The sequence below is a fragment of the Priestia sp. FSL H7-0729 genome, from assembly GCF_038005685.1.
GTDB lineage: Bacteria > Bacillota > Bacilli > Paenibacillales > Paenibacillaceae > Paenibacillus.
The window spans coordinates 1-84,878 of sequence record NZ_JBBOTQ010000019.1 but is presented as its reverse complement, the minus strand read 5'-3'; the positions used below and the strand labels follow the sequence as shown (position 1 = coordinate 84,878).

General features: G+C 46.8%; 63 protein-coding genes. 8 read left to right on the top strand and 55 right to left on the bottom strand.

The genetic code is table 11. The annotated features are described in order from the left end of the window. The first annotated feature begins 688 nt into the window (after positions 1–688). Positions 689–2,059, top strand: a complete 1,371-nt coding sequence (locus tag MHH93_RS26150; RefSeq protein WP_500056427.1) for a molybdopterin-dependent oxidoreductase — start codon at positions 689–691, stop codon at positions 2,057–2,059. Between the two features lie 127 nt (positions 2,060–2,186). Here the strand turns inward: MHH93_RS26150 and ligA are convergent, their stop codons facing one another. The 15 genes from ligA to uvrB all read right to left on the bottom strand — a co-directional run bounded on the left by ligA (position 2,187) and on the right by uvrB (position 28,742). Continuing rightward, entirely contained in the window at positions 2,187–4,208 is a 2,022-nt protein-coding gene (gene ligA / locus MHH93_RS26145) for an NAD-dependent DNA ligase LigA (protein WP_500056425.1), read from the bottom strand. 183 nt (positions 4,209–4,391) lie between these two features. Next, entirely contained in the window at positions 4,392–6,746 is a 2,355-nt protein-coding gene (pcrA, locus tag MHH93_RS26140) for a DNA helicase PcrA (RefSeq protein ID WP_440391397.1), read from the bottom strand. Between the two features lie 348 nt (positions 6,747–7,094). Continuing rightward, positions 7,095–7,790: a heptaprenylglyceryl phosphate synthase gene (gene pcrB / locus MHH93_RS26135; protein ID WP_500056428.1), complete on the bottom strand. Its 696-nt coding sequence runs from the start codon at positions 7,788–7,790 to the stop codon at positions 7,095–7,097. 187 nt (positions 7,791–7,977) lie between these two features. Continuing rightward, positions 7,978–8,853 (bottom strand): phosphatidylinositol-specific phospholipase C/glycerophosphodiester phosphodiesterase family protein, encoded by an 876-nt coding sequence (locus MHH93_RS26130; RefSeq protein ID WP_339238048.1) that lies wholly within the window; start codon positions 8,851–8,853, stop codon positions 7,978–7,980. 135 nt (positions 8,854–8,988) lie between these two features. Beyond that, complete coding sequence (gene rfbD, locus MHH93_RS26125; RefSeq protein ID WP_500056423.1) at positions 8,989–9,870, bottom strand: dTDP-4-dehydrorhamnose reductase; 882 nt, start codon at positions 9,868–9,870, stop codon at positions 8,989–8,991. Further along, positions 9,867–10,892: a dTDP-glucose 4,6-dehydratase gene (gene rfbB, locus MHH93_RS26120; protein WP_500056421.1), complete on the bottom strand. Its 1,026-nt coding sequence runs from the start codon at positions 10,890–10,892 to the stop codon at positions 9,867–9,869. The genes rfbD and rfbB overlap by 4 nt, the downstream gene beginning before the upstream one ends. A 54-nt stretch (positions 10,893–10,946) precedes the next feature. Then, on the bottom strand, positions 10,947–11,495 hold the full coding sequence (gene rfbC, locus MHH93_RS26115; protein WP_500056419.1) for a dTDP-4-dehydrorhamnose 3,5-epimerase: 549 nt from the start codon (positions 11,493–11,495) through the stop codon (positions 10,947–10,949). A 181-nt stretch (positions 11,496–11,676) separates the two neighbouring features. Then, a complete protein-coding gene (gene galU / locus MHH93_RS26110; protein ID WP_500056417.1) occupies positions 11,677–12,555 on the bottom strand; it encodes a UTP--glucose-1-phosphate uridylyltransferase GalU in 879 nt (292 codons plus the stop codon). Between the two features lie 83 nt (positions 12,556–12,638). Next, a complete protein-coding gene (locus MHH93_RS26105; RefSeq protein WP_500056416.1) occupies positions 12,639–16,289 on the bottom strand; it encodes a DEAD/DEAH box helicase in 3,651 nt (1,216 codons plus the stop codon). A gap of 105 nt (positions 16,290–16,394) precedes the next feature. Next, a complete protein-coding gene (locus tag MHH93_RS26100; RefSeq protein WP_500056415.1) occupies positions 16,395–18,908 on the bottom strand; it encodes a U32 family peptidase in 2,514 nt (837 codons plus the stop codon). 326 nt (positions 18,909–19,234) lie between these two features. After that, entirely contained in the window at positions 19,235–21,130 is a 1,896-nt protein-coding gene (locus tag MHH93_RS26095) for a stalk domain-containing protein (RefSeq protein ID WP_500056414.1), read from the bottom strand. 43 nt (positions 21,131–21,173) lie between these two features. Continuing rightward, positions 21,174–22,343: a S1C family serine protease gene (locus MHH93_RS26090; protein ID WP_500056412.1), complete on the bottom strand. Its 1,170-nt coding sequence runs from the start codon at positions 22,341–22,343 to the stop codon at positions 21,174–21,176. Between the two features lie 334 nt (positions 22,344–22,677). Next, positions 22,678–22,890, bottom strand: a complete 213-nt coding sequence (locus MHH93_RS26085) for a hypothetical protein (RefSeq protein WP_017692026.1) — start codon at positions 22,888–22,890, stop codon at positions 22,678–22,680. 330 nt (positions 22,891–23,220) lie between these two features. Beyond that, entirely contained in the window at positions 23,221–26,079 is a 2,859-nt protein-coding gene (gene uvrA, locus MHH93_RS26080; RefSeq protein ID WP_500056410.1) for an excinuclease ABC subunit UvrA, read from the bottom strand. Positions 26,080–26,750: 671 nt separating this feature from the next. Then, the gene (gene uvrB / locus MHH93_RS26075) at positions 26,751–28,742 is read right to left on the bottom strand and encodes an excinuclease ABC subunit UvrB (protein WP_500056409.1); all 1,992 of its coding nucleotides are present in this window, start codon (positions 28,740–28,742) and stop codon (positions 26,751–26,753) included. 169 nt (positions 28,743–28,911) lie between these two features. Between uvrB and MHH93_RS26070 the strand changes: the two genes are divergently transcribed. Continuing rightward, entirely contained in the window at positions 28,912–29,709 is a 798-nt protein-coding gene (locus MHH93_RS26070) for a flagellar motor protein (protein ID WP_500056408.1), read from the top strand. Further along, positions 29,693–30,535, top strand: a complete 843-nt coding sequence (locus MHH93_RS26065; protein WP_500056407.1) for a flagellar motor protein MotB — start codon at positions 29,693–29,695, stop codon at positions 30,533–30,535. The genes MHH93_RS26070 and MHH93_RS26065 overlap by 17 nt, the downstream gene beginning before the upstream one ends. Positions 30,536–30,689: 154 nt before the next feature. Here MHH93_RS26065 and MHH93_RS26060 read toward each other — a convergent pair whose 3' ends face one another. From MHH93_RS26060 to MHH93_RS26050, 3 genes are read right to left on the bottom strand one after another with little or no spacing between them, the layout of a single operon-like run. Next, on the bottom strand, positions 30,690–31,868 hold the full coding sequence (locus MHH93_RS26060) for an ABC transporter permease (protein WP_500056406.1): 1,179 nt from the start codon (positions 31,866–31,868) through the stop codon (positions 30,690–30,692). Then, complete coding sequence (locus MHH93_RS26055; protein ID WP_500056405.1) at positions 31,861–33,057, bottom strand: ABC transporter permease; 1,197 nt, start codon at positions 33,055–33,057, stop codon at positions 31,861–31,863. The genes MHH93_RS26060 and MHH93_RS26055 overlap by 8 nt, the downstream gene beginning before the upstream one ends. A gap of 12 nt (positions 33,058–33,069) precedes the next feature. Beyond that, positions 33,070–34,005, bottom strand: coding sequence for an ABC transporter ATP-binding protein (locus MHH93_RS26050; protein ID WP_500056404.1), 936 nt, complete (start codon positions 34,003–34,005; stop codon positions 33,070–33,072). Between the two features lie 196 nt (positions 34,006–34,201). Between MHH93_RS26050 and MHH93_RS26045 the strand changes: the two genes are divergently transcribed. Beyond that, positions 34,202–35,413, top strand: coding sequence for a sensor histidine kinase (locus tag MHH93_RS26045; protein WP_500056403.1), 1,212 nt, complete (start codon positions 34,202–34,204; stop codon positions 35,411–35,413). A 21-nt stretch (positions 35,414–35,434) separates the two neighbouring features. Continuing rightward, positions 35,435–36,124 (top strand): response regulator transcription factor, encoded by a 690-nt coding sequence (locus MHH93_RS26040; protein ID WP_500056402.1) that lies wholly within the window; start codon positions 35,435–35,437, stop codon positions 36,122–36,124. Positions 36,125–36,214: 90 nt separating this feature from the next. Here MHH93_RS26040 and MHH93_RS26035 read toward each other — a convergent pair whose 3' ends face one another. The 5 genes from MHH93_RS26035 to ftsE all read right to left on the bottom strand — a co-directional run bounded on the left by MHH93_RS26035 (position 36,215) and on the right by ftsE (position 42,278). Then, the gene (locus tag MHH93_RS26035) at positions 36,215–37,543 is read right to left on the bottom strand and encodes a PDZ domain-containing protein (protein WP_500056401.1); all 1,329 of its coding nucleotides are present in this window, start codon (positions 37,541–37,543) and stop codon (positions 36,215–36,217) included. A 64-nt stretch (positions 37,544–37,607) separates the two neighbouring features. After that, positions 37,608–39,080 carry a S41 family peptidase gene (locus MHH93_RS26030; protein WP_500056400.1) on the bottom strand — a complete coding sequence of 491 codons (1,473 nt, stop codon included), beginning with the start codon at positions 39,078–39,080 and terminating at the stop codon, positions 37,608–37,610. Between the two features lie 136 nt (positions 39,081–39,216). Then, positions 39,217–40,497 carry a murein hydrolase activator EnvC family protein gene (locus MHH93_RS26025; RefSeq protein ID WP_500056399.1) on the bottom strand — a complete coding sequence of 427 codons (1,281 nt, stop codon included), beginning with the start codon at positions 40,495–40,497 and terminating at the stop codon, positions 39,217–39,219. Between the two features lie 187 nt (positions 40,498–40,684). After that, on the bottom strand, positions 40,685–41,602 hold the full coding sequence (ftsX, locus tag MHH93_RS26020) for a permease-like cell division protein FtsX (protein ID WP_500056398.1): 918 nt from the start codon (positions 41,600–41,602) through the stop codon (positions 40,685–40,687). Continuing rightward, positions 41,592–42,278, bottom strand: a complete 687-nt coding sequence (ftsE, locus tag MHH93_RS26015; protein WP_024631580.1) for a cell division ATP-binding protein FtsE — start codon at positions 42,276–42,278, stop codon at positions 41,592–41,594. The genes ftsX and ftsE overlap by 11 nt, the downstream gene beginning before the upstream one ends. Before the next feature lie 254 nt (positions 42,279–42,532). On the opposite strand from ftsE, the gene MHH93_RS26010 reads away from it, so the two are divergent. Beyond that, positions 42,533–43,966 (top strand): VanW family protein, encoded by a 1,434-nt coding sequence (locus MHH93_RS26010; RefSeq protein WP_500056396.1) that lies wholly within the window; start codon positions 42,533–42,535, stop codon positions 43,964–43,966. Positions 43,967–44,200: 234 nt separating this feature from the next. Here MHH93_RS26010 and MHH93_RS26005 read toward each other — a convergent pair whose 3' ends face one another. The 4 genes from MHH93_RS26005 to MHH93_RS25990 form a co-directional block, all read right to left on the bottom strand. Beyond that, positions 44,201–45,754: an MDR family MFS transporter gene (locus tag MHH93_RS26005; protein WP_500056395.1), complete on the bottom strand. Its 1,554-nt coding sequence runs from the start codon at positions 45,752–45,754 to the stop codon at positions 44,201–44,203. Positions 45,755–45,826: 72 nt separating this feature from the next. Beyond that, positions 45,827–46,510, bottom strand: a complete 684-nt coding sequence (locus MHH93_RS26000; RefSeq protein WP_500056393.1) for a hypothetical protein — start codon at positions 46,508–46,510, stop codon at positions 45,827–45,829. Positions 46,511–46,541: 31 nt separating this feature from the next. Next, a complete protein-coding gene (locus MHH93_RS25995; RefSeq protein ID WP_500056392.1) occupies positions 46,542–47,270 on the bottom strand; it encodes a polymer-forming cytoskeletal protein in 729 nt (242 codons plus the stop codon). A 14-nt stretch (positions 47,271–47,284) separates the two neighbouring features. Further along, on the bottom strand, positions 47,285–47,908 hold the full coding sequence (locus tag MHH93_RS25990) for a YhbD family protein (RefSeq protein WP_500056391.1): 624 nt from the start codon (positions 47,906–47,908) through the stop codon (positions 47,285–47,287). A 298-nt stretch (positions 47,909–48,206) separates the two neighbouring features. On the opposite strand from MHH93_RS25990, the gene MHH93_RS25985 reads away from it, so the two are divergent. Next, positions 48,207–48,995, top strand: coding sequence for an alpha/beta hydrolase (locus MHH93_RS25985; RefSeq protein WP_500056390.1), 789 nt, complete (start codon positions 48,207–48,209; stop codon positions 48,993–48,995). A 200-nt stretch (positions 48,996–49,195) separates the two neighbouring features. Here MHH93_RS25985 and argH read toward each other — a convergent pair whose 3' ends face one another. The 7 genes from argH to argC form a co-directional block, all read right to left on the bottom strand. Continuing rightward, on the bottom strand, positions 49,196–50,599 hold the full coding sequence (argH, locus tag MHH93_RS25980; protein WP_339261529.1) for an argininosuccinate lyase: 1,404 nt from the start codon (positions 50,597–50,599) through the stop codon (positions 49,196–49,198). 106 nt (positions 50,600–50,705) lie between these two features. Continuing rightward, a complete protein-coding gene (locus MHH93_RS25975; RefSeq protein WP_145324334.1) occupies positions 50,706–51,941 on the bottom strand; it encodes an argininosuccinate synthase in 1,236 nt (411 codons plus the stop codon). A gap of 284 nt (positions 51,942–52,225) precedes the next feature. Continuing rightward, complete coding sequence (gene argF, locus MHH93_RS25970; RefSeq protein WP_500056389.1) at positions 52,226–53,191, bottom strand: ornithine carbamoyltransferase; 966 nt, start codon at positions 53,189–53,191, stop codon at positions 52,226–52,228. A gap of 202 nt (positions 53,192–53,393) precedes the next feature. Beyond that, positions 53,394–54,647, bottom strand: coding sequence for an aspartate aminotransferase family protein (locus tag MHH93_RS25965; protein ID WP_500056388.1), 1,254 nt, complete (start codon positions 54,645–54,647; stop codon positions 53,394–53,396). 326 nt (positions 54,648–54,973) lie between these two features. Continuing rightward, complete coding sequence (gene argB, locus MHH93_RS25960) at positions 54,974–55,813, bottom strand: acetylglutamate kinase (RefSeq protein WP_500056386.1); 840 nt, start codon at positions 55,811–55,813, stop codon at positions 54,974–54,976. 335 nt (positions 55,814–56,148) lie between these two features. After that, positions 56,149–57,387, bottom strand: coding sequence for a bifunctional glutamate N-acetyltransferase/amino-acid acetyltransferase ArgJ (argJ, locus tag MHH93_RS25955; protein WP_500056385.1), 1,239 nt, complete (start codon positions 57,385–57,387; stop codon positions 56,149–56,151). 134 nt (positions 57,388–57,521) lie between these two features. Continuing rightward, a complete protein-coding gene (argC, locus tag MHH93_RS25950) occupies positions 57,522–58,571 on the bottom strand; it encodes an N-acetyl-gamma-glutamyl-phosphate reductase (protein ID WP_500056384.1) in 1,050 nt (349 codons plus the stop codon). A 331-nt stretch (positions 58,572–58,902) separates the two neighbouring features. Here argC and cls point away from each other — a divergent pair, with 331 nt between their 5' ends. Then, positions 58,903–60,351 carry a cardiolipin synthase gene (cls, locus tag MHH93_RS25945; protein WP_133386068.1) on the top strand — a complete coding sequence of 483 codons (1,449 nt, stop codon included), beginning with the start codon at positions 58,903–58,905 and terminating at the stop codon, positions 60,349–60,351. 245 nt (positions 60,352–60,596) lie between these two features. Here the strand turns inward: cls and MHH93_RS25940 are convergent, their stop codons facing one another. From MHH93_RS25940 to MHH93_RS25840, 21 genes are all read right to left on the bottom strand, one after another. Further along, complete coding sequence (locus tag MHH93_RS25940; RefSeq protein WP_339312666.1) at positions 60,597–61,505, bottom strand: YitT family protein; 909 nt, start codon at positions 61,503–61,505, stop codon at positions 60,597–60,599. Between the two features lie 134 nt (positions 61,506–61,639). Continuing rightward, positions 61,640–62,753, bottom strand: a protein-coding gene (gene prfB, locus MHH93_RS25935) for a peptide chain release factor 2 (protein WP_124116498.1) whose coding sequence is annotated in 2 segments (ribosomal slippage) — positions 61,640–62,680 and positions 62,682–62,753 — 1,113 coding nt in all. Because the reading frame shifts where the segments join, the coding sequence is not laid out codon by codon here. A 242-nt stretch (positions 62,754–62,995) separates the two neighbouring features. After that, positions 62,996–65,500, bottom strand: coding sequence for a preprotein translocase subunit SecA (gene secA / locus MHH93_RS25930; protein WP_500056383.1), 2,505 nt, complete (start codon positions 65,498–65,500; stop codon positions 62,996–62,998). 788 nt (positions 65,501–66,288) lie between these two features. After that, entirely contained in the window at positions 66,289–66,852 is a 564-nt protein-coding gene (gene hpf / locus MHH93_RS25925) for a ribosome hibernation-promoting factor, HPF/YfiA family (protein ID WP_047840659.1), read from the bottom strand. 421 nt (positions 66,853–67,273) lie between these two features. Continuing rightward, positions 67,274–67,471 (bottom strand): cold shock domain-containing protein, encoded by a 198-nt coding sequence (locus MHH93_RS25920; protein WP_024631599.1) that lies wholly within the window; start codon positions 67,469–67,471, stop codon positions 67,274–67,276. A 541-nt stretch (positions 67,472–68,012) separates the two neighbouring features. Next, positions 68,013–68,348 (bottom strand): flagellar protein FliT, encoded by a 336-nt coding sequence (fliT, locus tag MHH93_RS25915; RefSeq protein ID WP_500056382.1) that lies wholly within the window; start codon positions 68,346–68,348, stop codon positions 68,013–68,015. Continuing rightward, a complete protein-coding gene (fliS, locus tag MHH93_RS25910) occupies positions 68,341–68,733 on the bottom strand; it encodes a flagellar export chaperone FliS (protein WP_500056381.1) in 393 nt (130 codons plus the stop codon). Before fliS ends, fliT begins: the two co-directional genes overlap by 8 nt. A gap of 29 nt (positions 68,734–68,762) precedes the next feature. Beyond that, positions 68,763–70,337: a flagellar filament capping protein FliD gene (gene fliD / locus MHH93_RS25905; RefSeq protein ID WP_500056380.1), complete on the bottom strand. Its 1,575-nt coding sequence runs from the start codon at positions 70,335–70,337 to the stop codon at positions 68,763–68,765. A 16-nt stretch (positions 70,338–70,353) separates the two neighbouring features. Further along, on the bottom strand, positions 70,354–70,743 hold the full coding sequence (locus MHH93_RS25900) for a flagellar protein FlaG (protein WP_500056379.1): 390 nt from the start codon (positions 70,741–70,743) through the stop codon (positions 70,354–70,356). A 130-nt stretch (positions 70,744–70,873) separates the two neighbouring features. Continuing rightward, positions 70,874–72,505 (bottom strand): flagellin N-terminal helical domain-containing protein, encoded by a 1,632-nt coding sequence (locus MHH93_RS25895; protein WP_500056378.1) that lies wholly within the window; start codon positions 72,503–72,505, stop codon positions 70,874–70,876. Between the two features lie 144 nt (positions 72,506–72,649). After that, positions 72,650–72,895 carry a carbon storage regulator CsrA gene (gene csrA / locus MHH93_RS25890; protein WP_036612471.1) on the bottom strand — a complete coding sequence of 82 codons (246 nt, stop codon included), beginning with the start codon at positions 72,893–72,895 and terminating at the stop codon, positions 72,650–72,652. After that, positions 72,896–73,324: a flagellar assembly protein FliW gene (locus MHH93_RS25885; RefSeq protein ID WP_500056377.1), complete on the bottom strand. Its 429-nt coding sequence runs from the start codon at positions 73,322–73,324 to the stop codon at positions 72,896–72,898. A 104-nt stretch (positions 73,325–73,428) separates the two neighbouring features. Beyond that, positions 73,429–73,998: a DUF6470 family protein gene (locus MHH93_RS25880; protein WP_500056376.1), complete on the bottom strand. Its 570-nt coding sequence runs from the start codon at positions 73,996–73,998 to the stop codon at positions 73,429–73,431. Between the two features lie 16 nt (positions 73,999–74,014). After that, positions 74,015–74,935 (bottom strand): flagellar hook-associated protein FlgL, encoded by a 921-nt coding sequence (gene flgL / locus MHH93_RS25875; RefSeq protein ID WP_500056375.1) that lies wholly within the window; start codon positions 74,933–74,935, stop codon positions 74,015–74,017. Between the two features lie 24 nt (positions 74,936–74,959). Then, positions 74,960–76,513 (bottom strand): flagellar hook-associated protein FlgK, encoded by a 1,554-nt coding sequence (gene flgK, locus MHH93_RS25870; protein ID WP_076209822.1) that lies wholly within the window; start codon positions 76,511–76,513, stop codon positions 74,960–74,962. A gap of 19 nt (positions 76,514–76,532) precedes the next feature. Beyond that, positions 76,533–77,036: a flagellar protein FlgN gene (locus MHH93_RS25865; RefSeq protein ID WP_076333996.1), complete on the bottom strand. Its 504-nt coding sequence runs from the start codon at positions 77,034–77,036 to the stop codon at positions 76,533–76,535. Positions 77,037–77,047: 11 nt separating this feature from the next. Further along, the gene (gene flgM, locus MHH93_RS25860) at positions 77,048–77,332 is read right to left on the bottom strand and encodes a flagellar biosynthesis anti-sigma factor FlgM (RefSeq protein ID WP_047840678.1); all 285 of its coding nucleotides are present in this window, start codon (positions 77,330–77,332) and stop codon (positions 77,048–77,050) included. A gap of 176 nt (positions 77,333–77,508) precedes the next feature. Beyond that, complete coding sequence (locus tag MHH93_RS25855) at positions 77,509–77,913, bottom strand: TIGR03826 family flagellar region protein (RefSeq protein WP_091036363.1); 405 nt, start codon at positions 77,911–77,913, stop codon at positions 77,509–77,511. Positions 77,914–78,063: 150 nt separating this feature from the next. Continuing rightward, complete coding sequence (locus MHH93_RS25850) at positions 78,064–82,575, bottom strand: fibronectin type III domain-containing protein (RefSeq protein ID WP_500056374.1); 4,512 nt, start codon at positions 82,573–82,575, stop codon at positions 78,064–78,066. Between the two features lie 315 nt (positions 82,576–82,890). Next, the gene (locus MHH93_RS25845) at positions 82,891–83,787 is read right to left on the bottom strand and encodes a ComFC family protein (RefSeq protein ID WP_500056373.1); all 897 of its coding nucleotides are present in this window, start codon (positions 83,785–83,787) and stop codon (positions 82,891–82,893) included. Positions 83,788–83,852: 65 nt separating this feature from the next. Further along, the coding region (locus MHH93_RS25840) for a helicase-related protein (protein ID WP_500056372.1) at positions 83,853–84,878 on the bottom strand (1,026 nt) is incomplete at its 5' end.

Genomic DNA, 84,878 nt, shown 5'->3' with positions numbered 1-84,878 from the left:
CCAATAAAGTATTGAAAAGAGCGATAAGCTCATTTTGAATCTGACGATTCATTGTGAGTCAAAAGTTACTATCCATTTGTTCAGTTTTCAAGGAACTTGTATGTCCGTTTATGTTAAAGTTTGTCAACCGGACAGGAATCTTATCATATCATGTTAACTAACTTACTGTCAACACTTTGTTTTCGTCGTCTTTCAAATGATTATGACGATCATTCGTTTGAAGCGACAAGAAGTAATATATCACGTACGGATTTATTTAGCAAGCATTTTTAATCTACCATCTGATATTTTACAATTTTTCATCAACGGTACTTTGCATTCAGCCTATATGCGACACATTAACACAATATCTGAAACCAAGATGGAACCCTATTTGAGGTTATTCTGTATCAATGAAACAATCATTTCTATAATGCTGACTTCTATAACCGCCTCGATCGGGACAATGAGTCCTGTTCTCCTATTGGTTTGAAGAAAGTGATCCAAAAACTCTATAATAAGGTATATAGATATAGGGATAGGAATAAGCAATTGAATGTACCTCTTCATATGGGTGTGGTTAACCCATGAACAATCATTAATCGCCTCATCTGAACCTGTACTCTGATCACGCACTCCATTCACAGTTGGCTATTACATATCAAAGTTCTGAACAAACTCATTACTAACCTATATGGGGTGATCGCACTTGAAACAATGGTTAAAGAACAGACGCAAAGGTTACGGCAAAAAGCTGGTTTCCATCCATGCCTGGAATGCCTGGATTGTAGTCATCCTTGCTATATCGGGTCTTATGCTGGTAGGCGGCTTTTGGCGAGAGATACTCGGGATTGGGCGTGTATGGTTAAAATGGCTACATATTATCGTTGGGCTAGCGATGCTGGCCCCCGTCGTATATTACTTGATTTTGGCCGGAAAACACTGGAAGCAGCTTCGCAACAGACCTTGGCAAAGAATAAATACTATAGTAGTTCTTGCCCTATTGGTGGGATGGCTCCTCTCGGGTATTGTATTATGGCAGTTCAAGCTGGCTGGACCTCGATGGTCGAATGCTGCACTTTTGATCCATGACCTGCTGACTTGGGTGGGCTTACCTTATATTATCTATCACTCCATCACTCGGACCAAATGGTTAAAGGACTCTGCACGTCGTGCGGTTAAAACCACTACAACTTCAACACGAGCTCAAAGTGCAGCTGATCCATCTGATTCAATATCGGATGAAAAAGAAACTCCGGCTGCTATATCTTTTTCTCAGGATGGTAGTCCCGAGAGAGATTCTCTCAAATTAGAGCAGCGACCTCAGCCTGTGTATACACGCCGAGCTTTCATCCGTTCTGCCGTGGGGGTTGGTCTTGCCGTCACACTCGGACCTACTTTTATATCCTGGGTAGGACGAAATCTCAAGATTGATAACAGTATCGACAGTATGCTGGAGAACGATCCTAACCGTATGGTTCCTTTGCCACAACCGCTGTCTGCCTCTTCACCTCCCATTGGAGGCGGAGCTGAAGGTCATTTTCGCGTATATACGGTTACGCCCATACCGTCCTTCTCCAATGCTAACTGGTCTTTCCGTATTGATGGATTGGTTGAACGGGCACAGGTCTGGAACTGGGAACAGTTCGTGAAGCTCGCGCGTACCGTACAGGTTAGTGATTTCCACTGTGTAACAGGATGGTCTGTATATAAAAATACCTGGGAAGGGATTTCACTTGCACAGCTTTTGAAGCAAGCCGGGGTCAAACCAGAGGCTCATAGTGTAAAGTTTTATTCCGGTGATGGTGTGTATACAGATGCGATTACGATGGATCAAGCACAAATGGAGGATATTATGGTGGCTGTCATGCATGATGGCAAACCCATCCCGGCTGATCTCGGCGGTCCGGTACGGCTCGTCATTCCTCAGATGTATGCATACAAATCAGTAAAATGGTTGAATCGCATCGAACTCATCGACAGTGAACATATCGGTTACTGGGAAGAGCGAGGATATGACAAGGATGCATGGCTTACAGGCGCATCTCAGCGCATCCCTAATAATATAAGTGGATCATGATCCGTTTAGTTTAAGACTGGCGGCGTTCATTCGTTGTATTAATCATTCAAATAACAGCAAAAGCCCCCGATCACGGATTCGTGTCTTCGGGGGCTTTCTTATATGAACTCTTTTGTCCGTTTATCCTCTAACCCTGTGGGTTCAAAAGACGTACAAGTTCGTCCTCATCCTCAATCGTTGGAATACCGAGATCATGAGCTTTGGTCAATTTGCTGCCTGCCTTCTCTCCGGCAATCACCAGATCTGTCTTTTTCGACACACTGCCTGTTACCTTCGCTCCGAGCGCTTCCAGTCTTTGCGTAGCCTCTTCCCGCGTTAGTTGGTGCAGTGTTCCTGTCAGGACGACGGTTTTGCCAGTGAAAAAGGAATCTTCCACAACAACAACTTCTGACGCCTCAGGTGCCTGTGCTTTCACACCCAAGTTAAGCATCTTCTCAATTGCAGCCTGTGTAAACGGATCTGCAAAGAAAGTTACAATGCTCTCCGCCACAATACCACCGACGTCAGGTAGTTCAACCAATTCTTCTACGGTTGCATTCATAATGGCGTGCAGATCCCGGTAGTGATCCGCAAGCATACGCGTGGTGGATTTACCTGTGTTCGGTATACCCAGTGAGTATAGGAACGAGGCCAGATCACGATCCTTACTGAGCTCTAGCGCAGCGAGAAGGTTGTTCGCTTTCTTTTCGCCAAACCGTTCCAGCTTCACCAGATCATCAAACTGTAACGTATACAGATCAGCAGGCTCACGCACGTTCAATTCATCGTACAGCTGAATCGCTGTTTTCTCACTGAATGTCTCGATGTCCATGGCATCACGGGAAGCAAAATGGGAAATACGTGCCACCGTCTGCGGTTTGCATGCCAGTCTGTTGTTACAGAACAAGTGCGCTCCACGTTGCTCGAGCGGGAATCCGCATGCCGGGCACTGCTCAGGGAAGACGATCTCCTCACCATCACTCTCCTCTGTCACTTTACCCAGGATCTCAGGAATGACGTCATTGGAGCGACGGATAAAGACCCGTGTACCCAGAGCGAACTTCAGATTTTTGCGCTCAATGTCGCCGACATTATTCAGCGTACAGTTCTGTACCGTTACCCCGGCCAGTTCAACGGGTTCTACGCGTGCCAGCGGAGTTACTTTGCCAGTACGGCCCACATTCCATACCACAGCATTAAGAACCGTCGTAGTCTCTTCTGCCTCGAATTTATATGCTACCGCCCAGCGAGGGAATTTATCGGTATAACCCAATACCTCACGGGTGCGCATGTCCGTAATTTTGATTACCGCTCCATCGATCAGATAGTCCAGCTGACCCCGGTTCTCCTGAATCGCAGCCAATTGTTCCATGACATCATCAAACTCGTGGAAGTACGTGATGGATGGATTAACTTTGAAGCGGTTCTCACGCAGGAAGTCCATCATCTGCTCATGATTGGCAAACTGAATGTCATCCGAATAACCTACGTTATAAAAATAAGCATTCAGCCGGCGCTCAGCCGTTGCCTTCGGATTCAGGTTGCGCAGCGCTCCCGCTGCTGCATTCCGCGCATTCTTGAGCGGTTCTGCCGCTGTCTCGTTGTATCGCTCCAGGACAGACAGGTTCATGATACCTTCACCCTGTACTTCAATTGTGCCGCTTGTGTAAGGAATTTTGAGCGGGACAGATCTGATCGTTTTTACCTGTGCTAAAATCCCTTCGCCTACGGTACCGTTCCCTCTTGTAGAGGCTTGTACCAACTCACCGTTGGTGTATGTCAGGTTCAGCGTCAATCCGTCAAACTTTAACTCAATGACATAACCTGGTTCCGGTAAAGGCGTATCGGGATTTTTACTGTTATAGTCGTTAATCAGTTTCAGTACACGGGTATTCCAGCTGCGCAGCTGCTCAATATTTTGCGCTTTGTCCAGACTCCATAATGAAGATAAATGGCGATGTGGGGTAAACCCTTTGAGCAGTTCGCCGCCCACACGCTGTGTTGGAGAATCAGGCAGAACCATGCCGCTTTCCTGTTCCAGCGTAACCAGTTCGTCGTACAGAAGATCATACTCCTTGTCGCTGATCTGTGGCTGATCCATCGTGTAGTACTGATAATTATGCTGGTTCAGCTCAGTAACGAGTTGCTCCATCCGGTGCATCGGGTCCATACAGGGCCATCCCTCCGTTAATTTGATCTATATATGTAAACGAACATTCCTCTTGCACTTAACCTCCGATAACAGAATAACTTTCCGATCGCTGTTATCCCCAGCTGGAGATAAAGGCGATCGCTTCGCTTCTTCAAAGTTAGTTCTGTACTCTCCGTTATCGTGCAAAAGGAATTTTCGTTTTTATTCCACTTTCGTAATTGGAGCAAACCCGGCAAGCAAACGTTTCACGCCAACTGGAGCCGGGAATGCAATCTGCAGTTCGGTGTCATTCCCTGTCCCTTTAACTGCAACAATCGTGCCTGTCCCCCATTTGCCATGCTGCACTTTGTCTCCGGCCTTAAACCCTGCTTCACCATTCGAAGCCACCGGCTTGGAAGCAGATGATGGCGTAGAGTATGTTGGGCGGGAAGTACTTGTGGTCACACGCGAAGTTGGCGTGGATGAGGTAGCAGATGACCCGCTCTTGCTTTGGTGATCAAAGAGCTTGGTGCCACCACCGAAGTTACTCCCTCCACTGGAACCTAATCCACGTCCACCATATGAGCCACCTCCGCTGCTACCGCGGCGGAAACGATCACGAGCCATGGAAGTGTCTTCCTTCAGCTCATCCGGAATTTCATCCAGAAAGCGGGAAGGCGGGTTCGCTGTGGTACGTCCAAACAAGGTACGCATCTGGGCACACGACAGGAAAAGTTGCTCTTCCGCACGGGTGATCCCCACATAAGCAAGTCGGCGTTCTTCTTCCAGCTCTTCATTATCCATAAAGGCACGGCTGTGCGGGAAGACGCCTTCCTCCATACCCACGATAAAGACAACCGGGAACTCCAGTCCTTTGGCACTGTGCATGGTCATCAGGGTAACCGCATCGCTCTGGTCCTCTTCATCATCGTTCATGCTGTCAATGTCCGCAATCAATGCAAGATCGGTGAGGAACGATACGAGCGTTTTGTCTTCATTATTTTTCTCAAATTCCATCGTTACCGACAGGAACTCATCAATGTTTTCGAGCCGTGCACGAGATTCGAGTGTATTTTCATTTTGCATCTCAAGACGATATTGGCTCATCTCAAGGATCTTCTCCGTCAGTTCAGTTACGGACAGATATTCTACCATCTGATGCAACGCAGCGATCATGTCATAGAACTCCACCAGCGCATTCCGCGTACGCCCAGCAAAACCAAGATCATCCACGACCTGTAGCACTCGGAAAATGGAAATTCCACGCTCTCCAGCCGCAGCCGCCAGCTTCGCTACTGTTGTATCACCGATACTACGTTTCGGTACATTAATGATCCGGGTAAGGCTGATATCATCGTCAGGGTTGGATAACAGGCGCAGATACGCCAGAATGTCCTTGATCTCTTTGCGATCATAGAACTTGATGCCGCCGACAATCTGATACGGAATATCAGACTTGATCAGAATTTCCTCTATAACCCGGGACTGGGCATTGGTACGATACAAAATGGCATGGTTCTGATAGGATTTGCCGTTCTTCACATTTTTACTAATCTCGGAGGTAACAAAATACCCCTCATCATGTTCGGAATCCGCACGGTACACCTTGATCTTCGAACCACCCTCTTTGTCCGTCCACAGTTTTTTCGGTTTACGCCCTGTATTCAGGCCGATCACTTCATTCGCTGCATTCAGGATATTGGAAGTAGAACGATAGTTCTGCTCCAGCAAAATTGTATTTGCTTCAGGATAGTCTTTCTCAAAGTTCAGGATATTGCTGATATCGGCCCCGCGCCAGCGATAGATCGATTGGTCACTATCCCCTACAACGCAGATGCGGTGGTGGCTGTCAGCGAGCATGCGGCACAGCATGTATTGTGCACGGTTCGTATCCTGATACTCGTCCACGTGAATGTACTGGAATTTCTTTTGGTAAAAATCGAGGACTTCCGGTACTTCCTTGAACAGTTGAATAGTCTGCATAATAAGATCATCAAAATCAAGTGAGTTATTGGCTCTTAACCTTTTCTGATACATCTTATATATCTTCGCTACAATACCCTCGAAATAGTCCCCTGCCTGCTTCTCATATTGCTCCGGACTGATCAGTTCATTCTTGGCCGTGCTCATCATGGATTGAACTGCTTTGGGCTCGAATTTCTTCGTATCAATATTCTGGTCTTTCATACAGCTACGAATTACAGATAATTGGTCCGATGAGTCCAGAATACTGAAGTTGGAGGTAAAGCCAATTCGTTCAATATCACGGCGCAAAATTCGCACACACATGGAGTGGAACGTGGATACCCAAATGTCGCGGCCTTGGGAGCCACCAACCAGTTGGGAAACCCGATCCTGCATCTCACGGGCGGCTTTATTCGTAAAGGTAATCGCTAAAATGCCCCACGGAGGTGCTTTCCGTGTTGCAATAAGGTAGGCAATCCGGTGTGTCAGCACCCGGGTCTTGCCGGATCCCGCTCCGGCCATAATCAGTAGCGGGCCATCCGTCGCCTCGACGGCTTGCCGTTGAGGGGTGTTAAGCCGTGCAACGGCATCATGTATATTTACAGGTTGCATGCATGCATGCTCCTTTCGTTGGTTGGTCTATAGAGCAAAATTAATAGGTTACACTCGCCACTCCGATGACAGAATAATCTTCCGATCGCTGTTATTCCCGGATTTTTCGATCTACATTTCAAAGGTGAAAATCCGGTAATAAAGGCGAACGCTCCGCTTCTCCAGCTTATTTCTGTCCTCTGCGTTCTCGTGTAAAAATTAGTTTAGCTTATATTTACGGGTAGTTGAATTCACAAGAGAGAACACTTCGTTTCTGTGTAAAACTTACTCTTGTATACGAATTGCTTAATTAGTAAGGGCAAAGTTCTATTTTAACAGATCATAAGGGGAAAATGGGGGAATGGTAAACTAAACCGATTCATCGGTTCTTTTTACGGCCAACACCGTCTCAAGTGCTTTGTTCAGATCACTATACACGATGTTACCTACAACGATGGTATCTGCTACCCGAGCAGCTTGCGCGGCTTTCTCCGGATTATCAATTCCGCCGCCGTAGATGAGATGTGCCCGCTCCAATTGTCTGTGTGTCTCACCAACAAGCTCCATATCTCCGAACGTTCCGCTGTACTCCATGTATACAATTGGAAGATTGAGCAGACGCTCCGCAGCCTGCGCATATGCCACCGCAGCTCCTGTCGTGAGCTCCGTATCTGCACCCGTCAACCTCGCTACCGTGGAGTCTGCATTAAGTACAATATAAGCCTCGGCAATCAGCAGATCCCATGGGATCAGATAACCGTAACGCTCTATGGCTTGCTGGTGGTGCCCAATCATCCATTTACTGTCCGTTGCATTCAAGACCATCGGGATCAGATATCCATCAAACCCGGGAACAACAGCTTCCAGATCGGATACTTCAAGCACACAGGGTAGCTCATAACGACGCACCCGGGACATCAGGTCTACCGTGTTATCATAAGTAATTCCGGAAGATCCGCCGACGATAATTGCATCGGTCCCCGACATGCAGACCTGATCAAGTTCTTCATCCGTAATCTCCCGGTCCGGGTCAAGCTTAAATACATGTCTCCACTGCTTAATCATGTCTATCAACGAACATTCCTCCAGAGGTTCTTCTGCATCCTAGAAAGCTTGTAAACTAAGTCTAAGTCAGCAGACAGTGAGTGTCAATGTTCGTATAAAAAGGGGAACAGAAAATCACAGACATTTCCCTGTTCTGGTATGGAAAAGCCTGTGATTTGGATTTTGTAATGATTGTAATTACGACATTTTACGGTTTCCAGGCAAACCGTGTATTCATCTCATCCAGTTCCTGCTCCGTCAGCACGTCCGAGTACACCCCATACACACCCCACTTCTCATAGTTAGCCACCTGTTCAGTGTCATTGATGGTGTGCACGTAAGTAACTGAGCCTGCACTATTAAGCTTGGCGACGAAATTCTGGTTTACTTTATATTCCGGCATGGTCACGGCATCAATATCATTTTTTTGCACAAAATCAACAACCTGATCTTCTGTATCCTGTGTGGCGTATAACGTATAGATAATGGAAGGGAATGCATAGACTTCTTTCACCGTTTCAAGCATGGGTTCGTTGTAGATCTGTACAACCACGCGATCAAGCACGGAGGGATCATGTTCTTTGGCAGCATCCACGAGGGATCTTAACACCTGCTGTATATCTTCATCCTTCTGTTCTTTGGTATCGGTTACGATATACATATCCGGGTATTTAGCCAGTACATCTATAATGCCGTCGGCATCCATGGGTTGGTACATACCCAGAATAGGCGTATTCATGAACTCATCATGTGTCAGCGCCCCGGCTTGTTTTTCCTCGGGAAGCTCTTGGTCCTGTCCTAGCATTTTACTCATATTAGCGGTCCACTCATGTCTGGCTACGGCTTTGCGATCTGATGTGAGCATAAAGTCGATCTCAAATACACGTGTTCCTTTCTCGTAATTGGCAATCATCGCTTCATAGGCGTTGGTATATGGTTGATCCCGAATGCTGCCCATCGCATGGGCTATTAATCTATAAGCGGTAAATCCGTCACGCTGTTCCTCACTCTCGCTTTCATAGGCGAAAAAGAGTGTACCCACGGTAACGATCAGTAGTATTAACACGGCGGCAATGCGTTTCATATCACATTCACATCCTCAGTACCTTTTTGATAGCTAACTACCCGAATTGAGGAGGTGCAAAACAAAATAGCCACCCGGAGGCGGCTGTTAAATGGTGGATAGACATTTTGGATAAAGCGCGGACCATCAAGATACTCAGTCCTTTTGCTGCACACTTAATTCTTTCAAAAATGCAATCAGCGCCTCACGCCAATGTCTCAGAGGTTCCATGCCATTCGTTCGAATGGCCAGTTGATCCATTACCGAGTATGCAGGACGAGGGGCAGGACGCGGAAACTGATCGGTTGTGCATGGTGTAAGTTCGGCTGTCGGCTCGAACCCACTCTGCTTACTGGCTTCTTCTCTTATTGCCTCTGCAAACTCGTACCATGTGCATGTTCCAGAATTGGAAGCATGATAAATGCCATACTTTTCACTTACGGAAAGGAGATGGATGAATCGGGCAAGATCCACCGTATAAGTAGGCGAACCTTGTTGGTCATGAACCACTTGTAGTTGTGGACGCTTCGCCATAAGTTCCAGCATGGTTTTGACAAAATTACTGCCATGCACGCCAAACACCCATGATGTTCGAATGATAAACCATTGCGTACACAAACTTTGAACCAGCCGTTCCCCGGCAAGCTTCGACTTACCATAAACACTCTGCGGGTTTGTTACATCGTACTCTTGGTATGGTGTACTCCCGCTCCCATCGAATACATAATCGGTACTGATATATACCAGCTTTGCTTTCACACTCTCGGCTGCAACTGCAATATTTCTAGTACCTGATGCATTGATTGCGAATGCTATATCCTCATCTGCCTCAGCCTGATCGACCGCCGTGTAAGCAGCGCAGTGAATAATGATGTGCGGTCGGAACGTTGTAATCATATCTGTGCACTGCTGTTGATCGGTAATATCCATCTGGTTCTTGTCACAGGCCAATACCTGATGCCCCTCTGTCTCGAAGGTCTTCACCACATCATAACCCAGCTGTCCCGCCGCGCCAGTTACCATAACTCTATAGTTCATTTGGACGAATCACCCATCCGCTTACCGTACTGAAGCTGAACATATTCCTGATATGTGCCTGATTGAATTCTCGTCCACCAATCTTGATGTCTCAGATACCACTGAATCGTCTCCTTGATCCCTGTCTCAAAATTGTGTGCGGGTTGCCAGCCAAGCTCTGTACGTATCTTAGTAGGATCTATACCGTAACGTCGGTCATGTCCCAACCGATCTTGTACATATTGTATCAAACTCGTAGGCTTACCCAGCTGCTCCAATACGCTCTCCACAATGTATATATTAGTGCGTTCATTATTACCACCAATGTTGTACACTTCTCCAGATTGTCCATTATGAATTACCAGATCAATCGCGCTACAGTGATCTTCGACATAAAGCCAGTCACGAATATTGAGCCCATCACCATATACCGGGATGGCTTCATCGTTCAATGCACGGGATATAATCAGCGGAATCAGTTTCTCCGGGAATTGAAAAGGACCGTAGTTATTGGAGCAACGTGTAATATTTACGGGAAGTCCAAAGGTTTCATGATAGGCTCTTACAAGCAGATCCCCGCCAGCTTTACTTGCAGAGTAAGGACTGTTTGGCATCAGAGGTGTATCTTCAGTAAATAAACCCGTTGGACCTAGTGATCCATATACCTCATCCGTCGATACCTGAACAAATTTGGTGACTTGATATTTCTTTGCCGCATCCAGCAGAACCTGAGTACCCATCACATTGGTACGTACAAAGATATCCGGGGACAGAATACTTCGATCCACATGAGACTCGGCAGCGAAATTCACAACCACATCGATGCCTTGGGAAAAAACAGCTTCCATCTGCTGTACATCTGCAATATCTGCTTGGATGAAGGTATATCTGGGATTGGACTCTACCGTATGCAAGTTCTCCAAGTTCCCCGCATACGTTAATGCATCCACATTGATAATCTCATAACTCGGATGTTCACGAAGCATATATAACACAAAGTTGCTGCCGATAAATCCGGCCCCACCCGTAACCAGTAGTTTCATGCTGTCTCTCTCCCTCTGCCTCCAGATACAGAAGTATCTGAAAAGTCTGATTAATTAGTCGAAGTTCAGTTCAGTATCTTTCAGCAAAGGATGCTTCTGATCCTTCTCCGATAATATAGGTTTCGTCACAGGCCAATCAATGGCGAGCGCCGGATCGTTCCACAGAATTCCACGGTCATGTTCAGGCGAATAATAGGCATCTACCTTATAAGTTACCTGGGAATGAGGCACCAAGGTACAGAATCCATGAGCAAATCCTTGAGGAACAAGCAGCTGCCGCTGGTTATACTCACTTAAAATGACACTTTTCCATTGGCCAAAAGTAGGGGATGAGGTGCGGACATCCACGATCACATCATATATAGCCCCAGATATAACCCTCACCAATTTAGTCTGTGCTTTGGGCTGAAGCTGATAATGAAGCCCACGCAGAACACCTGCTTCAGCCGACAAGGATTGATTGTCCTGAATGAAGACGTGCTGTATCCCCTGTTCATGCAAAACCTGCTCATTATAACTCTCCATAAAATATCCACGGTGATCACCATAAACCTGGGGTTCCAATATGGCGGCGCCATCCATAAACAGCGGAAGTACCTTCATGACATCCCTCCGTTTTGCTGTTGACATCATTTCTTCATATTGACTATGTATATGTAAAGTGTCAGGTAAGTGTTTGTTCATTGGCCTGTATAAACCTCATATTTACCCTTCCATAAAATAAATTAAAGCCCAGCCGCGGTATCATTCTTCGGCTGGACTTCAAGGGCATGCGGAAAACCATTTATTGATCCTTTACGACCTGTTCCAAGTAATTTAGGAGATCTTTCCGTAGATCCGGGCGCTGCAATGCGTAGTGAATCGACGTTTCAATAAAGCCCAACTTTTCGCCAACATCATGACGAAGTCCATCAAAATGATATGCGATAATCTGCCGCTGTTCATTCAAACGGGACAAGGCATCTGTGAGCTGAATTTCGCCCCCAACACCAGCAGATTGCTGACCTAGTATCTCAAAGATATCCGGAGTAAGAATATAACGTCCCATAATAGCCAGATTCGAAGGGGAGTCTTCGGTCTTTGGTTTCTCAATTAAGCGGCGAGCGCGAAAGACACGTTCATCCGTAGGGGTCAGCAACTCTCCGTCCACAATCCCATAGCGAGATACCTCGCTCCAATCAACAGGCTGTACACCAACAATTGGAGATTGCAGTTCATCGTAGACATCAATCATCTGCTTTAGGCAGGGATGGTCGGCTTCCACAATGTCATCCCCTAACAGGACGGCAAAAGGCTCGTTGCCAATAAACTTGCGGGCACACCAGATGGCGTGACCAAGTCCCTTCGGTTCCTTTTGACGGATATAATGGATATCTGCCATCTCGGAGGGTTTACGTACTTCGTTAAGCAAGTCCCACTTCTGTTTGTCCGCCAGATTCTGCTCCAGCTCAAACGAATAATCGAAGTGATCTTCAATGGCCCGCTTCCCTTTACCTGTCACAATAATGATATCTTCAATACCTGAAGCAACGGCTTCTTCAATAATGTACTGGATCGTTGGCTTGTCCACGATGGGCAGCATTTCCTTGGGCATCGCCTTGGTGGCAGGCAGAAACCGGGTACCCAGCCCTGCGGCTGGAATAATCGCTTTGCGAATACGCACACGAACCCACTCCTTTTGCTAGATACATATTTTAATATATTTAATGATGCTAAGTACTCGAATGCTTGGACTCCGTTATACCATCATACCATCAACAATTCGCGGATATCCTGTTCGGATAACGTCGTTGATCCGCCATCTCCAGGTTCAATTACTTCGGCAATCAAGTCCTTCTTCCGCTGCTGGAGTTCCAGAATCTTCTCTTCGATCGTACCTTCGGTAACCAAGCGGATGACTTGCACCACTTGTTTCTGTCCCATGCGATGGGCACGGCCAATCGCCTGTTCCTCTACTGCGGGATTCCACCACAGATCATATAATATAACGGTATCTGCCCCAGTTAAGTTTAGTCCGGTCCCTCCAGCTTTCAGGGAGATTAAGAACAGTTCGGCTTCACCCTCGTTAAATCTGTGGCACATCTCAACACGGCTCTGTGCAGGGGTCTGACCATCAAGGTAAAACAGGTTTCTTCCCTGTGCTGCGAGTGTCTGACGAATCAGGTTCAACATGCTTGCAAACTGGGAGAAGATGAGAATGCGTTTGCCTGCCGCCAAACAATCCTCGACCGTTTCAAGCAACTGTTCCATTTTCCCGGAATCGCCTTGATAGCCTTCGACAAAGAGGGCCGGATGACAGCACAACTGACGCAAACGCGTGATGCCAGCCAGAATTTTGATACGATTCTTCTGGAATCCGTTATCCTCCATATCCTTCGATGCTTCATCCTGAAGCTGGGAAAGGTATGCGGCGTACAGTTTCTTCTGTTCAACCGTAAGCTCTGACCGCTGTACCGTTTCAATTCGATCAGGCAATTCTTCCAGCACATCCTTCTTCAGGCGGCGCAGAATAAATGGACGTACCATCCGCGAGATCCGTTCCGGAGGAAGGTCGCGGAATCTTCTATAGCTTGGAAATAGCCCAGGGAATATGGCTTCAAAAATCGACCATAATTCATCCAGCGAGTTCTCCACAGGTGTACCTGTGAGTGCAAAACGGCGCGGGGCCTGAATTTGTTTTACTGCCTGCGCAGTCTGGGAAGAAGCATTTTTAATTGCCTGAGCTTCATCCAGAATGAGCGTATGGAATGTTCGGCCAAGGTAAGTTTCCAGATCCCGACGTAACAAAGGATACGATGTCACAATCACATCTGCCTCATCCATGCCTGAAAGCATGCTGGCTCGTTCTTCTTTCTGCCCGGCTGCGATCAGGACGTTCAGATGCGGGGCAAACCTCGCAAACTCATTCGCCCAGTTATAGGTCAGCGAAGCAGGGGCCACGACAAGTACCGGAGGATGAATGACTTTCGTTCGGACCGTCAATCCGTCCTGCTGCATCGTGGACCATGAGCCATCTGTATTCTCTGATGCCATCTTATCCAAAGGAAGTCCAGTTTCGGGATCGATGCCGGCAGGCGCCAACGTTTCACCGCCCCATAATGGTCCGCTCTCCCGGTACTTATCACCACCCGTATGGTCAGCGTTGTACTCAGGCTTCTCCTGAAGTACCGCTGTGATATAGGCGATGCTTTGCAACGTTTTGCCAAGTCCCATATCATCCGCCAGAATGCCGCCAAACCGATAATAAGCGAGGGTACGCAGCCACTGGTATCCGCTGTTCTGATAATCCCGCAGGATGGGGGTCAGAGGTCCCGGTAATGCAAAATCCATCCGCTCGGGATCTCGGAGATCATCGAGGAAACGTTTCAGAGAACCTCCCCACTTCACATGTCCTGAAACCTCATCCCTGCCTGGCAATTGCAACGCCCGAACAGCTGGCAGCCGGATATGGCTGCTCTTGATGTCATCTGCGCCCAGTCCAAGTGAATCAGCCATGTGAGCGAAGCTGTCTGCACCTTCATTCTCAAGCGAGAGAAAGACACCGCTCTTGAGACGGAAATATGGTTTCTTTTCAACAATGCGGCGCATAAGTTCCTGAAGTTCCTGCTCGTCCACACCTTCCATCTCGAATGAAATCTCCAGCCAGTCCAATCCTCTTCCCAAATCTGCTCGTACTTTCGGCGGTGTGGGATAGGATTGCACCATCGCCTTCACGGCGTTTGGCATATAGATCTCGACCTGTTTCTCAAGCTCAGGCAACAGATGATACATAACATCATAGATGGCATCTTCGCGTTCGCTCGCCCAGACACTACCCTCCCTGTCGAGAAAGGATCGATCAAGCCGTTCAATCAAATTCCGCTCTTTGTATCGATCACGCACCAAAATGACCTTTTTCTCTTCTTCATCTATCAAATACTCTGCCAGCGGATTAATAACCATGACCTCATAGTCGAATTCCAGACGTGCTGTAATACGCTCACGATAGAAGTCGATGTACAACTTGGGTAAAAGTTCCGGTTCCGCGATCTGTTCACGCACCTGCGAATCAATGGACAAATGCCCGAGCGTACGCAGTTCTGGCACGACATGCTGCACAAACTCATCCACCTGCTGGGTCGAAATATCGATGCTTTCCTTGATTCCATATGAATTGAGTGCACCACTCAAATCCTCCAGACTTCGCACCTGCATCGGCTCCAACATATGCAACTGTCCTTCCACCACAGCGGCATCATAAGCAGGGAGAAGAATCAGCTCGCGCAGTCCCGAAATTTCAAGCTGATACCCTTCATTCGTTCCCTGTGCAATCCGGTAAAACAAAGGTAATACTCCCTCACCGAGCGTGAGTGGCCCATTGGCAAATCCTGTACCCTCCATCCGACTGTCGGCCTGTAGTAGCAATTCCAGCATTGGCTTCCATATTAGCGGAGCAATCAGTATATCCCGTCCGTCCGACGCTCCCAAATAACCGGAGATGGATTGGCGATAGGCCTCTTCACTCTGCCTCATTCGAATGAGCATTGAGAGAATCGCCTGATCCTGCGGAGTGAAGACATGCATCAATGGATCATATTGGAACAGCTTGGTAAATGACATCGGCTCGCCCTTTTCGATGCAGTTCAGGAATTGCTTTACTTTCTGCACCACATACAGACGTTTGTTACCCACTTTCAATTCAAGAGCAAGTTTCCCACCACCCTTGTGAACCTGTGTCAGCTTGCATATAAACTGGACCTGCAATTCTTCCCGCAGGGAGGAACGGCTGACAGGAGCCGTGTACTTACGATCATTTCCATGCAGTGGTCTCCGATCCTTGGCAAACATGGACAGAATCTGATCCGCCGTACGGTAAGAAGGTTTATCTGCCGAGCGCCCCCACCCCGAAGCTGAGCTTGGACGACCTGCTTGGGCAAAGTGAACGGGCGGATGCTCTGAAGCATCATCCAGTTGCTCTCGTTGTGAATAAGACTGGGGACGCTCCCACTTGCTCTCTTCGACCAGCGTCCCGACCCTGGACTTGGAACCTATGCTGGAACTGGTATTGACGCCTTGACCTGTAGCAGATTGAGCAGGCTTCTCAGATTCAATTGTGACATTACGCTCCTGTTGCTCACCCCATTCGTGAATAGCCAACAGGACAGCAGCCACATGTTTACAATAGTCATAATGCCTGCCGTCACCCGGACAACTGCAGCCTGCCACAACCTCTCCCGTTTCATCTATATCCACCGTCACCTGATAGCGCTCCGATCCACGTACCTGTGCTTCATAATGAAGCTGATCTTTACTGACCACCAGATTGGTCACCCTGCCAGATTGGTTATAATCTTCTCCGCGCTTGAATGCCGTGACCCCGCACAGCAATTTGATATCCATAATTGTGAATGGCGCCACGCTTCTTCGCCTCCTGTGTCATGATGTAAAAAAACCCCAAGAGCTCCTTGAAGCAGAGATTGGGGTTCCTTCATGCTGTAACTGTTGTTGTACCATACAATCTAATTATTTCACCAATTGACCACGTGTAACGCCCAGTTGGTTCGTTGCTTTGAGTGTTTTCCATACTTGTGTACCACTGATCTCCCCGCGCAGTGCACGGTTGTACAGATCAATGACTTCGCGTACCTGCTCCGGTGTCTCTTCCAGGAATTCCACACGGTAACGGGATACACCCAGATCCATAAAGTTGGTCAGATACTCGGCACCTGACTGTTCCACGGCATTGTATACCGTATTACGGCAGCCTTCATCCACACGTACCGGGTGGGACATACCAATTCGGTCTTGCAGAGATGCACGTTGTTCCTCACAAGGACGACCACAGTTCGTATAGTCCGTTCCTTCACTCATAAACGTACAATACACACAGTGCTCGGTATGGAACATCGGTAGATGCTGATGGATAACCACTTCGGTCTGACTTGTACGGGAGTGGCCCAGCAAATCAACCATTTGTTGAATGTTCAGGTCATAGGATGGGGTAATCCAGTCACATCCGGCTTCCAGGAACAATTCAACGGCTTTGTGATTGGCGATGTTCAATGAGAAGTCGCCGATCAGTTCCGGGTGCGTTGCATCCGGGTTTTCCATCCGGTGGCGCAGGTAGAAGTACAGTGCACCTGTATTACGCACCAATACCGCATCCGGCTTCAGACGCAGGATATTGTTATGATAACCGTTCTCCCCAGGCATGTGAATACGCGGTGTTGCCAGCGCGATCTTGCGACCAGCGGCATGCACAGCTTCCACGGCTGCCGGGAACTGCTTAATAAACTCGAAGTCGGCATAGATCATGCCGATTCCTGCTTCAATCGCTGCCTCCACTTGTGGCAGGCTGCGGCATAGCGCGGTCAGTTCGGCTTGACCGCGAGCGACTGGCGATGCCGGTTTAACCGAATCGCCGTACACATCCACTGCCCGTTTCACGTAGACGGGCGGTTTCGGACGTTCGCCCGCGAGTTGCTCTACCGCCTGACGGCGAATGTTATTCAACTCGCGCATCGGGATGATGACGTCACCGTGCAGATTGACGTCCATTCCTTCCAACTGGAACACGGTGCCTCCCAGACGTCCGAACTGCTCTCCGAGCAATTCATGTGTCATTGGACGCTTCTGTGCGATGTCCAGTTCCATCTCGGAATCAATCCGAACGGTCGTGCCCTTCTGCACGTCTGTCCACCACGTGCTAAGCGGCTGCCCCGGGCTGCCGATGACCTTCACCTTCACCGGGAATACACGGAACGGTTTCTCAGTCTCGAAGCTTTGACGCAGACGTTTGTCCAGCGCTGGGTCATTCGTTTTCCAGACTTTGTCGCCAACCTTCACGCGGCGCAGATCCACGTCACTGCGACCTGGGACGACATCAACGATCCAGCCCTCTTCAGCTTCGCCTTCGAGTTTTACGCCTTTGCGACGTACATCGTATACCCGTCCGCCTTCTTCCTTCTTCGTTGGGTCTCCCGCGTCAAATACAATCCCGTCTCCACGTTTCACGGGTGCATCCAGCTTCAGGACCACACCATCGCGCAACACTTGATCTACACGACCAAGGTAGACGCCACGGCTTTTCGGGAACGTTCCATCCACCAGTTCTTTGTTATTCGTACCACTGAGGAATCCATGCGTGAATCCACGGGAGAAGCTTTGCTGCAATTCGCGAACTTCTTCCTTGCTTGGCGGTGTGTTATCTCCATCAAAATAACGGTCAATCGCTTTGCGATATTTGCTTACCACGTTCGCTACGTATTCCGGCGTTTTGAGACGCCCTTCTATTTTGAAAGAAGTCACTCCTGCTTCGATCAGTTCCGGCATCAGATCAATTGCTGCCAAATCCTTCGGAGACAACAGATAGGCTACATCACCCATCGGCTTGTGCACTCCATCCACCATTAGATCGTATGGTAGACGACAAGCTTGTGCGCACTCCCCGCGGTTCGCCGAACGTCCTCCCCACATTTCGGAAGTCAGACATTGCCCCGAGTAGGATACACACAGCGCACCGTGAACGAATACTTCCATTGGAAGCTTCGCCTGTTCGCCGATTTTCTGGATCTGCTTCAGGTTGTTCTCCCGTCCCAGAACGACACGTTCCATATCAAACGGCTTCGTAAACTCGACCGCTTCCGGTGACGTAATCGTCATCTGTGTTGAACCGTGGATCGGGAAATCCGGCGAGATCTCGCGGATCATCTTCACCAAACCCAAATCCTGAACAATTACAGCGTCCACACCTGCATCGACACATGCATCAATCAGTTCTTTGGCATCCGTCAATTCATTTTCAAAAATCAATATATTAAAGGTCAAGAAACCTTTTACGCCATAACTGTGCAAAAACGCCATAATCTCCGGCAGCTCGTCCATGCGGAAATTGTTCGCCCGTGCCCGTGCATTAAACTTTTCGACTCCGAAGAAAATTGCATCTGCGCCATTGGCTACCGCCGAACGCATACAATCCCAGTCACCAGCGGGTGCCAGAAGTTCAACGTCTTCTCTTCGTATTGTTGCTGTTTTCATGTAGATCCTCCCCATAGCCGGCATACGCCGGATTTCATCCCTATATCCTTAAACGCCTGAACATACCAAGCTTAAGACTGCACCTTATCGGGTACACCTGCATTGTCAAAGTATTACCATATCTATCTATTATGTCTGTATTGCCTGAACTCCAAGCTTACAGTCATTCATATTTACCAGATCAGCAGTCATAACTCCTGAACTAGTATAGTGTACCACTTCTGCACCGACTCTTCTACGTTTTCCTGAAAAAACCGTTTACCATTTTCATATCCAGCATAACGAAAAACCGAAAGGTCATTAGACCCTCCGGCTTCACTACAATTTTATTTAATAAAAGTAAATGAGTTCACTGCTTTTTCCAAGGCAGCCGCCTGAACTTCTGTCTTGTTGGCATCATTAAGACCACTTGTGATCGTATAGGTTGTTCCGTCCTTTTCAAACACGATCTGGCGACCCGCATATGGCACGCCTTTGTCCAGCTCATGATACGTAAAGGAAAATGCAGGCACACCCGCAAACGTTAGCTCCTCACTGCCAAGCAACTTGAAGTTCTTACGCGTTTTGGTGGCTTCGGCATAAGCTTCTCTCAGTTGGCTGACCGTCATCTCGATCGACTTGTCCTCGCTCGCCGCAATGGAGAACTCTCCGCCCGTGAAAGTGTATACCACAGGTGAATACTCGAATCGATCACTGTAAGGTGTCCAGTAACGCGGAATATCTACACTATAATGATAACGTTTGGACATACGTGTAAGTGTCTTCGTTTTGTCTGTCAAATAAGGATCTTCATCCAGCTGACCGAAATTATCGGCAACCGTATCAAAATCAATCTCCACACTCTTCATAATCCGTTCAAACCATGCCCGAACTGCACTTTGCTCTTCAGGGAACGTATACTCTGCATAATATCGATACCCATTCTTCTGCAAAAGAACATCAAACTCCGTCTGCCAGCCTCCGCCAAAGTTATAACGGAATTCATTTACCTCGGCAGTCTCTCCCGAGATATCCATCGTATAAGAGCCAATCGGCTCGTAACTCTCTGGTGTAAATGTCTCGCGCATCCACTTATCCAGTTGGCCGCTCCAGTCTTTGACCGTTGTACCTGCCTTCGCCGAAGTGACACGCCATTGCAAATATGCACCATCCTTGGCTTCATAGATCATCTGATTGTTGTCGATTGACCAGCCCGCAGGAATCTTCAATTCAATACCGTAATCATCATTCCACGTGGAGCGCATGCCATGATCTACGGTGGACAGATCCTTGATCGTTCGATCCGACTCCACGTAGGTAGGCTGGAATGAATTGAGCAGCGCCGCACGTTTGCCCAGATCCTTATAATTCAGAGCTTCGTAATCCGCGAGGTACACATCATATTGACGGCCTTCGTTCAGATACTGACGCATCTCCCACAACATGCCATCTACATCTTTCATAATGATGCGTGCATAAGGGGTTTTGCCTTTGGACACCGCTTCACGATCCAGCACCGTATCTCCCGATTGTTTCGCTTCCTGTACGAGTTGCTGCAACAAATCATCCGCATCCAGAGCCACATCCTGATCACTGACGTACACCTCAAGATAATAACTGTTGTCCGCAGCGCCAAAAGTCATCATGCGCTCCTGCTCACCGGTCTGGAAAACGATAAGGTCTGCCGGATAGTTAATGGACCAGCCGTAAAAACTGTTACCGATTCTTGTTTTGCCTTCATCCGGATGAAGGCCGTCCTCATCGTCTACCGAATCATCGGTTTGCAACAGACGAATCACCATTTCTCCGGAACTGGTTGGAGCAAGCGTTGCTCCAATCCCGGCAACTACCGGACGAAGTGGAACCATGAGTACACCATTCACCATCTTGGGAGCTGCACCCATCTCATGTTTCACACCATCCACCCAGGCAATCGAACTGCCAATTGTCAGTGTTACGGTATGCGGACCTTCCTTAATTTTGACGACATCATTTTTCTCCAGCCGGATCTCACTGCCAAATGCTTTTTTAAACACACCGACAGGTACCATCGTCACACCCTTGACTTTGTAAGGCTTGGCTATGGCCTGTTTATCTCCGTTAATATAAGCGCTCGTGCTACCCGCTTTGACTCGCAGTTCACTTGTCGTTAAGTCAGATGCCCATATAGGCATTGCTGCTCCAATGGTCAGCATCCCGGTTAATACACCTGTGCTTAGCACACGTACCCATGACTTTTTCATTACGTTCTTTCGTCCTCTCTCCATCCGGGCTGATAACCGGGCTTTATTGTTCTTCATCTGCAAGGAACGCTTCATCTTCCTCGTCTACGATGTCTGCGCGATCAGCAAGCACCAACGTGCGGGTGACGATATCGCCATCCGTTTGCATCAACAGCTTTACCTTTTGCCCAGGCAGATACTTTTTGAGCAACTCATTGATATCCACGACAGAGGACACTCGTGTCCCAGCAACACTATAGATGACATCGCCCTCTTTGATTTTGGCTTTCTTCGCTTCAGGAGACAGTACGCCCGTGATCGTTAATGGATCATCTGTCGGCAGGCCCACAATCGCAGACCAGCTTTCTTCCAGCTGTAGTCCCAGACTTGCACGTTTTATTTTGCCATATTTAAAAAATTGATCGATGATATATTGAACGGTATCCACCGGAATCGAAAATCCCAGACTCTCTATGCCAATAGCAGAGAATTTCATAGAATTGATACCCACAACTTCACCCTTCAGGTTGACCAGCGGTCCCCCACTATTTCCTGGGTTAATGGCCGTGTCGGTCTGAATTAACCGGTAAGTCGCCTCAACACCACGATTCAAGCCGCTAATGACCCCCACCGTTGCCGAGTTACGCAAAGAAAAGGAAATCGGCGTACCTAAGGCAATCACGGTCTCTCCAACAGAGGTTTGTGAAGCTTTGGCGAAGCTCGCCGGTTGGAGCGATTTGGCATTGATTTTGATTAGTGCCAGATCACTGAGTGCATCACTGTATGTTTTCGTAATTTTGTATGTATTGCCATCCGTCGTTACGACAACCGGATTCGTTAATCCGTCAACCACGTGGGCATTCGTTACGATCCATCCGTTGGACCGGATAATAACACCTGTGCCATGTGCAAGATTATATCGGTTGTCTGATGATGCACCTTCCTGCACTTCGGTAGATTTCCCAATAATGCCTACAACCGAAGGGGATACCTTTTCGATCACTTTGGGAATGGCTTCACTTCCCTTGTACGCGTACGTTCCGGATTTGGCATCATATTGTCCACTTCCACCAACTGCCTTGAGCAGATCCTTGGTGTTCACATAGACTTGGCCGTCTACCACTTTCGCTTGCATTGCCGTTTTGGATTCAGCCGCGCCGGCTGTTGCCGCTACACTAATCGAGAGTACAGCAGCCATCAGTATGGCTATTCCCTTTTTACCCAATACGCTCATATTCTCACCTGACCCTCTCTATACATCCTTCTTGCGCGAATCGACATCGAATTCATCACTGAATCTATTCTCTCTTTCTCTCATCTGCAATTCCGGTATCCCTCAATGTATCATACAGAATCTGGATATACAATTGTTTTAAGTCCTATTTTAGTAGAGAAGGTAGAATCTTGTTCAATCGTTCAGTATAAACGAAAAAAACACCCTCCATGTCTCCCATGGAAAGTGTTCCTTCATACCTCTTTTAGAGGTTGTTCAAAAAGTTCGCTTTTGATTACGAAGGATGCCTGGCGGCATCATCAGCATCGAAGTTGAAATTCAGCTGATGGCCTTCCTACTGAGCAAACCAACCGGTTATCATCGCATAGTCCGTCATCAGAAATACAAGCAGGCTGACGACTGCAAATCCGATCGCAAACAGATTCTTCTTCGGCGCCCGAAGAAGACGAACGACTCCGATGAAAATCAGGATCGTAAATAGAATGACAAAAATATCAAATGCATTAAAATTCGATGTACTCGCCGTGGCAGCTTCTGCAAACAGCATGGATAGACAGACCTCCTTACCATAGTTGAACAGCTAACGCATACCCTAATATCTTCCTCTATGTTATCTGTACCCTGCTTGTAATGCAAGCCCTATCATCCATAAAAATGAAAAAAAGACAATTTGGCCGAATATTCCTGTAATGCTCGTCATAATGCATATGTAAACACTTTCACGAAACAACTTGAGCCCGAAGATAAACGGTGCAAAATGAAAAGCCCTTCTTCTCGGAAGCAGAGCACATCAGATCGTAATCCAACGTCTCAACCTTATCGAAAAGAAGGGCAAATACTGCCACTTCATATGGATATAACACTTGGTTCGAGGACCTTAGTCCACCAATTGCAGTGCCTTGCTCCGCTCGGTATCCCGCTCCAGAACCGGCTTCAAGTACTTGCCCGTATAGGAAGCTTCCACTTTAATGATATCCTCAGGGGTTCCCGTTGCAACAATGGTTCCTCCACCGCTACCACCTTCCGGACCCAGATCAACAACATAGTCTGCTGTTTTGATTACATCCAGGTTATGCTCAATCACCAAGACTGATTCCCCGGAATCCACCAGACGGTGCAATACATTAAGCAAACGATCGATATCATCGACATGCAAACCGGTCGTCGGTTCATCGAGGATGTAGATGGTTTTCCCCGTACTGCGGCGATACAGTTCGGAAGCGAGCTTCACACGCTGGGCTTCACCACCAGATAATGTGGTTGCAGGTTGTCCTAGATTGATATAACCTAGGCCTACATCCATCAGTGTCTGCATTTTACGATGGATCTTCGGAATGTTCTCGAAGAATTGGGTTGCATCTTCAACCGTCATTTCCAGCACATCGGAAATATTTCTGTTTTTATATTTCACTTCAAGTGTTTCCCGGTTGTATCGTTTGCCTTTGCAGACTTCACAAGGCACATAAACGTCCGGCAAGAAGTGCATCTCGATTTTGATAATACCGTCTCCACGGCAGGCTTCACAACGTCCACCTTTGATATTGAAGCTGAATCGGCCTTTCTTATATCCACGTACCTTGGCTTCATTCGTCTGGGCAAACAGATCCCGGATATCATCAAAGACGCCTGTATACGTAGCCGGGTTGGAACGTGGTGTACGCCCGATTGGCGACTGGTCAATATCGATGACTTTATCAATATGTTCCAGACCACGAATCTCTTTATGTTGACCCGGACGTACCCGAGCACGGTTCAGATCACGTGCCAGCGTTTTGTAGAGGATCTCATTGATCAATGTGGATTTACCTGAGCCAGACACACCCGTTACCGCAGTAAATACACCTACTGGAATCTTCACGTTCAGATTCTTAAGGTTATTTTCTTTGGCTCCGCGCACTTCCAACCAACGGTCTCCTACACTTCTACGTTCTGTACGAATCGGAATGAATTTGCGTCCACTCAGATATTGACCGGTTAAGGAATTCTCATCGTTCATGATCTCCTCCGGTGTACCCTGTGACATGATGGTACCTCCGTGGATACCTGCACCCGGCCCAATATCAATAATATAGTCAGCAGCCATCATCGTATCCTCATCATGTTCAACCACGATCAATGTGTTACCAATGTCGCGCATATGCGCAAGTGTTGAGATCAGACGGTCATTATCCCGTTGATGCAGACCGATACTCGGCTCATCCAGAATATAAAGTACACCCATTAGGCTGGAACCGATCTGTGTAGCCAGTCTGATCCGCTGAGCTTCCCCACCAGACAATGTTCCGGCAGCACGACTCAGTGTAAGGTAATCCAGACCAACATTCACAAGGAAGCCAAGACGGCTGTTGATTTCTTTCAAAATCAGTTTGGCAATCGTCTGCTCCTTCTCCGTCAATTCCAATGTATCGAAGAATCGGCCAGCTTCACCAATGGACAAACTAGTCACATAGGCCATGTTGTGATCATTAATCGTAACCGCAAGACTCTCGCGTTTCAGACGCTGACCTTTACATGTACCACAAGGCTTCGCACTCATATAACCCTCAATAAATTCACGGATACCTTCAGATGCTGTATCACGGTAACGACGCTCCAGGTTATTCACGATACCTTCAAAGGTAACCAGTGCTTCCTTGCGTTGTCCAAAATCGTTCTCATAGCGGAAACGGATTTTCTCCGAACCAGTACCCTGCAACAACTTGTTCATCTGCTCAGCGGGCAGATCTTCGACAGGTACATTTTGCGGAATGTTGAAGTGCTCACATACTGACTTCAAGAACTGCGGATAATAGGTGGATGTACCACCTGTCCACGCATCAAAAGCACCATCTTCGATCGTCTTGCTGCGATCCGGTACGAGCAGATCAGGGTCAACGATCATTTTGACACCTAACCCGTCACAATCCGGGCAAGCGCCGAAGGGACTGTTAAATGAAAACATCCGCGGTGCCAGCTCTTCAATACTGAATCCGCACACCGGGCAGGCAAAGTTGGAGCTGAAGCGCAGCTCTTCTTCGCCCATAATGTCCACGAGGAGTTGTCCACCAGACAGATTCAGTGCTGTTTCAATAGAGTCAGCCAGACGCGCCTGTACATCATCTTTCACAACGATCCGGTCAACAACGACTTCAATGGTATGCTTTTTATTTTTCTCCAATTGTATATCTTCTGACAGATCACGCAATTCCCCGTTCACCCGTACACGGACAAAGCCCTGTTTGGACACATCGGCGAATACACTTTTGTGCTCACCCTTACGTCCCGAGATAATGGGTGCCAGTATTTGTAGCCGGGTACGCTCCGGATATTGCATAATACGGTCTACCATTTGTTCTACGGTCTGGGAGCTGATCTCCACACCATGGTCCGGACAATGTGGATGGCCCACACGTGCAAATAACAGACGCAGGTAATCGTAGATTTCCGTCACGGTTCCCACCGTGGAACGTGGGTTGCGGCTTGTTGTTTTCTGATCTATTGAAATGGCAGGAGATAATCCTTCGATGGAATCCACATCCGGTTTCTCCATCTGTCCCAGAAACTGCCGTGCATAAGCTGACAATGATTCAACATACCGTCGCTGTCCTTCGGCATATATGGTGTCAAAAGCCAGCGAGGACTTCCCTGAGCCACTCAGACCGGTCAATACAACAAAGCGGTCACGCGGGATGGTAATGTCGATATTTTTCAGGTTATGTGCTCGTGCGCCTTTAATGACAATGTTATCGCTCGCCAATAGTATTCATCCTCTCAAATTTACTATCCAAACCTTTGCAAAGGCTTTTCGATCCCTCCCAAACCCTCCCTTTCAAGGGAGGGCCCCAGAGGGCGCAGCCCTCTGGACACCCGAAACAAGCGGTGCAATGGTGAGAGGTCGGGTCTTGCTATGTGAAGGGTGGTCGTGTGCCCGCGGCTCCGTATAAGGTTCCGGCTCATTGCCGGAACCTTATACGGCCGCTCTACTGCGAGGGGACGCTCTCGACTTCGCCTTGATCGCGACAAGGTCGCCATTGCCTTTGGCTCGGCTCCAAGGTCAAGAGCGGGACGCTCTCAGCTTCGCCTTGATTGCGGCACGGTCGCCATTGCCTTCGGCTCGGCTCCAAGTTCAAGAGCGTGACGCTCTCGACTTCGCCTTGATAGCGACAGGTCGCCATTGCCTTCGGGCTCGGCTCCAAGGTCAATAACATGGTGCCTCTTGGCTCTCAGGGGGACACGACTCCCAATTGCTTTCCTATAAACCTTTTAACCAATTTCAACATTTCTATCAGTATAGACCCGAATTCAAGATTTCAACATCTCTTATTATCGGTAGATATCAACGATTTCCTTACTCAACAAGAGAACGGCCAATTGGCCGTTCTCTTGTTACAGATCCATCTTTATTCGAGTATATGAATGAGCAGTATCTTATTCAGCGCGAAGTTCCAGCAACGCATCGCGGAGCTCGGCAGCACGCTCAAACTGCAGGTTTTTGGCTGCCTCTTTCATCTCTACCTCTAGGCGCTGAATAAGCGCCTGGCGATCTTTCTTCGACATCTTCTCGGCTGCGCCTGTGAGATAGTCTTTCTTGGATTCGGCAACTTTGGTTGCCTCAATCACATCACGCACTTTTTTGCGAATCGTCTGCGGTGTAATTCCGTGCTTCTCGTTGTACTCGATCTGAATTGCACGACGACGCTCGGTTTCCTTTATCGCCTTATCCATCGAATCGGTCACTTTGTCACCATATAGAATAACGCGACCCTCGCTGTTCCGTGCCGCACGACCAATCGTTTGGATCAGTGAGCGCTCGGAACGCAGGAATCCTTCCTTATCAGCATCCAAGATGGCTACTAGAGATACTTCGGGCAGATCGAGACCTTCCCGGAGCAAGTTGATTCCGATTAAGACATGGAAAACGCCTAACCTCAAATCACGTAAAATTGCCATCCGTTCCAACGTCTTGATCTCGGAGTGCAGATAACGAACCTTGATTCCAACTTCCTTCAGATAATCGGTCAGATCCTCAGACATCTTCTTCGTTAATGTGGTAATCAACACGCGTTCATCTTTGGCAATCCGGTCGTTAATCTCACCAATCAAATCATCGATCTGACCCTTGGTTGGACGCAGTTCAATGATTGGATCAAGCAGACCGGTTGGACGAATAATCTGTTGCACCATCGTATCGGTATGCTCAATCTCATACGGGCCCGGTGTGGCTGATACATAGATAATCTGATCCATCTTGCCTTCAAACTCTTCGAATTTGAGCGGACGATTATCCAGCGCTGACGGGAGACGGAAACCATGTTCAACCAGTACCGTCTTCCGCGCTTGGTCACCATTGTACATCGCACGGATCTGTGGCAGAGTCACGTGAGACTCATCGACCACGATCAACATGTCATCCGGGAAGTAATCCATCAGTGTATATGGAGTATCACCGCGTTCGCGGAAAGTCAGCGGACCGGAATAGTTCTCAATCCCCGAACAGAATCCGACTTCCTTCATCATCTCGATATCATATCGTGTCCGTTGCTCCAGTCGCTGAGCCTCCAGCAGTTTCCCCTGTTCACGCAACACTTCAAGCCGTTCCTCCAGTTCACGCTCAATGTTCACCAGCGCAACCTTCATCGTCTCTTCTTGCGTTACGAAGTGAGATGCCGGGAAGATGGCAATATGTTCACGTTCGCCAATCAGTTCTCCAGTTAACACATCAATCTCCGTAATTTTCTCGATCTCATCACCGAACAATTCAACCCGAATTGCATGTTCACCCTTGGAGGCAGGGAAAATCTCAACAACATCCCCACGAACACGGAACGTCCCCCGTACAAAGTTAATATCGTTCCGCTGATACTGAATCTCTACCAGACGGGACAAAATCTGATTGCGCGGTTTCTCCATGCCTACCCGAAGTGACAGCAACATGCTTGAATACGAGTGCGGTGAACCCAAACCATAAATGCAGGAAACACTCGCTACAATGATGACGTCCCGGCGCTCAAACAACGAACTTGTCGCTGCATGCCGCAGTTTGTCGATCTCTTCATTAATGCTTGAATCCTTCTCGATATACGTATCGGAGGACGGGATATATGCTTCTGGCTGAAAATAATCGTAATAACTGACGAAATACTCAACCATGTTATTCGGGAAAAAATCTTTGAACTCACTTGCAAGCTGCGCTGCCAACGTCTTGTTGTGTGCAATAATCAGCGTAGGACGTTGCAGTTGGGCGATCGTCTGGGCGATCGTAAACGTCTTACCCGTACCGGTTGCCCCCAGCAGTGTCTGGTACCTCTTCCCCTCCTGAACACCCTTCACCAATTCTTTAATGGCAGCAGGCTGATCACCTTGGGGAGAAAACTCTGATTCGATTTCGAACGTTTTGTCGCTCATTATAATATCGCTCATTGCCGTATCTCACCCTATCGTCTAAAATAATAGTCACTATATATTGTCGAAGTTCCCCGAATTTTCATATGGGAAAACTTATAGTAATAGGAATATTTGTTCCCGTTTAATTATACCTCGTTCGTTTTAGTGATGCAAACGTGAAATGAAGATAGGAGTGGGTTAATTTATGGATATTGCGACACTTATCGGTATTATTGCCGGAATTGCCGCAGTCATTAGCGGTTTTTTGTGGGAAGGCGGCCAATTGTCCGGTCTCCTGCAAAAAACGGCTGCTTTAATTGTATTCGGTGGAACGATTGCTGCTGTGGTTGCCAGTTTCCCGGCGCATCGCCTTCGTACGATTCCAGCTGCCCTGCGTATGGCTTTTGGACGTCACAATAATGATTCAGGCTTGTGGGTTGAAGAATTGGTCGAGATGTCTTCGATCGCACGCCGCTCAGGTGTGCTTGCATTGGAACGCAAGGTTATGGATCATCCGCATCCATTTTTGCAAGACGGTATTCAGTTGGTTGTCGATGGTACAGATCAGGATGTGGTTCGCCAGATCCTGGAGATGGAGATCGACTCGATTGAACAGAAACATGAGGGCTATGCCAAAATATTCGAATCTGCTGGTGGTTACGCCCCAACCATGGGCATCATCGGAACCGTGATGGGACTTATTCAGGTCCTTGGCAGTTTGACCGATCCAACCGGACTCGGACCTGCCATTGCTGTTGCCTTTACCGCAACCCTGTATGGGGTCGCCAGTGCCAATCTTATCTTTTTGCCCATTGCCTCCAAAATCAAATCCAGAGGTGCTGACGAAGTGCAGACCATGGAAATGCTTCTTGAAGGCGTACTTGCCATTCAGAACGGTGAGAATCCCCAGCTTGTACGCAAAAGACTGGAGTCCTTCACCCTTACGCATCGTCAGTCTATACGCCCCCTAGCAAAGGAGGGATTGGATGAGTCGGCGCAGTAAACGGCGCGGAAAACGTGAAACTATCGATCATCGGGATCGCTGGATGATTACTTATGCCGATCTCATAACGCTACTTCTGATCTTTTTTGTCATCATGTACGCCATGAGCAATCTGGATTCCGGTAAATATGACGTCGTTACGCAATCGTTACAAAATACATTCAATGCATCCGACTCTGTCCTTGAGCTTGGTGAGGGACTCGGTGAGAAACCCGGACAGACGATTACTGAGACTCCACCATCCGGAATTCAAGGTGAAGATTCGTCAAAAGGTGAAGGAAACCCTTCCGATTCCGGGACTGTAACGCCAGATGATGACGACAAGCCCCTCACAGAACGGGAAGAACAATTCAGATCACAGGAGCAGGAACTGCAAAATCTGTTCAATGTGATTACCCAATATATCGAGGATAATAAACTGGAAAATCAGATTTTTGTTGCGGACAAACCACAGGGCCTATCCATTACACTTAGTGACCGCTTCCTGTTTGATCAGGGACAGGCCGCTCTAAAGGACGGTGCAGCACCAACACTCAGTAAGCTTGCCAGCCTGTTCCGTGACCTGAATACCGTTGTCAGCATTGAGGGTCATACCGATAATGTTCCTGTCGGAGCAAACTCCGCCTATACCGATAACTGGCAGCTTTCCGGGGAACGCGCACTGTCTGTATTACGATTTTTTCTAGATACAGAGAAACTTAACCCGGACGGATTCCAGTATGCCGGATATGCGGATACTCGCCCAACGGGTGACAACACCACAGCCGCCGGAAGACAAAAGAACCGTCGGGTCGAAATAACAGTCCTGCGTCAACTCCAACCCTAATTAGCGATATCTCGCTTAATGCATCATTAACATTCTTCACTCTTCACTCTTCACTTAAAACAAAAAGCACGTTCTGCTGAATCAAGTTCAGGCAGAACGTGCTTTTTGTTAACCTCTAGGGTGGCACCAGCTCTCCAAAACTCGTCTTGATCTACTATGCCTCTACTCCTGGCTGGCTAGGGCGCAGAATCGCAGAGCCTACGGTCAGCAAAATAGAAGCCATGCCAAACAAAATTAATAGTGGCAGTGTGATATCCGACAGTGTACCACCAGCGGAGATCGTCTCCACTGCCTGAATCGCCCATTTCTGCGGAACAAAGTTGGCGAGCTTTTGCATATAGTCAGGCATGAACGAGATCGGCCAGAAACAACCGCCTATCATGCAGGTTGGCATAATGACAAGTGAATTTAGCATATTCGCATTTTTGGTATTACGGATTAATCCTGCCACGGTACTTGCGAGCCCCATGGAGACCAACATGAATGCTGCCAATATCAGGAAATGAATGCCAAAAGGAATGCCGGCATCATAATGAATCAGCCACCTGCTGACTCCCAGTACGATCACAATCTGAATCATACCAATGACAAAGCTGCCCAGGAAATTACCAAGCGCAATCTCATATGCACGGACGGGTGCCGTATATACTCGTGCCATGGTACGTTTTCTGCGATCTTCCATGATCACAGCCACTGCACTGGTCAGCAGCCCCATCATAAACATGATCGTAAATCCAGTCACATTGTTCAGACCTGGCTTGGGATAGATCTGCAGAGCGGTGACTTCACCAGCTACCTGATGTTTTCCTATCTCCTGTAAAAGCTGTTCAAATTGCTTCTCTATACCCGATAGTTTATCAGTCTCACTTGAGACAGGACCTGCCGCCACGTTAACTGCTGAAGCAGACTGTTGCAATCCGCTCGTCAAACCTTCAACTGCTGCTCGCAGTGTGTAGGAAGCTTCGCTTATCCGCAGCTCCACCAGTTGAATTTCGGTTGACTTGCCTTGTAACAGATCTTCCGTATACCACTCCGGAATAATGATGCCAGAAGTTCCTTTTTGCTGAGCGATGGCTTCCTTCACTTCTGCTTCGTTAGTCATCGGCTTGAGCAGGTACTCCTCTTTGCCAGCAAGTTCTTGAATCATCCACGCACCTGCTGCCCCTCCATCCTCATTGACATAGGGAATAACAGTACGTGAATTCTGCTCGTTTCCAAAAAGAGCAACTGCCCCTGTAACCACCAGGCAAGGCAGAAGCAGAAATGTAATGAAGCCCATTTTACGACCAAGTGTACGTCTAATCATCAACCAGGCGATGTGTAGACTATTCATACCGGTATCCTGCCTTTCTATAGATTAATCCTGAGATGGCCAGTAATACAGCACATACCACGCCCAGCATCAGAAGGCTATATACAATCTCGCCTACAGGTGCATCCAGCATCATTCTCAGAAAACTCTGGAGCGCCCAGTGGTTAACCGTAAATTCGCTAATCCGTTGTACAAAATCAATTGGAATGGGCATGAACCCACCGCTGATGAATGTCATAGCAACGATGATACCTTGAAGGGCTGCACTGGCCGATGCCGTACTTTTACATACCAATGCCACGATTACGCCAAGGGTCATGGACGCCAATGTAATTCCTACACAAGTCAGCACAATATACCAAGGATGCGTTCCCCAATCTACACCGTAGAACCAATACGTCATAAGGATAATTGTCGTTGCTTGCAAGAAAGCGAGCAGACTATTGCCTACAATTTTACCAGCGAAAATAACTCCATTACCTATCGGCGCAGCCTGAAGGCGGATCAACGTTCGGTTATCCCGCTCTCCAAATAGGCTACTACTGGTTGTCATACCCGAGTACAACATGAACATGGCCAGCATGGATGCGGCATAGTATTGAGAAGCGCTGTAGGCTGTGCCTGTTTTTCCGGGATTGATGACAGTTATGGAAGTGGAATTCCCCGTACCAGACTCCGAAGCAGAGGCCATCGCACCAATTACTTCCGGACCGAGCACTTTGGTCATCGCCATCTGTCGGTTCCATTCATCCGTAAATCGCGTGAACAAAGTTTCACCCAAGGTATTGAGCGTATTATCCTTTCCTCGTATCCATTGTAACCTGGCCTCTTTCCCCATCATCACGTTCTGTTCAAAATCCGAAGGAATCATTACAGCAAAGTCGAGCTTATCGGTACGCAGCAAATGGACAGCCTCTTCTTCAGTCGTAAATTTCTGCACCTTGACCATCTCAGCCACTTCCGGGGATGCAACGAATGTATCCAGCGCTTGATTAACCGTATTTGAACCGTCTCCTGATTCAGTAATCATATGGATGACTCCCACACGTACAGTATCTGGAATAACATCATCCTCCGTACCCATCGTACTGGAAAGAGCCGTGCCCAATATAAAAATCAGTAACAACGGCAGGATGAACAGGTTTATCACCACAGATCGAATCTTAAGAATACGTCTTAATTCAAAGATGCAAATATGCCATATATTCATCGCTTGCTCCCCCTAGTCCCGCAGCGTACGCCCGGTTAGATTGAGGAACAATGTTTCCAGATCCGGCTCTTCGACCTTGAGTGACTGAATGGTTATTTCATGTTTGCTGCAAATGAAGAGCAGATCCTGGAGATCCTGCTGTGCCGAAGGCAGCGTAATGGTCAGTGTATTCTCTGAGACTTCTACCGATCGCACGCGAGGGTGAAGTTTCAATTCTTCCACGACATCGGTACCAATACCGGAAGTGGAGAGCACTACTTTTTCCTCCGATGCTACCCGTTCTCTCAGCTCTGCTTCAGTGCCACAGGCAATGATTCGCCCCTGATCCATAATCGCAACCCGGTGACTAATCGCCGCCACTTCCTCCATGTAATGACTTGTATATATAATCGTTGAACCCATCTTGTTGAGTGTGCGTACCGATTCAAGGATATGATTCCGCGATTGTGGATCAATGCCTACTGTCGGTTCATCCATGATAATGAGATCCGGGCGATGTGTAATTGCACATGCGATGTTTAACCTGCGTTTCATACCGCCAGAGAAGGTCGAGGGAGCATCCTTTGCTTTATCCTGCAACCCTACAAATTCAAGAGACTCCTGCACTCTTTCCTTCAGCAATTTCCCACGCAGTCCATACAGCCGGGCAAAAAAAGTCACATTCTCCGCAGCAGTCATCGTTTCGTATAAAGCCAGATCTTGCGGAACCAGTCCAATTTTGCGTTTCACTTCAAGTGGCCGCTCCTTGACCGATATCCCATCTAATCTGATCTCACCCTGATCCATATTCAGAAGTCCTGCAATCATGCTGATGGTGGTACTTTTCCCTGCTCCGTTGGGACCGAGCAATCCAAAAATTTCGCCTTTGCCAACACTAAGGTTCAAATGATCCACGGACAGCTTGCTGCCGTATCGCTTCACAACATGATGCACTTCAAGTATACCCATCCCTTATACGCCCCTCTGCCGCTGGATTTCATAATTTTATTGTAACGGATTGCCTTCTATCGGGAAGGTACGAAAAGTCATGAATCGAAGGTGACTTAAGTCATCTCCTGATTCGATTGCTGCTTGTGGTATAATCAAGGGCGCATTACCGAGAGATTTTTTACTCCACTTTTTATATAAAGGATGTCACAACCCTATGCCTATGCGGTTTCTGCAATACGGATTAATTATCGTTCCAGCCGTGCTGTACATGTTGATGCTGCCATTGGAAAGCGAAGCCATTTACACCCTTTATATCATTATTGCGCTTGGGCTCTCCGTGTGGAAAGATTCCACTCGTTCAATTACCCAGCAGTGGCTGTTACTTCTGGCCGAAATACTCTGGAGCTGTTGGCTGATTGCTTCGTATGGACCCATCCTGTTATTCCTCGCTCTATCCGTGCTCTACGTGTATATATACAGACTGGAGGGAAGTCGGAGATGGTTTATGTTTGCCATTCAGCTTGTCGGAAGCAATATCGCTTTGGGATGGTATTATTCTGTGCCACTGGCACCGGAGCTAGGGTTAAAGACACTAAATACAACCACCAACACATTATTCACCGCAGAGGCAACAGCGATGGTTCTTGGCAACCTGCTTCTGCTCATCACAGCGGCTCTGTCCTGGCAGGGATCAAGAACGGCGAGCAGCCGCGGACAACTGGAACAAGTCTATGACGAGCTCCGCAGTAAACATTATGAGCTGCAAGAAGCGCGAGCACAGCTTCTGTTATTTACAAAGCAACTTGAAAGAGCAGCACAGGCAGAGGAACGTATCCGTATCTCAAGACAGCTTCATGATGATATCGGGCATCGACTGATTCGCACCAAAATGATGTCGGAAGCCGCCCTCCTGACCCTCCCCCTTAATACGGAACAAGGAACGGAAATGGTGAGACAGATTCGTGATCAATTGGCCACCAGTATGGATGATATGCGCAGCACACTGCACAAACTGCAACCTATTTCTTATGCCTCCGAAACTTACGACCTGAATCGCCTCCTAGAGGAAGTGGGCAGAGATACTGGCGTGAAGACAAATTATGAAGTTCATGGCCCATCTCATACGCTGTATCCCAGCGTACAGATTGTTTTGTTCAAAAATGCCAAAGAAGCCATGACCAATGCCCTGCGACACGGAAATGCTTCTTCCATCACAGTAGAGTTGCTATTCGGGGATCAGGAAGTCTGTATGAGTGTAAGGAATGATGGCATAATCAATCCCCATTCGTCTAAAGGAAGTGGTATAGGACAGGAAGGCATGCGTCTGCGGACACAAATGGTGGGAGGAACCTTGGAAGTCCAATCAGCTTATCCATATACCGTGATTACACGCATTCCAATAACGAACCAGATGGATATACTCTGAAAAAAGGAAGTGAATGTGCTCATGTCCGAACGCAATGATGTGAACAACAAGCATGATTCAGCCCAGCCCCCACTTATTCGGCTGATTCTCGCCGACGACGACTATTTCATTCGCGAGAGCCTTAAAGTGCTGCTCGGACTGGACTCCGGTATTAGCGTCACAGGCACAGCCTCAAATGGACAGGAGGCCTTGGCATTGCTTGAAGCAGGCACCCCTGCAGATGTGGTGTTGATGGATATTCGGATGCCGGAATGTGACGGAGTCCAAGGTACTGGGCTTATCAAGGCACGTTTTCCCGAAATCCAGGTGCTCATGCTGACTACGTTTGATGACGATGAGTATATTATTCAGGCATTACAGAATGGAGCCAGCGGTTATTTGCTCAAAAACGTCCCCCCGGAACGGATTATTCAAGGCATCAGGACCATACATAACGGCGATATGTTAATCCATCCGGATATTGCCCGCAAGCTAACAGGACTTCTTCGTCCTGCTACGACTCCCCTGACACAGAATCCAATCGAAGCCTATGGATTGACTCGTATGGAGCTTGCGGTTGCCGAGGCCATATCGGAGGGGTTATCCAATAAAGAAATTGCCGCCAAACTATTCCTCAGTGAAGGCACGGTCAAAAACTATGTCACGGATATTCTCGGTAAGCTGAGCTTGCGTGATCGGACTCAAATCGCCATTTTTATGTTGAAAAAATAACAAAAAGGTATTTCCCTCGCCTGTAGCGGCGCTCGGAAATACCTTTTTCATTACTTCATTTATGCAACATACTTCATCACGTATGCTTAATTACATCTCTATGGATCCTTTATCACTGGCCACAGGGGCTGGCGGTAACGCCAATGGGGCATCGTCCCTTGGTGGTTTTTTCAAGCGGGCAAACAATTTGAGATTGATGACATGGAACAGCGTCAGTGGACGTAACCGAATCGCCCAGACCTCGTGATTGTCCGGTGCCATAATGACCCCAAGCTGATGATGCTCCCCTTCATAGATCGCTCGTTGCATGAACTTGCTTTCTCCCTGATGATTGCGTACCTCAAGCTTGCAAAAAGCCGGATTCATCCGCAAGGCGCGATGCAACTCTTCCGGCGAATGAACCAACTTACCATTCACCTTGTACAACGTCTCCCCGGCTTCAATTCCCAAATCTGCAGCAGGACTCTCCGGAATAACAGCCAATACTTTCAACCCATGCTGGGGATGGACAAATACCGGACTGCGGTTTTGCTCTTCAAACGCGCTGTACCATACCAGAAACTCATGTCCAATAAATGCAATCAGCGCAGCAACCACCATGAGTGGAGACCACCATGCAGCAAGCAAACTGAACACCAGCAAGGTTGTCCCATATAACATCAACCGTTTTGACGAAATCTGCACCTTCCGTTCAGGAAGCATACTTTGCGTTATTTCACCAAATCCGAGCATGATGGGCAACGCAAACAGCATATAACTCTGACCTGTATTCATGAGTGGATTCCATGCCAGCTCCGCGCCACCTCCAGTGACCGGAACAAGAATCAGTAAGGGAATGGCCCAGAACTGTTGCAGTTGATATCCACCGACCAGTTTCCCACGTTTCCCCTCGAAGAGAAGCGGTGATGCCATCGATACCCCCTGCATACGTACCAACAAGGCTTCACCCATATGTAGAAGGGCAGCCAGGACAAGCAGTGCAGGCATGTCCAGAGCACGTAGCGTCTCCGTAATGCTACCCATCCAACCAGATGGCTGCCAGCCTGAAGCCAGATTCAAACCAAATTGCAACACACCCAGCAACCCTGCTGCGTAGGCAAAGCACAAGTACCTGATGCGGAACAAGGATAGAACTAACGTCGCAGCCCATATGCATATCACGCTTCCCAGGGTAAGATGTGCCCCGAGAAATAAGGAGACGATCGAGACGATGGTACCGATGAGTATGCCTCCAAGCACGGCACGAATCGTCTGTGTGATCGAGCTTTGCAAACGAACATGAAACAATTTACGCTCCTGCAGTAGCTGACGATGATAGATGAGTGCAATCAAAATCACCGCAATATAATAAAACGGCTGAATAAACAACTGTAACAATGCTTCGCCTAATGTAGTTAACCACAGCCATACCCATTCCATTGTGGACGGTCACCCCTCTCCTTCAGCCGGTTCAGAAAAAAAGAAGGCTGAAAATCAGCCTTCTTTATGGCTTCGACACTGCGGACGAAATATCCTTTGAGACATTTTCGATCGCGCGTTTCAGCTGTGCATCATATTGAGGATTGGCAATACGTTCAATCAGAGCCGCTTCGAGTGATTCGGCGGTTTTCTCATCAATCTGACCTGTAGCCTGAATGCCTTTTTGCTTCTGGAATGCCTTGACCGCTTCTTCTGTCTTCTGGTCGTAGTATCCGTCCACACGATCCGGTTTGAAATCGAGTCCTCTCAGCATCGTCTGCGCACTTTTCACATCCGTGCTATTGCTGTCATATTTAAGTGGTAACTTTTCTTTGTTGATCGGTGCCACCGAGAAATAATCCGGTTGGTCAACCGCGATATCCGGTTTGATTCCTTTTTCATGAATCCAGTCTCCGTTTGGCGTGAGCCACTTGGCAATGGTGATCTTCAGCAAGCTGCCGTCGCCCATCTGTTTGTCATAACTCGTCTGTACGGTTCCTTTACCAAAGGAATTCTCACCAATCAACTTCGCGCCTGCTGACTGTTGCAATGCACCGGCCAGAATCTCCGACGCACTCGCGCTACCTTTGTTCATCAGGACTGTGACTGGATAAGCCTTGGCTGATCCATTGGATTTGCTTTGTTCCTTTTTGCCGTTCTTGTCTTCGACTTGCACAATAACCTTGCCTTTAGGCACGAACTGTTCCGCAATATCAATAACGACTTGCAGGACACCGCCCGGGTCATTTCGTACGTCGATGACGAGACCTTTCATGTTCTGCTTCTCAAGCTTCGCCAATTCTTCCTTGAAGCGGTCGCCTGTATTCAGAGAGAATTGAGTAATGGCAATAACGCCAATTCCGCCGTCCTCCATGTGAGCATATACGGTCTCCAGATCAATATCATCCCGCACAATGACAAATTCAATCAGTTCAGAAGATCCAGCACGTTTCACTTGTACCTTCGCTTCACTGCCTTTAGGACCTCTGATTTTGTTAACCGCCTTGTTCAGTTCCAAACCTTGCAGCGATTCTCCGTTTACAGACATAATCATGTCTTTTGCACGAATACCCGCTTTCTCGGCAGGTGATCCTTTGATTGGAGAAACAACAACGACGTTTCCATCCTGTGAGGACACCTCTGCGCCAATACCGGTAAACGAACCTTCGATCGACTCTTCAAACTGAGCAGCCGTTTCCTGCCCCATATAGTTGGAGTACGGATCACCAAGGGATTCCATCATGCCGTTGATCGCACCGTCAATCAATTTGGTCTGATCCACGTCTTTATAGTAGTTGCTTGAGATCAAATCCATCGCGGTTTCAATCTTCTTCAAATCGTTCTTCTGCTGTGTATTGCCGGTTACACTGGCCAGCAAACCTTCGCCCGCTGTGGTCTGGCTCCCTATTCCTGGGTAAGTCATTAATACCAGGGTTAGCAAACTACCGCCAAGCAGACCTACAATGACAAGCAGTAGCGCCGATCTTTTCTTCATCATCCGTTTGTCACCGCCTTTAGTTTTGAAGCGTGTCAGAATCCATTGTTGCCAGATTCCATTCCCTGAACATGCCAGCTTAGTATATGTCTAGCTTGTACGGAATATGTTTTTTCCATTCGGTCTAGGAATGAAAAAATTACAAATAGTTCATCGGATTTACCGCGTTACCGTTATCTCTTACTTCAAAGTGCAAGTGAGGTCCCGTGGAGTTTCCTGTATTTCCTGATTCAGCAATGGTATCGCCTTTGCTTACCGTGTCTCCTTTGCTGACTTTAAATCCACCTTCGCGCAAGTGACCATATAATGTCCATAGACCACCGCCATGGTCAACAATAACCGTATAACCATAACCGCTATACCATTCAGCCATGATCACGATTCCGCCTGAAGCAGCATGAACAGAAGTTCCCTGAGGAACAGCAAAATCGACACCGGCATGCATTTTCCCCACTACACCCGTAATTGGGTGAGTACGGGGACCGAATCCAGAAGAAATACGTCCTCCAGATACCGGTCTTGAGAAGATACCATTACCGGATGAATACGTAACCTCACTGCTGCTATCCGAGCTGACTCTGGTTGGAGTCTTGGCTGCCGCTTTCGCCCGGGCTGCTGCCGCGGCTTTTGCTTTGGCTGCAGCTGCAGCCTGCTGTTCACGTAATTTATTTTTCTCTTGAAGAAGTGCCGAACGTTTGCTGGCAATCTGCATTAATACATCTTCCTGCTCTTGTGTCAGCTCTTCTGACTCTTCAATTTTAGCATCATATGAAGCGAGAAGCACTTGCTTTTCCGCTTCTTTTTCATTCAATTGGGATTTGCGCTGTTTCTTCTGTGCGTACAGGCTCTTGGCTTCCGCATATTGCACATCCAGTTCTGCCTTTTTGTCCACAACCAGTTGCTTGTCCGCTTTGTGCTCGTCCAGCAGATGCTGATCCTGATCCACGATCGTTTTGAGTGAATCCGCACGGGTCAGGAAGTCAGTGAAGCTGGTAGAGGACAACAATACATCCAGATAGGATACAGCACCGTCCGTATACATCAGACGCACACGTGACTCCAAAAGTTTCTCCCTTGCAACAATGCGTTCTTCTGCCGCTTGCAAATCTTTTTTCGTTGTACGGAGATCTTCCTCCGTATTCTCGATCTGCAAGGATACACTGGCCAGTTCATCACTAACGACATTGATCTGTTCCATGACAACCTTCAGATAAGCGTTGGTTTTGTTCTTGTAATGCTGCGCTTCTTTTTTGTTGGAAGCCGCTTTTTTTTGCTCCTGCTTGGCAGAAGCCGCCTTGCTCTCCAGTTGCTGAATCTGTTGGTCAATATCGCTGATGCTACTCTTGGCATATCCGTCAGAAGGTTGAAGCGTCAAACTGGCCAATAACGTAAAGGCCAGCAGCGAAGCAGTTTTTTTCAAAATGATGATCCCCCATCCTATGATTTCACAAGAAAGCAACCTGCACAGGTGGTGAACAGCATGTTCTTTGCTTTCTTCAATCTTAAAAGACTCCGTCTTTCCTACATATCGTCAAACAGCGTCCATTAATGAACCTGCTTTACCATTCTTTTCGACATATTCTGCAATTCGATCGTTGAAAACAAGATTAAACGTTGAGTGATTTCCGAATGGACAGTGTACTTCCCAAAATACCTACCAGCACACCGAGTCCGATCAACAGTGTTCCAAACAGCACCCAGATTTCGCCGAGCGGAATCAAGTTAAGCATCTGCATGAAGACATCCTGACCAATCGTGTTCATCAACTGGCTGTATCCAACGAACAGCACCCCAACCGTAATGACCGATCCAATAAATCCAATAAGTGCACCTTCAATGAAGAAAGGCCAGCGAATAAAGGTATTGGTTGCGCCAACCAACTTCATAATTCCGATCTCCCGGCGACGTGCCAGAATCGTTACGCGAATCGTATTCGAGATCAAGAACATGGACATCAGACCCAGTCCCCCAACAAAAATAAATCCGATGTTACGAACAAGTTTCGTAAATTTGAACAACACTTCCACCGTTTCCTTGCCGTAATTCACTTTCATGATTGGCTTCTCCGGGTGTTTTTCGTTCAACGCTTCGATTTTTTGCGCCACAAAAGTGACGGTTTCCGGTTCAATGACCTCAACTTCAATGGTCTCCGGCAGTGGGTTGTTGTCCACATCGAAACCGCTAAGCACGTTATCTGCACTCTCTCCAAGACGATCACGGAACTCCTTGAGCCCTTCTTCCTTGGAAACAAAACGAATCTCGCTTACTTCAGGCATCGCGCTGATTTCTTGTTCCAGTGTGTTACGCAGGTTCTCGTCCACATTCAGTTCGAGGAACGTGCTGATCTCCACTTGGCTATCAACCTGATTCGCCATGGAGTTCACATTAAGCACCAGCAGCATAAACACACCAAGAATCAATAGCGACACAATGATGGACATGATGGAGGCTACAGACATCCAGCCGTTGCGGAATACGTTTTTGAATCCCTCCCGCAGATGGCGCAAGAGAGTACTAAAATTCATAACCGTATTCCCCTCTCATCTGATCCCGTACAATCTGTCCACGTTCAATGGCGATGACCCGTTTACGCATCGTATTCACGATATCTTTGTTGTGGGTTGCCATAACAATGGTTGTTCCCCGGAAATTAATCTCATCCAGCAGTTGCATAATGCCCCATGACGTCTCCGGATCGAGGTTACCTGTAGGCTCATCCGCGATAATAACCGATGGGTTATTGACGATAGCCCGCGCAATGGCAATACGCTGCTGTTCCCCGCCTGAGAGCTGTGAAGGTTCACGATTCGCCTTACTGCGCAGTCCCACCAAGTCGAGCACTTCCATGACCCGTTTCTTGATATGACGCTTCGGTGCTTCAATAACTTCCATGGCAAAAGCCACATTCTCAAATGCTGTCATCCGTGGCAGCAGACGAAAATCCTGGAACACAACGCCGATGTTGCGACGCACATAAGGAATCTTTCTTGGCTTCAACTTACCAATATTAAATCCGTTAATGGATATTTGTCCTTTGGTCGGAACTTCTTCTCTGTACATCAATTTCATAAATGTCGATTTGCCCGCGCCGGACGGACCGACGATATAGACAAATTCATTGCGGTCGATCTTCACCGACACCCCTTGTAATGCGTGGGTCCCATTGGCGTAGGTCTTCCACACGTCCTGCATTTCTATCACATCATCACTTCCTGCTCGCATAGTTAGCCATTATCATTTCGACACAATCTCGGCATTTCCTTTAAAAAGACCTGAATTTCATCAGGAAAAAATCCACTTCGTTCCTGTTTCGATGGTGAAGCATGGATTCATATGAAGTTTATTGTAACAAATTTGTTACCTTTTGAGTACCCGAAAGTTTTCCTGCATTGGATCATATATATAGAAAGTGTTACAAAATGCGGAACATCAGAAGTATAAAGGAGCGTACGGTTATGAAAAAAATACATGTGACGATCATTGTTCTATTCTCCATCCTCTTGATCGGCTCCGCGTCTTATGGATTGCTGTATATGTACGTGAATCAACCCGCCATGCCCAAAAACGTTCATGTTGGCGGCATGCTCGTGGAGGGAAAGAATCGCAAGAGCTTGTTGCATGAATTGCGTGAACAGATCCAAAAGCTGGAGGACTGGCCTGTCACCTTGGAAGTGACTGAACCCGACCCACAGACGATGACGTATACCGCAGATCAGGTGGGGGTGAGCTACAACGTTAAAAGCATGGAGTCCGCCATACAGCAGCTGGAGGAAGGTAACCTGTGGGAACGCGCATATGCACGTTATCATTTTCCGAAAGAGTTCTCTCTCGATATGAGCTACGACTCACGGTCACTTCAAGAGCATCTCAGCCCTGCCTGGGAAAAGGAAACCTTCGGTACACCCGCGGACGCTGTTCGCCGCATTACCGCAAGTGACAAAGTCCAGTATATCCCGGAAAAAGGCGTCCGTCGGATTGATTGGGATACACTCGCAAGTCTCATTCAGACGAAGCTGCACAGGGATTTCAGCGTACTGAGCCAGAACGAGAAACCCGCCCCATTGTTGATCCAGGTACCACTGTATACGCTGAAACCTGAAGTAACCCTTGATTCGCTACGCCAGGAAGGCATTGACCGGAAGATCATCCAGTTCTCCACGGGTCTGGGCAATAGTAGTGAAGGCCGGATACATAATGTCAGCGCAGCTGCGGAAGCGATCAACGGCATGATTTTGCCACCTGATGCCACCTTCGATTATGAGAAGGTCATCCGTAAAGCGGAGAAGGATTATGGGTTTCGTGAGGCTCCGGTCATTGTTAACGGAAGACTAACCCCCGGAATTGGCGGGGGAATCTGCCAGGTATCCAGTACGGTGTATAATGCAGCGCTATTGACGGGTCTTGATATTATTGAGCGTCGCAACCACTCCCTGCCGGTCAAATATTTGCCGAAAGGACTGGATGCCACCTTTGCCTCCGGAGCCATCAACTTTCGTTTCAAAAACAATACTGGAAAATCCTTACTCATTCATGCAGAGGTGAAGAACCACCAATTAATGGTGAAATTTTTCGGCACCTTCCCGGAGAATGTCAGCTATGCCCTTGAATCTCGCACCATTGAAATATTAAGTGTTCCGGTGAAATATGTGTCCAGTACTGTACTGCCTGATGGTGCACAGCAGGTGCTGCAAGACGGACAGCCTGGATATATTGTCGAGACGGTTCGGACCAAGAGTGTAGACGGTAAAGTAGTTGAATCCAAAACGATTACACGGGACACATACAAAGCACAGAATCGTCTGATCGCCCGCTCAGGTCATAGCAGCTTGCCTGATCCGCAAGAACCTTCTGTTGTTGAGGACGGGATCAGCGATACGAAGCAGCCTTAATTTTTTTTCAAAGCAACCGACAACTTACAGATCACGAAATGGTACAAACAATGTCCTGCCGTAATTCATGGATAAACATAAGCTGATCACACGAAAACAAAAGACACACTTCACGTCCCTTTTGGGGATAAGCGAGAAGTGTGTCTCTACATTTTCAAGATATGTTATTCGAGATTTACCAAGCTTCGATCAGCTGTACTACCATAACTTATAGTTAGTTTACTGCACAACGGATTAGTGACCGCCGGTGTATTCACCTTGCTCTTCACCTACAACCATCTTCTCTTTTCCCATGAAGAAGGAAGCAACCAACGCGAGTGCAGCCGGAATCACGGCCCACGCAAATAACTGTACGATGGAAGAAGACAGGGCATGTGTGATGGTATCCAGCACCTGAGGCGGAATCGCCTGTCTAAGTTCTGGTGAGAGCAACGCATGTGGATCGGTCAGGTCCACTCCCTGCGGCACGCCACCCGCTGAAGCACCGCCTGCTTCCGCAGCTGAACCAGCAAGAGCATCATTCATTTTACGCGTAAATACCTGGCTCTGTACGATACCAAAGATCGTAATGCCCATCGTCATGCCGAGGGACCGCAAAAAGTTAAGTGTGGAGCTTGCTGCTCCACGGCGTTGCGGTTCAAATGCGTTCATGGCTGCATTGCTGAGTACCGAGAACGAAGCACCGACACCCAGACCAACCATCACCATGTAAATACGTATCGTCCAGAGAGAGGAACTCTCATCCAACGTAGTCAGCAATCCAAGTCCAACGACAAGTAAGGCCAACGTAGGAATCATGATATTGCGATATTTGATTTTGGTCATCAGCACCCCGCCCAGGGACGCCGTCACAACGGACCCGAGCATCATGGGCAGCAGCACAAGACCGGAGTTGGTCGCTTTGCCACCGAGTACGCCCTGTATGAATATCGGAATGTACACGGATGCTGTAATGAACGCTGCACCACTGAACATACCAATAACGTTACTGGACCAGTAGACCCGGTTGCGGAACATGTTGAAGGAGATGATGGGTTCTTTGGCTTTGGTTTCTGCAAAAAGGAAGAGCAGCGCTAATGCTACAAATCCGGCAAACAAGCCAAGAATCTGCCAGGAACCCCAGGCAAATGTTTTGCCGCCCAGTTCCAGACCAAAGATCAGGCACACAACAGCACCGATCAGCGTTACTGCACCCAGCCAGTCGATCTGTTGGGACTGATGCTGATGAGATTCCTTATAGAAGAATGCAATAAACACAAATGCAATCAAGCCGAGTGGCAGGTTGATATAGAATACCCATTCCCATGTCGCATACTGAGTAATATAAGCACCAAGCAGTGGTCCAAAGACGCTGGACAGACCGAAGACCGCTCCAAACAACCCACCCAATTTACCACGAGATTCTGGTGCTACGACATCAAACATGATTGTGAAGGCAATCGGCACCAGGGCCCCCGCGCCAATACCTTGAATCGCTCTGTACATCGTCAATTCCACAATAGACGTTGCCGTTCCGCACAGTGCTGAGCCAAGCATAAACACAATAATACCAAAGACAAAAAACTTCTTCCGTCCATACATGTCGGATAACTTACCGAAGATCGGCATCCCTGCCATCTCAGCCACCATGTACGCGGAGGTAACCCAGACGAACTTGTCGAGCCCACCCAGCTTCCCGACAATATCCCCCATTGCTGTTGCCACGATGGTATTATCCATCGAAGCCATTAGTATGCTGAGCAGTAACCCTGCCAGCACCAATCCAATACTGTTTTTACGTGCAACCATTGTACTCAATCTCTCCATTCACGCTCTATTCATATGACTGCATTAGTATATCCGAAAAGAAGTCTGCGTTAATCAGTCCAAGGACCGATTGCTTTGCAGCAAAACTTCCGATTGCGGATGAATGTGCAGAGATGAACGGTATTCCACTGTACCAATCCGGCAGCCAGGACCGATTTTTATTTTATCGCCACGGACAATCTCGGCCTCAGTATTCTCTAATTCAATATCGTCACCTTCGATGATCTGTGCCTTGAGAATCGACTTATTCCCCGTAAACAAGTCATTCAACCGGCCACTCTTCACCGAGATGATGGAACCGCCCATCTCCTTGACCTCGGATGGACCCATGATTTTGAGTGTCATGTGTTCTGCGCTGAGCATCCCCGCTATCGTCAAACGTCCGTTCAGCTTGATATTTTCCGCCTGACAATCCCCTGACAGATGAAGCTCCCCGACCACTTTGATATGCTCAGCTTTGGCGTGCAGGCCAGAAGCCTGGATGCCATCCTCACCATCGTTGCTGGTCTCTCGCTCTGTTAGAGTCAGGGTTCCGGTAATTTTAATATCTGTGGATTCAAGCGATCCGTATATGACCGATGTACCCGTACATTTGAAGCGATCACAAGATAGATTGTCGTTAAAGGACGCGTCCCCTACGACCTTGATCTTGCCGTACACGCCACCAGAGGAACTGCCATCACCAACGATGCTGATATCCATTTTTTTGTCCAATGAACGCCCAGGATTGTTATTCATGTCGATCCCATCCCTTTCTCCATATCCTAAATTAAATTCGCTGACTGCTGCCCACCTTGGCATCCTGATCTACCTCAAGTTCACCTGAATATTCGACCAGCCTGATGTTACAGCCGCGACCGATAAAAATGTTACTCCCCCGAACAATATCAGCTTCGGTATCTTCCAGTACAATCTCATCGCCCTCAATTAAGGATGTCTTAAATGATGGAGTCCCGCCCAGACCAATACTTTTCCAAAATCCATTCTGTTGTTCCTTGCGACGAATATCGATACGCTCTCCGCCAATCTCTTTAGCCGAAGAAGAGGTATGAAGTCGGATCTCCACCGTTCCTGCATTCAAAAAGCCACTGATCTTAATATTGCCTCGTACATTCAGGGACTCGCATTGCACATCCCCTTCAATATCAATCACACCGCCAATATCAATTCGTTCCCCATCTACTCTTCCACGTACGGTACACTTTCCGTTCACTTCAAGTTCAGGGCTATGGAGATCTCCGTTAATCGTCGTCATGCCATCCACCCGGACACGAGAACTGGTCAGAGGGCCATTCAACGTGCACATGCCGTTAATCGTTGCACTCTCGGAGGTCAAAGCGCCATGCATCTTCAATGTTCCATTCACTTCCATAGAGGTACAATCCAGGTTGCCGTTCACCTTAGCCATGCCATCAATCGATACACGGTGAAAATTCCCGCCTGCCGTTTGACTTATGCCCGCCACATTCAGATCATTCCGCTTATTCCGCTCTTCCATAGATAATCCTCTCCTTATCCCAATTTAAGTTTTAATTCTTCCATAAACGTTCCCATCGACTGCCTAAGAACCACCTTCACACCATTGTCAAAATAAAACTCCGTTCCTGCTGTAACCAGCATGAATGATGGAACACCCATCTTACGGATAAGCACCAGTTCGCTAGGTTTGCCTGTAAAACGATAATAATGTTCGGACATCACATCGATTAGCAATACACCCTCTTGCCGAGTAATATCTCCGCTCATTAACAGCTTATCAAGAACGTAGAGCATCATAATCTGCTCCAAAGCATATAGCGGTTGTTCCCGACCCGCTTCTTTCAATAGGTCTAGCGATATTTGTGAAACAATGTTTCGCTCTAACAGTTGTTGTGCAGACATATCCACGTCACCCAACGTAGGTGAGAACACGTCTGCCAGCTCATCCAGCGATAATCCGTCTTTCATATTGAGTATCTTGTCAATACGAAGTAATATCTGCTGTTTGGGAAAAAAGGTCTCTTGTCCGGTGTAGGACGACTTCCGAATAAACCATTCTTCCGGAATGAGATTTTTCCGCTTCCAGCGGTATAACTGGCCATATGAGATTCCTGTCAGGTCCAACAATTCTTTTTTGGAGATCAAATCATCCGTCATATACACTCACTCCTCTTGTTGAAAAGAGTGTAACATAACATTGTTACGTTGTAAACAACACCGTAACAATGTTAATCTTTCCTCCATGCCGATCACCCGACTTAAGTTGTAGATACCTTGCAATTCAGAGATATTCCAGCATGATTTTTTAACGTGCATCTTGTTATTGCATTGCACGCGCAATGCGTATAACCTGTTAAATATGGACACTTAAAAGCTATTAGGGAGCAATCCCGGCTCATCCTCTCAAATCAAAAACACGTGGTTAACGAACTTATGAAAGGGGTTTCTTATACTCATGGCACTTATTAAATGTGATTTTTACTCCGATACGCTTGGACTGAGTACCAGCATGCATGTCATTCTGCCGCAACAAACCCACAATCAGATCGGTATGGAGAACGTTACTGGCAAAGGTCTTCACCCAACCCTGTACCTGTTACACGGTCTATCGGATGATGATTCCATCTGGCTGCGCCGCACATCGATTGAACGTTATGTAGCAAACCTTGGAATCGCCGTTGTTATGCCGCAGGTACATCGCAGCTTCTATACGGATATGGTCGAAGGCGGAAAGTACTGGACGTTTATCAGCGAAGAACTGCCTACACTCGCTCGTTCTTTCTTCCCTCTATCGCCAAAGCGTGAGGATAACTTCGTTGCTGGATTATCCATGGGTGGTTATGGCGCGTTTAAGCTGGCCCTTCGTAAACCAGAGCAATATGCGGCAGCTGCCAGTTTGTCTGGCGCACTCGATATGTCTGCACATATGGATAGAAACGCATCCTCAGCATTACAACAGACAGAGTTACAGCGAATTTTCGGACCCGATGTGACAGGTACAGAAAACGATCTGATCCATCTGTTAAAAGAAAATCAATCTGGTGAAAGCCAACGACCTTTGCTCTATCAATGTTGCGGAACGGAAGATTTCCTGTATGAGGATAATCAAACTTTCCGTCAAGCCTGTGAACAAACCAACTTCGAGTTGACGTACGAGGAAGGGCCTGGTGAACATGAATGGGGCTACTGGGATGCCAAGATCCAGGATGTATTGAAATGGTTGCCTTTGCCCAAGCGCGATTAGTAGAGCTTTAGTAGTCACTGCAGATGATGAAGACGGTATTCCGATAGTAGAGCAACCTACCTTCCGTTCGCGGTTGAGTTCAATATATCTAGAGCACACCGCTGTAAAACACAAAGAAGCAGGCCGTTGAGAACAAAGTCCTCTGGCCTGCTTCTTTATTGTACTGTGGTATCTGTACGATACCTATCGTAACCGTGGTATTAACCGCGGTTCGTAATCCATTGCTCGGTGATTTCCAGTACCTTTTCACTGCGTGCAATGGCTTCGGCGACTTGACCCGAAGCTGTTCCGCCGTAGACATTACGAGCATTCACTACCGCTTCCGGTTGCAGCACATCATAGATCCGGTCATCGAACAGCGGTGAGAACTGCTTGAATTCATCGATCGTCAGATCCAGCAAATACTTGCTGTTCTGGATGCAGTAGAGCACTGTTTTACCAATGACTTCATGCGCCTGACGGAAAGGCAAGCCTTCGCCTACGAGGAAATCGGCAATATCCGTAGCGTTTGAGAAATCCTGGTTGACCGCTTGACGCATACGATCCTTGTTCACGGTCATTGTCGCGATCATTGGAGCAAACAGTTGAAGTGCACCTTCCAGCGTTGCTACCGTATCGAACATGCCTTCTTTATCTTCCTGCATGTCTTTGTTGTATGCCAGTGGGAGAGATTTCAGTACGGTCAGCAAACCAATGAGGTTGCCGTACACACGTCCTGTTTTACCACGAACCAGTTCAGGAACGTCCGGGTTTTTCTTCTGTGGCATAATGCTGCTGCCTGTGCAGAACGCATCGTCCAGTTCAACAAACCCAAACTCCGTGCTGCTCCACAGCACCAGCTCTTCACTCAGACGGGACAAGTGAGTCATGATGAGGGAAGCTGCTGCCAGGAACTCAACGATAAAGTCGCGGTCACTTACTGCGTCCAGACTGTTCTCGTACACACCATCAAAGCCCAGTTGTTCCGCGACAAAATGACGGTCAATCGGGAATGTTGTGCCCGCGAGCGCACCTGCACCCAGTGGCAGGATGTTAATGCGTTTGTAACTGTCCATCAGACGCTCCGCATCACGTTGGAACATGGATACATATGCCATCAGGTGATGGGCGAACAAGATTGGCTGCGCCCGCTGAAGATGCGTATAACCCGGTACGATGGTATCGAGGTTATCTTTTGCTTGTCCAATCAGTGCTTCCTGTAAGGAATGCAGCATGCCTACAAATCCAACTACGCGCTCACGCAAGTATAGGTGCATATCCGTTGCAACCTGATCGTTCCGGCTACGGCCTGTATGTAATTTGCCGCCTACAGGGCCAATCGTATCAATCAGGTTTTTCTCAATATTCATGTGGATATCTTCATCCGAAACGGAGAATTCCACTTCGCCGGCACGGATTTTGTGCAGAACGGTGATTAGACCTTCTTTGATCGTTTCCACATCTTCCGCTGGAAGGATGCCGCATTTGCCCAGCATCGTTACATGGGCCAGACTACCCTGAATGTCTTCCTCAGCCAAAGCTTTGTCAAAATTGATTGATGCCGTATATTCCTCAACCAAATGATTGGTTTGTTTTGTAAAACGTCCTCCCCACAGCTTGCTCACGGTGAGTACTCCCCTTTCGCTCATGGACAAAGCCGCTCCTGCCAGATGTGCAAGAACGGCCTGCCTTGTCATTTATATTGATATAGCTCTATTGTGCAGGTTGAAATTAGTTTTTGTTTTGCTCCACGCCGGAGTTTACTTTCAGACGAAGTGCGTTCAGGCGGATAAAGCCTGTTGCATCCCCTTGATCGTAAGCTTGCGTTGGATCAGCTTCCATCGTTGCGATGTCCGGATTGTAGAGACTGACAGGACTTTTCACACCTGCGCCGATGATGTTGCCTTTGTACAGCTTCACACGTACGGTACCTGTTACATTTTTTTGGCTTTCAGTCACCAGGGCTTGCAATGCAAGACGCTCTGGTGCGAACCAGAAACCGTTGTATACCAGGGTACTGTAACGTGTAATCAGGCTATCACGCAGGTTCATCACTTCACGGTCCATCGTGATGGATTCCATTTTGCGATGTGCGGTGAACAAGATTGTTCCACCCGGTGTTTCGTATACGCCACGGCTCTTCATACCCACAAAGCGATTCTCAACCATATCTACACGGCCGATACCATGTTTGCCACCCAGCTCGTTCAGTTGCTCCATCACTTGCAACGGGCTCAAGCGCTCACCGTTCAGTGCAACACAGTCGCCTTTTTCGAATTCAAGCTCAACATATTCCGCTTGGTCTGGTGCATCTTCAGGTGCACTGCTCAGCAGGAACATGTCTTTGTTCTCGTCCGCGCTTGGATCGAACCAAGGATCTTCAAGCACACCGCTCTCATAGCTGATATGCAGCAAGTTACGGTCTGTAGAGTATGGTTTAGCCGCAGATGCGGTTACCGGAATGCCATGTTTCTCAGCGTAAGCAATCATCTCTGCACGTCCCGGGAACTGGTTGCGGAATTCTTCCAGACGCCAAGGTGCAATGACGTTAATGTCTGGTGTCAGCGCAGCCGCGTTCAACTCAAAGCGAACTTGGTCATTTCCTTTACCCGTAGCGCCGTGAGCAATGGCTGTAGCACCTTCTGCACGAGCGATATCCACCATGCGTTTAGCGATCAGTGGACGAGCAATACTTGTACCGAGCAGGTATTGTCCTTCATAGAGGGCACCTGCCTGGAACATCGGATAGATGAAATCTTTTGCGAATTCATCGCGCAGATCGTCGATATATACTTTGGAAGCGCCCGTAGCGAGTGCTTTTTCCTCCAAGCCATCCAATTCATCCTTTTGTCCGATATCCGCAGTGAAAGCGATAATCTCAGCATCATATGTTTCTTTCAACCATTTCAAAATTACAGATGTGTCCAACCCGCCTGAATACGCGAGTACAATTTTTTCCTTAGCCATGTTCAGTGGTCCTCCCCAAGATCAGTTAAGTTAAACAGAGCCTTCATACACTGAATCCTACAAGCCAGAAAATCTTTCCGATCACTGTTATCCCCAGATTTTTTTCATCCCTATTAATAAGGGTAAAATCCAGGGATAAAGGCGCACGCTTCGCTTCTTCAAGCTTTTTCTGTCTCTCCGTTTTTGTGTATGCTTCTTATTTAACTAACTTTTTAAAGTACATTATAATGAATCTATCATCGCGAAATCTGGGCCTAAAATCAACCCATAAAGGCAAACAGCCTCTATTCGCTCATTAACGCGGCCATTAATGCCTTCTGTGCATGCAAGCGATTCTCCGCCTGATCAAAGATCAGGGAGTTCGGTCCGTCAATTACACCGGCACTCACTTCTTCGCCGCGGTGAGCTGGCAGACAATGCAAGAACATGTAGTCCGGCTTCGCGCCTTTCATCAGTTCCTCGTCCACTTGATATGCCGCAAATGCCTGCTCACGAATCTTCTGCTCTTCTTCAAAGCCCATGCTCGCCCATACATCCGTGTACACGATATCTGCATCTTTGGCTGCTTCCTGTGCACTGTACGTTACAGTTACTTCAGAACCGCTCTCTTGTGCAATCATTCGTGCCTGCTCCACTACTGCGCTATCCGGCTCATAGCCTTCTGGCGTTGCTACAGCAACATGCATTCCCATCTTCGCTGCTCCGAGCATCAGGGAGTGCGCCATGTTGTTGCCATCTCCGATGTAAGCCATTTTTAGACCTGCGAGCTTGCCCTTGTGCTCCAGCACCGTTTGGAAATCTGCTAGTACCTGACAAGGATGCGCTGCATCGCTCAGGCCGTTAATAACCGGAACATCCGCATGCTCTGCCAGTTCAGTTACATTATGGTGTCCAAAGGTACGGATCATGATGCCGTCCAGGTAACGGGACAATACTTTGGCTGTATCATGTGTCGTTTCCCCGCGACCCAGCTGGATATCATTTTTGCTCAGGAAGAGTGCGTGTCCACCCAACTGGAACATGCCCACTTCAAAGGATACACGCGTACGTGTGGACGACTTCTCAAAAATAAGTCCGATCGTTTTGCCTTTCAACGGTTGAAACGGTACACCGCTTTTTTGCTTGCCTTTAATCTCAATCGCGAGATCAAGCAGATAACGAATCTCCTCGGCCGTATAGTCCGTGAACTCGATAAAATCCCGGCCTCTCAGATCAATCTTCTGAATCTTTTCCGTCTGTTGTGCTGTCATCTATAATGTCCTCCTTATTTCCGGTTCCCTGCACCCGCATGGGCAGAAGAGAGAGCAACGTTGACACGTTGTCTGGGTGCTTCGCAAGTTGTGTATTCATTCCCGCCTTCTGCAAGTTCACCGCGCGGCTACAGGGATTCATCATCTCATTCTGCTTCGAGGCCAGTTAGGGCCCCGAGACAGAAAGGTTCTCATTTTTATATTAGGCTTTCGCCGCTACGTGCTCTTCAATCAGTGTGGCTACCAGGGATACGGCCTCGTCGATCTCTTCTTTGCTCACATACAGGTTTGGAAGCAGACGAATCACATTCGGTCCTGCAGAGACAAACAAAATACCGCGTTTTTGCCCAGCAAGCACAATATCACCTACCGGCTCAGCACATTCAATACCGACGAGCAATCCCATGCCACGTACTTCCTTCACAAAGGAATTGCCTGCCAAGCGATTCCGCAGGGAGCTCATCAGGTATTCACCCATCTCCGCGGCACGCTCTGGCAAACGATCTTCCAGCATCGTTTCAATGGTCGCAATCACAACGGATGAAGCAAGTGGCGTTCCGCCAAATGTCGTCGCATGACTACCAGTTGTGAACGCATCCCGCAGGAAACCTTTACCCAGCATCGCGCCTACAGGGAAGCCACTGCCGATACCTTTAGCCACAGTAAACACATCTGGCTCGATGCCATAATGTTCGTGCGCGAACAGTTTGCCCGTACGTCCCATTCCGGTCTGTACTTCATCCACAATGAGTAACAATCCGTGCTCGTCACACAGTTTCCGTACATGTTTGACGAATTCCGGTTCAACCGGATATACACCACCCTCGGCCTGAACCATCTCCAGCATAATTGCTGCCGTCTTAGGTCCAATTGCTGCTTCAAGTGCAGGAATGTCATGCAAAGGTACGGTTACAAATCCGGCTGGCAATGGCAAAAATCCTTCTTTCACCTTATCCTGTCCGGTTGCTGTCAACGTTGCGAGCGTCCGTCCGTGGAAGGACTGGGCAAATGTGATCACTTCATAGCGATCTGTTCCTTTCACCTTCTGGTGATATCGGCGGGCTACCTTAATAGCCGCTTCGTTCGCTTCGGCACCACTGTTACAGAAGAACACAGCATCAGCGCACGTATTGGCTGTCAGCAATGCTGCTGCTTTCTCCTGGCCCGGAATCTGGAACAGGTTGGACACATGCCACAGCTCATCAATCTGAGCTTTCAGCTTGGCACCGACTTTCTCTGGTGCATGGCCCAGGCTGGTTACAGCGAGTCCGCACATGAAATCTAGATAACGGTTGCCTTGGTCATCCCACAACCAGCTTCCTTTACCTTTGACCAGACTGATTGGATAACGCGCATATGTTTGAAAAAGCGAGCTTTCCGTCTGTGCCGCTGCACCTGTTGCTGCTGCGCCCGCTACCGCTGTGCCAGAACCTGGCTGTTCGTTGCCTTTTGCCATGACCATATCACTCCTATTGGTTGGTGCAACGGCACTAATTATGAGAACACCTTAACTTTACACTTTTCACTTCGATGCCAGAACAACCTTCCGATCGCTGTTATCCCCGGATTTTTTGATTGTCCCTTAAAGGGGAAAATCCGGGGATAGTGTATGCTTCCGAAGTAGCTTTCTTTCAGAAAGCTTTTAGGCGCACGCTTCGCTTCTTCAGGTTATTTCTGTCCTCTACGTTATTGTGTGATGTTCAATCTTCACATAAAAAAACCGTGCACATATTTTTTTATTTAATATATAAGACCATGAAGACCCTAGCGCACTGAGAATAATTATTGCATACGAATGATTTTTGTTCCGATGATTTCTCCACCAAGCACTCGGCTCAGGATCTGGGGTTCGCTGCCGTCTACGATGATGACTTCACGTACTTGACCATGAATACATGCAATAGCTGCACGCACTTTAGGAATCATGCCGCCATAGATTTCTCCGGTTTGGATCATATCCTCGATTTCCTGTACAGATACGGATGGCAGTACTTTTTTCTCGCCGCCTACGTTCTTCATGATGCCAGGAACGTCTGTCACGACAATCATCCGACTCACGCCAAGATGAGACGCCACAGCACCCGCAGCTGTATCTGCGTTGATGTTGTAGCGTTGTCCGGTGGCATCCACACCAACTGGTGCGATAACCGGCATGTAACCCATGTTCACGATGCCTTGGATAATCTCTGCATTCACACCCGTGACATCGCCTACCCAGCCGATCTCTGCGTGGTTTGTAACAGGTTTAGCCTGTATCAAGCCACCGTCCACGCCGGATAAACCTAGTGCACGACCGCCTACACGTTGGATCAGACGCACGATTTGTTTGTTGATACTGCCCGCAAGCACCATCTCCACTACGTCCAGCACCGGTTCAGTCGTCTTGCGTAGACCGTTAACGAACTCGGTTTCGATACCAAGCTTCGCCAGGTTATCCGAGATCGCAGGACCTCCACCATGCACGATTACCGGCTGCGTGCCCTGAGATTGCAAATCACGCAGATCCGCAAAGAAGGACTCTGGCAATGCCGCCAGCGTGCTGCCTCCACATTTCATGACAAACATCTGTTTCTTTGTGCTCGCTTCCGTTGCGGTACTCTTGTTTGGCATTGTTGAATTCATGAGGGCAAGCTCCTTTCTTAGTAAAAATCACATTCAATAAAATTCAACACTTTTAAAAGATGACATTGGCTCGTAGGAGTCCATTCCGAATTCGGATTGTTCTTTCGATCGCTGTTGTCTCCAGGTTTTTTTTGAATTCCTCCTATATTGGGAAAACCTGGAGAAAAAGGCGACCGCTCCGCTTCTTCAGAATCAATTCCGTCTTCTCCATTACTATCGCTATATATCAAACATTAAATAACAAGTTTAAATTTCCTTGATGATTTTTGAAATATTTCAAACCAGCTTCACAATAGAAGAGAGCTGTTTCGTAAACATTTTGTCCCAAAGGCGTATTACGTGCGGTATGCTGCGTTAATTCGGACGTAGTCATACGTCAGGTCACAGCCCCAGGCTGTTGCTGTTCCTTCGCCGTGGTGCAGATCCACCACAATGCGAACTGTATCTGTCTGCAAATAGGCCAATGCCAATTCTTCGTCAAACACGACTGGACGAGATTGTTCAAGTACTGAGATCTCTCCCAAACGAATATTCACCGTATCCGGGTTAACCGGTTGCCCTGCACGTCCTACGGCTGCAATAATCCGTCCCCAGTTAGCATCAGCGCCGAACATGGCGGATTTCACCAGACTGGACCCGATGACCGTTTTGGCAATCGCTTGCGCGGATTCATCACTTACCGCACCTGTCACTTCTACCTCTACCAGTTTGGTTGCTCCTTCACCATCACGAGCAATGGCTTTGGCCAACACTTGGCATACATAGGTGAAGCCGGCTGCAAAAGCGTCCCAATCCGGATGATCTGTGGTCAGCTCTTCATTGCCAGCATATCCACTGGACATGGCTACCAGCATATCGTTCGTACTTGTATCCCCATCGACAGTAATCATGTTGAATGTATGATTGGTTGCCTGGCGCAGCAGGCGCTGCAACGCCTCTGCACCAATGACCGCGTCAGAGGTCATAAAAGCGAGCATCGTCGCCATATTCGGATGAATCATTCCTGAGCCTTTGGCGGCTCCCGCAATCGTAACCGTCTTGCCGTTAACCATAACGGAGACGCAGGCTTCCTTTTTCACCAAATCCGTTGTCAGAATCGCTTGTGAAAATTGTTCCGCCTCATTCGACTCCTTGCCCATATGCGCCGGAAGGCCGGTAATGCCTGAATGCACAGCATCCATTTTGAGCAATTCCCCAATGACACCTGTGGAAGCCACCGCCACGTCCTCTTCTGCCACACCCAACTCACGCGCAGCGGCTGAACGCATCGCATATGCATCTTCTTCACCCTGTTGCCCTGTACATGCATTGGCATTACCACTATTAACGATAACAGCCTGAAGACGTCCATTGCTCAGGCTTTCGCGCGTTACTTTGAGTGGCGCTGCCTGAAACACGTTCGTTGTATACACAGCAGCAGCTGTTGCCGGTACATCACATCGGATCGCTCCGATGTCATTGCGAGAAGTCTTTTTCAATCCGCAGTGAAGTCCACCAGCAGTGAATCCCCCAGGGGTTACAATTGTTCCGTTCTCAACCACGGTAAAACTCTGTTGCTCCACATTCGTTCCCATATCATATCCCCCGTATGCGTTCAGCTATATGCCGATGATCCGCCTGCTTAACCTGATCCAATCTCCATAAGTTGCTCCGAGAATGCACTTCACTTTTACATCGAATGTTCCAGTGCCTCCTGAATTCCAATCCCTTATGGATATACCGGTGTCATGCTCAGCCCGAGGTTCTCCTCCCATCCCATCATCAGGTTCATATTTTGAATCGCTTGCCCGGAAGCACCCTTCACCAGGTTGTCGATGACCGAAATAATCGTCAAACGCCCTGTGCGAGGATCTACCGCAAATCCGATATCACAATAGTTGGATCCGTACACTTCTTTGGTAGAAGGCCAGATGCCCGGTTCACGTACACGTACAAAAGGTCTGTTCTCATAATATTTACGATACAGATTCACGATCTCCCGGTCGCTGTGTTCCCCAACGAGTTTTGCATACATCGTACTCATGATTCCACGTGTCATTGGCACCAGTTGTGTTGTAAAGGTAACCGTAACAGCCGTTCCTGTTATATCACCAAGCACTTGTTCAATCTCGGGAATATGTTGGTGTTTGTTCAGTTTATAGGCTTTGAAATTTTCATTCATCTCTGCATAATGGTTGGTCAGACTTGTTCCGCGTCCCGCTCCGGATACGCCTGATTTGGCATCAATAATAATAGTAGAAGGATCAATCCAGCCTGCCTCTACTGCAGGGATCAGTCCAAGAAGTGTAGCCGTTGGATAACAGCCTGGGTTGGATATAAAATTCTGTCCCTTCACCTTTTCACCGTACACCTCAGCCATGCCGTAAACAGCTTGTTCCAGCAAATCAGCTGGAGGAGCCGGATGTTTGTACCACTCTTCGTACACTGTTCCATCTTTGAGTCTGAAATCGCCAGACAGGTCAATGACCTTAAGCCCTGCTGCCAGCAGGCTTGGTACGAGCTTTGCACTTACGCCGGACGGGGTCGCTGTGAATACCAGATCCGCACGACTCGCAATCTCAGCCGGATCTACACCGTCGAGTGGCCTGTGAATCACGTCCGTCAAATGCGGAAATCCATCTGCGATGGACTCACCACTGCTCGATGATGAGATCACCGATGTGATTTCAACCTGCGGATGGTTCTGGAAAAAACGAATCAGTTCCACCCCGCCGTAGCCGGTGGAACCGACGATTGCTACTTTTAATTTGTTATTCACTCTCGCTCCCCCAATCTCGATGTATGCGCTACTTGTGCTATGCCCTTGCATGAATGTGGCCCGAACACAGCAATTCCGTCGCTTATATGCATATTTGTGTATTATTATACGACTCTGGTTATATAAATACAACACTCTATCATCAATTTCACATGGATTTCCATCCAATCCGAACATATCTTTTTTTAACATCCGGGACGAATAGGTATACTTCTGTTAAAATACGTATTAGTAGGAAACATTACAATCAGGGTCTCATTCATAACTAACCTGCTAATCAAGGACATATGAATAGATTCATGATGGTCATTATGAGACGTGGGGGACTATAGTGCATATTGAATCCATTTTACTTATTGTACTCCTTGGCCTGAATATTATTTTTGCCGCAGCAGTCGTTTTCTTCGAACGGAAGGATGCCAGCGCTTCCTGGGCTTGGCTGCTCGTCTTGAACTTTATTCCGGTGTTTGGGTTTGTACTTTATCTTTTAACCGGTCAGAATCTGACCCGATACCGGCTTTTCCAGTGGAAAGAACGTAAGAAGCTCGGGCTAGAGGAACGTATTGAAGCCCAGCTCACGCAATTGCACGATAACCGCACCCCTTTCCGCAACCAAGCAACCGAGAGTAGCCAGGACATGATCTATATGAACCTGAAGCAGAACGGCGCTCTGTTAACGGAGGATAATGCGGTTGAGATCATTACGGACGGAACAGACAAGTTCCAACGGCTCTTGGATGACATCGAAGCGGCCAAGGATCACGTGCACGTACAATACTACATTTATAGAGGCGACCGTCTGGGCAAAAGAATTCGGGATGCACTTATCCGCAAAGCGCGGGAAGGTATCAAAGTCCGTTTACTGTATGACGCGCTCGGATCGCGGCGGGTATCCAAACGCTTTTTCAAAGAATTGCGCGAAGCAGGTGGTTTGGTTGAAGTCTTTTTCCCATCCAAATTCAGTCTGATCAACTTGCGTATGAACTACCGGAACCACCGGAAGATTGTCATCATCGATGGTAACCTGGGATACACGGGCGGGTTTAATGTGGGAGATGAGTATCTCGGCTTGAACTCGAAATTCGGTTACTGGCGTGACACACATCTGCGTATTCAGGGGAATGCCGTTCATGCGCTGCAGACCCGTTTCCTCCTGGATTGGAACGAAGCTTCCAAGCAACACGACACACCTTACGTTCCGGCGCATTTCCCTCATATCGAGGGTACAGGAAAGATTGCCATGCAGATTGTCTCTAGTGGACCGGATGCAGAGACTGAGCATATCAAGAACAGTTATCTCAAGATGATTAATGGTGCCAAACATTCGATTCTGATTCAAACACCTTATTTCATCCCGGATGCCAGTGTATTCGAAGCTATTCGTCTCGCGTGTCTGTCCGGCATTGATGTCCGCATCATGATTCCAAATAAACCCGACCATGCCTTTGTATATTGGGCTACGTTATCTTATATTGGTGAGTTGTTAAAAGTTGGCGCCAAAGTATTTATATATGATAATGGCTTCATTCATGCCAAAACACTTATCATTGACAGTTTGGTTGCATCCGTGGGAACCGCCAATATTGACTACCGCAGTTTCCGGTTAAACTTTGAGGTTAATGCCTTTATGTATGATGAAACGATTGCGACAGCACTTGTACAAACCTTTGAGCACGACCTGCATGTATCGCGGGAAATGACGCTTGATGAATACCAGAAACGCAGTCTGATTATCCGCTTCAAAGAAGCGATTTCCCGTCTGTTATCTCCGATTCTGTAGAGGTGGCACTCCGATGACAGAACATCCTTCCGAAGTAGCTTTCTTTCAGAAAGCTTTTAGGCGAACGTTCCACTTCTTCAGGATATTTCTGTCCTCTCCGTTATGTGAAATGTTAAGTTGAACTTTTAATAATAGAAAAGCAGGTACTCCCTCTCCGTTATCTCAGAGGAGGGCGTACCTGCTTTTTTTCTTAAATTTTCAAACTTATGAGCCTACACGGCTCACTCGCTGTATTTTAAACTCGTTCACACATGTTCTCCCCGCTTAAAACCTTCGCCGAGCACTTCGTGCGCGTTACTGATAATGACAAAAGCTCCCGGGTCCACAGACCGGATCAACGCTTTGAGTCTTGGCACCTCATTTTGCCCAACGACTACCATCAGTACTGTTCGCTGATCGTCGGTGTAACCGCCTTTGGCCTCCAGCTTCGTTAATCCGCGATCCAGGTCATCCAGAATCACTTTGCTAATCGCTTCTGTCTGGTTGGAGATAATATAAGCCACCTTGGAGAAGCCCAGTCCCATCTCAACCGCATCGATCACTTTACCGGTGACATACAACCCAATCAGCGCATAGAGGGATTGCTCCAAGGACAACACAAATGCAGCCATAATAATAACCGTAGCATCCATAATTACGACACACAGAGAATAACTGAGTCCGCTGTATTTCTGTACAATTCTGGCAAGAATGCTCATGCCCCCTGTTGATCCTCTACCTCGATATACAATGCCAATCCCCAGACCCACTCCAATTCCACCATACAGTGAACCCAGAAGCGGATTCGTTGTTGGAATGGCCCAATCCTTCGTCAGATAGACTAACAATGGCAGGACAATACTGCCCAATACGGAGCGAACCCCGTACTGTTTGCCAATGAGCAGGAAACCGGCGATCAGGAGTGGAATGTTAATTGCCCATTGGGTGTATGCAGGCTCCAGATTGAGCCACTCTTTGCCCAAGATCGATAACCCGGACACCCCACCCGAAGCGATCTGATTCGGTAATAGGAATAAATTAAAGGCCACTGCGATTAAAAATGAACCTACAATGATGGATAACGTATCCACGACGTTTCTCCAAGGCCCGTTTAGGGGGATGAGGCTGGTTAACCTCTTTTTGCGGTTATTATGAAATTGTGATCGTTGTTGCATGTTCTCGTGCTCTCCTTTGTTGTGACTGATCAATTGTTCGCTCATTTTTTCTATATCCTATAAAATTATTCAAAAAAAAGCCCCTGTATACACCAGCATACGCCTACACGCATGGGTCCATACAGGAACTTATATTAATCGGTTTCTACTTTAATCTGGCTACGCAAATAACCATCGATGAATGCATCGAGGTCGCCGTCCATTACTGCCCCTGTATTTCCAGTCTCTACGCTTGTACGGTGATCCTTTACCATACTATAGGGATGGAACACATAGGAGCGAATCTGGCTACCCCATGAAATATCCGACTGATCCCCTCGGATTTCATCCAGCTGTTGTTTTTGCTCTTCAATTTTACGCTCATACAATTTCGAACGGAGCATCGTCATCGCTCGCTCACGGTTCTTGATCTGTGAACGTTCATTCTGACACGTTACAACTACACCTGTTGGAAGGTGAGTAATCCGTACGGCCGAGTCGGTGGTATTGATATGTTGTCCACCCGCGCCACTTGCCCGGTACGTATCGATCTTGAGGTCCTCTGTACGGATGTCCAGTTCAATCGTATCATCAATCTCCGGTACCACATCACAGGATACGAATGACGTATGTCTACGGCCCGATGAGTCAAAAGGAGAGATCCGCACCAGTCGGTGTACACCCTTCTCGGCTTTCAGATAACCATAAGCGTTATGTCCCTTGATCGACAACGTAACACTCTTGATCCCAGCCTCATCACCTGGCAGATAATCCAGTACCTCAACCTTGAAGCCACGCTTCTCGGACCAACGTGTGTACATCCGGAGTAGCATCTGTCCCCAATCTTGGGACTCGGTGCCACCCGCACCCGGGTGAAGCTCCAGAATCGCATTCATCTTGTCATATGGTTGATTCAGCAGAAGCTGAAGTTCGAACTCTGCGACTTTGTTCACAATCGCTGTAATACTGTTACCAATCTCGGTAGCGAGGTCTTCATCGCCTTCTTCATCCGCCAGCTCTATCATCATCACTGCATCATCATAATCCTGTTGGAGTTTGGTGTATTGATCCACAGATCCCTTCACCGCGTTTAGCTCAGCGATTACGGATTGCGCCTTGTCACTATCATCCCAGAAATCCGGGGCGGACATCTTCACTTCGAAGTTGCCGATCATCTCTTGCTTCAGATCTAAGTCAAAGAGACCCCCTAAGGTTTGTTAGTTTCTTGCCTATTTCACGCAGGTCATGCTTCACGTTTGGATCGATCATGTGCAATTCCTCTTTTCATTAAGATAAGCTCCCCGCATCCAGGGTATTCCTCCAGATCAAGTATGCGATGCGTCACCCTGTTGTTGAGACAACTGTTGTATCAGTATATCCCTTCTCCATGATCATGGTCATATTATTATAACTATGCACCATTAACCGGTTTTGCATCCTTCACTTCATCCTATGGAATACCCGGCTGCAAGGAGCCGTTCATGTCATTCGTGTATAGAAAAAACCTTCAACTACTCTTGACCGTGGCAGTGTTTGAACTTCTTGCCACTACCGCATGGGCATGGATCGTTACGTCCGATTTGGTCAGAAACCTTCACTGGACGTTTCTCAGCAGGTTCACCGCTTGTCGAGATCTGACTTTCCTCAACAACCGCTTGACGCTCCTGATTGCTCTCGATCTGTGCTCTCATCACATAAGTCGCTACTTCTTCCTGAATCGAAGCGATCATCTGATGGAACATCTCGAAGCCTTCGAACTGGTACTCACGCAGTGGATCTGTACCGCCGTAAGCGCGAAGGTGGATACCTTGACGCAATTGATCCATAGCATCAATATGATCCATCCACTTGCTGTCTACTGCACGAAGCACAACCACTTTCTCAAACTCACGAACCATATCTTCGCCAATCCGCTCTTCACGTGCATTGTACTTGTTCTGAACTTTCGTAAACAAGTACTCGATAATCTCTTCTGCTTCCTTGCCCCACAGATCATCTTTTGTTACCGAACCATCATCCAGCAATTTGCTGTTCATGTAATCGGCAACTTCCTGCAGCTCCCAGTTTTCCGGAATATCGTCACCACAATGAGCTTCAACGATACGTTCGATGGAAGGTTTGATCATATCCATAACGATTTGTTTGATATTTTCGGACTCCAGTACCTCGCGGCGCTGTTTATATATAATTTCACGTTGTTGGTTCATGACATCATCATATTGGAGAACGACTTTACGCACGTCAAAGTTGTTACCTTCAACACGTTTCTGCGCCGATTCTACTGCACGGGTAATCATCCGGCTCTCAATCGGTTGGTCTTCTTCAAAACCAAGGCGTTCCATCATGTTCAATACATTGTCTGCACCGAAACGTCTCATCAATTCATCGCCGAGTGACAGATAAAATTGTGTTGAACCCGGGTCACCTTGACGTCCCGCACGACCACGCAGCTGATTATCAATCCGGCGTGATTCGTGACGCTCTGTACCGATGATATGAAGGCCGCCTACTTCAGCTACACCTTCACCCAAGATAATATCCGTACCCCGTCCAGCCATGTTGGTTGCAATCGTTACCGCACCCGCTTGACCAGCTCCTGAGATGATCTCTGCTTCTTCCGCATGGTACTTGGCGTTCAGTACCTGGTGTTTTACACCACGGCGCTTAAGCATGTCAGACAGGCGTTCAGAGTTCTCGATGGATACTGTACCTACCAGAACCGGCTGGTTCTTGCTGTGGCGTTCCACAATCTCTTCCACAACCGCTTTGAACTTGCCATCGATGCTCTTATACACGACATCTGCCATGTCATCCCGTTTGTTCGGACGGTTAGTTGGAATCTGCAGTACTTCGAGACCGTAGATTTTTTTGAACTCTTCTTCCTCGGTTTTCGCTGTACCCGTCATACCCGCAAGTTTACGGTACATCCGGAAATAGTTCTGGAAGGTAATCGTAGCAAGGGTCATGCTCTCGTTTTGTACTTCAATGCCTTCTTTGGCTTCAATCGCCTGGTGCAATCCATCACTATAACGACGTCCAGACATCAGACGACCTGTGAATTCATCAACGATCATAACCTCTTCATCACTGACCACATAATCCACGTCACGACGCATGATTACGTTGGCTTTCAGGCCCTGTACGATGTGATGGTTGAGAGTAACGTTGGCATGATCATACAAGTTCTCGATACCAAATGCTTTCTCTGCTTTTGCCACGCCCGCCTCAGTCAACGCTACGGATTTCACCTTAATGTCTACCGTAAAGTCTTCTTCCGGCACCAAACGTTTCACAAAACGATCTGCTGCATAGTACATATCCGTCGATTTCTGAGCTTGTCCGGAGATAATGAGTGGCGTACGCGCCTCATCGACCAGGATGGAGTCTACTTCATCAATGATACAGAAGAACAATGGACGTTGTACCATTTGCTCCTTGTACAGCACCATGTTGTCACGCAGATAGTCAAAACCAAACTCGTTGTTCGTTCCGTACGTAATATCACATGCATACGCATGTTGTTTCAAAGCATGGTCCATACCGCTCAGGTTAACCCCTACCGACATGCCCATGAATTCATAGATTTGTCCCATTTCCTGGCTATCCCGCTGTGCCAAGTAGTCATTGACCGTGACCACGTGTACACCTTTGGACATCAACGCGTTCAGATATACCGGGAGTGTTCCTACCAGCGTTTTACCTTCACCCGTTTTCATCTCGGAAATACGTCCTTCATGCAGAGCGATACCGCCCAGCATCTGTACATCGTAGTGACGTTTGCCCAGTACACGGCGTGATGCCTCACGTACGGTTGCAAATGCCTCTGGAAGAAGCTCATCTGTTGTTTCTCCCTTTTCAATACGAGCACGGTATTCGTCCGTTTTACCTTTCAGTTGTTCATCAGACAACGCCTGAAATTGTGGTTCCAGTTTATTGATCACATCGACCGTCTTCATCAGACGTTTAACATCACGTTCATTCATGTCGCCGAAGATCTTTTTGACAAGTCCTAGCATGGTATACCCCTTTCGTGCAAAACAGAATAGACCCCCTGTTGCCGCCACGCGACACCATCGGATGGATGTTGCATCCACTTGCCCGGGGGTGACAAACAATATAAAAAGTAATATGGATGAATCAACTCCAGGCTTGCCAAGGGTTCCTCATGAAGCTGATTCGGTATTCAAACGGATTCGGTTATTAAAAACTAGCCGAAGCCCGAGCCTTGCGAATCATGTTCATGGTGCTGTGCCTGTCATTGATTATGATTAGCGATCATTCGTTGACAATTCCTCATCAGGACAATGATTCTCTTTGCATAAATTGTAACAGTTTGTAAGGGCCGCCGCAACACGCCACGGCACACTTCTTTGAACTTCTGAGCCATATCAAATGGAGTTTAAGTGCAAAAAATCATAGTCGTTAGCGGAAGCGTTCGATTGTCATGTTTCGTTTTTCAGGATAGACAGCCCTGTCAACGAATTTTGATGGTAAATTTGGATGGAAATCTCAATATCCAGTTCTCGAATGTAGGCGTACGAATATTTTCGTAAGCATCGGAATCTGGCAGTAAACTTTTACAGTTTGTGCTTCTTCTTACTATCTATTAGACGCAGCAGCATAGGGAATAGTTTCACCATTTTATTTCCAAAGGTGATTTCCCAGCTCCTCTACGCACAAAAGAGCCCCATCCCCTAAGGGATGGAAGCTCTTGTTAAGTCTAATCCAGGAAACTACAGTCCCTGTCTTCATTATTATTAGATATTCATACGTATGTCCGATCCGATGACCCTGTACGTTATGATTAACCTTGTTCGATCAATCCGTACTTACCATCGTTCCGTTTGTAAACTACGCTAACTTCTTCACTGTCAATGTTGGAGAATACGAAGAAATTGTGACCAACCATGTTCATTTGGAGGATGGCCTCTTCCACGTCCATTGGTTTCAACATAAAGCGTTTCGTCCGTACAACTTCCAGATCATCGTCATCCGTGTCCGCATCCAGTTCAGCTGTAGCTACAGTTCCTGTTGGATCTTCAACGAAGAGTGTTTTCAGGCTACCTTCCTGGCGGAACTTACGGTTAATTTTTGTTTTGTGTTTGCGGATCTGACGTTCCAGCTTGTCCACCACAGAGTCAATAGATGCGTACATATCGTCGCTCTCATCCTCGGCGCGGAGCACAATGCCTTTCAAAGGGATCGTCACCTCTACCGTATGCAAACCTCTCGTCGTGCTCAATGTAACAGCACCGTCAGAGTTAAGGGGTGCATCGAAATACTTCTCGAGTCTACTCAACTTTTTGTCGACATAATCCTTCAAAGCATCAGTAACCTCGATTTGTTGACCTCGAATACTTAAATTCATAGGGCACTCCTCCTTTTTCCTTTGCCACTTCATTATAACACGAATGTAAGCGCCATGTAAAAACTCCCGGTGACCGAATAATGACATCTGTTCAAGCCACATCTGCCAACGTAGGCATAGCGCCATATTTCGCGATATTTCATCATATTCAGCCATAATCGAATATTTACTTGGTATGAATTATTAGGCGCTTGATGATGTATTTAACCGTTTTTGAGCCTGCTCAATCTAATATGTAAAATGAACTTCAATCTATCTCTTGAATCTATTAAATTCACTAGAATCATGTGTCTAGGATAATCCTCAAATCTCGAATCTATTAGAACAAAAAAAGACCCCGGAAAGTACCGGAGTCTGATGCTAGCGATAATTCAATTTGGTAACCATCTAACCATATATGTAGGTCGGATTGTCCGGATGATTATAATTTGATTACGTTAGCTGCTTGCGGTCCACGCGCGCCTTCGACGATGTCGAATTCTACGGATTGACCTTCTTCCAAAGTTTTGAATCCTTCGGATTGAATTGCGGAGAAATGTACGAATACGTCGCCGCCATCTTCAGTCTCAATGAAACCGTAACCTTTTTCTGCGTTGAACCATTTTACTTTACCTTGCATGCACTAACATTCCCTTCGTCATCAAATGAAGTGAAGCTTTCGGCCTTAACCTCTGCCCACAATTCAGATAATACCATCCAAAGTTATCCATTGTCAATTGGAAAAGTAAATGTTTTCTTGGAATTTTTTGTAGATTAATTGGGGTTTGTGTTGAAAGGTGGGATATCTTGAATATATCAGGTAATTGGAGGGCTGGTAAGTCTATATTTGATGTATTAATGATAGAAACTCGGAGGAGAGTTTACCATTCAGATAACGAGTGAATAACAAAATTTACGAAAGTTAAACATTTTATAATTTTACTATTATAGCTAATTAGTATAAGGGGTTATTTTAGGATAACCAGAAAATTGACCTGTACTAAAAAGTAGTAGATCACTAAAAACATGGCACTGTTTGCTTGAATCTATTAATTCATATTTATATGAGCAATCAAATTATTTATTAAAACAATCTTCATTTCATAGATAAGACGAATTAACAGACTACGTTTAAAATAAAACAGAGCAAATCTTAGGAGATCTGCCCTGTTCTTTATATATCATTTTCTTCTATCCATAAGCATACTATCCGGCGCATAGGCAGTCTCATATACATTTCGCTGCATTTTTGCTTGATTACGCTTATGCAACCAATCTTGAGCCTCGATCCGAAGTGCGTTCATGCGATCAAGTAAAGTTTTATCATAGGCCAAAATCCGATGAACTTCCTCTTTTTGTTTATTATCCAGAGGACAATTCTCACTCTCTTTAATTATAGCATCCACAATATGTTGTCGATCTTCTATGAAGGTTTCCAGTTCCTCATAGGAGGTCTCCTCAATCCGTTCAATGACTTCCTGAGTCATAGTAGACAAGCGCTCAATAAGATTATCCATGAGCACTTTCAGTCTGCATAGAGGCTAGTTTAGAGGCTTGCATCCAAGTTTCACGCAAGTCAGTCAAATATCCAATGGCTTCTTCTGCTTTTTCTGGACTTTTACGAATGTTAGCTTCGATTAAAAGATAATTCGTATACTCATACAGAGCAAATAAGTTTTTGGATACATCATATGACTGGTCCAATGTGGACATAAGTTCGCTAATAATAGTCTGAGCTTTACCCAGATTAAGATTCGCTTTCTCTATATCCTGGTTATTCAGGCCCTCAAGTCCAACTTTTACAAATCGGATTGCCCCATCATACAGCATAATAACCAATTGAGCTGGCGTTGAAGTCTGAACGGAAGATTGACGATATTTTTCATATGGAGATTTAATCAATTAGGTCACCCTCTATTATAAAATTTCTCTTAGCTTGTGGTAGAGAATAGACTGGACGACTGTGAACTGAGTTTGTTCATTGCTGTTTCCATCGCAGTGAACTGTTTATAATAACGAGTCTCTGTGTTTTCCAAAATTGTAAGCATATTGGTAATTCGATTATTGTACTCTTTGAGTTTCCTACCCATAGCACTTTCTTCTTTGTAACTGACTGTGAGATCAGCTGAGAATTTACTGGTTCCGACACGTGTAACGAGACTATCCAACGAACCTGATATTTTGTCTGCCAACTTGTCAAAAATACCATTATTCGCCTCACTACCTGTGCCCTGGAACAGATCAACTGCTTTTTGAGGATTCTCAGTCAAAGCTTTTTTCAAGACGACTTCATCCAGAACAATTTTGCCTCCTGAGTTGTAGGATCCCATTGTAATCCCCATCTCAGACAAAGCGACGACTTGACCAGATATAATTCCTCTCATGTTAGAAAGCGCTGATCTTAAAATGTCATCATTTTTCAATAGACCACTCTTAGCTTTGTCAGTCCAGTTGGTAATATCCGTATCTTTCATTGCTGTCTTTTGTTCGTCGGTCAACGGTTTGAAATCACGATATTTATTTTCGTCTAACTTCGTATTCAACAACGTTATTAACGAGTTATAGTCCTCTACGAAGCTCTTAATGGTTTGCAAAGCAGTTTCAGTATCACTCGATGTCGTAATGCTAACAGGTATGTCCTTAGAAGGGTCTGCCGGATCTGCTGTCGTTTTCTGAAGAGTTAATTGGACACCGTTAATGTTAACCGTATTACTTTTATCTGTATAATCTCTGCCGTTAACACTGAATTTTGCATCTACAGCATTTGTTGTTTTATATTTCTCAGGACCATCTGTTCCTGAATCATATTTTTGATTAAAGAGATCCAGTAAACTATTGTCATCTGTCGCTACAAGAACTGCTTTACCATCCGTACCGCTTGTTTTCGAATTGATAATCAGTTTCCCACTTATCTCATCATACTTGGCAGTAACGTTAGCTTTGGCATTACCATTAATCGTAGCAACCATCGTAGCAATGGACGTAGATCCGGTGAACAATGACTTACCGTTACTATCTACAAAGCTCACGCCGTTTATAGAGAATTTAAACTCTTCGGCGTTAAGGGCAGTTCGATCAGCATCTGTGAGTGTAGCTGGATCTATGTTTTCTTTCATAATCTGCAAATCAGCCAAGGTTTTAGTGCTAGCTACAGGCACATCAAGCCCGAATGTTTCAACTGTCTTCTTGGTTGCTAATTGCGTAATACTAACTTTCATATCGATTCCGTTGGCAGTAGCTGAAGCTTCTGCTTTAAGGGCATCTGAATTCCCACTCACTACAGCCTTTTGTGTATTTAAGGCAGCACTCTTACCGTACTTATCAATAAGTTTGTTCGTACGAAAGTCTACGAGTTTACTATTAATTTCTCTATAGCTGTCCCGTTTCCATTCTAGGATTTGCTTATCCTGATTTAGTTTATCCAGCGGAATTCGTTTCGCAACCATCATACTTTTAACCATGCTATCGACGTCCATACCGGAGAAGCCGTTAATACGTGTAACCATTCAATCCCTCCTATAATTATATTTTCTCGTCTACCAATATACCTGCAATTTCCATCATCTTGGCAACCAAGTCTAGCGTTTTCTCTGGTGGAATCTCACGAATAAGTTCTCCCGTATCTTTGTTCATCACTTTCACCATAATATCATGGGTCTTCTCATGTACACTGATTTCCAAAGTTGTTTCAGGGCCCTGCAAAGATTGGACAGCACGTTCAATTGTTTTAATCAAGTGTTCGTCTGCAATCGAAATTTTGGCACCCTGAATTTCTTTTGTACTTAAATCTTTATAATTTTTAATAGCTGACGCTGAAGATATTGATTCACTTGCACTTTGAACAGAAGCTACTTCTGGTCGGGGCTGTCCGTTAGATGCGCCGGATGCCGAGAAGGAAAACTGTACATTCATGTGCTCTATCCTCCAAGAACGCTTGATTTATTATATATATCGGTCATTGGCCTTCGTTATTTTAGGGAATTCCTAGCAAAACAAAAAAAAGCCCCGGAATAGTCCGGAGCTTTCGGTATTAAAGTGAATCTTAACGAAGCAATTGCAGAACGCCTTGTGGTTGTTGGTTCGCTTGAGCCAACATCGCTTGTGCAGCTTGTGCAAGGATGTTGTTCTTCGTTTGTTCCATCATTTCTTTAGCCATGTCTACGTCACGTACACGGGACTCAGCTGCAGTCAGGTTCTCGGAAGATGTGTTCAAGTTGTTGATTGTGTGTTCCAGACGGTTTTGAACCGCACCCAATTTAGCGCGCTCGCTGGAAACGGAGCTGATTGCTTTATCCAAAGAAGTGATAGAAGCAGAAGCACCAGCTGTTGTAGAAATGTCTACGCTAGAGATTCCCAGTGCAGATGAACGCATGTCATTCACACCGAAAGTGATGCTTTGACCTTTGTTAGCACCAATTTGGAATGTCATTCCACCGTTGCCTGAAGCATCAGTTTGAGCTTGGCTCAGACCCAAATCTTTAACAAGTGTTGAACCTTCAGCTTCGTTAAATGTTACTGGACCATTCGCACTAGTGATAGAGAAGCGTCCGTCTTTCGCTTCAACAAATACAGCATCTGTGTCAATGAATCCATCTTGACCTTTTGAAAGACCTGCATTTGTGTTGTAAGTAGTAATAGCAGCTCTAATCTTAGTTTGCATATCAGTCGCAACAGTTGTAGCATCCCCACCAGCTGCAAGACCACCAAGTGCTGCAGTTTTAAGTTTAACACCGTTGATTTCAAAAGATAGAGCTTCGGCAGGAACTGTTTTTGCCAATTGATCTTGTCCAGTGTTTGTAGTAGTAGCTGGATCAATGAATGTACCTAATACTGCAGCGCCAGTGATATCAAGCTCAGATTTTTGTCCTGCTGTTCCACTTTCAATAGTCAATGCACCAGCAGATTCATAAAGTTTTACACTGGAAACGTTAGTGCCGTTAGCAGCATTGTGATCAGTAATAGCCTGATTAATTACACGCTCCATAGCCGCTTTAATATCTGACTTTTGGGAATCTGTCATCGCATTAGTGCTGTAGTCGCCTTTAATAAGGGTTTTCTCAGCATCTGTGAGGCCTTTATCCCAATCTACTTCAACTTCAACTGTATCAATTTTAATTTTATCCTTAGTTCCAAGCGCGAGAGCAGAACCGTCTACATCTTCAAATTGTGCAGCAGCTACCAATTTAGCAGCAGTTTGATTCAAAACTTTAGCACCGTTAGTAGAATCAGTTCCTACTACTGCGCCATCAGTTTTCAAAGCACCGTTCAACAATTTCTTCGTATTGAACTCCGTAGTATCGCCGATACGGTCGATTTCGGATTTCAATTGCTTAACTTCGTCTTGCAATGCTTTACGATCTTCTTCAGTGTTCGTACCATTAGCGGATTGAACAGAAAGTTCACGTACACGTTGCAGGATGCTGTGAGTTTCGCTCAATGCGCCCTCAGCTGTTTGGATCAAAGAGATACCATCTTGAGCATTTTTGGAAGCCATATCCAAACCGCGGATTTGACCGCGCATTTTTTCGGAGATTGCCAAGCCTGCAGCATCGTCACCAGCACGGTTGATACGAAGACCGGAAGACAATTTCTCGATGTTTTTGCTAGTGTTAGAAGAGTTAACGCTCAGTTGGCGGTGAGTGTTCAACGCCGTAATATTATGGTTGATAATCATTTGATATTTCCTCCCTGAAGATAAATTAGTTCCACATCCTTGTGGTAAACGCCGCGACATTAAGGTCGGCCGCCCTGCCGAAGCAGCGTCTAAATTATATATCGACGGAAGGTGAGCAACTGTTTATAGCAAATTGGAATATTTTTAATCTTTTTTGATATCTGTATTTCGCAGACGTTCCATAAAGGCTTCAATATTGGCTGCAAGAGGCGTAGCAGACTCCCGATTAGCCTCTTGAATGGATGCATATATTTCCTGTCTGAATATATCAATATGCTTGGGTGCGGAGATTCCAATACGTACTGTATCTCCCTCTACAGCGAGTACGGTCACCTCAATCTGATCCTGAATGATAATAGACTCGCCTTTTTTACGTGATAATACCAGCATTTACACTCCACCTTTCACTGATTTGGCATCGTCTTCTGCCCAGATCAGATGACGTGTATCATAAGAAGACTGATGGAGCACGACTTGTTTACCTAAGAGTCGCTCGGGGTTAAGAACAACAGGTGCAAGCAGATTCATTGTTGATTTATTCGCCTGTGAATGAATGGTGACCATAGAGTATACAGATACTTGCTCCACAATTTCCAATTCTTCCTTATCTACTTCTCCCAATTCAAAACTATAATCCGGTACAAAAGTAAACGGACTTACCAAGAGGAATGCCAGTCCCGGTTCCCTTGTAGATTGTAAATAACTGAAAGGTGTATCTTCCCAAGGAACCAATGCAAACTCAGTTTCCTCTTCAAATCCGGGTAAACCTTTAGGAAATTGATATACATCTTCCGTTTTAACTTCTAATGAACCCCACATGCTTGTCTGAATATGAATAATAAACGCCTCCCTGGCGAAAGTTTTATGCAAAAAGAGCCATAGATGTCTAAATCACGACCGTCTATAGCTCTACTTTAGAGTAACTAGAATCCTATATCTATGGCAGGTGGCGTGTACTGAATCGATGCATACTGCTTCACATAGATATCAAGCTTGCCCCGATTATACTCAATCTCCGGTCTATTCACAATGACATTCATTTCCGAGACAGCTGGAGTAAAGTTGATATCCGGCGCCTGAGTATAAACACGAGTCTCCACGTTCCCAGAAGAAGCGGGTGTCCGCGTTTCCGGGAATGGCCTCGCCTGCCAATCTGAGCCAATAATATTCGAAATGGTATTTCCAGGCTTATGAATTGCAGCCAATTCATTGCCCTGCTGAACTCGTTCAGCCATATTTTGCAGAAATATCTGTTGAATGCCTGAATAGATCCGTGCATTCATATCAATCATATTGCCACCCGTGTAAGCAGAGAATGCTTTGCTCTGATCTACACTCAGTCTCATCGGATGGCTCTCCACCGTTAGCTTGGCAGGTCTGGTATTCAACTGCACCTCAGCTTTGGGTTGACGAATGGAGAACTGTCCCGGATCGGCATCAATACTTAATAGAGTCGGTGTTGTTCTAATCTGAAGAACGGGAAGAGTACTCAAACGTTAACTCCTCCTTTTATCTTAAGAAGTCCACCAAAGATGGAGAGATAATTTTGGCACCGGCAGACAAGGAAGCGTTATAGATGTTTTCCTGAATCTTGGATTGCATCGCCAGTTCCGCATAATCCGCATCCTCGACTTTGGATTGCAAATCTGTCAGGTTAATACCGAGATCATCCAAACGTCCCATCATCAGATCAACCCGATTCGTTTTGGCCCCAATCTCAGAACGGATCGCAAGCATCTTGTCGGTACGGCTATCAATATTGTTCAACTGATTGGATAACTCTTTTTGATTTCCTTCTGTGAGAGCTTTCATGATGTTGTTCACGATGTTGAACAAGTTATCTTCTTCCGTCTCTGTGCCAAACACTTCATTACCACTCACATTAATAGGCAATTGAACACTTTCACCTACGATGAAGTTAATCTTCCCTTTATCCGTCACAACAGACGTAGCATTCGTTGTATCTAAAGTACCGTCTGCATTAGACGGGAAATCATAAGGTTTAACATCATATGTCTCGCCATTAAAAATATATTTCCCGTTAAGCTTACTGTTTGAGATATCAATCAGCTGCTCTTTCAACTGTTTGACCTCTTCATTAATACTGTCCAGCGCGGACTGCGGATTCGTTCCTGTGGAAGCTTGTACCGTCAACTCGCGCAGACGCTGTACGGCGTTACCTGCTTGATTCATAACCGTATCATTAAACTCAAGCCATGATATAGCACTGTCTACGTTTTTCTGATATTGATCGTTCGATGAAAGTTCTGCACGATAACGAAGGGAGTAAGTAATCCCTACCGGATCGTCCGAAGGTTTGTTGATCTTGCGACCTGTCGCCAGTTGGGTCTGGGTGTTGTTCATCTGCTGTGCGTTCCGGTTCAAGTTCAAAAGTAGCTGTGAACTGAGCATATTATTCGTTATTCTCATGGTCTGTTATGTCACTCCTTTCTTTTATCTGCCTACTGTCCCAGTAGAGTTAATCAACTTATCAAGTAATTCATCATATGTGGTCATAAATCGAGCAGATGCATTATATGCATGCTGGAACTTGATCATATTGGACATCTCTTCATCCAAAGATACTCCACTTACAGATTGACGACGGGTATCCACTTGCTCCACTAGGAACTCCGAGTTGGATGTCTGACGTGCAGCTTCCTGGGATTGTACCCCCAGTTGTCCCACAATAGCACTGAATTGTGCACCGATCGTTGCATTACGTAAACCGTCCGCTGATTTCATCGGTGTATCTTTCAGATTCGCAAGCAAAATGGCAAGTGTATTGTTACCTTTGATTACAGTCTCTGTACCAGAAGCATCCGATGTACGGAGCGAAGTAGCAATCTTATTCGGATCAGCCAAGATCTCTGCATTCAATGAAATATTTCCGGCTGTAATGGCTGTTCCACCACCCGCTGCTGTAAAGAATGGGACTCCTCCAGAATTAGTTCCATCCATGCTGTACCCAAGCTGATGTAGTCCGTTCAGACCTTTGACCGTAACCTTAAGATCTGTAGCTAGTGTCCGTGCTGCACCCGTGTATGTAACACCATCCAGGATAGTATTATCCGGCAAGACAGAACCCGCAGGAAGAGTAATCTCAATATCACCGTTGGCAAGCGTATTAGCTAAGTCATCCATTTGTTTCCGGTAATCACTTACCAATGTATCTCTGGACTTAATCATGCCATGAACTTCACCATTGGTGAGTGTGCCCGCAGTATATGCATCATTCAGAAAAGCAGGATCTACCGCCACTTGTACTGCTCCGCCTGTAACAAGTGCCTGTCCATTCATCTGGATCTGGTATCCTTGTTGAGAATCAGTAACCGTAATATTCATGATTTTGGACAGCTTATCGGTCATCAGATCACGTTGGTCACGCAAATCGTTGGCATTGTCGCCAAGAGACTCAATTTTCACAATGGCACTATTGAGGTTCGCAATGTTACCCAGGTAACCCTGGATTTCATTACTTTTCACAGCGATGTTACTGTCCAAATCCTGACTAAGCGCATCCAATTGGCGGCTAATCTGATTCATCGCATCCGTAAGAGCGAGAGTTGTTTCCTTGACAATCCGGCGTGCCGTAACATCCTCAGGGTTTTTACTCAGATCTGACCATGATTTGTAGAAGTTATCCATAACAGTCCGAAATCCGGTATCCGATGGCTCGTTGACAATAGCTTCAAGTTTCTCAAGCGTGTCTCGTTGAATGGACCAACTCCCGAAGTTGGTATTTTCATTGCGATATTGGTCATCCAGAAATTTCTCGCGCACACGTGTAATGGAGTCGAACTCTACCCCTGTACCGAGCTGTCCTGGTGTTGTGCTATGCAGAAATGCAAATGGCTCCATTGGAATGGATGCCTGCATGTTTACCTTTTGGCGTGAGTACCCTTCCGTGTTGGCATTGGCTACGTTATGACCTGTTGTGCTAAGAGCTGTCGTCTGTGTGAACAAACTGCGTTTAGCCGTTTCGATTGAATGAAATGTAGATGTCACCTGGTTTCCCCCTAATTAATCAGGCACGCGTGTCAAACAGACCGATTCGCCCTGGATTGCCGTTCTTATCAGCAGGATGCTGATATGTGGCATCCTGTTCTGGCCGAGAAGCAAAGATGTCCATTGAAAGATCAATAAACATCAACGATTGCTCGATCAGCTTTTGATTCAGTTGATTGATTTCCTTTAACTCCTGCAGTGTTCCCGCCAGCTTCTTCTGGACTTCAAGCAATCGCTGTTTGTCAGCCGGATCAAAAATCAGCTTCGAGATCTCCGTAATGTTCAGGTTCAGCATGGACTTGATCCCACGCTCCTGAAGCAATTCGTGAACTGCGCTCTGCCGTTCAATCTCCAATGGCTCTTGTTGTTTCATGAAACGGGATTCTTTGTTCAGAACGGCAATGAGTTCATCCACATCGTTTTTGACAATGACCTGTCTCTTGACCTCGCTGAGTGCCAGCATATCGCGGTGACTTTGTTCCATTTGCTGCAAAACTGCAATTAATCTGTCCAGTGCTGCCATTACGTGATCACCTATTCCTTATCAAAAGACTTAAAATACGGTAGCAATTTGTCAGCAAGCTTGCTGCTATCTACCTGATACGTTCCCGAACTCACCTGTTCTTTGAGTTCCTGTATCCGTTGTATGCGTCCTGCATCCTGTGTACGACTTTGTTCCTCAAGCATCTTCATCGCCTCCGGAGAAATGGATACCTCGTCCTTACGGCGGCTCTTCTTGGCATCAGCCTGCTGATTGGATTCAACGTTCCTTTGATATGAATTGATTGCTCCAATTCTACTCGGTTCATTGATTTTCATTCAAAATACACTTCCTTCCACGTTAGAATTTTACATTGATATACGTTTTTCTTACTTTATCTTTATGTTATCGAGATGATTAGGATAATAAAAAAAACCGATAATCTTTAATAAGTTTATCGGTACGTTTCAAAACATTTGTTATAGCAAAACATGTATTTGAGCCCTCGCTCCTATTAATCGCGTAGTTTGTCGAGAGCATTGTAGGTTCGTCCGCCTATATTGCCGTTATCCTTCTGACCTACATCGCGAGCCGCACTAGCCAAGTCTTTCGTCAAGCGATTACGACAAGAGTCACACATATGACCTTCCCGAATCAATGTTCCGCACACTTCACAAGGATACATCATATTCGGAGCGTTCTCGATGGAAATTCGTCCCTCACGGATGAACTTGGTAATGGTTTTGATCGAAACATCTGTTGCATCAGATAGTTCCTGTATGTTGGTGCCTTTGTTTTCGCGCAAATAATCTACACAGATCTGATATTCCTGTTCCATTTCCTTAATACAATTCGAGCATACATCTCGAAAATTTAACGCATATAATTTACCACAGCGAGGACAATTACCTAGATTCATCGCTAAAACGCCCCTCTCAAACTTCCATTTCCGAATAGATAATAACTATACATTACCTTATTTTCTCTGATGAAGCCATAGTCTATTTACAAAACAAAAAAGGGGAACAGGATGCACATATATGCAAGCCCGTTCCCCCACTTTAATTCATTAATTCAATGTTCTAATGTTTAGTACAGCAGACCACACGCTTGTGTTCTGGTCATTGAATACCCGAATACGATATTTATGCAAACTGGACGGTAACAAGTCGGAATGAATAAACGTTGCATTACTGACAGTCGCCACAATTTGCCCGTCGGCTTCAATTTCGTAAGACGAAGCTCCCTCAATAGCGTCCCAAGTCAGAATAACGTTTGTTCTGTCCGAAGTTCCTTTCAGCACAGGTGTAGTTAATTGAGTCATTCCACTTATACTCTCACTCCAAGCTCCTGCACCAGAAGCATTTTTGGCACGAATCCGGAAGGTATGCTCCGTATTTGGTGCAAGTCCGCTCTTCGTATAAGCAGCTCCACTGACGGCAACCACCGTACCATCAATCTCTAGGTCATAACCGGTAGCTCCAGTTACAGCACTCCATCTTAGCGTGATCGCCGCTGTGGTTGCAGAGTTAATACTCAAGCCTGAGACACTCGCAGGTAACGTAGTTTGAGACAACACTGCTGTCCATGCACTCACATTGGTGTCGGTCAGGGCACGAACACGATATTTATGAATCGTTCCACCAAGCACTCCATTGTGTACATACATGAGATCACTCACCGTAGCAACTACTGTGCCATCTGCCTCAATCTCATATTTAGTTGCACCAGCAACTTCATTCCATGTCAGCGTAACTGCCGTTTCTTCAGGTACACCTTTCAGCGTTGTGGGTACATTCAACTGGGTCGAAGCAGTTACGATCTCACTCCAGCTACCCATGCCAGCAGCATTCTTCGCACGAATACGGAAGGTATGGTCTGTATTGGCTAGAAGACCACTTTTCGTATAAGCAGATCCACTCACAGAAATTACAGCACCATCAATTTCCAAATCGTAAGCGGTGGCACCTGTAACAGGACTCCATTTCAACGAAATAGCAACAGGTGTAGCGGTATTTAGCATGAAACCGTTAACTGTAGCAGGGATCGTGCTTTGCGTCAGGACTGCTGTCCATGCACTTGTGTTTTCACCCTTTAACGCGCGAATTCTATACTTGTGAGCCGTTCCAGGCAATAAACCATCGTGTATATATACTGGCTCACTAACTATGCCAACAATTGTACCATCGGCTTCAACTTCATACGCTGTCATATCTTCTACATCCGACCACGAAAGATTGATTGCTGTTTCTTCCGATGTTGCCTTTAATACAGGTGTGTTTAAAAGCGTCATACCACTGATTAGATCGCTCCAAGTACCTACTCCTGCGGCGTTCTTTGAACGAATACGGAAGGTGTGCTCCGTATTCGCAGCAAGACCACTCTTCGTATAGGACACTCCCGTTACTGGAACAACGGTACCATCAATTTCTAAGTCATACCCCGTTGCCCCAGTTACTGCTGTCCATTTTAGAGTGATACCCACATTCGTAACAGCACTAATATTAAGTCCTGCAACTGAAGCTGGTATCGTACTTTGAGTCAGCATAGCAGTCCATACACTCGTATTGGTATTCGTTAGAGCACGTATACGATACTTGTGTGCAGTTCCTGGTAACAATCCATTATGTGAGTATGCCGGATCACTAACTGTGGCAATCACTGTACCGTCGGCTTCAATTTCATAAGTAACTGCATCTGAGACCGCTACCCAAGTTAAGTTAATTGAAGTTTCTTCTGATGTTGCTTTTAATACGGGTGTATTCAGTAGTGTTGTTCCGCTAATCAGATCACTCCAGGCACCTACGCCTGCCGCATTCTTCGAACGGATACGGAAGGTATGATCTGTATTTGCTGCAAGCCCGCTCTTCGTGTAGGCTACTCCCGTTACTGGGACAATGGTACCGTCAATCTCTATATCATATCCCGTCGCCCCAGTCACTGCCGTCCATTTCAATGCAATGGCTACGTTCGTCGCAGAGCTAATATTCAACCCTGTAACCGAAGCCGGTATTGTACTTTGCGTCAACATCGTTGTCCATGCACTCGTATTAATATCCGTAAGAGCACGGATTCGATACTTATGCGCAGTCCCTGGTAACAGATCAACATGTTCATACGCCGGATCACTAACTGTTGCAATCACTGCACCATCGGCTTCAATCTCATAAGTAGTAGCGTCTGCAACAGCTGCCCAAGTTAGGTTAATTGCCTTTTCTTCTGATGTTGCTTTTAATACGGGTGTATTCAGTAGTGTTGTTCCGCTAATCAGATCGCTCCAAGCACCTACGCCTGCCGCATTCTTCGAACGGATACGGAAGGTATGATCTGTATTTGCTGCAAGCCCGCTCTTCGTGTAGGCTACTCCCGTTACTGGGACAATGGTACCGTCAATTTCTAGATCATACCCCGTCGCTCCAGTTACTGCTGTCCATTTCAAGGCCATGGCTGCATTCGTCGCCGAGGTAACAGTCAACCCTGTAACCGAAGCCGGTATCGTGCTTTGCGTCAACATTGTTGTCCATGCACTTGTATTGTTTTCTGTCAAAGCACGAATACGATACTTATGTGCCGTTCCCGGCAATAGATCGCTGTGTACAAATGTTAGTTCGCCGGATGTTGTCATAACAGTACCATCGGCTTCAATCTCGTATGTAGTCGCATCTGCTACATCAGCCCAAGTCAGGTTAATATTCGTTTCTTCTGATGCCGCCTTTAATACAGGTGTATTCAACAGTGTCGTTGTACTGAGCGGATCACTCCAATCACCCACACCTGCAGCATTTTTCGAACGAATACGGAAGGTGTGTTCTGTATTTGCTGCAAGGCTACTCTTTGTGTAGGCTACGCCAGTAACAGCTACAATTGTACGGTCAATCTCCAAATCATAACCTGTCGCTCCTATCACTGCTGTCCATTTCAGACCAACAGCTGCATTAGTGACCGAGTTTAGAGTGAGATTCGAAACAGGACCAGGGAGTGTACTCTGGGACAAAATTGTAGTCCATGCACTTGTATTCGTATCGTTCAAAGCTCGTACACGATATTTATGAAGTGTCCCTGGTGATAGATCAGTGTGTGTATAAGCCGGATCTACAACAATTCCTACGTTAACTCCATCAGCTTCAACCTCATAAGAGGTAGCCCCCTCAGTTGCAGGCCATGCCAAAAACATATCTTCTTGCGAAGAAATCGCTTTAATAACAGGCGTACTTAGAAGTGTCGAAACAGTTAGCATGTCAGTCCACTTACCAACGCCGCCTGCATTTTTAGATCTCAATCGAAATGTATGCTCGGTATTGGGTGTAAGAGCTGTCTTGCTGTATGTTGTACCAGAGACCGGAACAACGACCCCATCAACCTCCAGGTCATATCCACTAGAACCTTTAATTGCAGTCCAACTTAAAGAGATTTTATTGAATGTATTTTCTGTAATTTTCAAACCGCTTGCTGAGTCAGGTACAACAAGTTGCGTAGCCGTTCTACTCCAGTTGCTCTCATTATCTGATGATACTGCTTTTAATGCATAGGTATGACTGGAATTGGCCTCCAAGCCAACGTGTTCGTAATTCGTTACATTACCTAGGTCAATTGGGGCTTCACCATCAATCTGGAGTTGATATCCATCGGCATGATTAATTGCAGCCCACTCTATTATATTTTTCCCTTGCTCAGAGCTCGTGGAGATCACAGGTTCGTTAAGCAGTGTTTTGATATTAAAGACACTACTCCAATCACTTTTTCCTATCGAATTTATAGCACGTATTTTGTAAGAGTAAATTTTGTTAGGAATAAGTACAGCATCATCGAAGCTGGTACCATAATAAGGACCTATTAAAGTACCATCACGCTCAATTTCATATTGTACAGCTTCCTGTGCATGATCCCAACGAATATGAGTCGTGTTTTCACTTGAGTTACCCGTTATATTCAAAGGCACAGAGGGTACATTATTAATTGGTAACGGATTTACCTCCTGTTTAGTAAAAAAAGCGGGTTCAGCTTTACGTGTATAGTACGGATTAAGTTCAGAGTAAAAATCTACAACTTCCCCCGTATCTGCGTTTACAACCAAACTCAACTGTCTGACATCATAATCATATACATCAATCGGTGTCAGTTGACCTAGCACATTATAGTGTGTGATATCCCATTGTCCGACTTGGTTATACGGTTGTCTGTACGTCATCTCGGTAGCAATCTCACGAACTTTGCTTAAATCAATGAGAAAAGCATTATCGATCTGTCCGGCATATTTGGATGTATACGATCCAAAACTTATATTAGTAATATCACTTGGGAAACCCAGGATAGACTGCATTCTGGTGAAAGAATATCCCGTTGATGAAATATTGTAGGATCTAGCCCAACTCAGTTTAACTGATTTTTGGTTCACCTCTAATTGGCCGTTATTGTTGGTCATTACATATTGATAATCATTGCTTGATGAGACTATCCCGCTTCCTACCGCTGCATGTGCCCGGTTCCCCCCGTACACGCCAAACTGTCCGAATACCAGCATGAATACTAGTAGACGGACAGTCCATAAGTAAAATCCGTTTTTTCTTTTTCCTGCGACCACTTTTGTTCTCCCCTTCAAAAGATATGTTGTGCCACTCCCTATGCTGTCACCTGTGGTGAACGGCAAAACTATCTATTCTGCGTGAGAAAACCAATTCCTCTTTTTTACATGTAAAAAATTTCTTATTGCGCTTTCATTTATAATTTCATCAAACAACTATATTTCAAACGGTATAAATACGAAAACAGGAATTCGCAAATGTGAAATTATTAATACAGGAACGCATTTTCCTATCTATTAGAATGTAAAGCGTAGGTTGTGTATGTAGGGAGACTTGAAGAATATTAAACATAGCTCAATATACTGGTTTTCCGATTAGGATCTTGCCAGTGTCAGCGTGTAAATCTCGATTGGAATCTCCATGTAGAAGCTAGCATTTAGAATAACCCGCCCACAAGCGTCCAAGGTGCTGCCTGTTGTGTAGATATCATCGATTAGAAGTAACTGTATGGGTTTGGCATGTGACATGCCCATATGTGTTGGCAGATGAGATCTCCTGTTTATCTCTTCAATTAACTGTATGCCATCCGGGTTGATGGAAAAAGCGTTTTTCATCGTTTCAATACGCTCACCGCGTGATTTGAAGCTTTGTTTGGTGGTGTTGATCTGGCGCTGCAACAGATCCACGATGGGTAGGCGGCAAGCGGTGGCGAGCCCAGCAGCCAGCCGCTCCGCCTGATTGAAGCCACGTTCGGCCAGCCGCTCGCTGCTCACCGGGACATAGGTGACCGCGTCAGGCCGCCATTGTGGCTTCGTTTGTTGAGCATGTGTGGCGGAATGAGCCACGGGGGCTGGGGGTTCTTTTGCCAAAGCAGAATTTCGTTCTTCGCTCATCGCTTGAAAGGCTTGAATCAACAGTGCGGTTAAAAGCGGCGCGTATCGTTCATGGCCTCTGAATTTGTACATGCCGATCCATTCTTTCATTATAGTGTTGTATTGTACGGCGCTGCGATTGGAGACAAAAGAACGGTTTTGCATATGTGGACGAACACAGTCCGGGCATCCGACACCCCGACCACAACGCAGGCAACGGATGGAACGGATCCATGGAATCTGCTTCACACAACGTGGGCATATGCCTGGATAGGTATAAGACAGAATCGCTCGAGTCCCACATGTCAGACAAATAGCTCCCGGCGGGGCGAGCAGATGGTGAAGACGCTGGGTCAGGTGCTGTGCATGATCGGTTATGTTGCTGAGCCAGTTGAACATAGGGGGCATACCTCCAGTCTTGGGAATGTATTGTGAAATGTGGAACCGAACTTGGCAGATGACAATTATGTCTGGGATGGTGGATGCAGGTAGCCTTTGCGACGAGCGATCGTGTTCATTTTCCGAATCTGTGCAACGGCCTTCACCTGAGAACGCGTCCGACGAGATGATGCAAAAACCACTCTACCCGCCGGGTCATCCATGGAACGCCCTGCTCTGCCCGCCATCTGAACCAGTGAAGCTTCATCAAAGAGACCATTGTCTGCATCCAATATAAAAACATCACTGCGCGGAATGGTCACTCCACGCTCCAGAATTGTGGTGGTTACGAGCAGACGAATGTCGCGATCACGAAAGGCTGTAACTTTGCTAGCGCGATCGGGGTCTTGGGATGAAGTTCCTTCGATATGGATTCCGGGAAAAGTACGGCGCATCAGATTCACAAACGCCTCAATCTGGGCAATACGTGTCACAAACACAAATACCTGGGCGTCACGCTCCAATGAAATTTGGATGTTAGTCCTCAAGGCAGATGGAAGATTTCGTTTCTTAATACATTCAGCAACAGTAACCATCTTGACCAAGCGCGGGACAGGCAAAGGATGACGGTGAAAACGTACCGGGACTTTGGCATGGGCAAGCATCCCCTTTGCCGCTTCCTTCTGCAGCCGAGCTGGCGGTGTAGCAGATAGATAGACAAAATTCCCCTCCGGTTTACAGGAGGATGCCGCCGCGTGAGCGAGCATGGGATCGTTATAATAAGGGAACGCATCCAGTTCGTCGATGATAACGAGATCAAACCCTTGATAAAAGCGCATCAGTTGGTGTGTGGTCGCAAGCGTGAGCTGAGCGTCTTTCCAGCGTTCGTCACTGCCTCCGTAAAGAGTAGCGAGCGAGGTGTCCGGAAAAGCTTTGGCCAGACGTGGAGCCAGCTCCAGTACCACGTCCCTGCGCGGCGTAGCGGCCAGAGCCCGTCCGCCGCGATCCAATGTATGTTGGAGCAAGGGGAATATCATTTCCGTCTTGCCGGCCCCAGTCACGGCCCATAGCAAGAACCTCCCCGGCCCATCCCCTGCGGGTGGCCGGGCCAA

What these genes read in the sequence shown, in the direction of transcription:
- ligA (WP_500056425.1), bottom strand. Translation starts at nt 4,208, where the DNA reads ATGGACCCGATGCACCGGATGGAGCAACTCGTTACTGAGCTGAACCAG.
- pcrA (WP_440391397.1), bottom strand. Translation starts at nt 6,746, where the DNA reads ATGCAACCTGTAAATATACATGATGCCGTTGCACGGCTTAACACCCCT.
- pcrB (WP_500056428.1), bottom strand. Translation starts at nt 7,790, where the DNA reads ATGATTAAGCAGTGGAGACATGTATTTAAGCTTGACCCGGACCGGGAG.
- MHH93_RS26130 (WP_339238048.1), bottom strand. Translation starts at nt 8,853, where the DNA reads ATGAAACGCATTGCCGCCGTGTTAATACTACTGATCGTTACCGTGGGT.
- rfbD (WP_500056423.1), bottom strand. Translation starts at nt 9,870, where the DNA reads ATGAACTATAGAGTTATGGTAACTGGCGCGGCGGGACAGCTGGGTTAT.
- rfbB (WP_500056421.1), bottom strand. Translation starts at nt 10,892, where the DNA reads ATGAAACTACTGGTTACGGGTGGGGCCGGATTTATCGGCAGCAACTTT.
- rfbC (WP_500056419.1), bottom strand. Translation starts at nt 11,495, where the DNA reads ATGAAGGTACTTCCGCTGTTTATGGATGGCGCCGCCATATTGGAACCC.
- MHH93_RS26100 (WP_500056415.1), bottom strand. Translation starts at nt 18,908, where the DNA reads ATGAAAACAGCAACAATACGAAGAGAAGACGTTGAACTTCTGGCACCC.
- MHH93_RS26095 (WP_500056414.1), bottom strand. Translation starts at nt 21,130, where the DNA reads ATGAAAAAGTCATGGGTACGTGTGCTAAGCACAGGTGTATTAACCGGG.
- MHH93_RS26090 (WP_500056412.1), bottom strand. Translation starts at nt 22,343, where the DNA reads ATGAGCGTATTGGGTAAAAAGGGAATAGCCATACTGATGGCTGCTGTA.
- MHH93_RS26085 (WP_017692026.1), bottom strand. Translation starts at nt 22,890, where the DNA reads ATGCTGTTTGCAGAAGCTGCCACGGCGAGTACATCGAATTTTAATGCA.
- uvrB (WP_500056409.1), bottom strand. Translation starts at nt 28,742, where the DNA reads ATGAGCGATATTATAATGAGCGACAAAACGTTCGAAATCGAATCAGAG.
- MHH93_RS26070 (WP_500056408.1), top strand. Translation starts at nt 28,912, where the DNA reads ATGGATATTGCGACACTTATCGGTATTATTGCCGGAATTGCCGCAGTC.
- MHH93_RS26065 (WP_500056407.1), top strand. Translation starts at nt 29,693, where the DNA reads ATGAGTCGGCGCAGTAAACGGCGCGGAAAACGTGAAACTATCGATCAT.
- MHH93_RS26060 (WP_500056406.1), bottom strand. Translation starts at nt 31,868, where the DNA reads ATGAATAGTCTACACATCGCCTGGTTGATGATTAGACGTACACTTGGT.
- MHH93_RS26055 (WP_500056405.1), bottom strand. Translation starts at nt 33,057, where the DNA reads ATGAATATATGGCATATTTGCATCTTTGAATTAAGACGTATTCTTAAG.
- MHH93_RS26050 (WP_500056404.1), bottom strand. Translation starts at nt 34,005, where the DNA reads ATGGGTATACTTGAAGTGCATCATGTTGTGAAGCGATACGGCAGCAAG.
- MHH93_RS26045 (WP_500056403.1), top strand. Translation starts at nt 34,202, where the DNA reads ATGCCTATGCGGTTTCTGCAATACGGATTAATTATCGTTCCAGCCGTG.
- MHH93_RS26040 (WP_500056402.1), top strand. Translation starts at nt 35,435, where the DNA reads ATGTCCGAACGCAATGATGTGAACAACAAGCATGATTCAGCCCAGCCC.
- MHH93_RS26035 (WP_500056401.1), bottom strand. Translation starts at nt 37,543, where the DNA reads ATGGAATGGGTATGGCTGTGGTTAACTACATTAGGCGAAGCATTGTTA.
- MHH93_RS26030 (WP_500056400.1), bottom strand. Translation starts at nt 39,080, where the DNA reads ATGATGAAGAAAAGATCGGCGCTACTGCTTGTCATTGTAGGTCTGCTT.
- ftsX (WP_500056398.1), bottom strand. Translation starts at nt 41,602, where the DNA reads ATGAATTTTAGTACTCTCTTGCGCCATCTGCGGGAGGGATTCAAAAAC.
- MHH93_RS26010 (WP_500056396.1), top strand. Translation starts at nt 42,533, where the DNA reads ATGAAAAAAATACATGTGACGATCATTGTTCTATTCTCCATCCTCTTG.
- MHH93_RS26005 (WP_500056395.1), bottom strand. Translation starts at nt 45,754, where the DNA reads ATGGTTGCACGTAAAAACAGTATTGGATTGGTGCTGGCAGGGTTACTG.
- MHH93_RS26000 (WP_500056393.1), bottom strand. Translation starts at nt 46,510, where the DNA reads ATGAATAACAATCCTGGGCGTTCATTGGACAAAAAAATGGATATCAGC.
- MHH93_RS25995 (WP_500056392.1), bottom strand. Translation starts at nt 47,270, where the DNA reads ATGGAAGAGCGGAATAAGCGGAATGATCTGAATGTGGCGGGCATAAGT.
- MHH93_RS25990 (WP_500056391.1), bottom strand. Translation starts at nt 47,908, where the DNA reads ATGACGGATGATTTGATCTCCAAAAAAGAATTGTTGGACCTGACAGGA.
- MHH93_RS25985 (WP_500056390.1), top strand. Translation starts at nt 48,207, where the DNA reads ATGGCACTTATTAAATGTGATTTTTACTCCGATACGCTTGGACTGAGT.
- MHH93_RS25975 (WP_145324334.1), bottom strand. Translation starts at nt 51,941, where the DNA reads ATGGCTAAGGAAAAAATTGTACTCGCGTATTCAGGCGGGTTGGACACA.
- argF (WP_500056389.1), bottom strand. Translation starts at nt 53,191, where the DNA reads ATGACAGCACAACAGACGGAAAAGATTCAGAAGATTGATCTGAGAGGC.
- MHH93_RS25965 (WP_500056388.1), bottom strand. Translation starts at nt 54,647, where the DNA reads ATGGCAAAAGGCAACGAACAGCCAGGTTCTGGCACAGCGGTAGCGGGC.
- argB (WP_500056386.1), bottom strand. Translation starts at nt 55,813, where the DNA reads ATGAATTCAACAATGCCAAACAAGAGTACCGCAACGGAAGCGAGCACA.
- argJ (WP_500056385.1), bottom strand. Translation starts at nt 57,387, where the DNA reads ATGGGAACGAATGTGGAGCAACAGAGTTTTACCGTGGTTGAGAACGGA.
- MHH93_RS25940 (WP_339312666.1), bottom strand. Translation starts at nt 61,505, where the DNA reads ATGCAACAACGATCACAATTTCATAATAACCGCAAAAAGAGGTTAACC.
- secA (WP_500056383.1), bottom strand. Translation starts at nt 65,500, where the DNA reads ATGCTAGGACTTGTCAAAAAGATCTTCGGCGACATGAATGAACGTGAT.
- hpf (WP_047840659.1), bottom strand. Translation starts at nt 66,852, where the DNA reads ATGAATTTAAGTATTCGAGGTCAACAAATCGAGGTTACTGATGCTTTG.
- MHH93_RS25920 (WP_024631599.1), bottom strand. Translation starts at nt 67,471, where the DNA reads ATGCAAGGTAAAGTAAAATGGTTCAACGCAGAAAAAGGTTACGGTTTC.
- fliT (WP_500056382.1), bottom strand. Translation starts at nt 68,348, where the DNA reads ATGGATAATCTTATTGAGCGCTTGTCTACTATGACTCAGGAAGTCATT.
- fliD (WP_500056380.1), bottom strand. Translation starts at nt 70,337, where the DNA reads ATGGTTACACGTATTAACGGCTTCTCCGGTATGGACGTCGATAGCATG.
- MHH93_RS25900 (WP_500056379.1), bottom strand. Translation starts at nt 70,743, where the DNA reads ATGAATGTACAGTTTTCCTTCTCGGCATCCGGCGCATCTAACGGACAG.
- MHH93_RS25895 (WP_500056378.1), bottom strand. Translation starts at nt 72,505, where the DNA reads ATGATTATCAACCATAATATTACGGCGTTGAACACTCACCGCCAACTG.
- csrA (WP_036612471.1), bottom strand. Translation starts at nt 72,895, where the DNA reads ATGCTGGTATTATCACGTAAAAAAGGCGAGTCTATTATCATTCAGGAT.
- MHH93_RS25885 (WP_500056377.1), bottom strand. Translation starts at nt 73,324, where the DNA reads ATGTGGGGTTCATTAGAAGTTAAAACGGAAGATGTATATCAATTTCCT.
- flgL (WP_500056375.1), bottom strand. Translation starts at nt 74,935, where the DNA reads ATGAGAATAACGAATAATATGCTCAGTTCACAGCTACTTTTGAACTTG.
- MHH93_RS25865 (WP_076333996.1), bottom strand. Translation starts at nt 77,036, where the DNA reads ATGGCAGCACTGGACAGATTAATTGCAGTTTTGCAGCAAATGGAACAA.
- flgM (WP_047840678.1), bottom strand. Translation starts at nt 77,332, where the DNA reads ATGAAAATCAATGAACCGAGTAGAATTGGAGCAATCAATTCATATCAA.
- MHH93_RS25855 (WP_091036363.1), bottom strand. Translation starts at nt 77,913, where the DNA reads ATGAATCTAGGTAATTGTCCTCGCTGTGGTAAATTATATGCGTTAAAT.
- MHH93_RS25845 (WP_500056373.1), bottom strand. Translation starts at nt 83,787, where the DNA reads ATGTTCAACTGGCTCAGCAACATAACCGATCATGCACAGCACCTGACC.